The sequence below is a fragment of the Psychroserpens sp. genome, assembly GCF_047633235.1.
GTDB lineage: Bacteria > Bacteroidota > Bacteroidia > Flavobacteriales > Flavobacteriaceae > Psychroserpens.
The window spans coordinates 1-115343 of record NZ_JBLIET010000002.1; the positions used below are offsets into that span (position 1 = coordinate 1).

100 protein-coding genes and 1 tRNA gene (1 of these 101 running past the window's edge) are annotated in these 115343 nt (G+C 33.8%); 43 read left to right on the forward strand and 58 right to left on the reverse strand.

Annotated features, from left to right (window positions below):
* From ACJAZK_RS00630 to ACJAZK_RS00640, 3 genes are all read left to right on the forward strand, one after another.
* Positions 1-1213: gliding motility-associated C-terminal domain-containing protein (locus ACJAZK_RS00630; RefSeq protein ID WP_415222103.1), on the forward strand; the 1213-nt coding region annotated here is incomplete at its 5' end.
* A 15-nt stretch (positions 1214-1228) separates the two neighbouring features.
* Positions 1229-2167: a type IX secretion system membrane protein PorP/SprF gene (locus ACJAZK_RS00635; RefSeq protein ID WP_415222104.1), complete on the forward strand. Its 939-nt coding sequence runs from the start codon at positions 1229-1231 to the stop codon at positions 2165-2167.
* Between the two features lie 10 nt (positions 2168-2177).
* Positions 2178-4046: an OmpA family protein gene (locus ACJAZK_RS00640; RefSeq protein ID WP_415222105.1), complete on the forward strand. Its 1869-nt coding sequence runs from the start codon at positions 2178-2180 to the stop codon at positions 4044-4046.
* Between the two features lie 27 nt (positions 4047-4073).
* On the opposite strand, the gene ACJAZK_RS00645 is transcribed toward ACJAZK_RS00640, so the two are convergent.
* Positions 4074-4451, reverse strand: a complete 378-nt coding sequence (locus ACJAZK_RS00645) for a Na(+)-translocating NADH-quinone reductase subunit F (protein ID WP_415222106.1) — start codon at positions 4449-4451, stop codon at positions 4074-4076.
* Between the two features lie 703 nt (positions 4452-5154).
* Here ACJAZK_RS00645 and ACJAZK_RS00650 point away from each other — a divergent pair.
* The 3 genes from ACJAZK_RS00650 (at position 5155) to ACJAZK_RS00660 (ending at position 6216) form a co-directional block, all read left to right on the forward strand.
* On the forward strand, positions 5155-5550 hold the full coding sequence (locus ACJAZK_RS00650) for a cupin domain-containing protein (protein ID WP_415222107.1): 396 nt from the start codon (positions 5155-5157) through the stop codon (positions 5548-5550).
* 4 nt (positions 5551-5554) lie between these two features.
* A complete protein-coding gene (locus tag ACJAZK_RS00655; protein WP_415222108.1) occupies positions 5555-5686 on the forward strand; it encodes a hypothetical protein in 132 nt (43 codons plus the stop codon).
* A gap of 77 nt (positions 5687-5763) precedes the next feature.
* Positions 5764-6216: a Na(+)-translocating NADH-quinone reductase subunit F gene (locus tag ACJAZK_RS00660; protein ID WP_415222109.1), complete on the forward strand. Its 453-nt coding sequence runs from the start codon at positions 5764-5766 to the stop codon at positions 6214-6216.
* Positions 6217-6342: 126 nt separating this feature from the next.
* Here the strand turns inward: ACJAZK_RS00660 and nqrF are convergent, their stop codons facing one another.
* From nqrF to ACJAZK_RS00690, 6 genes are all read right to left on the reverse strand, one after another.
* Positions 6343-7653: an NADH:ubiquinone reductase (Na(+)-transporting) subunit F gene (gene nqrF, locus ACJAZK_RS00665; RefSeq protein ID WP_415222214.1), complete on the reverse strand. Its 1311-nt coding sequence runs from the start codon at positions 7651-7653 to the stop codon at positions 6343-6345.
* Between the two features lie 4 nt (positions 7654-7657).
* The gene (nqrE, locus tag ACJAZK_RS00670) at positions 7658-8374 is read right to left on the reverse strand and encodes an NADH:ubiquinone reductase (Na(+)-transporting) subunit E (RefSeq protein WP_415222110.1); all 717 of its coding nucleotides are present in this window, start codon (positions 8372-8374) and stop codon (positions 7658-7660) included.
* Positions 8375-8457: 83 nt separating this feature from the next.
* A complete protein-coding gene (locus tag ACJAZK_RS00675) occupies positions 8458-9102 on the reverse strand; it encodes an NADH:ubiquinone reductase (Na(+)-transporting) subunit D (protein WP_415222111.1) in 645 nt (214 codons plus the stop codon).
* Positions 9103-9105: 3 nt separating this feature from the next.
* Positions 9106-9906: a Na(+)-translocating NADH-quinone reductase subunit C gene (locus tag ACJAZK_RS00680; RefSeq protein ID WP_415222112.1), complete on the reverse strand. Its 801-nt coding sequence runs from the start codon at positions 9904-9906 to the stop codon at positions 9106-9108.
* Between the two features lie 2 nt (positions 9907-9908).
* Entirely contained in the window at positions 9909-11132 is a 1224-nt protein-coding gene (locus ACJAZK_RS00685) for an NADH:ubiquinone reductase (Na(+)-transporting) subunit B (RefSeq protein WP_028872482.1), read from the reverse strand.
* A 76-nt stretch (positions 11133-11208) separates the two neighbouring features.
* Complete coding sequence (locus ACJAZK_RS00690) at positions 11209-12558, reverse strand: Na(+)-translocating NADH-quinone reductase subunit A (RefSeq protein ID WP_415222113.1); 1350 nt, start codon at positions 12556-12558, stop codon at positions 11209-11211.
* Between the two features lie 168 nt (positions 12559-12726).
* Here ACJAZK_RS00690 and ACJAZK_RS00695 point away from each other — a divergent pair, with 168 nt between their 5' ends.
* Positions 12727-13980: a DUF5103 domain-containing protein gene (locus tag ACJAZK_RS00695; RefSeq protein ID WP_415222114.1), complete on the forward strand. Its 1254-nt coding sequence runs from the start codon at positions 12727-12729 to the stop codon at positions 13978-13980.
* Here the strand turns inward: ACJAZK_RS00695 and ACJAZK_RS00700 are convergent.
* Positions 13977-14498, reverse strand: a complete 522-nt coding sequence (locus ACJAZK_RS00700; RefSeq protein ID WP_415222115.1) for a cysteine dioxygenase — start codon at positions 14496-14498, stop codon at positions 13977-13979. The genes ACJAZK_RS00695 and ACJAZK_RS00700 overlap by 4 nt on opposite strands.
* 94 nt (positions 14499-14592) lie before the next feature.
* On the opposite strand from ACJAZK_RS00700, the gene ACJAZK_RS00705 reads away from it, so the two are divergent.
* Positions 14593-15954 carry a pyridoxal phosphate-dependent decarboxylase family protein gene (locus ACJAZK_RS00705; RefSeq protein WP_415222116.1) on the forward strand — a complete coding sequence of 454 codons (1362 nt, stop codon included), beginning with the start codon at positions 14593-14595 and terminating at the stop codon, positions 15952-15954.
* Between the two features lie 114 nt (positions 15955-16068).
* Positions 16069-16455, forward strand: coding sequence for a Co2+/Mg2+ efflux protein ApaG (apaG, locus tag ACJAZK_RS00710; protein WP_415222117.1), 387 nt, complete (start codon positions 16069-16071; stop codon positions 16453-16455).
* A 75-nt stretch (positions 16456-16530) separates the two neighbouring features.
* Here apaG and ACJAZK_RS00715 read toward each other — a convergent pair whose 3' ends face one another.
* Positions 16531-17541, reverse strand: coding sequence for a DUF6695 family protein (locus tag ACJAZK_RS00715; protein WP_415222118.1), 1011 nt, complete (start codon positions 17539-17541; stop codon positions 16531-16533).
* A 138-nt stretch (positions 17542-17679) separates the two neighbouring features.
* Here ACJAZK_RS00715 and pruA point away from each other — a divergent pair, with 138 nt between their 5' ends.
* Both pruA and ACJAZK_RS00725 read left to right on the forward strand, forming a co-directional pair.
* A complete protein-coding gene (gene pruA / locus ACJAZK_RS00720) occupies positions 17680-19305 on the forward strand; it encodes an L-glutamate gamma-semialdehyde dehydrogenase (RefSeq protein ID WP_415222119.1) in 1626 nt (541 codons plus the stop codon).
* A 143-nt stretch (positions 19306-19448) separates the two neighbouring features.
* The gene (locus ACJAZK_RS00725; RefSeq protein ID WP_415222120.1) at positions 19449-21230 is read left to right on the forward strand and encodes a T9SS type A sorting domain-containing protein; all 1782 of its coding nucleotides are present in this window, start codon (positions 19449-19451) and stop codon (positions 21228-21230) included.
* A 703-nt stretch (positions 21231-21933) separates the two neighbouring features.
* Here the strand turns inward: ACJAZK_RS00725 and ACJAZK_RS00730 are convergent.
* Positions 21934-23241 (reverse strand): Omp28-related outer membrane protein, encoded by a 1308-nt coding sequence (locus tag ACJAZK_RS00730; protein WP_415222121.1) that lies wholly within the window; start codon positions 23239-23241, stop codon positions 21934-21936.
* 167 nt (positions 23242-23408) lie between these two features.
* Between ACJAZK_RS00730 and ACJAZK_RS00735 the strand changes: the two genes are divergently transcribed.
* Together ACJAZK_RS00735 and ACJAZK_RS00740 are read left to right on the forward strand one after the other, a co-directional pair.
* Positions 23409-23894, forward strand: a complete 486-nt coding sequence (locus ACJAZK_RS00735; RefSeq protein ID WP_415222122.1) for a TlpA family protein disulfide reductase — start codon at positions 23409-23411, stop codon at positions 23892-23894.
* Positions 23895-23918: 24 nt separating this feature from the next.
* Complete coding sequence (locus ACJAZK_RS00740) at positions 23919-25592, forward strand: DUF6029 family protein (RefSeq protein WP_415222123.1); 1674 nt, start codon at positions 23919-23921, stop codon at positions 25590-25592.
* Positions 25593-25646: 54 nt separating this feature from the next.
* Here ACJAZK_RS00740 and rsmG read toward each other — a convergent pair whose 3' ends face one another.
* On the reverse strand, positions 25647-26276 hold the full coding sequence (gene rsmG / locus ACJAZK_RS00745) for a 16S rRNA (guanine(527)-N(7))-methyltransferase RsmG (RefSeq protein ID WP_415222124.1): 630 nt from the start codon (positions 26274-26276) through the stop codon (positions 25647-25649).
* A gap of 138 nt (positions 26277-26414) precedes the next feature.
* Here rsmG and ACJAZK_RS00750 point away from each other — a divergent pair, with 138 nt between their 5' ends.
* Together ACJAZK_RS00750 and ACJAZK_RS00755 are read left to right on the forward strand one after the other, a co-directional pair.
* Complete coding sequence (locus tag ACJAZK_RS00750; RefSeq protein WP_028872471.1) at positions 26415-27509, forward strand: fatty acid desaturase family protein; 1095 nt, start codon at positions 26415-26417, stop codon at positions 27507-27509.
* Positions 27510-27541: 32 nt separating this feature from the next.
* On the forward strand, positions 27542-28726 hold the full coding sequence (locus ACJAZK_RS00755; RefSeq protein ID WP_415222125.1) for a pyridoxal phosphate-dependent aminotransferase: 1185 nt from the start codon (positions 27542-27544) through the stop codon (positions 28724-28726).
* Positions 28727-29801: 1075 nt separating this feature from the next.
* Here the strand turns inward: ACJAZK_RS00755 and ACJAZK_RS00760 are convergent.
* The 3 genes from ACJAZK_RS00760 to trkA all read right to left on the reverse strand — a co-directional run bounded on the left by ACJAZK_RS00760 (position 29802) and on the right by trkA (position 33311).
* Complete coding sequence (locus tag ACJAZK_RS00760; protein WP_415222126.1) at positions 29802-30056, reverse strand: hypothetical protein; 255 nt, start codon at positions 30054-30056, stop codon at positions 29802-29804.
* 315 nt (positions 30057-30371) lie between these two features.
* Positions 30372-31865: a TrkH family potassium uptake protein gene (locus tag ACJAZK_RS00765; RefSeq protein ID WP_415222127.1), complete on the reverse strand. Its 1494-nt coding sequence runs from the start codon at positions 31863-31865 to the stop codon at positions 30372-30374.
* Positions 31866-31961: 96 nt separating this feature from the next.
* Positions 31962-33311, reverse strand: a complete 1350-nt coding sequence (trkA, locus tag ACJAZK_RS00770) for a Trk system potassium transporter TrkA (protein ID WP_415222128.1) — start codon at positions 33309-33311, stop codon at positions 31962-31964.
* Positions 33312-33431: 120 nt separating this feature from the next.
* Between trkA and ubiE the strand changes: the two genes are divergently transcribed.
* Positions 33432-34163, forward strand: a complete 732-nt coding sequence (gene ubiE, locus ACJAZK_RS00775; protein ID WP_415222129.1) for a bifunctional demethylmenaquinone methyltransferase/2-methoxy-6-polyprenyl-1,4-benzoquinol methylase UbiE — start codon at positions 33432-33434, stop codon at positions 34161-34163.
* 118 nt (positions 34164-34281) lie between these two features.
* Positions 34282-34995 (forward strand): porin family protein, encoded by a 714-nt coding sequence (locus ACJAZK_RS00780; protein ID WP_415222130.1) that lies wholly within the window; start codon positions 34282-34284, stop codon positions 34993-34995.
* 219 nt (positions 34996-35214) lie between these two features.
* Here the strand turns inward: ACJAZK_RS00780 and ACJAZK_RS00785 are convergent, their stop codons facing one another.
* Positions 35215-35949 (reverse strand): TrmH family RNA methyltransferase, encoded by a 735-nt coding sequence (locus ACJAZK_RS00785; RefSeq protein ID WP_415222131.1) that lies wholly within the window; start codon positions 35947-35949, stop codon positions 35215-35217.
* Positions 35950-36151: 202 nt separating this feature from the next.
* On the opposite strand from ACJAZK_RS00785, the gene ACJAZK_RS00790 reads away from it, so the two are divergent.
* The 3 genes from ACJAZK_RS00790 (at position 36152) to accD (ending at position 40809) form a co-directional block, all read left to right on the forward strand.
* Entirely contained in the window at positions 36152-38710 is a 2559-nt protein-coding gene (locus ACJAZK_RS00790) for a BamA/TamA family outer membrane protein (protein ID WP_415222132.1), read from the forward strand.
* Positions 38711-38847: 137 nt separating this feature from the next.
* Positions 38848-39915 carry a class II fructose-bisphosphate aldolase gene (gene fbaA / locus ACJAZK_RS00795; protein ID WP_415222133.1) on the forward strand — a complete coding sequence of 356 codons (1068 nt, stop codon included), beginning with the start codon at positions 38848-38850 and terminating at the stop codon, positions 39913-39915.
* A 36-nt stretch (positions 39916-39951) separates the two neighbouring features.
* Positions 39952-40809 carry an acetyl-CoA carboxylase, carboxyltransferase subunit beta gene (gene accD / locus ACJAZK_RS00800; protein WP_415222134.1) on the forward strand — a complete coding sequence of 286 codons (858 nt, stop codon included), beginning with the start codon at positions 39952-39954 and terminating at the stop codon, positions 40807-40809.
* A gap of 48 nt (positions 40810-40857) precedes the next feature.
* Here the strand turns inward: accD and ACJAZK_RS00805 are convergent, their stop codons facing one another.
* A complete protein-coding gene (locus tag ACJAZK_RS00805; RefSeq protein WP_415222135.1) occupies positions 40858-41748 on the reverse strand; it encodes a hypothetical protein in 891 nt (296 codons plus the stop codon).
* Positions 41749-41929: 181 nt separating this feature from the next.
* Between ACJAZK_RS00805 and rpsO the strand changes: the two genes are divergently transcribed.
* The 7 genes from rpsO to rpe all read left to right on the forward strand — a co-directional run bounded on the left by rpsO (position 41930) and on the right by rpe (position 48328).
* Positions 41930-42199: a 30S ribosomal protein S15 gene (gene rpsO, locus ACJAZK_RS00810; RefSeq protein ID WP_415222215.1), complete on the forward strand. Its 270-nt coding sequence runs from the start codon at positions 41930-41932 to the stop codon at positions 42197-42199.
* A 271-nt stretch (positions 42200-42470) separates the two neighbouring features.
* Entirely contained in the window at positions 42471-44714 is a 2244-nt protein-coding gene (locus ACJAZK_RS00815; RefSeq protein WP_415222136.1) for a polyribonucleotide nucleotidyltransferase, read from the forward strand.
* Positions 44715-44921: 207 nt separating this feature from the next.
* Complete coding sequence (locus tag ACJAZK_RS00820; protein WP_415222137.1) at positions 44922-45752, forward strand: hypothetical protein; 831 nt, start codon at positions 44922-44924, stop codon at positions 45750-45752.
* Positions 45753-45782: 30 nt separating this feature from the next.
* A complete protein-coding gene (locus tag ACJAZK_RS00825) occupies positions 45783-46022 on the forward strand; it encodes a hypothetical protein (protein WP_415222216.1) in 240 nt (79 codons plus the stop codon).
* 57 nt (positions 46023-46079) lie between these two features.
* Positions 46080-46454, forward strand: a complete 375-nt coding sequence (locus ACJAZK_RS00830) for a hypothetical protein (RefSeq protein ID WP_028872452.1) — start codon at positions 46080-46082, stop codon at positions 46452-46454.
* 90 nt (positions 46455-46544) lie between these two features.
* Entirely contained in the window at positions 46545-47408 is an 864-nt protein-coding gene (locus tag ACJAZK_RS00835) for an RNA polymerase sigma factor RpoD/SigA (protein ID WP_028872451.1), read from the forward strand.
* Between the two features lie 257 nt (positions 47409-47665).
* A complete protein-coding gene (gene rpe, locus ACJAZK_RS00840; RefSeq protein WP_415222138.1) occupies positions 47666-48328 on the forward strand; it encodes a ribulose-phosphate 3-epimerase in 663 nt (220 codons plus the stop codon).
* Here rpe and ACJAZK_RS00845 read toward each other — a convergent pair.
* The 19 genes from ACJAZK_RS00845 to ACJAZK_RS00935 all read right to left on the reverse strand — a co-directional run bounded on the left by ACJAZK_RS00845 (position 48325) and on the right by ACJAZK_RS00935 (position 69814).
* Positions 48325-50655 (reverse strand): GumC family protein, encoded by a 2331-nt coding sequence (locus tag ACJAZK_RS00845; protein WP_415222139.1) that lies wholly within the window; start codon positions 50653-50655, stop codon positions 48325-48327. The two genes, rpe and ACJAZK_RS00845, sit on opposite strands and share 4 nt — an antisense overlap.
* Positions 50656-50657: 2 nt before the next feature.
* A complete protein-coding gene (locus ACJAZK_RS00850) occupies positions 50658-51419 on the reverse strand; it encodes a polysaccharide biosynthesis/export family protein (protein WP_415222140.1) in 762 nt (253 codons plus the stop codon).
* Positions 51420-51493: 74 nt separating this feature from the next.
* Positions 51494-52606, reverse strand: a complete 1113-nt coding sequence (locus ACJAZK_RS00855; RefSeq protein ID WP_415222141.1) for an MraY family glycosyltransferase — start codon at positions 52604-52606, stop codon at positions 51494-51496.
* 117 nt (positions 52607-52723) lie between these two features.
* On the reverse strand, positions 52724-53824 hold the full coding sequence (wecB, locus tag ACJAZK_RS00860) for a non-hydrolyzing UDP-N-acetylglucosamine 2-epimerase (RefSeq protein ID WP_415222142.1): 1101 nt from the start codon (positions 53822-53824) through the stop codon (positions 52724-52726).
* A gap of 23 nt (positions 53825-53847) precedes the next feature.
* Positions 53848-54546 (reverse strand): WecB/TagA/CpsF family glycosyltransferase, encoded by a 699-nt coding sequence (locus tag ACJAZK_RS00865; protein WP_415222143.1) that lies wholly within the window; start codon positions 54544-54546, stop codon positions 53848-53850.
* On the reverse strand, positions 54536-55750 hold the full coding sequence (locus ACJAZK_RS00870; protein ID WP_415222144.1) for a delta-aminolevulinic acid dehydratase: 1215 nt from the start codon (positions 55748-55750) through the stop codon (positions 54536-54538). Before ACJAZK_RS00870 ends, ACJAZK_RS00865 begins: the two co-directional genes overlap by 11 nt.
* Positions 55731-57869 carry a bi-domain-containing oxidoreductase gene (locus ACJAZK_RS00875; protein ID WP_415222145.1) on the reverse strand — a complete coding sequence of 713 codons (2139 nt, stop codon included), beginning with the start codon at positions 57867-57869 and terminating at the stop codon, positions 55731-55733. The genes ACJAZK_RS00870 and ACJAZK_RS00875 overlap by 20 nt, the downstream gene beginning before the upstream one ends.
* Positions 57870-58328: an acyltransferase gene (locus tag ACJAZK_RS00880; RefSeq protein ID WP_415222146.1), complete on the reverse strand. Its 459-nt coding sequence runs from the start codon at positions 58326-58328 to the stop codon at positions 57870-57872.
* A complete protein-coding gene (locus tag ACJAZK_RS00885; RefSeq protein ID WP_415222147.1) occupies positions 58325-59491 on the reverse strand; it encodes a glycosyltransferase family 4 protein in 1167 nt (388 codons plus the stop codon). Before ACJAZK_RS00885 ends, ACJAZK_RS00880 begins: the two co-directional genes overlap by 4 nt.
* Complete coding sequence (locus ACJAZK_RS00890) at positions 59484-60578, reverse strand: glycosyltransferase family 4 protein (protein ID WP_415222148.1); 1095 nt, start codon at positions 60576-60578, stop codon at positions 59484-59486. Before ACJAZK_RS00890 ends, ACJAZK_RS00885 begins: the two co-directional genes overlap by 8 nt.
* A complete protein-coding gene (locus ACJAZK_RS00895; protein ID WP_415222149.1) occupies positions 60572-61849 on the reverse strand; it encodes an O-antigen ligase family protein in 1278 nt (425 codons plus the stop codon). The genes ACJAZK_RS00890 and ACJAZK_RS00895 overlap by 7 nt, the downstream gene beginning before the upstream one ends.
* Positions 61850-61896: 47 nt before the next feature.
* On the reverse strand, positions 61897-62982 hold the full coding sequence (locus ACJAZK_RS00900) for a glycosyltransferase family 4 protein (protein ID WP_415222150.1): 1086 nt from the start codon (positions 62980-62982) through the stop codon (positions 61897-61899).
* A 21-nt stretch (positions 62983-63003) separates the two neighbouring features.
* Positions 63004-63966: a hypothetical protein gene (locus tag ACJAZK_RS00905; protein ID WP_415222151.1), complete on the reverse strand. Its 963-nt coding sequence runs from the start codon at positions 63964-63966 to the stop codon at positions 63004-63006.
* 4 nt (positions 63967-63970) lie between these two features.
* Positions 63971-64714, reverse strand: coding sequence for a sulfotransferase domain-containing protein (locus ACJAZK_RS00910; protein ID WP_415222152.1), 744 nt, complete (start codon positions 64712-64714; stop codon positions 63971-63973).
* Positions 64711-65550: a hypothetical protein gene (locus tag ACJAZK_RS00915; RefSeq protein WP_415222153.1), complete on the reverse strand. Its 840-nt coding sequence runs from the start codon at positions 65548-65550 to the stop codon at positions 64711-64713. Before ACJAZK_RS00915 ends, ACJAZK_RS00910 begins: the two co-directional genes overlap by 4 nt.
* Positions 65550-66977: a lipopolysaccharide biosynthesis protein gene (locus ACJAZK_RS00920; protein WP_415222154.1), complete on the reverse strand. Its 1428-nt coding sequence runs from the start codon at positions 66975-66977 to the stop codon at positions 65550-65552. Before ACJAZK_RS00920 ends, ACJAZK_RS00915 begins: the two co-directional genes overlap by 1 nt.
* On the reverse strand, positions 66974-68167 hold the full coding sequence (locus tag ACJAZK_RS00925; RefSeq protein ID WP_415222155.1) for a hypothetical protein: 1194 nt from the start codon (positions 68165-68167) through the stop codon (positions 66974-66976). Before ACJAZK_RS00925 ends, ACJAZK_RS00920 begins: the two co-directional genes overlap by 4 nt.
* Before the next feature lie 6 nt (positions 68168-68173).
* On the reverse strand, positions 68174-68722 hold the full coding sequence (locus ACJAZK_RS00930; protein WP_415222156.1) for an acyltransferase: 549 nt from the start codon (positions 68720-68722) through the stop codon (positions 68174-68176).
* A gap of 15 nt (positions 68723-68737) precedes the next feature.
* Positions 68738-69814 (reverse strand): DegT/DnrJ/EryC1/StrS family aminotransferase, encoded by a 1077-nt coding sequence (locus tag ACJAZK_RS00935; RefSeq protein ID WP_415222157.1) that lies wholly within the window; start codon positions 69812-69814, stop codon positions 68738-68740.
* Positions 69815-70096: 282 nt separating this feature from the next.
* Here ACJAZK_RS00935 and ACJAZK_RS00940 point away from each other — a divergent pair, with 282 nt between their 5' ends.
* The 6 genes from ACJAZK_RS00940 to ACJAZK_RS00965 all read left to right on the forward strand — a co-directional run bounded on the left by ACJAZK_RS00940 (position 70097) and on the right by ACJAZK_RS00965 (position 78143).
* Entirely contained in the window at positions 70097-73648 is a 3552-nt protein-coding gene (locus ACJAZK_RS00940) for a T9SS type A sorting domain-containing protein (RefSeq protein WP_415222158.1), read from the forward strand.
* A gap of 371 nt (positions 73649-74019) precedes the next feature.
* Positions 74020-74181 carry a hypothetical protein gene (locus tag ACJAZK_RS00945; RefSeq protein WP_415222159.1) on the forward strand — a complete coding sequence of 54 codons (162 nt, stop codon included), beginning with the start codon at positions 74020-74022 and terminating at the stop codon, positions 74179-74181.
* 11 nt (positions 74182-74192) lie between these two features.
* Complete coding sequence (locus ACJAZK_RS00950) at positions 74193-75326, forward strand: hypothetical protein (RefSeq protein ID WP_415222160.1); 1134 nt, start codon at positions 74193-74195, stop codon at positions 75324-75326.
* A 43-nt stretch (positions 75327-75369) separates the two neighbouring features.
* Positions 75370-76434, forward strand: coding sequence for a nucleotidyltransferase family protein (locus ACJAZK_RS00955; RefSeq protein WP_415222161.1), 1065 nt, complete (start codon positions 75370-75372; stop codon positions 76432-76434).
* Between the two features lie 76 nt (positions 76435-76510).
* The gene (locus tag ACJAZK_RS00960) at positions 76511-77092 is read left to right on the forward strand and encodes a hypothetical protein (RefSeq protein WP_415222162.1); all 582 of its coding nucleotides are present in this window, start codon (positions 76511-76513) and stop codon (positions 77090-77092) included.
* Between the two features lie 127 nt (positions 77093-77219).
* On the forward strand, positions 77220-78143 hold the full coding sequence (locus ACJAZK_RS00965; RefSeq protein WP_415222163.1) for a LysR family transcriptional regulator: 924 nt from the start codon (positions 77220-77222) through the stop codon (positions 78141-78143).
* A 3-nt stretch (positions 78144-78146) separates the two neighbouring features.
* Here ACJAZK_RS00965 and ACJAZK_RS00970 read toward each other — a convergent pair whose 3' ends face one another.
* The 16 genes from ACJAZK_RS00970 to mraZ form a co-directional block, all read right to left on the reverse strand.
* Positions 78147-79034, reverse strand: coding sequence for a zinc-dependent peptidase (locus ACJAZK_RS00970; RefSeq protein WP_415222164.1), 888 nt, complete (start codon positions 79032-79034; stop codon positions 78147-78149).
* A 204-nt stretch (positions 79035-79238) separates the two neighbouring features.
* Positions 79239-79312 (reverse strand) — tRNA-Arg (locus ACJAZK_RS00975).
* A gap of 80 nt (positions 79313-79392) precedes the next feature.
* Complete coding sequence (locus ACJAZK_RS00980) at positions 79393-79839, reverse strand: GatB/YqeY domain-containing protein (protein WP_415222165.1); 447 nt, start codon at positions 79837-79839, stop codon at positions 79393-79395.
* Positions 79840-79988: 149 nt separating this feature from the next.
* Positions 79989-81929: a cell division protein FtsZ gene (ftsZ, locus tag ACJAZK_RS00985; protein WP_415222166.1), complete on the reverse strand. Its 1941-nt coding sequence runs from the start codon at positions 81927-81929 to the stop codon at positions 79989-79991.
* 108 nt (positions 81930-82037) lie between these two features.
* Positions 82038-83372 carry a cell division protein FtsA gene (ftsA, locus tag ACJAZK_RS00990; RefSeq protein ID WP_415222167.1) on the reverse strand — a complete coding sequence of 445 codons (1335 nt, stop codon included), beginning with the start codon at positions 83370-83372 and terminating at the stop codon, positions 82038-82040.
* A 4-nt stretch (positions 83373-83376) separates the two neighbouring features.
* On the reverse strand, positions 83377-84096 hold the full coding sequence (locus tag ACJAZK_RS00995) for a cell division protein FtsQ/DivIB (RefSeq protein WP_415222168.1): 720 nt from the start codon (positions 84094-84096) through the stop codon (positions 83377-83379).
* On the reverse strand, positions 84086-85438 hold the full coding sequence (gene murC / locus ACJAZK_RS01000; RefSeq protein ID WP_415222169.1) for a UDP-N-acetylmuramate--L-alanine ligase: 1353 nt from the start codon (positions 85436-85438) through the stop codon (positions 84086-84088). Before murC ends, ACJAZK_RS00995 begins: the two co-directional genes overlap by 11 nt.
* Positions 85439-86533 (reverse strand): undecaprenyldiphospho-muramoylpentapeptide beta-N-acetylglucosaminyltransferase, encoded by a 1095-nt coding sequence (murG, locus tag ACJAZK_RS01005; RefSeq protein ID WP_415222170.1) that lies wholly within the window; start codon positions 86531-86533, stop codon positions 85439-85441.
* Positions 86533-87726, reverse strand: coding sequence for an FtsW/RodA/SpoVE family cell cycle protein (locus ACJAZK_RS01010; protein ID WP_415222171.1), 1194 nt, complete (start codon positions 87724-87726; stop codon positions 86533-86535). The genes murG and ACJAZK_RS01010 overlap by 1 nt, the downstream gene beginning before the upstream one ends.
* A gap of 126 nt (positions 87727-87852) precedes the next feature.
* Positions 87853-89184 carry a UDP-N-acetylmuramoyl-L-alanine--D-glutamate ligase gene (gene murD / locus ACJAZK_RS01015; protein WP_415222172.1) on the reverse strand — a complete coding sequence of 444 codons (1332 nt, stop codon included), beginning with the start codon at positions 89182-89184 and terminating at the stop codon, positions 87853-87855.
* Positions 89185-90426, reverse strand: a complete 1242-nt coding sequence (mraY, locus tag ACJAZK_RS01020; RefSeq protein WP_415222173.1) for a phospho-N-acetylmuramoyl-pentapeptide-transferase — start codon at positions 90424-90426, stop codon at positions 89185-89187. It abuts the gene before it with no gap.
* Between the two features lie 7 nt (positions 90427-90433).
* Positions 90434-91897, reverse strand: a complete 1464-nt coding sequence (locus ACJAZK_RS01025; protein WP_415222174.1) for a UDP-N-acetylmuramoyl-L-alanyl-D-glutamate--2,6-diaminopimelate ligase — start codon at positions 91895-91897, stop codon at positions 90434-90436.
* Positions 91897-93843 (reverse strand): penicillin-binding protein, encoded by a 1947-nt coding sequence (locus ACJAZK_RS01030; protein ID WP_415222217.1) that lies wholly within the window; start codon positions 93841-93843, stop codon positions 91897-91899. The genes ACJAZK_RS01025 and ACJAZK_RS01030 overlap by 1 nt, the downstream gene beginning before the upstream one ends.
* A 58-nt stretch (positions 93844-93901) precedes the next feature.
* The gene (locus ACJAZK_RS01035; protein WP_028872413.1) at positions 93902-94219 is read right to left on the reverse strand and encodes an FtsL-like putative cell division protein; all 318 of its coding nucleotides are present in this window, start codon (positions 94217-94219) and stop codon (positions 93902-93904) included.
* Positions 94220-94278: 59 nt separating this feature from the next.
* Positions 94279-95175 carry a 16S rRNA (cytosine(1402)-N(4))-methyltransferase RsmH gene (gene rsmH, locus ACJAZK_RS01040; RefSeq protein ID WP_415222175.1) on the reverse strand — a complete coding sequence of 299 codons (897 nt, stop codon included), beginning with the start codon at positions 95173-95175 and terminating at the stop codon, positions 94279-94281.
* A complete protein-coding gene (gene mraZ, locus ACJAZK_RS01045) occupies positions 95162-95629 on the reverse strand; it encodes a division/cell wall cluster transcriptional repressor MraZ (protein WP_028872411.1) in 468 nt (155 codons plus the stop codon). Before mraZ ends, rsmH begins: the two co-directional genes overlap by 14 nt.
* Positions 95630-95925: 296 nt before the next feature.
* Here mraZ and ACJAZK_RS01050 point away from each other — a divergent pair, with 296 nt between their 5' ends.
* The 3 genes from ACJAZK_RS01050 to ACJAZK_RS01060 all read left to right on the forward strand — a co-directional run bounded on the left by ACJAZK_RS01050 (position 95926) and on the right by ACJAZK_RS01060 (position 98199).
* Complete coding sequence (locus ACJAZK_RS01050; protein WP_415222176.1) at positions 95926-96690, forward strand: alpha/beta fold hydrolase; 765 nt, start codon at positions 95926-95928, stop codon at positions 96688-96690.
* 83 nt (positions 96691-96773) lie between these two features.
* Positions 96774-97382 carry a ribosome biogenesis GTP-binding protein YihA/YsxC gene (gene yihA, locus ACJAZK_RS01055; protein WP_147231305.1) on the forward strand — a complete coding sequence of 203 codons (609 nt, stop codon included), beginning with the start codon at positions 96774-96776 and terminating at the stop codon, positions 97380-97382.
* A gap of 10 nt (positions 97383-97392) precedes the next feature.
* Positions 97393-98199, forward strand: a complete 807-nt coding sequence (locus tag ACJAZK_RS01060) for a sulfotransferase family protein (protein WP_415222177.1) — start codon at positions 97393-97395, stop codon at positions 98197-98199.
* On the opposite strand, the gene ACJAZK_RS01065 is transcribed toward ACJAZK_RS01060, so the two are convergent.
* Positions 98196-99290 (reverse strand): ABC transporter permease, encoded by a 1095-nt coding sequence (locus ACJAZK_RS01065; RefSeq protein ID WP_415222178.1) that lies wholly within the window; start codon positions 99288-99290, stop codon positions 98196-98198. The genes ACJAZK_RS01060 and ACJAZK_RS01065 overlap by 4 nt on opposite strands.
* Before the next feature lies 1 nt (position 99291).
* Positions 99292-101484 (reverse strand): carboxy terminal-processing peptidase, encoded by a 2193-nt coding sequence (locus ACJAZK_RS01070; RefSeq protein ID WP_415222218.1) that lies wholly within the window; start codon positions 101482-101484, stop codon positions 99292-99294.
* A 222-nt stretch (positions 101485-101706) separates the two neighbouring features.
* Here ACJAZK_RS01070 and surE point away from each other — a divergent pair, with 222 nt between their 5' ends.
* From surE to ACJAZK_RS01095, 5 genes are all read left to right on the forward strand, one after another.
* A complete protein-coding gene (gene surE, locus ACJAZK_RS01075) occupies positions 101707-102486 on the forward strand; it encodes a 5'/3'-nucleotidase SurE (RefSeq protein WP_415222179.1) in 780 nt (259 codons plus the stop codon).
* Positions 102476-102760: a hypothetical protein gene (locus ACJAZK_RS01080; RefSeq protein ID WP_415222180.1), complete on the forward strand. Its 285-nt coding sequence runs from the start codon at positions 102476-102478 to the stop codon at positions 102758-102760. The genes surE and ACJAZK_RS01080 overlap by 11 nt, the downstream gene beginning before the upstream one ends.
* 89 nt (positions 102761-102849) lie before the next feature.
* Positions 102850-103968: a lipid-A-disaccharide synthase gene (lpxB, locus tag ACJAZK_RS01085; protein WP_415222181.1), complete on the forward strand. Its 1119-nt coding sequence runs from the start codon at positions 102850-102852 to the stop codon at positions 103966-103968.
* A gap of 49 nt (positions 103969-104017) precedes the next feature.
* Positions 104018-104539, forward strand: a complete 522-nt coding sequence (locus ACJAZK_RS01090; protein ID WP_415222182.1) for a C40 family peptidase — start codon at positions 104018-104020, stop codon at positions 104537-104539.
* 25 nt (positions 104540-104564) lie between these two features.
* On the forward strand, positions 104565-106601 hold the full coding sequence (locus ACJAZK_RS01095) for a ComEC/Rec2 family competence protein (RefSeq protein WP_415222183.1): 2037 nt from the start codon (positions 104565-104567) through the stop codon (positions 106599-106601).
* A gap of 2 nt (positions 106602-106603) precedes the next feature.
* Here the strand turns inward: ACJAZK_RS01095 and ACJAZK_RS01100 are convergent, their stop codons facing one another.
* From ACJAZK_RS01100 to ACJAZK_RS01115, 4 genes are all read right to left on the reverse strand, one after another.
* A complete protein-coding gene (locus ACJAZK_RS01100; protein ID WP_415222184.1) occupies positions 106604-107158 on the reverse strand; it encodes a thioredoxin family protein in 555 nt (184 codons plus the stop codon).
* An 88-nt stretch (positions 107159-107246) separates the two neighbouring features.
* The gene (locus ACJAZK_RS01105) at positions 107247-109034 is read right to left on the reverse strand and encodes a peptide MFS transporter (protein WP_415222185.1); all 1788 of its coding nucleotides are present in this window, start codon (positions 109032-109034) and stop codon (positions 107247-107249) included.
* A 63-nt stretch (positions 109035-109097) separates the two neighbouring features.
* Positions 109098-110495 carry a peptide MFS transporter gene (locus ACJAZK_RS01110; RefSeq protein WP_415222186.1) on the reverse strand — a complete coding sequence of 466 codons (1398 nt, stop codon included), beginning with the start codon at positions 110493-110495 and terminating at the stop codon, positions 109098-109100.
* Between the two features lie 28 nt (positions 110496-110523).
* Positions 110524-112749: a S9 family peptidase gene (locus tag ACJAZK_RS01115; protein WP_415222187.1), complete on the reverse strand. Its 2226-nt coding sequence runs from the start codon at positions 112747-112749 to the stop codon at positions 110524-110526.
* 212 nt (positions 112750-112961) lie between these two features.
* Here ACJAZK_RS01115 and ACJAZK_RS01120 point away from each other — a divergent pair, with 212 nt between their 5' ends.
* Together ACJAZK_RS01120 and ACJAZK_RS01125 are read left to right on the forward strand one after the other, a co-directional pair.
* Entirely contained in the window at positions 112962-114278 is a 1317-nt protein-coding gene (locus ACJAZK_RS01120; RefSeq protein WP_415222188.1) for a hydroxymethylglutaryl-CoA reductase, degradative, read from the forward strand.
* Positions 114279-115229 (forward strand): GYDIA family GHMP kinase, encoded by a 951-nt coding sequence (locus ACJAZK_RS01125; RefSeq protein ID WP_415222189.1) that lies wholly within the window; start codon positions 114279-114281, stop codon positions 115227-115229. It begins immediately after the preceding gene.
* Between the two features lie 85 nt (positions 115230-115314).
* Here ACJAZK_RS01125 and ACJAZK_RS01130 read toward each other — a convergent pair whose 3' ends face one another.
* A protein-coding gene (locus tag ACJAZK_RS01130) for a peptidylprolyl isomerase (protein ID WP_415222190.1) crosses the window boundary here: on the reverse strand, positions 115315-115343 show its final stretch. The gene runs 2131 nt beyond the window's last position; only the last 29 of its 2160 coding nucleotides appear in the window; its start codon lies beyond the right edge, outside the window; the stop codon is at positions 115315-115317.

Consider the following 115343-nt stretch of genomic DNA (forward strand, 5'->3'; position numbering starts at 1 on the left):
AACCGGACTTTTTGATCCTACTGTTGATTCCGAAGGCGTTTATACGTACACTTTAATTGGAACGCCACCTTGTGATGATGCATCGGCTACAGTTACTGTGACTTTTGTTCCAACTCCAAATGCTGGAGAAGAAAGCAACGCTATAATTTGTAGCGATGATGGCACTCAAGATTTATTTAATTATTTAGGTGGTACGCCTGACTTAGGCGGCACATGGAGTCCTACAACCGCCAGTGGAACTGGGATTTTTGATCCTAATCTAGATATCGCTGGTATTTACACGTATACGGTTACAGGTCCAATCGCCTGCAACCAAACAGATACTTCCGCAGTATCTGTAACAATAGAGATAAATCCAAACACAACTGGTTTAGAAATTTCTTCCGAAGATATCTGTTTAGGACTTTCAATTGATATCTCCATTTCAAATGCCACTCTTTTACCTGATGGGTCATTTATTTTGACTTATAATCTATCGGGAGCAAATCAATCTGACAACGCGATAACAATTAATATTACTAATGGAATCTCTATTTTTAATATACCTGCCAATCTGCTAACAACTCCTGGATTAACAACTGTAACTATAGCTTCAATTATATCAATAGACTCAATATGTAGCGCTGACGTATCTGCAATTACCACTTCTGACTTTATAATTTTTGATAGTGTTACGCCTCAAATTATTCAAAATGGAAATATCTTTTGTACTCAAGATGAACCAACAATAGAAAATTTATCAAATAATATAACAAGTACAGATGACATTACGTGGTTTGACGCTCCTATTAATGGTAATAGTTATTCTAATATTGATACATTAGTAGATGGTGAAACATATTACGCATCTGCTTTAACAGATAATGGTTGTGAAAGCATAAACAGATTAGAAATCACGGTACTACTTGAAGACTGTCCTGAAGAGATTGTAATCCCAGATGGATTTTCACCTAATAATGATTCCATAAACGATGAATTTACAATTGAAAATTTAAGAGACTTATATCCTGGTTTTACTCTAGAAATTTATAATCGCTACGGAAATATTTTATATAAAGGAGATATAAATACCTCTGACTGGGACGGTACTTCTAAAAAAGGTCTAACTCTAGGAGAATCTTTACTACCAGTTGGCGTGTACTTCTTTGTGTTAGAATTTAATGACGAAAACAATAAAAACCCAATCCAAGGGAGAGTCTATTTAAGCAGGTAGTAATTTGAAAATATTATGACTAAGAAACTCATAACATATAGCATAAAAATCATCCTACTTTTTGTAGGTGTACTTGGATATTCCCAACAAGATGCTCAATATACGCACTATATGTATAATATGAGTGTTATTAATCCTGGGTACGCTACAGATGATCCAGACCTCATAAATCTAGGACTTTTACACCGTGCACAATGGGTTGGATCTGTTGGAGGACCAACTACAAGTAGCTTTTTTGCTCACACCTCATTGGGTAACAAAATGGAAGGTGGGATTTCTGCAGTTCACGATCAAATTGGAGACGTCGTTAAAGAAACAAATTTATTTGCTGATTTTGCTTACGCTATTCCACTCAGTGAAAATACAAAACTCTCTTTTGGGGTAAAGGCTGGTGCTACATTTTTTAGTACTAACTTTAATGGATTTGTCTATTCTGATAATTTACCTGATCCTGCATTTGCCAATAATCTGAGTAAAACCTATCCTAATATAGGAGTCGGTGCTTTTTACTTCGGAAAACAGTTTTATTTAGGTTTTTCTGCTCCTAATCTATTAGAATCAGAACATCTAGATAATGATAGTGGAATTGTAACGTCAAGAAAAGAAGAAACGCATCTGTTTTTTACTGCAGGATATGTGTACAATATAAACGAAAAAATAAAACTAAAACCAGCCATGATGGCAAAAGCAGTTTCTGGCTCGCCACTATCTTTAGATTTAACAACTAATGTCTTAATAAATGATGTTTTTGAAATAGGTGTTGGTTATCGTTTTGATGATTCTGTAAGTGGATTAGTCAACTTTAGGATTATTGACTCGTTGCGCATTGGTTATGCTTATGATTACACCCTCTCTAATCTTGGCAACTTTAATACTGGGTCACATGAAATTATTCTACTCTTTGATATTGGAAAACTAGGAAACGGATACGATAAATCACCACGATTTTTCTAAACACTTAATTATGAACAAAAATTATATTCTTATATATCTTTTATGTGTTTGCAGTTTAAGCTTTGGACAAAAGAAAAGTTTAAAACGAGCAAATAAACTATTTGACAATAAAGCTTATGTTGAAGCAGCAGAACTATACAGACAGTTAGAGGATACTCAAGAATCACTTGAGAAACTTGGAGATTCTTATTATTTTAATTTTCAAATGAAAAAAGCAAATGATGCTTATAAAAAATTATTTGAGAATTATAAGGACAGTCTAGATTTAGAGATTTATTTTAGATATGCAAACGCTTTAAAAGGCATTGAAGATTATGACACTGGAGATAGCATAATGAGTGATTACTCTAACCTTCCCGAAAATACTCCTCAATTAATAGAGGAGTTAACCTCGTTAACACCCTATAACTATGCGGTAAATCAAATAAAAAGCGGTTCTAATATTGGTGATTTTGGAATTACTTACTTTAAGGATAAAGTTGTTTTTGCATCCTTACGAAATTCAGATAATCCTAAATATGCGTGGAATGAAAACCCCTATTTAGATTTGTATAAAGCTTCGGTTTCTGAAGATAAAAACCTTGAAAACGTAGAGCCTTTTTCCGAAGATATAAACAGTAAAACACACGAAAGTAATGCGACATTTAGTAGCGACGGACAAATAATGTACTTTTCTAGAACTAATAAAAAACGTGTCAAAATTGGTGACGAAAAAATTGCCGTTGTTAAACTCTATCGTGCCGAATTGATTGATAGCGCATGGACAAACATAACTGTAATGCCTTTTTCAAGTGACTTTTACTCTACTCAACATCCCACATTAAATAAAGACAACACTAAATTATATTTCTCAAGTGATATGCCAAGCACTACAGGATCCTTTGATATTTATTATGTAGATATCACAGGTGAAAATTATAGTAATCCAATTAATTTAGGAGGCACAATAAACACTAAACATAGAGAGCAATTTCCTTTTATTACAAATGAAGAAACACTCTATTTTGCATCTAATGGACACAAGGGTTTAGGCGGTTTAGATTTATATCTTTCTACTTATAAAGACGCACAGTTTGAAGAAGCTTTAAATCTGGGACATACTATAAACTCTGGCATGGACGATTTTGGTTTCGTATTGCAAGATTCTATTCAAGAAGGATTTTTCTCGTCTAATAGAGATGGAAAAGATCGTTTATACGCGTTTACCAGAGAGCCAAACGTTAAAACGTACTTCCTAGAAGGAGAAGTACGCGATAAAAACTCAAAAGAGATTTTACCAGGATCTTTGGTAACCTTATTTAATGAAGAAGGAAATATTGTAAAGCAAATAATCGTTGGAGATGACGCTAAATATAAATTTGAAACCGAACCAAACAAAGCCTATAAAATTGAAGGATATAGAAGTTTTTATATCCCTACTCTTGAGGACCTCAACACCAATGAGGAAGGCAAAATTGAATTTGATATAGAACTTGAAATTGAATCTTATGACGATGCCGAAGATATTGTAGTCACCAAAACTGATGGTTACATTTATATAGAATTGGAAAATATCTACTTTGATTTAGATGAATGGGCTATCAAACCAAAAGCAGCAAAAACACTCGACATTCTAGTTAATCTTCTAAAAAAATATCCTAGAATGGAAGTACAACTAGGAGCTCACACAGACTCTAGAAGCAGTGATAGTTATAACTTAGTGCTTTCTAACAATCGTGCTAAATCGACATTAAATTATATCGCCACAAGAGGCGTTGATAACGTACGTTTAAAATCTAAGGGCTTTGGAGAAACCCAACCTTTGGTAGACTGCGATGACAATTGCTCTGAGGTAGAGCACTCTATTAATAGGCGTTGCGAGTTTATTATCCTTAAATAATAAAGTCGTCCACGCCTACCAAAGACACTAATTTAAAGGTATTTCTAAAAATTGAATACCGTTATACTCAATAAGGTATTCTTCATTTAAATACACTGGTAAATCCTCTCCATTTGGGTTACCTAATCCCACTCCAGCATATAATACTTTAGCATCCTTGTCAAACGCGTGATTTTTGAAGGTTTCCATCCAAACCACATCGTAATTATTAGGGTTATCGGGTAACAAAACAGCTCTAACAATAACAAAAAAATACTGACTATTTTTGTCTATACATACAAATTGAGGATGCTTTTTCAACTTACTATTAATAGCTACAAACTCAAAACCACGATTTTCTAAATCTTTTCCAACATGGTTCATCGCCAAGTTATGAAGTTCTTGTAATGTCAATACTTTACTCATCTGGTAAAGATACAAACTTGCTATTTAAATCTTACAAATTCTGCATCACTAAATGTGTAATTGGACACAGGAATAACAGCATTATTTTTGAGTGTATACCATGGAGAGATTAAAGAATCTTCAAGATTTTTAACCAAATGAACACTTTAAACTGGCGTATTACCTTGAAACTACACATAAAGGCTACCCATCACAAATACATACCGCTACAGTAATCCCTGAATTGAACCAATTCCTAAAGAAAAACGAATTTAGAAATGGACTAAAACTTTCAGTAATGAACAATACAGGAATTGCGGCGGCTCACAAAGAGATGACCCAGCTTCTTCACAAATTGGATCAATAGATACAAGACGATTTAAACAAAGACGGAAAATAAGGTTAACCTTTTTATACCTATTCATCAACTGCTCATTTCCAAAATAAGCATATAAAAAGTAGCTGCGCTATGATATTGGCAAAATCAATATTGTAATGACTAGGATTTTGATTGCATAATAAATTAATGAATAGACTATCAATAAAATGTCAGAGATAGCAACGTCATAATTAGTATTACGTCTCATAAAAGGTGGTAAAGCGCTTTGAAAATATTTTGATGCTGTACTTATAGCAATCACAACTCGTAAAAAGCTAAATAGGTGAGTCCCTTTATTTAGCCCAAAAATCATTACCTTGAACGACACAAAGAAATCCCAAATAAATGCGCATTAAACTTCCCTTTAAAGCCCAAAACTCAGTAACATTTATTTGTTTTCTGTCATTAATACTGCTACAATGTGAAAACCGAAGTAGCTTACCAGACCCTTTAGAAGCTGGCTGGAATAATGAAGCTGTTTGCGAAGTTATAGATGACAACGAGAGCCTAAGAGTTTTAAAATGCACATTTGCTCCTAATATTGGTCATGAGAAACATTATCACAATCCGCACTTTGGCTATACACTTGCTGGAAGTAAATTCAGAATAAAAGATACTACAGGAACCCGAGAGGTTACTGTCCCAACTGGTTATAGTTTTAGTAAAGATAAAATTTATACGCACGAAGTACTTAATATTGGCGATAGTACTGCTGTATTTTTAATCATGGAATATAAATAATATTATGGACGGATTTAATATCGTAATGGTAATTACCATTATACTTTTTGCAAGATTGGGAGTGCAATTAGTGACGGGTTACATTAAGATGAAAAAAGAAACCAAAGAAGATCAACGAGACTTAGATGATCTCTAGCGGGTAATACACTGTTAAAGTTTTGTATTCACTTTTGTTTTTTTGTATCTTTTGTAGAAACTTTAACAAGTGATACTATGAAAACGCCTCAACGACTAGATGAAGCCATTAAAAAACTCTATCTCGCTTATCATAATAACGAACTACATCCAGAATGCTGTAAAAGTTGTGCCGTAGGTAATATATTAGACCGCACAGATTCTTGGCAGCACCTCTCTGACGATCATGGGTCTCTACGACTGAATTACCTCGGAAATGTACACCAGATGCTAAATAGGCGTTTTAACGGCTATACACCTCAAGAATTATTACACGTTGAAGCTACTTTTCTTAGCGCATGTGGTTACCAATTACCATTTAAACGATATCATAAAAGACCAGAAAATCCGCAAGACAAAGAATTATTATTTAATGGCCTCTGCGCAGTTATTACCTTATTGTGTCGATTAGATAATGTGACAAATGTTATGGATTACACCAAACTATTTGAGGTCAAAAACGACCAACCAAAGTACACCCTAATCTATTAATACTTTACATTAGTATTCCTACTCTTTAATCACTTTGTTAAACACAAAAAACCAACTCTTAAGGAGCTGGTTTTGTATTTTAATTTTTAAAATATCGACTATGACATTACTGTTTTCAAAGTAATTTTAGCCTCCAAAATCATCGAATCTAATGTGCTCATCGGCGATACCGAAATCTTCTCCCATTTTTTGAACCGCTTGGTTCATTAATGGAGGTCCACAGAAATATAACTCTATATCTTCTGGAGCTTCATGTTTAGACAAATAATTATCAATTACACAATTGTGAATGAATCCAACAAAACCGTCTCCAGGCGCATCAAGATCTTCTTTTACTTTCCAGTTGTCTTGTTCCATAGGCTCAGAGAGTGCCATATAGAATTTAAAGTTTGGAAAATCTTTCTCTAATGCTCTAAAATAATGAATATAAAATAACTCGGCTTTAGATCGTCCTCCATACCAATACGTTACTTTACGTCCTGTCTTTAAGGTTCTAAATAATTCATATAAATGTGAACGCATTGGAGCCATACCTGCACCACCACCTACGTACAACATTTCACTTTCAGACTCATTGATAAAGAATTCTCCATAAGGACCCGAAATTGTTACTTTATCTCCAATCTTTTGATCAAATATATAAGACGATGCAATACCAGGATTCACATCCATCCAACCGCCTTTCGCCCGATCAAAAGGAGGCGTTGCAATACGTACATTAAGCATTATTTTACGTCCTTCAGCCGGAAAAGAAGCCATAGAATAAGCTCTCTCAATCGTTTCGTTGTTTTTCATAACTAAAGGCCATAAACCAAATTTCTCCCAATCCGCTTTAAACTTATCTGGCTCACCTGGATGATCATCTGGATGTGCTTCAACCTCCATATCTGAGTACTTTATTTCACATTCAGGGATTTCAATTTGAATATATCCTCCAGCTTTGTAGTTCATATCTTCAGGAATTTCAACAACAAATTCCTTAATAAACGTCGCCACATTATAATTTGAAACCACAGTAGCTTCCCATTTTTTAATTCCGAAGACTTCTTCCGGAATTGTAATTTCCATATTCTGTTTAACTTTCACTTGGCAAGATAAACGTGCTCCATTTGCTAATTCTTTTCTACTAAAGTGAGGCGTCTCTGTAGGTAAAGCTTCTCCACCTCCCTCAAGGACGTGACATTCGCATTGAACACATGTACCACCACCACCACAAGCTGATGGTAAAAATATTTTTTCTGCACTCAAGGTCGTTAATAACGTACTACCTGATGCGACTTGAATCTCACGCTCACCATTAATTGTGATCGTTACTGGACCAGATGGTGATAGTTTTTGTTTCACAAATAATAATACACTTATAAGTATTAGCGAGATTACTAAAAACGCTGCTACCGTTGCCACTACTGTTCCTATTGTTCCTGCTTCTAAAAACATCATACTATTCAATTGTTTTAGTATTATTAGCTAACTCTTTATTATCTTCAGTTGTTTGTTGAACGTCAACTGTTTGCTCCTCTTCAACTATTTCTTCATCTCCACCTGTTAACATACCTCCAAAGCTCAAAAAACCAATACCCATTAAACCTGTAATGATAAATGTAATTCCTAAACCTCTTAAAGGTCCTGGCACATTAGAATATCTGATTTTCTCACGAATGGCTGCTATTGCTAAAATTGCTAAAAACCATCCAATACCAGAAGATATTCCATAATTTAATGCTAATCCTAAAGTTTCTATTTCTTTAGATTGCATGAATAAAGAGCCACCCAAAATAGCACAGTTTACTGCGATAAGTGGTAAAAAGATCCCAAGTGAGTTGTAGAGTGAAGGCGAGAATTTTTCAACTACAATTTCTACTAATTGCACCATGGTTGCTATGGTAGCAATAAACATGATAAACGATAAAAAACCTAAATCATAATCTGCATATTCAGGACCTAACCATATTAAGGCTCCTGGTTGCAAAAGATATTGATCCAAAAGCCAGTTTAAAGGCACTGTAACAGCTAAAACAAAAATAACCGCTGCTCCTAAACCTACTGCTGTAGCGACTTTTTTAGATACTGCTAAGTATGAGCACATCCCTAAAAATACTGCAAATACCATATTATCGATAAAAATAGCCTTGAAAAATAATTCGATGTGTTGTATCATTGTCTTTTATTTTTAATATTTTGCTTCCTTATTTTTGATTTAAGTCAAACATCAAACCGAATACAAGAAACTTAATACCTCTTTTAGTCTTCTATTAAATCTTTATTTCTACTACGTTGTACCCAAATCAATAACCCCACAATGATTAAAGCCATTGGTGGCATTAACATGAATCCGTTGTTTTCATAACCTGTTGAATACACGCCTGTCTTTTCAATGGCATCACCAAGAACTGGAATTCCGAATAACGTACCAGATCCTAATAGTTCTCTAAAGAATCCAACAATAATCAAAATCACACCATATCCTACAGCGTTTCCAATTCCGTCAAGGAATGCTCTCCAAGGCCCATTTCCGAGGGCAAAAGCCTCAAAACGTCCCATAATGATACAGTTTGTTATAATTAGTCCAACGAACACAGAGAGTGTTTTACTCAACTCATAAGCATAAGCTTTAAGTACTTGATCTACAATAATCACTAAAGAAGCAACTACAATAAGCTGTACAATAATTCTAATTTTTGATGGTATAATATTACGAATCAACGAAATAACGACGTTACCAACACCCATTACAAAGAGTACTGCTATTGCCATTACTAAGGATGCTTTTAGCTCTGCTGTAATAGCTAATGCCGAACAAATACCGAGTACTTGAATGGTAATTGGATTATTATCTGCTAACGGATCTGTTATTAACTTAGCGTCTTTTTTTGAAAGTAGTCCCATAATTTAGTTCGCTGTTTTTAGGTTTTGAAAATAAGGCATATATAATTTAAGATCTGCTTTTATCATTGCCGACACACCATCACCAGTAATAGTTGCTCCTGCTAACGCGTCTACCTCATAATCTGTTTTATCATTATTTTTAGGATCTGCATTACCTTTTGCCACTTTAATACCTTTAAATGCTCCAGACTCTGACAATAAGTGTTCACCTTCAAAATCATCCATAAAGTACCGTTGCTTGATGTTGGCACCTAATCCAGGTGTTTCTGCTGCATGATCAAAAAAGGCTCCTCTTACAATCATATCACTATCTAAAGCGATGAAGCCCCAGATAGCATCCCAAAGACCTTTACCTCTAATTGGAGCTACATATTGTGTTTCTCCATCTTTTGATTGTCCGACAAATAAAGGTAACAAACGAGATTCTCCGGCTTTTGCATTCGCCTGTTGTTTTTTGACATCAATTAAGTAAGGTTCTTTACCATTATTAGCATCCATAAATTCTTGTCTGGTCATTGTTTTAATAATTTTACCATCCTTAGACTCCAACACTAATTGCTCTGAAACTTTTGTCTTAAACAACGCTGCAACTTCTTTCGTAGATACAAATGTAATATCACCATCACCCTGGTTGTCATTGACACCTAAAGCATACAAAATATTTTGTTGCTTCTCAATACGTTCGTTTTCTGCTATATTTGGTTTTAGAGACGATGCTGTAAAAGCTAATAAAGACCCAACAACCACTACCATAATTATGGCAAAGATTATTGTGTATCCGTTTTTATCTGTTCTTTTTTCCATAGTTACGCAGTTTTAAGTTTTAAACGTCTCATACGACGCTTTACATTTCCCTGAACCACATAGTGGTCAATTGTAGGTGCGAATACATTCATTAACAAGATTGCCAAGAATACGCCTTCTGGATATGCAGGATTAAATACACGAATCATAATGGATATGAAACCAATTAAGAACCCGTAAATCCATTTTCCTTTATTTGTTTGAGAGGCCGTTACTGGATCTGTTGCCATGTATACTGCTCCAAATAAAATACTACCAATAATTAAATGTTGCCAGAATGGTACATTCATTAATCCGTAGAATTTGCTTGTTTCTCCAATCCATTCTGCAGAAACAACTCCGTTAAAAATTAATCCCATTGTAAGCGCTCCAATCAATGTCGATGCAATAATTCTCCAACTTCCTATTTTAGTAAAGATTAAGAATAGTGCACCTATAATAATTAAGAACTTTGAGGTCTCTCCAACAGAACCAGGAATTAATCCCCAAAACATATCTAAAAAACTAAAGTCTACCATATTACTCTGTGCATAACTCCCCAATATTGTTTCCCCTGAAATAGCATCTAAATTGGAACCGTTTGCGATCATTTGATCACGTTCAACCGCACCGTGAACCCAAACTTTATCTCCAGACATCCATGTTGGGTAAGCAAAGAATAAAAAAGCTCTAATGGTTAATGCAGGATTTAGAATATTCATTCCTGTACCTCCAAACACCTCTTTACCAATAACTACACCGAATACTACGGCTACAGCTAACATCCATAACGGAATATCAACAGGAACAATTAATGGTACTAGCATACCCGTTACTAAGTATCCTTCTTCTACCTCGTGGCCTTTGATTACTGCGAATAAAAACTCAACAGCTAGACCAACTCCATAAGATACAATTACCAACGGTAATACTTGCCACATACCGACAATTAAGTTATCCATCGTCCAAAATGTAGATGCTAAAAAACCAGTCGATCTTTCAATTTCACCTAAAGCTACATAATGTTGGTAGCCCGCGTTGTACATACCAAAGACCAAACAAGGTAACAAGGCCATAATGACAATGTTCATTGTGCGCTTTAAATCATCGGCAGCTTTGATATGAGTTCCATTATGAGTGGTCTCGTTTGGTAAATATAAAAAGGTATGTAATGCGTTAAACGCAGGCGCCATCTTAGTTCCTTTATATTTTTCCTTTAGGGTATGTAAGTTACTTTTTAAACTCATCTTTTATGTGTTTCATTTTACTTTGAAAAACGAATAGTCTTTTGCTATTTTTCATTTTTTAAAGAAAATTTAATAATTATCCAATTTCTTTAAGCATTAAGTCTAATCCTTTTCTAATGATATCTTGATGTGGTTGTTTAGACACACAAATAAATTCTGTTAATGCAAAATCCTCTGGTGCAACTTCGTACATTCCAAGAGCTTCCATTTCATCTAAATCTTCATATTTACAAGCTTTTAAAATTTGCATTGGAAATATATCCAATGGAAATACTTGCTCATAAGATCCTGTAATTACAAAAGCACGATGTTCACCATTTGTATTAGTATTCAACTCATACTTTTTCTTAGGATTTAACCAAGAAAATGTTAAGGCTCTCGACGTCGAAATTTTATTAAATATGGGTTTGTTCCAGCCAAAAAATTCATAATCATCACCTTCAGGAATGACAGAAATCAAGTTATCATAAAAACCTAAGCTTCCATCTGGATTCAATTGCTTTCCTGACAGCACATTCCCAGAGATAATACGATCATTACCCTCTTTATCCACGCCATTATCATAAATCATTGTAGCTATTTCACTACCAATTACCGTTTTAAAGTATCTTGGCTTTTTTACAGAAGAACCTGCAAGCGCAACTAAACGCTCAGCATTAAATTTCCCAGTAAGTAACAATTCTCCAATAATCACAAGATCTTGTGCATTCACCGTCCAAACCGTTTCTCCTTTGTTAACGGGATCTAATTTATTAATATGTGTACCAACATTTCCAGCTGGATGTGGACCAGATATTTTGTGAACCGTAGCATCTTTCATATTGGCTAATGGTGAGTTACTCGACCCAACACCAATATGAACTTGACCTTCAGTTAATTTCGATAAAGCAGATACTGCTGCTTGTAACACCTCTTCTTTTCCTGCAAGCACAAAATCTAAATCTGCAGCTAATGGTGCAGTAGAATATCCAGAAATAAAAATCGCCTTAGGTAATTTCTCTGGATTTGCAATCACATCATAAGGTCTTTGCTTGATAAAAACCCAACATCCTGAGGCTAATAAATGTGCCTTGGTTGTTGCGGCATCAGAAGTCATATCGAATATGCCAAAATCTTTGAAAGACTGAGTTTTATCTGCTTGAATCTTAACAGCATCTATGCGACGTTTTGGTCCTCTTTGCACCTCTACGATTGTACCAGAAACTGGAGACACAAACTTCACATCTTCATTTGACTTATTATAAAAAATAACATCGCCTGCTTGTAAAGTAGCTCCTTCTTTTGCCACAAGTTTTGGAATAACACTATGAAAATCCTCAGGCCGTATTGTGCAGAAATTACTTATAATGGCCTGCTCAACTGTTTTATCAGCTTCACCTACAAGTTTTATATCCAGACCTTTTTTAATCTTAATGTCTTTTGACATACGCTTTATATTGAAATTAGTTGACTAAAAATCCGTGCAAATTTACGAATTTATTGAGTAATATAATAGCCCTAGATTTTAAGTTTATTATTTTTAACGATTCTAAATAAGCTCCATAATTTTAAGGCACAGATTTTGTTTATCTTTACAGTTATAAACAAAAATACGATGACTAAAACGTTTTCCATTCACTTATTACTAGTATTATTTGCTTTTCAAGGATTTTCACAAGTCGAAGAAATCAACCCTCCAGAACACATCAAAACCATCACCTTTAAAAGTAGAAGCTCACCACAAGGTCAACTTCCTATTTTGAGGCTTGGTGAAGCCTTTTATCTAGAATTTGATGTCCTAACTGCTAATGAGCCAGATTTCTACTATGTTATCGAACATTATAATTATGATTGGACCGAATCAAACTTGGTGAAAATGGAATATATGGAGGGATTTGATAATTTTAGAATTGTAGATTATCAAAATTCATTCAATGCCTTTCAACTGTATTCACATTACAAACTACCTATTCCTAATAGACAAACAAGAGCTTTAACAAAAACAGGCAATTATTTGATTTCTATTTTTGATGAAAATGAGGAACTTATGTTCACACGAAAATTCATGATCTACAAAGAAGAAGTTGGCGTAGGAGTAGAAATAAAGCGCAAACGAGATGTCCGTTTTATTGACGAAAAGCAAACGGTTGATATTATCATTAATTCGGGTAGCCTCAATTTAAATAATCCAATGGAAACGATTAAAACAGTGATCATTCAGAATAATAATCTCAATACTGCTATAAAAAATGTAAAACCACAATATATTATTGGAAAAGAACTCATCTACAGATACCTCAACGAAACATCGTTTTGGGGAAGTAACGAGTTTAGGTTTTTTGAAAATAAAGATGTTAGAGCAGCTAATATTGGTATTCAGTTTATTGATTTAAAAGACATTTATCATGGTTATTTGTTTACCGACATCCCGAGGTTTGATAGACCGTACACTTATAACCCTGACATTAATGGAAATTTTAAAATAACCGCAATAGATCGAGACAACGTAGATATCGAAGCCGATTATACAAATATTCATTTTTCTCTTTTACATCCTAAATTGACAGATGGTAGTAAAATTTATATTTATGGAAACTATAATAATTATGCTCTAGAAAAAAGCAACCAACTTATATTTAACTCTGAAAGCGGAAACTATGAGTCTATTATGAAACTCAAACAAGGATTTTATAATTACAAGTATGTTATTGTTGATAGTAAAGGCAATTTAGACGAAGGTAAAATTAGTGGTGATTTTTGGCAAACAGAAAATAATTATAAAGTATTAGTGTATTACAGAGACTTAGGGGCTCGTTTTGATAAACTCATTGGATATGGTGAAGCGACTTCGGTAAACATATCCAACTAATACTTATCGCTGTTGGTATCAAAATTTAGAGATCTTTTTACAAACCGCTGTGACTTTTCATCATAAGATTTACAATTCTCTATGGGTTTAGCGTAAAGGTGTAAGCTCATAGATCTCCCATCATGACCATTTTTCAACTTGTGAAACCCTTGACTATCATCCATAAATGTCACTTGATCGGTCTCTACAGTTTGAGAATCATCTGCAATTAAGTTATCATTGTCGTCCATGTTAAAAAACACTTCTTTCATCTCCCCTTCCAACAAGTAAACCCAACAATCCTCTCCATCATGACCGTGAATTGGAGTTTCTTGACCATGCTCCCAACACAATAATATGAGCTCAAAATTTAAATCCTTATACAGGCAATTACGGGTGTATTTTTTACTGGACCAACTTTGGTAAGGTTTAAAATCTATAGTACTAAAATCAAAATCATTGAGTACTGCATTATACTCTTCATTTGAGTTATTAGCTAAAAGGTCTACAAGTTTTTGAATGTTTTTAGGAGTTTCCAAGATGCGTTTTTAAGATTTAAGGATTTTTTAGTAATATGTTCGATAAAATAGGGATAAATTTACAAAAGTCAAAATTAAAGAATCAACTTAACACATGCATAAAGACCTAAAGTTATTTACTGAGCTCGTAGAATATCTCATTTCCGAAGAGAAAAACAATCCTGTTGCCACACCTATTGACACTTCTAAACTCTACAAAACATTAGACCTCAGCTTAAATGACAAGCCAACTATTGACGCAGATTTTATAAATACATTGAAGGGAATTATAAAAAGCACACCTAAAACCGCTTCTACCTCCTTTTACAACCAATTATTTGGAGGTCGAATTGATAGAGCTACACTTGGTGATTTATTAGCAGTGATGTTAAATAATAGTATGTACACCTACAAAGTTGCAGGACCACAAGTTGGGATTGAGAAAACTATACTCAAAACCATTTGTGACATGATTGGATACCCAGATTCTGCAGATGGCACGTTTGCACCTGGAGGATCAATGAGTAATTATATGGCTGTATTAATGGCTAGAGACAAATATAATCCTTCGGCGAGAACAGCAGGAGTTTCAAATAAAATGACGCTTTATACTTCGGAAGCTTCGCATTATTCCATCGCTAAAAACGCCTCATTTATTGGTGTTGGAAGAGATCAAGTAAGACGGGTAAAAACGAATGATAAGGGCGAAATGTTGGCCGCAGATCTAGACCAGCAAATCTCTAAAGATATTGAACAAGGCTACCAACCCTTTTTTGTAAATGCTACAGCAGGAACAACAGTTTTAGGCGCTTTTGATGATGTAGAACGCCTTAGTAAAATTTGCAAAAAACATGATGTATGGCTTCATTTAGATGGCGCCTATTGTGGTGCCGTTATTTTTAGCGATGAGTATAAGCATTTAGTAAAAGGTATTGAACACACTAATTCTTTTAGTGTCAATGCTCACAAAATGCTTGGCACACCTTTAAGCTGTTCAATTATAGTAGCAAAAGATAAAAAGCATTTAAACCAATCGTTTTCTAATGATGCAGAATATCTATACCAAACAGATGACGACGACTTTAATTTAGGAAAAACCTCTTTGCAATGTGGTCGTAGAAATGATGCTTTAAAATTTTGGACCTTATGGAAATCTGTTGGAAGTAACGGATTAAAAACGATTATTGACCATCAATTCAATCTTGCTCAAATAGCCAGAGACTATATCAATCAGCATCCAGATTACACTTTATATAGCTTTGACGACTCGATATCCATATGTTTTAATTACAAAGATATTCCTGCACATACATTATGCACAGCACTATATGAAGATTCGCAACTTATGGTTGGCTTCGGAAATTTTAAAAATCAAGAATTTGTGAGAATGGTAACTATTAATAGCCTCTTACAAGAAAAAGATATTATGCATTTCTTTAAAACAATCGAAAAATTCACGAGTTCAACCGATTTATAATTCAATTAATCGGAAAGGCACCTCCTTAAAGTGTTAAAAATTTGCTTAATTCTAAAAAAGTGTGGAAATTAATGTAGAAATTAACCTATTTTTGTAAATTATTTTAACAATTTAATGGTACAACAAGTTACATGCGGAATCAAAATCTCTGTCGAAACATCTTTCGAGGGTACATTTTATAAAAATTATAAGGTGCATTTTGCGTTTGGTTATAAAGTAACTATTGAGAACCAAAGTAAAGATTCTGTTCAATTAAACTCAAGGCATTGGAGAATTTTAGATGCCCTTAATAATGATGAAATTGTTGATGGAGAAGGTGTCATTGGTAAAAAACCAGTTTTAAAACCTGGTGAATCTCATGCCTATAATTCTGGATGCTTACTCACCTCTCCCTTTGGTGCTATGCATGGTCATTACAATATGATTAATTTTACAGATTCTAAAAAATTCAAGGTAACTATACCGTCATTTAAATTAAGTGCTCCTTTTGCACTCAATTAAAGTATTCAGTAAAAAACCAATTGTTTTCCAATAATCTTTCTTTCTAGTCTTTCGTTTGGCCATCATTTATAAGCGCTACTCTCTGTCCAAGTCAAAATTTTTCAGGTACTCAAATCTGTAAGTTGTTTCGTTTTGCTTAATGTGAAAAGATTTGCAGTTAGAATAATGTAATAATGTATAGTTTGAATTATAATCAAAACCTTGTGAAGTAAGTTTATAGATCCCGTCGCAATGCACATGTCCGTCAGGTGAAATTCGTCGAAATCTGTATTCGATTTTAGAATCTATATTATGAACTTCAAACCAGGCTCCAATTCCAATACCACCAAGCCACTGTGCATGATCACCTTTAACATGGTTGTGCAATGGTTCTAGATTCCCAGTCAAACCTCGGTCATGACCTTTAAGAGTATCTAGAAACATCTGTCTATTCAGTCTACTAACTGTAGAGTTAAACTTTGAGATTTTGCCAATATCAGATACTATATAAACATAATTCCCAGTATCAGCAATGACGACATTACCAACTGTACTAGGCGTAAAACCTTTAGATTTTATAAGTTTAGATTTTATAGACGAATTTGTAACGCTAGTAATCAAAACATCTGTAACAAAACGGGCACAATTACTAGCGTTTTTCACAAAAGCTGCATACCTTATAAATCCCTGATTTTGTATCGATTCGATATAAGCTCTCGCTTTTTGATAATTTATGACATCACAAACCGAAGCATACATATTTCCGTTACCATGTGTTAATTTTGGATGTGTTGCTAAGAACTTCAAGATCTCGTCTAAGTTTACAATTCTATTATCCTTTATTTCTGCGGTAATCGGAAAACTCAATTCAAAGTCGGTCTCTTTACCACGAACCCTTCCATTAGGAGAAGGAGTAATGTACCTACCAAAATCATAATATTCTAAAACACCTGTTGACTTATTAACTAAAACCAAAGCCGCATGACCAGCTCTTACGTGTTTTCTATTTCCGATGAAAAAAAAACTTAAAAACTTTGAGTACCATTCTTCTGCGTGTGAGACAATGGTTTCTGGATAGGCGAGGATTATGATTATTCCGTCGTTCATGGTAATAATTAAGGTAGCAACTTACAAAAAATTAGCGGTTATTTTAACCTTGTTTTAATACTTTGAAATTCGTTAGTCGTCAAAAAATTGTAACTTTACAGTTACAAAATAATAACCAAATTAAAAATACATATTAAGATGGGAAAAGGATTTTTCAACGTACCAGTAGCTATAAATGAGCCTGTTAAATCGTATGCTCCAGGGTCTCCTGAACGCGACGACGTTTTACAGGCATACAAAAAGATGTTTAATGAAACTATCGATGTACCCATGTACATCAACGGGAAGGATGTAACGACAGGAAACACAAAAACCATGTCTGCACCTCATGATCATCAACATATTGTTGGAACCTATCATTTAGCAGAAAAATCTAATATAGATGATGCCATTGCTACAGCTTTAGAAGCTAGAAAAGAATGGTCTCAATTACCTTGGGAACAACGTGCTGGTATTTTCTTAAAAGCTGCCGAATTAATCGCGGGACCTTATAGAGCAAAAATAAATGCAGCTACAATGATTGCACAATCTAAAACAGTTCATCAAGCAGAAATTGATGCTGCATGTGAATTGATAGATTTCTTAAGATTTAATGTACAGTTCATGACAGATATTTATCATGAACAACCAGATAGTACAAGTGAGGCTTGGAACAGATTAGAATATCGTCCATTAGAAGGGTTTGTATACGCGGTAACACCGTTTAATTTTACTGCAATTGCTGGAAATCTTCCTGCTTGTATGGCGATGATGGGTAACGTTGTGGTATGGAAACCTAGTGATAGCCAGATATTTTCGGCAAAAATCATAATGGATGTTTTTAGAGAAGCTGGTGTTCCTGCTGGTGTTATTAATGTTGTCTTTGGTGATCCAGAAATGATCACAGATACGGTTATGGATAGTCCAGATTTTTCTGGATTACACTTCACCGGATCTACGTTTATCTTTAAAGAGCTCTGGAAAAAAATCGGGAATAACATTCATAATTATAAAACATATCCAAGAATTGTAGGAGAAACTGGTGGTAAAGATTTTATTGTTGCTCATAAAAGTGCCAACCCAATACAAGTAGCAACCGCTATTTCTAGAGGTGCATTTGAGTTTCAAGGTCAAAAATGTAGTGCTGCTTCAAGAGCTTATGTCCCTTCAAATATGTGGGAGACTGTAAAGGAACGTGTTATTAAAGATGTGAAATCTTTTAAAATGGGTTCTCCAGAAGACACCAACAACTTTATTACTGCAGTAATTCATGAAGGCTCTTTTGATAAACTAGCAAAATTTATCGACCAAGCTAAGACGGATACTGATGCTGAAATTATTGTAGGTGGTAACTATGATAAAAGTAAAGGTTACTTCATAGAGCCTACAGTGATAGTGACCACTAATCCAAAATACACAACCATGTATACAGAGTTATTTGGTCCTGTAATGACGATATTCGTTTATGATGAAAATGATTTTTCTGAAACATTGAAACTTGTGGATGAAACTAGTGAGTATGCCTTAACTGGTGCTATTTTATCAAGTGATAGATATGCAATACAGGAAGCTACAAATGTGTTACAAAACTGCGCAGGAAACTTCTATATTAACGACAAACCTACTGGAGCAGTTGTTGGTCAACAACCATTTGGAGGAGCAAGAGCATCTGGAACAAATGACAAAGCAGGAAGTGTTCTTAACTTATTACGTTGGGTCTCACCAAGAATGATTAAAGAAACATTTGTAACACCTACGGAGTATCGTTATCCATTTTTAGGTTAATTAAAACTTAATACTACTTATAAATCCTCAGACTTAACAGTTTGAGGATTTTTTTTGCTTTTCACCCTAAAACTTTAGGAACACATAATTAACTTACTGAAACGTCGTATCTTGTGAGGCAAAATCAATTCAATTCATATACAATGAAAAAACATTACATTTTACTTCTATTAACACTTCCTTTACTCGGTCAATCTCAAACTATTGAGTTTGAATCAACTATTGCGGCAGATTTATCTGGATATAGTGGTATTACAGAATTTGCAGGTTTAGGTGAGTATGAACTGTTTTTAGATACAGATACTGGTATTCTAGATAAACCTATAATTCTTATTGATGGGTTTGATCCAGGTGACACAAGAACGATTTCTGGTTTATATGACTTATTAGATTTCACAGGATCTGAAGGAAATCAAAATTTAGGAGATCTTGTAAGAGCAGAAGGGTTTGACATCGTTGTACTCAATTTCCCTTCTTATTTTAGACTTGATGACACCGCTAATACACTTTTAAATATCGATGATGCTACTGATGTAAATGGCGATTTAGTAATTGATGAAATAGACTATCCAGGAAGTACTCTTGTTAATGGTGGTGCAGATTTTATTGAGCGCAACTCCATGTTACTTGTAGATTTAATCAACACACTTAACACAAACAAAGTTGGAGATGAAGACCTGGTCATTATCGGTCCAAGTATGGGTGGATTAATTTCACGTTTTGCTTTAAATTACATGGAAAATAATGCTCAAGATCATGAAACACGACTTTGGATTTCTTTTGATTCGCCTCACCTAGGAGCTAATGTCCCCTTAGCGTTTCAACATCAATTTAACTTCCTTGGCTTTGGTCTCGGTGACGGGTTAAACGTTGAAGCCTTGCAACCTGTTGTCAATGGCCTTTTAAAATCTCCAGCAGCAAGACAATTATTAGTTGATCATTTTGAATCACATTTATTAGCTGGTAGTGATGTTAATTTTGATCCAACAAAGTTGTTACCAGAACCGCATCCATACAAACTCGTTTTTGATGCTAATATTAATGCCTTAACACCAACTGGATATCCTCAAAACACAAGAAATGTATCGATAATAAATGGGAGTGGTATTGGCGCACCATATCAATCTTTAATGGGAACTGATATAACTCCTGGATTTACTATTATTGATGATACGTTTAACAATGTAGGGCCATCAACAAATGCGACAATACAAATCAATTTAACACCTGCAATTAATACCACTGCACAAATAAGTAAAATAAATGTTGTTTTTCTAGGCTTTATAGATATTTTCGATATTGAAATTAACGCACAAGCACCTAGTTTTTCAAATGGTGTAGATGCTGCATCTGGTGGTCTTTTTGATCTTGGAGGATTTACAGAAGGTTTGGGAGGTGATCCATTAATTGACAATTTCATATTAGCATTACAGCTAGATAAGTTTAGTTTTATACCCTCTATAAGTGGTATGGCTTTAGAGATTACTAACAATGAAATAGATTGGTTTTTTGATATCAATTTAGGGGATCCTGACAGTTCGGGTGACACCACTAATACGACACCATTTGTAAATTGGTCTATGCCAGATGAGAATGAGAACCACGTACAATTAACAGAGCAAAATGTGGCATTTGCATTAAGTGAAATTATGCCAGAAACCTTATCAAACGTTGAATTTGAAAACTTTGTCACTCTTAAAATTCAGAAAAACCCAATTGATAGTGATTTAACTATTCTTAGTAACAAAGTTCTTGACAATGCTATGATTTCAGTAGTTGACATCACTGGTAAATCTGTATATCAATCTATTCAAACTTTAGATAGACGATTAACAATACCACTAAATTTAGATTCTGGATTATATATCCTTAATATCGTAACGAAAAATAACTTTAAATACAGAACTAAAGTTATTGTGAAGTAGATAAACACAAATTAGATACAAAAAAAGGAGGCTAGATAATCTAGCCTCCTTTTTTTACATCATACGTATTGAAGCAACTTTAAGTTAGTTAACTTAAAGTTCAATAATATAAGTTTCAACTGCAGGCTAAATTTCTTAATATTAATAAACCAAAATGTATGTCGATGCCTTTATGAGTTGAAAGAAATCCCAAATCTTCATAAACTCTAATTGCTCTAGAGCTTTTTTGTCAATAGTTAATTTTAATACTTAAAAAATTCGTTCTTTAACTATCCACATAGTCCATTCAAACCTCTATTTTCTAACAAGACTCCTCTTTTATGTATCTATTCTTACAACTTTTATATACACTCTAGTATACCCTGAATAAACTAACATTGAAGAAATGACAACTATAACGTTTCAATAATTTGAGAGTTTTCATTTTTAACAACTAGTAGTTCTTATTTTTTTAAATGCTACAAGATATTATTTAAGTAAAGGAGTTTTAAAATTTTCTGTTTTAGTTCCAAGTTCATTTTCAGCACTTGTTTCCACTAGTATTGAAATATTATTTTTTGTGCCTTTCTAAAGTAGATTATTAAATTAATTTAGAATATTGTCTAAATTCTGAAGGCCTAATTGTTAAGGATGGTGAGGAGTTTAGAACAAAAAAAGGCTAGATATTTGATATCTAGCCTTTTTTAAATTATGTATTATATGATTAGTTAAAACCTGCAAATGATCCAGCATTAGCTTTACTTACATTTATAACTTGACCATTAGAATCTAACAATATTGCCACTATTTCAGAATTCGATGCATTCTGCATTAAATTAGAAGGAATCGCATAATTCATATGCATTTTATAAGAACCCCCAGCAACTGCCTCTCCTGCAGGAATCGCATCACCTAGCACACTTGTAAATGAGTGACGTAATACGTGATCATGAACAAAACCATTTATTGTTGCCCCACCACCATAGTACGTCGTATAATTTGTCTGATTATATACTAATCCGTTTTCTAATAAGAAGACAACTAATTTTGCTCCATCAACATTTTCGCCAAATCCTACACTTACAACAAAAGACAAGTTATTATCTTTAATAGCTGTATTAATTGCAATTCCGTTTGATTTACTACCTGAAGTAAGATCAGTTACTTGACTAACATTATTTGGCTCTGGGAAATCCCATAAAGCAGATCTATTAATCCACGCTGTTGGAAATCCAGTAATATTTACTGCATTCTCCATTTGAGAACCAAAACTATTTGACATTGGATCTCCATTATGAATTGCAACTGCAACAACATTGTCTGATGCCTCTTTTGATAATTCTATTCCATAAGAAACTCTTGGACAATACCCGCACCATGTACCTGTATAATCTTCAATTAAAGCTCTGCTTTGAAATGAACTAGGAGTAGTTGCATTATCTTCAACCATTACAGTATAAGCACCTGAAGTGTGTGTGCTAAATGTAGCATATGCTTCAATAGTTCCTATTTCACCAGGAATCACAGTACTTCCAGTAAATGATTCAGCACCATCTACAAATACGTCTGCGGCAGAAGTAATATTATTTAAATTTCCATCAGTATCTGTAGCAATTACTTGATACTCTATTCTCTCACCAATATTATAAGTTGTATTAGCAGATTCAACGGCTATTGACACAATAACTGGAAACACATTTACTGTAATCTGTGAACTTGTCGCATCTTGGTATGACGCTGTAACAATGTACTCACCTGTTTGAGGTGCATTATAAGAGGCTCCTGCAATTGCAGTACCATCAATTGAGATTGTAGCATCAGCTGTAACATCTGTTCCATCGTTAGTCTTAACGGTAAAATCAACGTCTGTTCCAAAATCCACAAATAAACCGCTTGCCGTTAATGAGATTGAAGTAGTAGATACATCGCCACCACCGCCATTACCATCACCATTGTCTTCGGAAGAGCTACAAGAAAATAATGCAGCTATTGCAACGAATAAAAAAACTTTTGTAAAATTTTTAATTTTCATAATAATTAAGATTGTTTAATATTGATTTTTAAGAGTTTCGAAGATAAAAATTTTTTTTGATTTCCTTAACAATTTACTATAGACTTTACAGAAAGTCTATTAAAAATGAATGTTATTTACCAAAAAAATTAACTTTGTTTAATATATTTATCAAAAAAACAAAAATCATGAAAACCCTAATTATATTACTTTTTACGCTATTCATAACAAGTTTATCCTTTTCTCAAGATGTTTTGCCAAGTATGCAAATAAAAAGTTTAGATGGTCAAAGTATTCAATTAGAAGATATTTCTAAAAACGATCAATTAGTTGTTGTTTCACTTTGGGCAACTTGGTGCGTTCCTTGTAAAAACGAATTAGATGCTATTAGTGAAGTTTATGATGATTGGATTGATGAGACTAACGTTAAACTATATGCTATATCTGTTGACGACTCAAGAACTGTTAAACGTGTAAAACCGTTAGTTAGTGGCAAAGGATGGGACTATGAAATTCTTTTAGATACTAACAGTGATCTTAAAAGACAACTTAATGCACCTACAATACCCTTAACTCTATTGGTTAAAAACAACAAAATTCTTTACAGACACTCAGGATATACTCCTGGCGCTGAAGATGAATTGTATGAAAAAATCAAAGAGTTTTCAAAATAAATCTAACTAATAAATTACAACCAAATGAACCGCTACAAATTAATAGCAATATTGCTATGCACACCCTTGTTTGCCTTTGCCCAAGACAAACCAAAAGACTATGGTAGATTAAGTGGAGGAATTGAATCCAACTCTCAGTACTATGTTGATGATCCCAAAACTGGAGATTTTCAAGAAGAAGATCATTTCAGATCTAATAATTATCTAAGATTAAATTATACCTATAAAAACTGGTTTGCTCATGTGCAATTAGAGTCTTACGAGCCAAATTCTATTTTAAATTTTTATCCTAAATATCAAGGTACAAACTTAGGTACATTTTCTATAGGCTATAAATCTGAAAAACTTGAATTCACCTTAGGTAACTTTTATGAACAATTTGGAAGCGGACTCATATTACGTTCATGGGAAGACAGACAATTAGGAATCAACAACTCGATAAGAGGCGCAAATATTAAATATAGACCTACAAATGCCATAGAATTATCAGCGCTGTATGGAAGACAACGTGATGGGTTTTCGGTTTCTGACGGAACTATTTACGGTTTTGATACTGAAATAGACCTTTCACCTCTGCTGAAATTTGAAGACACTAATTTAAATCTAGGTTTAAGCTACGTAGGAAGAGAAGAAGATTTAGATATAGACAATCCAGATTTTAAAGCACTCACAAACTCATTTTCTGCTCGTTTAGATTTTTCCGAAGGAAACATGTATTCCTCTATTGAATATATTAAAAAGGGAGAAGATGTGTATGCAGAACTTGGCAGCACGATTAACGACAGATACTTTGACGGCAGCGCTTTACTCTTCAACTTTGGGTATGCGCAATCAGGTTTAGGAATTGATGCCACCTTTAGACGTATGGAGAACATGGCGTTTTTCTCCCAAAGAGATCAATCTGCAAATGTATTCAACCAGAATTTTATCAACTTTATTCCTGCTTTGACAAAGCAACATGATTATGGTCTCACAAATATCTTTGTGTATCAATCACAACCAAGATTATCATTTAACCCAATATTTAAATCTGGAGAAATTGGAGGTCAAGTTGATATTTACTACAACATTAAAAAAGGATCAACTCTTGGCGGAAAGCACGGTACTAAATTAGCATTTAACTATGCCACTTGGTCTGGGCTTAAAGGAGAATTTGATCTTACAAATAGAACTTACGAAGACACTGATTTGTTTGGTTTTGGTGATAAATATTTTGAAGAAGTTAGTTTAGATATCAAAAAGAAATGGTCCCCAAAGTGGGCCTCTATTTTTTCTGTAGTTCAAACCTATTATAATGCTCGTTTTGTTGAAGACAGAATTGGTGAAGTTAATGCAACTGCAATAATTGGTGAGATAACACACAGGCTAGGCAGCGGAAAGTCTGTAAGGGCAGAGTTATCTCATCTGTTTTCTGACGATAAGACCTCTGAACGTGCTAAAAATTGGGCTGGAGGTACAGTCGAATATAATTTTAGTCCGAGAATTAGCGTCTTTGCTACAGACATATGGAACTATGGCAACCCGAACGAAGATAGACAGATACATTATTATACTGCAGGTGGCAGCTACACACAAGGTGCAACACGGGTAATGGCAAGTTATGGAAGACAACGTGGTGGTTTAGTTTGCGTTGGTGGTATTTGTAGATTCGTCCCAGAAAACACAGGGTTCTCTCTTAGCGTATCAACATCATTCTAGCTGAGCACACCAAGTAACGTAAAAAAGCTTCATGAATGTCATGAAGCTTTTCTTTTACCCGCGATATTTTAACGGTAGATGCACGACTTTTTTAGTGTCAAAAAACTCATCTTTAAAATACGCTTCTAGTTTATAAATAGTGGCTGTTTTGTAAGGTTCTAGTTCTTGAGTTAAGTCACCTCCTTTGAGATATAAAATCCCGTTTTTAAGATCGTGTCTTTGCGTTTTAGAAATTTTACCTTTGACCCAATGCACAAAAGTTGGCATCGCAGCTACAGCTCTGCTCACAATAAAATCAAATTGTCCATTAATGTCCTCTACTCTGCTATGTGTAGTTGTAACGTTTGTGAGCCCTAAGCCTTCAACGACTTCGTTCACCACCTTTATTTTTTTTGCGATACTATCTACCAAATGAAATTGACATTCTGGATAGAGAATCGCTAAAGGTATTCCTGGAAACCCACCACCTGTGCCAACATCTAGAATATTAGAATTAGGTTTAAAATGAACCACCTTAGCAATACCCAAAGAATGTAGAACATGTCTTAGATACAACTCATCAATATCTTTTCGAGATACGACATTGATTTTCAAATTCCAGTCTTTATAGAGGTCTTCCAATTTTTTGAACTGTAGGATTTGATCTTCAGTTAAATCTGGGAAATATTCTTGGATAAGCGTCATTTAATAAGGTTTTGACAAAAGTATGTCTTTTTATGTGGATATTTTTAAGATTTTATTATCCTTAGCAGAGCTTTTATTAATTATCTTTGCTAAAATAGAAACATGTGATTTTTCACCTTGTATCAAAAAATTAATAGCATGATTAAACAAACCTTAACCTTTTCTAGAACAGACTCTGCTAAATTCTTTAGAACGCTAAATACGCGCGTTAATGGCTATTTCAAAGAAAATAATATAAAAAAAACAGGAAACTGGAAGCTGTACATAAAAGCAATAATAATGTTCTCATTACTTCTTGGACCATTAGTATTACTATTGACAGTTGATCTACCAACTTGGTTGCAGATTATATGCATGATGGTTATTGGTATAGGAATGGCAGGCGTAGGCATGAATGTCATGCATGATGCAAACCACGGCTCTTTTTCTAGTAAAAAATGGGTCAATAGACTAATGGGAAGTAGCATACACATATTGGCTGGTAATGATTATAACTGGAAAGTACAACACAATGTATTGCACCATACATATACCAATATTCAAGGACATGATGAAGACATTGATGCTGGAAGAATAATTCGGTTTTCGAAACATTCTAAATGGTTAAGAATACATCAATATCAAAAATATTATGCGTTTTTGCTATATGGTTTATTAACTGTTAATTGGGCTATTACAACAGATTTCAAACAAACCTATACCTACCTTAAAAGAAAATTATCTTATGGTGATTTCCCTAATCCTACTGCACAATGGACGAAGTTAATTATTGGTAAGATATTATATTATTCTATTTGGGTGGTCTTACCTATCGTTTTGGGTTATGCTTGGTGGCAAGTTTTAATAGGATTTCTAATTATGCATTACACCGCTGGAATTATTCTAAGCGTCGTCTTTCAACTAGCACACGTAATGCCAAATACTGAAATGCCTATGCCTGATGAAAATGGAACAATGAAAAATACTTGGGCCATTCACCAATTATTTACGACATCTAATTTCTCTCCTAAAAGTTGGATTATCGAGTTTTACACGGGAGGCTTAAATAGACAAGTTGAACACCATTTATTCTCAAATATAAGTCATGTTCACTATAAAAATATAGCCAAAATAGTAAGAGAAACTGCTCATGAATTTAGTTTACCTTACAACGAGTACAATTCTATTTGGATCGCTATTTCTGAACATTATCAGCAATTAAAAGAATTAGGCAGAAAGCCAAGTATCGCTTAATGTAATTTGTAGTTTAAAAATAAGTAATCACAATGAACCTACTTTCAGAAAGAGTTTTAAACATGTCTACGTCTGCTACTTTAGCTATGGCAGCTAAAACAAGAGAGCTAAAAGCAGAAGGAAAAGATATTATTGGTTTAAGTTTGGGTGAGCCCGATTTTAACATACCAGACTATATTAAAGATGCAGCAATACAAGCTGTAAACGACAACTACAATTCATACACACCTGTTGATGGTTATGGAGAATTAAAAGATGCAATAATTACCAAATTCAAAAGAGATAATAATCTCAGTTATAAGCCTTCTCAAATTGTCGTATCTACAGGTGCAAAACAATCGTTAGCAAATATCGCTGCGGTTTTAATCAATACAGGAGATGAAGTTATTTTACCTTGCCCATACTGGGTGAGTTATAGTGACATCGTTCAACTTAATGAAGGTGTTCCTGTTGAAGTAAAAACGTCAATAGAAAACGATTTTAAATTGACACCTCAGCAATTAGAAGCAGCAATCACGCCAAAAACTAAAATGATTTGGTACAGCTCACCTTGTAATCCAAGTGGATCAGTTTATAGTACCGAAGAATTAAGAGCACTAGCAGATGTGCTTCAAAACTACCCAAACATTATCGTTATTTCAGATGAAATTTATGAGCATATCAATTTTATTGGTGGTCATGCAAGTATGGCACAATTTGATGATATGTTTGATAGAACTGTAACCGTAAATGGTGTCTCAAAAGCATTCTCTATGACTGGTTGGAGAATTGGTTACATTGGAGCTCCAGAATATATAGCAAGAGCCTGTACCAAGATGCAAGGCCAAATCACGAGTGGAGCAAACTGTATCGCTCAACGTGCGGTGATTACGGCTCTAAATGAGTCGCCATCTCGCATACAATTTATGGTTGACGAGTTTAAAGTAAGACGGGAATTAATCCTTGGATTACTAGAAGAAGTTGAAGGCTTTAAAACCAATGTTCCAGAAGGCGCATTTTACGTATTTCCTAATATTTCTTCTTTCTTCGGAAAAGTCTTAAAAGGACATAAAATTGAAAATGCCACAGATTTCTCATTGTTTTTATTAGAGCATGCAAATGTTGCTACAGTAACTGGAGTGGCTTTTGGAAATCCGGACTGTATTAGGATTTCTTATGCAGCGTCACAAGAGCAGATTATTGAAGCAATTAAACGAATTAAAGACGCTGTGAGCTAAAGAGTATCCAAGTAAAAAACTATACAAACAGCTATAATAACAAGGATTATAAAAAAGACAGAAAAACAATCTGAATTCTCTTATAATCCTTTTTTGATTTTAATCGTATGTGTTCCAATACTTCTGGACTTACCTTAGGGAAATCAAATTCTGGTTTTCTACTCTTTTCATAGTCTCCAAGAGTTTTTTTATAAACCTCGAAGACTTATCGAGTTTAATACTATTATTACTCTTTAATAAGCGTATTATGGATTCTCCTAAACGCATATGTTTTTAAATTATAATAATTAAAATTAACACGACGATGCAAATAAATATCAAAATAGTCTTAATACAATCCGCCTTTTGCTCTTTAATCATATTTGATTTGATCTTCTCCAAAGCTTCTGGTGTCGCTTCAGGAAAATCATAAACAGATTTTTATTTGCTATAGCTTCTAGACTTATCCTTATTAAAAGCTGAGTGATTCTTCCTTCTTCGATTATTAGTCTTTAAAGAATTAATCATGGTCATCATTGCTCCTTCCCCTCCCATATTTATTTGCTTACATACATTATATATAACATCATCGAAACGAAAGTCACAAAACCTATAATTATTTGCTTTATAAGGTATCTTCTATTTTCTCTTCGAATTTTTATTCTAATACGTCTCAAAATATGTGGGGAAACCATTGGCATTACATAAGGCTTATAACTTAATTCTTTACGAGATCCTCTATTCATTTTAGTAAACGGGACGCGTTTTCCATTCTTTAATAAACTTCTATTATTACTAATTGTAGCATTCATTGATGAAATTCCCATAATATCTTTATTTACACTGAAACATCTTCCAGCAATCCAACTGTCAATATTGACGTATATCAAACCGCACACACCTGCGTACGCCGGCAACGTCTTGAATAAAATGTAAAAGATAATATGAGTAAATGCTCAGTAATATCAGTTAAAAAGTCTAGTAATAATAGTTTATCCTATATGAAGTTTGAAATCACTACTGTAAATTAGAATTGTGTTTCAATTGCTCGAAACAGAAACGAATTAAAGGCCAATAGCTTTTTACATTTTTGGAGTTATAAGATAAACGCCAATACTGTTGCGAACACAGACAGTTTTAAGAGTGTTTCAATACTTGAAGTAAATTGATATTTTCTGCTTTTTAAGAGTTGCTTAATACCAAAGATTGATGTTGTATTTGCGTGGTGTATATTATAATTTACAACCGACTTATAATGAGAGTTTAATAAACCCTCTGGTCTAACAAATTCGGTTTCTAATCTAAGTATGGGCGACGGCTCTAATTCTTGTGCTGTTAATACTAATTCCATGATTATTTGATTTAATTGATTACACTAATAAGACGTGTAGTCCAATAAAATGTTACAATACACTTCATTTGTAAACCGTTAAAAACCAACGTAAAACTCTGGAAATACCTGTGAATATTACTGTTTCCGAAGAAAAAAAATTTATAAATTATTTTGAGATATCCGCGTTGACAGCTCTAATCTTATACACAGAAATTGAATTATCCATAGTTACGACAAGCCGAAAATTCAAAGCATAATTTTAGCTATGCAAAAACAAGATGATAACTTTAAAAGCAAGATGTATTGAGCTTATTATATGCTTTAACTCTTAGACTATCGGTTTCTCCAGAAAAAAGGTGTCAATAAGATCAAAACTGTAAACAATTCCAAACGACCAATTAGCATTAAAAATGAAGCCCACCATTTCCCTAAAGCTGGCAACTCTGCATAATTATTTACTGGCCCAAAATTACCCAACGCAGGACCGACATTTCCTAAACTTGAAGCAGATAAACCCACTGCAGATTCAAAATCTATTTGCATCATAGAAAACACCAATGCACCAACGATAAAGGCCAACATATAGAGGACGAAAAAGCCTAGAATATTAAATACAATATCTCCTGAAACTGCTTTTTTATTATAACGAACAGGGAGAATAGCATTGGGATGTAATGCACGTTTAAACTCTAAAAAACTATTTTTTATCATGATCATATGGCGTACGACTTTTACACCACCAGAAGTACTACCTGCGGAGCCTCCTAAAAACATCAACCCAAAAAAGAAAACTACCAAAAACGGCGTCCATAAGGTATAATCTGCAGTCACAAAACCAGTCGTTGTAATAATGGCAATCACTTGAAATAACGCATGTCTAAAAGACGCTTCGGCTTTTCCAAAAACCATAGGATGATCAATAGACGATATAGAAAAATCTGCTCTAAAATAGATAATGAATGCTGCGATAAGAGTAAAAAGTGCTATAAATTTAAAATACAATTTAAACTCTTCATCAAATATTGCTTTTTGAATTTTGCCTTTGAAAGCAAAATAGCTCAAAACAAAATTTGTTCCCGCTAGAAACATGAATACAATAATAATGTATTGTATTACAGGCTGACCATTCCAATAGGCAATACTAGCATTTTTTGTAGAAAACCCTCCTGTTGATAACGTACACAGAGAATGATTAATAGCATCAAAAAAGGACATTCCTGCAACTTGCAACAAAATAGTTTCGGCAGCGGTATATCCAAAATAGATGAGCCAAAGACGCTTTGCTGTATCTGTAATTCTTGGATGTAATTTATCGGCATTTGGACCAGGCGCTTCGGCAGCGAAAAGCTGCATACCTCCAATACCCAACAATGGCAAAATAGCGATTGCGAGAACAATAATTCCCATTCCACCAATCCAATGCGTCATACTACGCCAAAACAAGACCCCTTTTGGAATCGCTTCTATATCATTTAAAATACTTGCTCCTGTCGTTGTATAACCCGACATAGTCTCAAAAAATGCATTTGTGAAATCTGGTATTGCTCCTGTAATGACATAGGGAAGTGTACCACTCAAGGCCATGACAATCCAACCAAAAGCCACTACAATATAACCGTCTCTTTTGTTAAGTTCCTTCTTGTGTTCTTTTGTAAAAAACATCAAAGCGCCACCCAAAACTAAAACTAGGAGTCCTGCACTAAGCAGCTCTAGAGTCACTCCGTCTTTATAAATAAGACTTATAATTGTAGACAATAGCATAAAACCACCATTGAAAAGACAGAGCAAGCCGAAGAAATGAAAAATGATTTTATAGTTAAGTTTCATGTGTTCGTATTATCTTTTGTGATGTTCACATGGAGCATTTAAAAAACAAAGGCTTTGATCTTTTAAAGTATAGAATGATTGTTTCATGTTTTGTAATTAGAAAAAGAAGCGTTCTACTTGACTTATCGACCTAGGTAAACAACATACTACGACTTTGTCTCCCATTTCAATTTTAAAATCCCCTAATGGAATAAGTCCTATATCATCTCGAATGACTCCTCCAATAATAGCTGAACGCGGAAAATCTAAATCTTTAATTTTATTTTGTGTGATTTTTGATTTTGAATTCACTTCAAATTCTAGCAGCTCAGCATTCATATTGGTGAGTTTAGTCATTGCGACTACCTCTCCTCGTCTTATATATCTAAATATATTATTGGCTGCAAGAAGTTTTTTATTGATTAAAGTATCGATACCAATAGATTGTGATAACTGGTAATAATCCATATTCTCAACGAGTGCTATTGTTTTCTTAACACCTTTAGATTTTGCTACTAGGCAAGACATGATATTAGTTTCAGAATTCCCTGTAACTGATATAAAGGCATCCATATCTGAAATGTTTTCTTCATCAAGCAATTCAACATTACGTCCATCACCATTAATAACCAGTGCATTTGGTAAATCATCTGCACATTCAAAAGCAACTTCACTATTACTTTCTATAAGTTTGACTTTAAATTTACTTTCACAGAGGTCTTTGGCTGTTTTATAGCCTATTTTACTTCCACCTAAAATCATAATATTTTTAAGCTCGGCTTTTACCTTACCTGAAAGCTCAAACAGTTCTTCATCTCCACCTTTCGATGTCATAAAAACAACTTTATCACCTTCTTTAAACTCGGTATCACCTCTTGGTATGATTGTATACTGTGTTCCAAAACGTTGAATAGCAATAGGTACAAAATGTAATTCTGGAAACACTTCTGCGGCTGCTCTAACAGTTTTACCAACAAAACTAGCTGTTCTAGATAAGCGCAAACTCAACATGGTTAACTTTCCTTCTTCAAACTCATAGGTATCATTAAAACCGTATTGATTGAGCAGTAATTCTATTTCTGCTGCTGCTAAATTTTCTGGTGAGATCAATTCGTCAATACCAAACTTGGTAAACCCTACATCATCCTCTTCATCTAAAAACTCTGAATTTGATATTCTAGCAATCGTTTTTTTAGCTCCTAATTGCTTGGCAAGTACACACGCTGTAATATTTGTAGTTTCCGAGGACGTCACAGCAATAAATAAAGCTGCCGTATCAATTCTCGCTTCCCTCAAAATAGCAATTGAAGTCACATCACCTTTAATGACTCTAATATCTAGGTGATCACTTGCATAAGCTAAACTATTTTTATCGGTATCTATTAAGGTAATCTCTTGTGACTCGTATGATAATAGTTTGGCTAAATGAAATCCAACTTCTCCTGCTCCAGCAATAATTATTTTCATGGGAATTTTATTCAAAAAAACATACAAATATACATCATTATTATGGCATTAATGCTTTTGTAAATTAGAGCTTAGATTATTTAATACTATTAGATTTGAGTATATTTGCAAAAAAAAGAAATGTCCTCAAAAGTAACTCCATACAAGGATAGTGATTTGAATAAGAAGCAACAAGTCGCTCAAATGTTTGATAACATCTCAAAAGAATACGATGGTTTAAACCGTGTTATATCTTTTGGTATTGATATCAAATGGCGAAATAAAGTGGTTGCTATTGTCTCAAAAACCAATCCAGAGCGCATTTTGGATATCGCCACTGGAACAGGCGATTTAGCCATTAGCTTAGCTAAAACTAATGCCAAAGAAATTATTGGATTAGATATTAGTAATGGAATGTTAGAAGTCGGTAGAAAAAAGATTAAAAATAAAAATTTAGATAAGCTTATCCATATGGTTGTTGGTGATTCTGAAAGTTTACCGTTTGAAGACAATAGCTTTGATGCCATAACTGTAGCTTTTGGTGTTAGAAATTTTGAAACATTAGATAAAGGACTAGCCGAAATTCTTAGAGTTTTAAAACCAAAGGGGACATTTGTCATTCTTGAAACCTCTGTACCTACCAAAACGCCATTCAAACAGGGTTATAAATTCTATACGAAGTATGTGATGTCTACGATAGGAAAACTCTTTTCTAAAGACCAATCTGCTTATACCTATTTGCAAGAATCTGCATCTGTTTTTCCTTATGGTGAGGTTTTAAACAATATTTTACGTAAAATTGGGTTTATTAACGTGCAAGACCAACCACAAACTTTAGGTGTCGCTTCAATTTATACAGCGTCTAAAGCGTAACGTGTTTACAAGTCATTATCATCATATTTATGAAACGAGCAAGTTGAACGCATTATCACCCAAGAAAATGATTAATAGCAATCAGCATGTGACCGTTGAAAACAATACCTATAAACACATGAAAAGAGTACTTATAATTTTAATACTGTTTTTTATATCTCTGAGTGCCTCAGCACAATTATTTACTAGGGAAAAAATAAAAAATATTGAAAATTTTGATAAGCAAAGACTGTCATGGGGTTTTTACCTTGGGTTAAATAGTTATGATTATCAATTTACTTACGAACAAGATCAACCAGACATCTTGGTAGAAACCAGTACAGGTTTTAGTGTTGGTTTAGTCTCTAACCTTAGGCTTAACGATTATCTAGATTTACGCTTTGAACCCGGTTTATTTATTACGACTAGAAATTTACAATATGATCCTGTTTATTTTGAGGGTTTAGAACCTAATAGTTCTGATTTAATGCGCGAAGTAAAATCAACATATGTTCATTTTCCTTTATTATTAAAAGTATCAACCAAACGGTTTAATAACTTTAAACCTTTTATTATTGGTGGTGTTTCTGCTGCTCTTAATTTATCCAGTAACGAGGAAAATCCAGATGATAATGCCGCAGGTCAATTTAGAACTAAGAAAAACGTTTTATTTTATGAACTAGGCTTTGGAATCGATTTCTATAATCAGTATTTTAAATTCACACCTTCTATTCGTGGTGTTTTTGCGCTTAATGATGAATTAGTTAGAGATGAAGATCCAAATAGCCCATGGACTGGAAATGTTACTACAATGAAAACCCGTGGTGTCTTCTTAAATTTTACGTTTCAATAAAAGAAGTTTTCAATTTTTAGTTGCAATTATCAGTGCTTATTGTTGTAGTCAAAGCCTTCCTATTAATACCATTAGCCGTCAATGCTTACCAAAACCCTAATGACCTAAGACCATAAAAACAAATTAATCCTGTAGATTTTAAGAAACATAAGTTGCCCTGAATATCATTCAGACACTATATCAATATCCTCTACAACTCAAACTATAAACTGTACCTGTTTATGACCGTTTAAACTCACTCAAAACAATAGCAGTTGCAGTGGCTACATTTAAACTTTCGGTAGCTTTTAAATCACCAAACTTCGGGATACTTAGCTTTTTAGTTATCAGTTTTTCAATAGATTCTGAAATTCCATTTGCTTCATTTCCCATTACAATCATACCACAGTCTGGTAAGTTTTTAGAATATATTTCATCTCCATCCATGAATGTGCCAAAAACGTCATGTTTATAACCCTTAATATACGTTTCCAAATCTGTATATTCAATATCAACTCGTGCTAACGACCCCATTGTTGCCTGCACAACTTTAGAGTTATAACAATCTACGGTTGCATTGCTACAGACTAAGTTCTTAATACCAAACCAATCGCAAAGCCTGATTATCGTCCCTAAGTTTCCTGGATCACGAACATCATCTAGAGCTACAATTAATCCGTTGGACCCACTGTTTTTTTTCTCCTGAGCATTCGACAGAATGGTCGGAATATTAAAAATAGCCACTGCAATATTGGGAGATTTTAGACCACTAATTTTTTGTAATTCTTTTTCGGATACCAGTATCGTCTCAGCGTCAAAAATAGCGTCCGTAGAAAATAATAGATGTAACTTAAATTCTGAATTCAAAAACTCCTTAACGCCTTTTATTCCTTCTACCACGAATAGTTGTTGTTGTTGTCTAAACTTTTTCTGATTTAAACTCGTAATTAACTTTATGTGGCTTTTGGTTAACATAAAATAGCTTATAATTTTTGTGGTTTTAACGAAAATACAAAGTAATACTTTTTTGGTCTATTATTTGTTATCCTATTCGCTTTAGAAAACAACATCCCGTAAATTAATTGAAGACATTATAGATTTATTACTTTCAATTCAATTGGTAAATAGTATTTAAACTGTAAATTTGAATTGATTTTAAATGCAAACATTCTCTCTTTTGAAACTTTTGAAATATAACGGTTTAAAACTATTAATCTTTAGTTTGATATGCACGATATTCTCTTGCGATGTCATGAAGCGTGTTAAAAAAGATGAGTATTTATTGATAAGTAATACCGTTTTGGTTAATGACAAGAAAAACACCACTGAGACTGTTGACAACCTTCAATACCAAAAACCTAACGGTACTCTTTTAGGCACTCCATTACGCGTTCATATCTACAATTTGGCAAGACCAAATATCGATTCTATTTTAAAAGCAAACGTATTGGATAACCCTAGAAAAGTTGCTTGGAAAACAAAATTACTTTCAGAAAAACAGTTTTATAGAGAACTCCAATCTAGAAAAAACCTCAATAGTTGGCTCATAAAAACTGGAGAAGCGCCTGCAATCTACAAGGACACTAGAGCAGAAAAAACAGCCTTAGCACTTAAAAAATATTATTTCAGTAAGGGTTGGTTTGATGTAAAAACGTCTTTTAATACCGAAAAAGACAGTTCACAAAGAGCAAAAGTCACCTACAATGTCACTACTGGAAACCCTTATATTTTAGATTCAATTAAATCTAACATAAAAACTCCTATTATAGATTCATTGTACAACTCTAAATTAAAGATAGGCTCCTTAATCTCAAAAGGTCAGCAGTATAATGAAGCCAATTACGCTAGTGAACGAGACCGATTAACAACACAACTTAGAAATTCTGGTTTTTATTATTTTGGACAAGACTACATCACCTTTGACATTGATACTGTGGGAACTAATAAAAAAATTAATACAGATTTAATCATTGCTGATAGAGCCATAAGAAATGAAGATTCAGTAGCTCGTGTTCCTTTTAAAAGGTATAAAATAAAGGATGTTAATATTTTTACAGATTACAAAAATGAATACCGAGATTCAACAATAACAGACTCTGTAAACTTTAAAAACTATAATATATACAGTTACAATAAGTTAAAATTCAGGCCTAAAGCGATTACAGATGCCATGTTTATTACAAAAGGAAACATCTTTAAAGATATTGATAGAACCAGAACCTATCGCTATTTAAGCGAATTACAAGCTTTTAAATATCCGCGAATTGACTACGTCCCTAATGAACAAGACTCGACCTTAGTTGCGAACGTATACCTTGTACCGAAGAAAAAATTTGAGCTTACAACAAGTTTTGAAATATCACAAAGTAATATACAAACCGTAGGTTTTGCCTTTAATACTGGTTTATTAATTAGAAATATCTTTAGAGGCGCAGAAACTTTAGAAATTTCTGGACTTGGCGCCATTGGGTCTTCTAAAGATGCCTCTAACAGTAATGATCAGTTTTTTGATATTAATGAAATTGGTGGAAATATTAGGTTGAGTATTCCTCGGTTTTTTCTCCCCTTTAAAACAGAAAAAATTGTTCCTAAGTACATGTCACCTAGCACACGAATCAATTTAAGCGCAACTAGTCAACGAAATATTGGATTAGATAAACAAGCATTAACAGGAACTTTAAACTACAACTGGTACCCTTCAAAAAAAGTAACCAATAATGTTGATTTATTGAATGTACAGTTTGTAAAAAACCTTAATACAGCCAACTATTTTGGCGTGTATCAAAACTCGTTTGAAAGATTAAACACGATAGCACAAAATATTGGTTTTATAGGTCCAGATGAAACCCTGAGAGATCCTGCAAGTGAAGGAGGCTCTTTTAATCCTGCAGATCAATTTATAAATGAGGTGGTTAGTGGCAACACCTCAATTACAACAGCCGATGATGACTTCATTACCGTTAACAATATTAAGCAACGTAAAGAACGTCTTACCGAAGACAACCTCATTTTCTCCTCTAGTTTCAATTATGTGAAAAATAGACGAGAAAACTTATTTGATAAAAACTTCTCTATCCTTAAATTACGTTTAGAACTTGCTGGAAATTTACTATCTAACCTCTCAAACGTTTTAGATCTTAGTAAAAATCAAGACGGCAAATATGAAGTTTTTGACGTACCATTCTCTCAGTTTGTAAAAGCAGAAATGGACTACGTAAAGCATTGGGATCTGGGAAGAAAAAACGAGTTTGCAATTCGAACTTATTTTGGGATTGCAATACCTTACGGCAACTCAGATAACATCCCATTTGCAAAAAGTTTCTTTGCTGGTGGACCAAATGATATTAGAGCATGGAGCGCCTATAATTTAGGCCCAGGAAGTTCATTAACTACCAATGAATTTAATGAGGCCAATTTAAAGATCACATTGAGTGCAGAGCAACGTTTCAATTTATTAGGACGTTTTAATGGCGCCTTTTTTGTTGATGCAGGAAACATTTGGAATGTTTTTGACAACGTAGATGATGAGGCTGCAACCTTTGGTGGTTTTGACTCTTTAAAAGATATTGCTGTAGGTTCTGGTTTCGGTATTCGATATGACTTTAGTTTCTTCGTATTAAGAGGTGATATTGGTTTCAAAACTTACGACCCTTCTAGAGCACTTGGCGATCGTTGGTTTAAAGAGTACAACTTTAATAATGCCGTTTACAACATTGGAGTCAACTATCCTTTTTAATACTATCTTTTCTCCCTTTTTTTTCTTCGGAAACGATAACGTTTGCGTAAATATCTATGCCATGAAACTCGTAAAAACCATTAAAATTATTCAAAATTTATGTATTTTTGAAACTTAACATTTAACTAAAAACAATCATGGGTCACAACATAAAACCAGGAGTAGCTACAGGAAAAGAAGTTCAAGCGATTTTTAATTTAGCAAAAGAAAAAGGATTTGCTTTACCAGCAGTAAATGTTATTGGTTCTAATACCATAAATGGTGTTCTAGAAACCGCAGCAGCTTTAAATGCTCCAGTAATCATTCAATTTTCTAATGGTGGTGGACAATTTAACGCAGGAAAAGGATTAAGTAACGAACACCAGAAAGCAGCAATTGCAGGAAGTATTGCAGGTGCTAAACATGTCCACTTAATGGCAGACGCTTATGGTGTTCCAGTAATTTTACATACAGATCACTGCTCAAAAAAATTATTACCGTGGATTGATGGCTTGTTAGATGCAAGTGAGCAACATTTCAAAGAAACTGGTAAGTCACTTTACAGTTCTCATATGATTGATCTTTCTGAAGAACCAATTGAAGAGAATATCGCGATTTGCAAAACATACCTTGAGCGCATGAGCAAAATGGGGATGACCTTAGAAATAGAATTAGGAATCACTGGTGGCGAAGAAGACGGTGTAGATAATACAGATGTTGATGATTCAAAATTATACACACAACCAGAAGAAGTCGCCTATGCCTATGAAGAATTGAGCAAAGTAAGTGATCAATTCACAATTGCTGCTGCCTTTGGAAATGTACACGGTGTTTACAAACCTGGAAACGTAAAATTAACACCAAAAATTCTTAAAAATTCTCAAGAGTTTTTGTCTCAAAAGCATAATTTACCACATAATCATATTGATTTTGTTTTTCACGGCGGATCTGGCTCTACAGTAGAAGAGATTAGAGAAGCTATTGGTTACGGCGTTATTAAAATGAATATTGATACGGATATGCAATATGCATTTATGAGTGGTATTCGAGATTATATGGGAGAAAAAGAGGCCTATTTAAAGCAACAAATTGGAAACCCAGATGGTGATACTGTCCCAAATAAAAAGTACTATGACCCTAGAGTTTGGTTAAGAAAAGGAGAGCAATCATTCGTTGAACGTTTAAAAAAGGCATTTGAAGACCTTAATAATGTAAATACTTTATAACTTTGCACCACTAACTACTAATTAAAATCATTTTTAATGTCTTGGTTCAAAAGGAAAGATAAAGGAATACAAACCTCAACCGAAGAGAAAAAAGACACACCCAAAGGGCTGTGGTATAAATCTCCAACAGGTAAAATAATTGACACGAAAGAATTAGAACAAAACTTTTATGTCAGTCCAGAAGATGGATATCATGTTAGAATTGGAAGTAAAGAATATTTCGAAATTCTATTTGATGATAATAAATACACAGAATTAGATGCCGGATTGACATCTAAAGACCCTTTAAAATTTGAGGATACTAAAAAATATCCAGACCGTTTAAAAGCTGCTCAGGAAAAAACAAATCTAAAGGATGCTGTTAAAACTGCTGTTGGAAAATCTAACGGCAAAGATTTAGTCATTGCTTGTATGGATTTCGCTTTTATTGGAGGTTCAATGGGAAGTGTTGTTGGGGAGAAAATTGCTCGTGCAGCTAAACACTCGCTTGACAATAAAATTCCATTTATGATCATCTCAAAATCTGGAGGCGCTCGTATGATGGAGGCCGCATTATCTTTAATGCAACTCGCAAAAACCTCGGTTAGACTAGCACAACTTGCAGATGCAGGAATTCCTTATATTTCATTAGCTACAGATCCAACAACAGGTGGCACAACAGCATCATTTGCTATGTTGGGAGACATTAATATTGCAGAGCCTGGCGCATTAATTGGTTTTGCTGGACCTCGTGTTGTCAAAGACACAACTGGTCAAGAATTACCAGAAGGGTTTCAAACCTCTGAGTTTTTATTAGAACATGGGTTCTTAGATTTTATAACGCATCGAAAAAATTTAAAAAGCAAAGTGAATTTATATATCGATTTGATTACAAATCAACCTTTAAGAGCATAAAAAAAGCGAGCCATATGGCTCGCTTTTTAATTGACTAAAAATCAATACTTAATTTAAAATTACTTCAATCTCAGTTCCATTATTGAAAGTAAACGTTGCTTGATTATCACAATTTCCATTTCCATAATCAAACGTTCCTCCAAAATTTGTGCGTTCCACATCCACACTTCCGCTAACGACATAATCACATATCATTTCGCGACGTAAAGGTGTTGTGACTTGATAAGAATGCGCATTCCCATTAATAAAGGTCGTTGACCAAGTTCCCGTGACTTCAAATACGTTATCACTAAAAACGCCGCTACCAAAACCTTCAACCCATTCTCTAATCTTTAGCCCTTCTCTACTTGCTTGTGTTCCATTAGGCCAAATAACAGTCATCTCTAAGGTGTGTGTAAATTGCGGATTACCACTATCATTTGGCCATTCTTTCAACAACGTTTTACGTCCTATGATGTTTTTAGCATCAAAGAAAAAATCAACTAAATCATAAGTAATTAAAACCTGTTGTGCTTCAGGATTTCTAGTGTAAGAGAATACGATTTGACCTTTTATTAAGTGTCCATTCACGACGCATCCTGCTGTTCCAAAATCAACCGTTACTTCTCTAAAACCTTGTTGTGCTACAACTGTAATTGTAACGCAATCTGGTAACCCATTGCGCAATTGGTCTTCAGCGAGTCGATTAGCATCACTAAGCTCCTGCCCTTCGTAAGCATCAATAATAATATCTCCTACTACGCTCGCAGCTTTATCAATTTCAGAAGAAAGCCTTACCTCTGAAATATCTTCATTTTGTTCTTCTTGCGCAACAGTGTCATCCTTACTACAACTTGTACATGTCAAACCTAAAACGACTAAGGAAAACATTAATTTTGTAATTACTTTACTCACATCCCTTTTATTGTGATCATTGAGTTCATGATTTAGATAATTCATAATTTAATTTTTTAATGTTAATATGAAGTTAAGACTATCCTAAATTGAAAACGTTTAATTTTCTGTGTAAAAAAAACAAAACCAACATTGTAAATAGAACCAAATCATTAAAAATTAGTATATTTGCAGCTTGAAAGAACGACTTTCAACGTACATAAAAATCATTTACAATAATATTAGCATGTATTTATCAAAAGAAGAAAAACAAGAATTATTCGCAAAACACGGTAAAGGGAAAAACGATACTGGTACTGCAGAAGGACAAATTGCGTTATTTACGCAAAGAATTGAGCACTTAACTGGGCATTTAAAAAACAATCGTAAAGATTACAATACAGAACGTTCATTAGTCATGTTAGTAGGTAAGAGAAGAAGCCTACTAGATTACTTAACTAAGAAAGATGTCTTAAGATATCGTGCGATAGTTAAAGAATTAGGTTTAAGAAAATAATCTCAATACAAAAACCACGCTTATTAGCGTGGTTTTTTATTTGCGTTAGGGATTGAGCAGTATGTTTGAGCTCCCAACTTTAGGAGAAGCGAGCGGTGAAAGCCCGACCCTTTAGGGTAACGCCAAAAAAATATAACTCTTACGATAGAGTATAACAATCGTAAATAAGAAGCTAGACCCTGAAATTAATTCAGGACAAACAGTTTTTCATTGGTCACACAACAACTACAACAACGCAACGACCATTGTTTAATTAGAATTAAAAAAATTTATGATTCCAAAAGTATTTAAAGAGGTCATAGACCTTGGAGATGGTAGAGAAATTACCATCGAAACCGGAAAATTAGCAAAACAGGCACACGGTTCTGTTGTTGTTACATCAGGAAAATGTATGATGTTATGTACAGTTGTTTCCAATTACGAACAAAAAGATCTTGGTTTTTTACCGTTAACGGTAGATTACAGAGAGAAATTTGCAGCTGCAGGTCGTTATCCTGGTGGTTTCTTCAAAAGAGAAGCAAGACCTAGTGATGGTGAAGTATTAACGATGCGTTTAGTAGACAGGGTATTACGTCCATTATTCCCAAAAGATTATACTGCAGAAACGCAAGTAATGATACAGTTAATGTCTCATGACGAAAACGTTATGCCAGATGCAATGGCTGGATTAGCAGCTTCGGCAGCTATTCAATTATCAGATTTCCCTTTTGAATGCGCAATTTCTGAAGCAAGAGTTGGTCGTGTAAATGGTGAATTTGTTATCAACCCAACCAGAGCACAACTAGCAGAGTCTGACATCGATATGATGATTGGAGCAAGTGCTGATTCTGTAATGATGGTAGAAGGTGAAATGGATGAGATTTCTGAAGACGAAATGGCTGATGCCATTAAGTTTGCACATGAAGCTATTAAATTACAATGTGCTGCTCAGTTAAGATTAGCTGAAGCATTCGGAAAGAAAGAAGTTCGTGAATACGACGGAGAAAAAACAGATGAAGCTTTAGAAAAGAAGGTTCATGACATGGCATATGACAAAGTATATGCTATAGCAAAAGCTGGATCGGCTAAGCACGAAAGAAGTGCCGCATTTGCTGAGATTAAAGCAGATATTAAAGCAACATTTTCTGAAGAAGAATTAGCAGACTATGGTGGTTTAGTTTCTGATTATTACCGTAAAGCGGAAAAAGCTGCGATTAGAGATTTAACCTTAAATGAAGGTTTACGTTTAGATGGCCGTAAGACTGATGAGATTAGACCTATCTGGTGTGAAGTGGATTATTTACCATCAACACATGGTTCTTCAATCTTTACACGTGGAGAAACTCAAGCTTTAGCGACAGTTACTTTAGGTACGTCAAGAGACGCGAATAAAATAGATATGCCATCTTACGAAGGTGAAGAAAATTTCTATTTACATTATAACTTCCCTCCTTTTTGTACTGGAGAAGCAAGACCAATTCGTGGAACCTCTCGTAGAGAAGTTGGACATGGTAATTTAGCGCAACGTGGTTTAAAAGGAATGATTCCTAAAGATTGTCCTTACACAGTACGTGTAGTATCTGAAGTTTTAGAATCTAACGGTTCTTCTTCTATGGCAACTGTTTGTGCTGGAACTATGGCTTTAATGGATGCAGGTGTACAGATGATAAGACCAGTTTCTGGTATCGCCATGGGATTAATTTCTGATGCAGAGTCTGGAAAATACGCTGTATTATCTGATATTTTAGGTGATGAAGATCATTTAGGAGATATGGATTTTAAAGTAACTGGTACTGCAGACGGTATTACCGCTTGCCAAATGGATATTAAAGTAAAAGGATTATCATACGAGATTTTAGTGAATGCATTAAAACAAGCTCGCAATGGCCGTTTACATATCTTAGAGAAATTAACAGATACCATTGCTACACCAAATGCAGATGTTAAAGAACATGCACCTACAATGGTGACAAGACGTGTTCCTAACGAATTTATTGGAGCCTTAATTGGACCTGGTGGAAAAGTGATTCAAGAAATGCAAAAGGAAACTGATACGACGATCGTGATTAACGAGGATCCAGTAACCGAAGAAGGTATTGTTGAAATTTTAGGTGTAGGACGCGTTGGTATCGATGCTGTAATGGCAAAAATAGATGCAATCTTATTTAAACCTACAGTTGGCAGCGTTTACGAAGTAAAAGTAATCAAGATGTTAGATTTTGGCGCCGTTGTAGAATATATGGATGCTCCAGGAAACGAAGTCTTATTGCACGTCTCTGAATTGGCTTGGGAACGTACAGAAAATGTATCTGATGTTGTCAACATGGGAGATGTTTTTGATGTGAAGTATTTTGGACAAGACCCAAGAACACGTAAAGAAAAAGTATCTCGTAAAGCAATCTTACCTAAACCAGAAGGTTATGTAGCAAGACCACCAAGAGATGATAAACGTTCTAGTGGACGTGATAACAGAGGTTCTCGTGACAATAGAGGTCGTGATGATCGCAAACCTAGAGAAGATAAAAAGGAAGATTAATTTCTTTTGATCCTAATTATAAACCTCAAATGGAAGCAATTCTGTTTGAGGTTTTTTTATGTCTAAAATTTAGGATCTGCCTTAAGAAGCAAACTTGAAGATTTACAGCGTAGTCCTGATGATTTTGTTTGGAATGCTATAGAAGAAAAACTTAAGAAGAAAAGAAGACGCTTACTATTTTGGTATTTCACTTTTGGCCTTAGTCTATTGGTACTGACCTACTTTGTATATCATACGTTTAATAGCAACGCTATAAATGGTTTAAAACATCAAGAACAAAACATAGAAGTAATTACGCAAGAAGAGGCTTTAAACACCGTAACTGATGCGAACTTTAGCGATAGATATTCTATTAAAAATAACGATAGTAGTCCTTTAGACGACAAAATAACACCTACTAAAAAGGACTTATCAAATGATCCCTTTTCATCAATTGAAGACTCATTGACTGCAAAAAAGTCATCAAGTATAAAGACAACCAATGCTAAAAGTTCATTCACTTCTATTGTTTCTTCGGAAAAGCAAAAACGCGACAACTCTAATCTAAACCAGAAAAAAAGAAATCAAGGAATAACATCTAATGATGTATTTAATACTGATACTAAAAATTTAAATATTGCAGATAACCATAATTCAAAATCAGCACAGAAAACAACTACAAAGGAGGAAAGAAGTAGATTATCCAATAGAAATAAAGAGAAAGTATCAGATACTCTAACAAAAATTGAAGATGTTGTTTTAGATATTTCCGAAGAAAAAATTAAAGACGCTCTAGAAGAGGTCAAAAAAAGTAAAAATAGCTTGACTAAAAAAGAAACAAGATGGAGTATCAATCCACAATTAATCGTTTCAAATTACGGTGCTTTTAATGCTAAAACTAGCGATAATGCCTCTACTAATTATGGGCTTTTATTAGGATTAAGAATAACCAATAACAGCTTTTTAAGATTTGGTGTTAGAAAATTGGAGCTCATGCAAACCGTCGATAGTATCTCTAATAATATTCGTTATTTGGAGTTCCCTTTGGAAGTAAAATAATTTTTTAGAAACAAAAAATTCAATCCCTATATCACGGGAGGTCTAAGTTACTTTAGGTATGAAAATAGTCGTTCTGAAAACTCAATTAGCATGCAGTATGGTGATAATGTCTCCTTAAATTTTGGTCTAGGACTGGAGCATAAATTGATTGACAGGCTTTATATTAATATAGAATCAAACTTCAATTGTCAAATAGAACCGGTAACCACAACTATTGATTATACCCCTTATATTTTCTCAATAAGTACTGGGATTGATTATAGGTTTTAAACACAATCACGCCCCAAACACTTGCGTATGTCGCAAATTTTCCCTATAATAATAGCTATGATACAAGCAGACAAAGAGAAATACAAAGACATTTTAGACCACTCAGTGGAGTACTTAGAGCAACGCGGTTTTGAAAATATCAAAGCAGATACCGAAGGCTATGAAAGACCAAAATCTTATATTAAAAAAGGGAGTAATATTTCTATTACTCCAGATATAGTAGCAATTAAAGAGGGTAAAAAGCATTATTTTGACATTAGCCTTAAGAGCGAAAAACCAAAACTATTAAAATCTAAATGGCTATTTCTTAACACGTTGACTGCTTTAAAATCTTCACATTTTAGATTAATAACGACAAGAGGTCATTATAAATTTACTGCCGAAATGCTTGATGATATTAACCTTAATAACAAAAAATTAATCAAAATTTAAATTATTTTAGTTTTCTTGTAACATTTTGTGTACTTATTACGTATCACTAAGTAGTATTTATATTTACCCAAATTTAAAGCACATAATTAAATGAGACAACTTAAGATTACAAAGCAGGTTACGAACAGGGAAACCGCGTCTTTAGATAAATATTTACAAGAAATTGGAAAGGTTGATTTAATTACTGCAGATGAAGAAGTTGAATTAGCTCAACGTATCAAAGCAGGAGATCAATTAGCATTAGAGAAATTAACTAAAGCTAATTTACGTTTCGTGGTATCTGTTGCAAAACAGTATCAAAATCAAGGTTTAACCTTACCCGATTTAATTAATGAAGGTAATTTAGGTTTAATTAAAGCTGCGCAACGTTTTGATGAAACTCGTGGTTTTAAATTCATTTCTTATGCGGTATGGTGGATTCGTCAATCGATCCTTCAAGCACTCGCTGAGCAATCACGTATTGTTCGTTTACCATTAAATAAGATTGGATCTATTAATAAAATCAATAAGACCTTTGCTTTTTTAGAGCAAAGTCATGAACGTCCACCTAGTGCAGAAGAGATTGCCAAAGAATTAGACATGACCATTAACGATGTTAAGGAGTCCCTTAAAAATTCGGGCCGTCACGTCTCTATGGATGCACCGTTGGTTCAAGGAGAGGACTCTAACCTTTACGATGTTTTACGTAGTAGTGAATCTCCAAATCCAGATAGAGATTTATTACATGAATCTTTGCGTACAGAAATTGAACGTGCTTTAGAAACCTTAACACCTCGTGAGGCTGATGTAATTAGATTATATTTTGGTCTTGGTAACCAACATCCAATGACATTAGAAGAAATAGGAGAAACGTTTGATCTAACTCGTGAGCGTGTGAGACAAATTAAAGAAAAAGCGATTCGTAGATTAAAGCATACATCGCGAAGTAAAATATTAAAAACATATTTAGGCTAGTAATAGTGATCTATAAGGACTAAATTGCAACAACAACAGTTACATAATATAACTGTTCGTTTTTTGATTGATGAAAGAACCCAGAGCTGATTACTCTGGGTTCACTTTTTCTAATAATATCCTTTAAAACGTTATCCGTCCCTATGTATCCTTTCTTCGAAAACCTTACTTTCTAAAATTCTATATCTTATTATTAGACATTTATAAAAAGCATCTTTTTTTAATTATCTTTGAATCTCATAATTTAAGATAATAACATGGCTCAGAAATTAATTGCACCTTCAATGCTAGCTGCCGATTTTGGCAATCTCCAACGTGATGTAGAAATGGTCAATAATAGTGACGCAGATTGGTTTCATATTGATGTTATGGATGGACATTTCGTACCAAACATATCTTATGGTATGCCAGTAATACAAGCCATTAAAAAACATGCAACTAAACCTTTAGACGTGCATTTAATGATAGAGAAGCCTGAGCGTTATATTGAAGAATTCGCAAAAGTAGGTGCCGATATTATTACTGTACATCACGAATCTACAGTCCATTTACACAGAACCTTAAGACAGATTAAAGAGGCAGGCTGCAAAGCTGGTATCGTACTTAACCTAACAACACCAGTTTCAGTGCTTGAAGATATACTCCCTGAGTGCTATATGATTCTATTAATGTCTATTAATCCTGGTTTTGGTGGCCAGAAATTTGAAGACATTACTTATGATCGCGTAAAAAAATTACGCGCTATGATCGATGAGCGAGGTTTAGAGACACGAATAGAAATCGATGGTGGTGTTACAGACAAAAACATTAAACGATTAGTAGACGCTGGTGCAGATGTGTTTGTTGCAGGTAGTCATGTTTTTAAAAGTGACCAACAAGCAGAAACTATAAAACGTTTAAAAGTCTTAGCTAATAGTTAGTTTTTAGTGCCATAACCATAATTGTAACCATAGTTGTAACCATACGATTTGTTATGACCAACGCCATTGATAACATAAGCCATATTTTTAAGCTTACCAGATGCTGATAAATCCTTAGAAAACGCTAGTAGCTTTTTATCTGTAAAACTTGCTCTTGCTATATAAACAGTAACATCAGCAAGGCTTGATATTAACATCGTATCTGTTACTAAAATCGTTGGTGCAGTATCCACAACAATATAATCATAAATCTCTTTAGCCTCCTTAATGAGCTCTTTAAATCTTCCGTTGGTCAATAAACTTGAAGGATTAGGAGGAATACTTCCAGATAACAGGATATCATGATTTGGATGTTTATCAAACCCTTTAACTATATTCTTTCTCCAATCAAAAGAAGCCTCATGCAAATAGTTTGACAAGCCTGCGCTATTTTTATCAGATTTAATTTGAGTATGTATCTGAGGGTTTCTCAAATCGGCACCAATAAGGAGTACTTTTTTATTGAGACTAGACAAGGCCAATGACAAATTAAGACTGATGTATGTCTTTCCTTCTCCTTTAATCGTTGAGGTACAATAAATAACCTTACCTTTTTGATCTTCGGAAACAGGAAGCATATAATTCACATTTGAACTTAAAATTCTAAAGGACTCTGCTAGAATAGATCTATCATTAGGGTTATCAAACAATAAGCCCTCTTTATTTTTTATATCAGGAATTTCTCCAATTATTGGATTGACTTTATTCACTCTCGTAATATCTTCTTTTCCATGAATCTTGGTATCTAACATAAATAAAAGATAAAATAATCCAAAAGGAACGAGAAGACCTCCTAAAATTGCTCCAGCGTAGACAATATTAGATTTAGGAGATATTGGACCTGATCCTGAAAGCGCATAATCTACAACCTTTATTGACGGCTCTGTTATAGCATAATTAATAGCAGCTTCTTCGCGTTTAGTTAATAAAAGCAGATATAGACTTTGCTTTATTTTTTGCTGACGTTCTATAGCTCTAAGAGCTTTTTCTTTTTGAGGTATTTGCGCTACTTGACCTACGAATTTTCTGTTTCTGCTTTTTAATTGTCTTTGAGATAAATTTAATTGTTTATCATATGAGTTTAAGGACCTTGTAAGATTAGATTTCAGATCATCTATTCTATCTTGAGCTAATAGCACTGTTGGATTATTTTTTCCGGCACTACTAGCCAATTTCTCTCTTTCTAATATAACAAAGTTGTATTCATTAATTAATGAATTAATACTTCCGTTACTTAATCCAATATTAGTAGGCAAAAGACCACTATCACTGCTTGAGACTAAGACCTCTTGAAGTAAGCTAGCTAAGGCAAGTTGATTTTCAACCTTAAATACTTCTTCATCAGATTTAGAACGCTGTTCTAATCCAAGTTCAGCATCTGTAGCAAGATCTACTAAGTTATTATTCTGTTTAAAATCTCTATAGCTTACCTCAATGGAATCTAACTCTTCTGCCAAGGACTCAAAACGTTCATTAATAAAATCTATGGTGCGTTTTGAAACAGATTGACGATCATTGATACCATCTTCATTAAACACGTCCATAAGTGTGTTTAAGATCATCTCTGAACGCTCTCTACTTTCACCTTTAATAGTCATCTTTAACAAATCGCTCTGCTCTCCAATAGCGTCAACTTGAATTTTATTTTTTAAACTCAAAGCCCTACTTTTTAAAGACCCATATTTTATGATATAACGTTTACCTATATTTTGATTTAACAATTGTTTATTCTCAATCTTTATTTCAAAAGGTAAGTTATGAGTAGCTTCAAGAGTGTTATGATTTGGAATTGAAAAACTCCTCTCTGTTTTTAAGTTTATAATTTCAAACCCATTCTCTTTAATATCAATTGCATAGCTTAATGAATTCTCAATGCTATCTCCATGAATTATTTGATCATAATAAAACGGCAACTCTCCAATTAGTGATGTTTGAATAGTTCCCTCCTCAAAAAAATTAGTGTTCAAGTTTAGTTTCTTAGCAACCCTCTCGACTATAAGATAGGACGTAAGAATTTCTGTTTCATTCTCTAAGTTTATATTTGTTCTCTTAAAGACAAAAGCTGATGTTGGTAATTCTAATCCGTCAGACTCATCTAAAATTTTCATTTTAGCAGTGGTTTGATAAATTCTTGGAGCATATCTTAGATATACATAAGCTCCTATAAATGTTATAATAAGTGAAATAATAAACCAAGGCCAATATCTAAGATATTTACTAAACTCTTGCTTTAAATCTACATTATCGTCTTCTGAAAATATGTAAGGATTATTTATTGAAGGATCCATAGTTAGCGTGTAAGTAGAATAATTGAACTTAAAAGTAATGAGGCGATGGTTAAAACAGTTCCTACATTGCCTACAAAACCAGCATTCTTAACTCTAGGATTGTTAGGATTAACTATGATTGTATCATTTGGTTTTATAAAATAAAATTCACTACTCATAAAGTCAGTAGATGTAAGGTCGATATGAGAAATAGTTCGTAAACCGTTAACGTCTCTTGTAATTATTATATCATCACGCTTACCGTTAATCGTTAAATCACCAGCATATCCTAATGCTTGAAAGATAGTTATATTTTGTTCAGTAAAATTATAGGTCCCGGGAGTATTTACTTCTCCTAAAATTGTAATTTTTGCATTTAAGAGGCGAACATCAACAGATGGTTTATTTAAGTGTCCTCCAAGTACTAGGAGCTCCTTTACCTTTTCTCCCACTTCAAACGTTGTTAAATTTGAGACATTTATTTCACCCAAAACAGGAAAACTAATTGACCCGTTATTCTCAACTAAGTATCCATTCAATTTTATAAGCTCTAATGAATTTACTTGCGCACCACTGCTAGTCCCTCTGTTATAAGGCACAGCAGCCTGAGGCACCAAAGTCTCTACAGTAATTTTTAATATATCATTGGGCTGAATTGTAGCATTTTGATATATAATATTAGAACTGTTATTTACATCTGCATCTTGTATATATAGAATATCCTTTTTAGAAGCACAAGACGTTAATAAAACAAGAAATAATATTCTAAAAAAGATATTTTTCATTTATATGTTTTTTTTTAAATCAAGATGTAAATATAATGTATTTGGTGCAATCTTATTGCTCTAGTTAGCTATGATTAAATTTTAACTTTACTGTTTTGTTTGCCCATATTTCGCTTTAACAAAAAAGGCACATAGTATAAGACAGACCCATAAATAAATAATAAACCAATTTGTGTATTTAAATTTAAATGTAGCATATTCAATGCTATTACCACCGTTATTAGATTGACAACGACAATAAGTGAGGCAGTCTGTTTGTGAGTAAATCCTGCCTGTATAAATCTATGATGTATATGGTTTTTATCTGCTTTAAATGGACTCGTCTTCAATACAAAGACACGAATAAAAAATATTCTACAAGTATCCATCAATGGATAAAACAAAATAGCCAAAGCTAACGCTGGCGACGCTTTGTGATAACTAGAATTCACGTCAAGTTGAGATTGAGAAATAAAACTAATTGTAAAAAAGGCTAACAAAAAACCAACAATCATAGAACCAGTATCTCCCATGAAAATCTTATTGCGATCAGAAAAGTTAAACCTGAGAAAAGCAAGTAAGGCCCCAAATAATGCTACAGAAATTGTCGCGAGGCTAAGTGCCCCAAAATCATAAAACAGGATGGTATAAAACACACTTATCAACATAGCAACGCCACCTGCTAGACCGTCTACTCCATCAATTAAATTGTAGGCATTAATTACTAATATGTACACAAATAATGTAAAAAATATCGATATCCAGTAGGGTAAGACATCAATATCGAATATTTTTGAAAGCCCTATAATTCTTGTATCTGTAAACACTATTAATAACAATGCCGCAAAAATTTGACCTATAAATTTCTTTCGTGCAGACAATACCGTCAAGTCATCTTTTAATCCTAAAAAGAAAAGAATTGTTAATCCTCCCATGACTAACAACAACACTTTTGTATTAAGCATGGCACCGGTAATGGTCATAACAACTACTAGACTAAAGAAAATCCCAATGCCGCCTAGTGTAGCTGTTTTATTCGAATGCATACTTCTGCTATCTGGTTCATCCATTAAATGTTTTTCCTTGGCTACATATAGTATTGAAGGAAACGTTTGATAGGCTATTGTAAATGCCAGCACAAATGCAGATATTAACCACAAAATAGAATTATTTTCTGGACTAAAATTCTCAAGCAAATTTTTGATCATAGAGAGTCAATGTAGGTTAACAGCGCCTTATTAATAACGCTCGAAAGGTACGAAATAAATAGAAGCAGATTGTCTTATATACAACATTGGTGAATTTAATTAAGCAACAACTAAAGACTAACTCCTTGATAGTGTAGAGTTCATAACCTCAACAATTCTAGTTGCCGTATTCCCATCCCATAATGGAATATCTTGACCTTTCTTCCAATCACCATCAAACAAACACTTTAAATATAATTTGATATTTTTAGGATTAGTACCAACCAGTTCATTAGTGCCAAGTGTGATCGTTTCTGGTCTTTCAGTATTGTCTCTAAGCGTCAAGCAAGGAACTCTCATTATGGACGCTTCTTCAGTAATCCCACCAGAATCTGTAATGACAGCTTTAGACCGCTCTACGAGATAATTAAACTCTAAATAACTAAGAGGTTCAACCATGTGAAGTCGTAAATGACTCACATCAAGTCGCTCTAAAATTTTGGCAGTTCTAGGATGTACAGGGAATATTAAGGGCACGTCTTCTGTATGCGCAGTAATCTCATCAATCATCTCCTTCAATTGAGACTCCTCATCCACATTTGCAGGTCTATGCAAGGTCATTACGATGTAATTCCTATCAGAAAGTTTAAGATCTCCCCAAACTTGAGGTTGTTTGAAATTTGGTCGTTGTTTTAACAAGGTATCGATCATCGTATTTCCGACGAAAAAAATCTGCTCTTCCTTAACTCCACTTTTTCTTAGGTTATCATTTGCAGTTTCCGAAGTTGTAAAAAAGTAATTGGTAATACTATCGGTCACCAATCTATTGATTTCTTCTGGCATTGTCCAATCATCAGACCTAATTCCGCCTTCAACATGAGCTACTTTCGTTTGTAATTTTTGAGCTACCAAAGCACAAGCCATCGTCGATGTTACATCCCCGACAACTAATAATAAATCTACTGGATTAGCCATCAATTCTTTTTCAAAATTAATCATAATATGTGCTGTCTGCTCAGCTTGAGTACCTCCACTACATTCTAAATTCACATGTGGTTCTGGTATTTCCAATTGCTCAAAAAAGCTTCCAGACATATTTTGATCATAATGCTGTCCTGTATGAACCAATCTATAATCTATGAGTATGCCTGCGTCTTTTGATTTTTGAATCGCATGAATGATTGGTGCTATCTTCATGAAATTTGGACGAGCTCCAGCAATTATTGTTACTTTATACATATTGAAATTAAATTGAAAACCGATTAATACCGATTTAAATGCAAGTTAACGAAAAATCTTACTAAGTGAATTTGACGCTTTATTCTTGATGGCTGACTGAGTAATCTATACGTCCATTCCATATTATGAGTCACCCACCATTTTGGCGCCCGTTTAACATGACCTGTATAGACATCAAAGCTTCCACCCAAACCTTGATAGACTGCTTGATGCGATTTTTGAATGCGTTCCATTAAATCTTCCTGTTTTGGTGAACCCATGGCAATGAAAACAACATCTGGACTGTGTTTTTTAATATCGGCAATTAAAGTTAATTCTTCCGCTTCGGTTTTGATATAACCGTTTCTATAGTTACAAATGTTAATCCCTTCAAATTCAGATTTTAATTGATTAACTGTTGCTTCAATGATGTCCTGTTGTCCACCTACTAAATAAAATGATTTTGTCGTATAGTAATTTGAAACGACATCCAGCCAAAGCTCACAACCCGGAATTTTGACCACATTGGCAGCCCCTTTTTTTTGAAGTGCCCAAACGGCTCCAATACCATCTGGATAGCCAAGGTTTCTATTAATAAGCGATCGACTGTCATCTGTAGCATGTAGTATTTTTTCAGCATTTACCGCGACCATAATCTTATGGTTATCAAAAGCATACTGCATCAATTCTGTTCTAGATGTTGGAGCAAAAGTCATCACTCCATTTAGTGATTTAGCTTCCATGGATCGTTGATTTCGTTTCTAATACATAATGAGCCATCGCATTAAACATAAATGCATTACTCCACCTCATATATGATATTTTTGAACTCACCCCTCTTTTTAACTGATAGTAAAAATAGCCTTTTTTATGTTGCATATTGGCTACTGTCCAATCCAAGACTTGAGTCAATACATGTTCATTGTCTTTAAACACATTTAATTTTGACAACGTCACAATAACTTGAGCAGGACAATGAATGTCTATAGGATAGGTTTTATTATGATAATATTTTGGCATCCCATTGGCCTCAAAAAAATGCTTTAGATAATAATCGGTACCTTTTTTTACATAACTCTGAAATGTAAAATCTCCAGTATTTTGCTGATAGGTTTCAATGGCATCGAGATTAAATCCTGTATGAAAACTATCTTTCCAAGACTGCACTGCCAATAAACCGTATACCCAAGAACCATCTGCTTCCTGTAAATCACAGGCTGCTATAATGGCTTGTTTAGCCAAATCTGCATGCTCCTGATTTTTTGTGTATTTATAGGAGTAACTTAAAATCTTAGCACCTAATAATGACGCATTAATTACCGTATTATTCCCATCTTTGATACTATACGAAAAGATAATCCCTTTGTCGTGTTGTGTCCTTGACAAATCCTGTGTCACGAAATCTGCTGCTGATAATGTTTCTTTTAAAACCGAATTATCTTTAGTAATCTCGTAACTTTCTAACAAAGCCTCAACACTAAAACAAGTTGCTACAACGGTTGGTGTGTGTTTTTCAAACAAAAACAAACGTCTTGCTTGCCAATCAAAGTTATAACCCCAACAGGAATTAGAATATCCTTTTGACCTTAGACTTAACAACAACGAAGTGACTTCTTTTACTTTATTAAGCAACGCTTCTTTTGTACCAAAATCCTCACAACCACTTTGAGCTAATTGATATAATTTACAATAGCCTAATAAAAATAAGGCAACACCTTTAGCATTATGCTCTTTAGGCACTAACAACAGTTTTCTGAAATTTATTGGACTTCGCTTAAACCCTTGAATCCAAGCTAATCTTGCTAAATCCCAATGCTTGAAAGGCAATGCTTGAAAAACCTTTGAGTTCATCCCATCATAAGGATCCCAACCTTTATAGTTTTCGGCTTCGCAATACGATTTGAGTTTTAAAAAACTGTTGTCTATTTTAGATGTCAACTTGCTCACCGCCACGTTTTATAGATTCTAACACTTTAAAAGAGGCTTTAGTCACTGCAATAACTTCCTCAAAAGGGATTGGTGCTTTTCCGTCAGATAATAATCCGTTGACAAAAGCAATCACCATTTCTTTTTGGCCTTTATTTTGATTGAAAGGTTTCTCTTTTTTAGGTGTCCCTTTTCCATAGATTTTCAACTCTTTAAAATCATTAAGTGTTGCAGATACTCCTGCAGAGAACACCTCTACATACTCCTTAGTCATAGATTTTGATCCGTTAGCATAATACCCCACAACACCAGATGATCCGTTTTCAAACTGAATCAAGATATTTAAGGTATCATTTAATTGATGTGCATCTGGTAATGCCGTAGCAGACACTTTAGTTGGTAAGCTTCCGTTGAGATAGGTTAGGTAATCAATAAAGTGACACACCTCGCCTAACACGCGCCCACCTCCTATTTCTAAATCCTGAATCCAATTATCTCCAGGAATAGCACCTGCATTAATACGATACAACATGGTCATTGGATGATCTCCAATCGCTTTTTTTAATTTCTTAGTGAGTGGAGAAAATCGTCTATTAAACCCAACCATAACGGCTTTATTAGCGGTTGCTTGTGCTTCGATTATAGCGTCCAATTCTGTTTCCAAAAGACATAAAGGCTTCTCAACAAATACATTTTTATTGGCCTCTAAGCTTTTTAGAACGTAGGGGCCATGAGAGTCGTGACGTGTCGCCACAAATACCGTATTTGTTTTATCGTCTAACACATCTGCTTCTTCTGTAGCGCAAAACTGAAAGTTAAATTTCTCAGCCACTCGCTTCGAAGTCGTTCCTGTATTGGTTAATACACCTATGCGACCAACCTCATCTGTGTCAGGGATATTTGGCAATAAATTTCCTTGCGCATAGCTTCCTGCACCTATAAATGAAATGTTGATTTTTCCTAGTTTTTCGATTTCCGAAGTAGAAATCTTAGTTTTTAAAGCCGCTTTTTGAGTATCATATTTTAAAGCGATTCCAGTAAAAGGTTCCGTTTTAGAAACGACTAAATCAAAAGCTGATTTTGCATCTTCAAACTCAAACTCATGTGTGGTTAAATACTCAATATTGATGCGACTGGTAGCGATTAAATTTTGAAACGCTTCCATGTTTCGCTTTTCGGTCCAACGCACATAGGGCAATGGATAATCAATTCCTTTTTCTTCGTAGTTCAAATCATAACGTCCAGGACCATAAGAACACGCCATCTTCAATTCTAATTCTTTACGATACCAAAATGGATCACGATCAAAGCCTGTGGGTACAGCACCTAAAACGATAACTTTTCCTTTTTTTCGCGCCATAGCTCCTGCAAAATTGATAGGGTCTAAACTAGAGGTCGCCGCAGCAATAATGACTGCATCTGCGCCATAACCGTTGGTGGCGCTTTGGATTTGTTCTTCGATTCCAGCGGCATTTCGGGTCAATCCTAAATCTACTGCGTTATTAGCAATGGCTTGTTTTACTGCGGCTTCAGAAATATCAACGCCTATAACGGTAACGCCTGACGCTTTTAATATTAATGCCGCTAATTGACCCAGCAAGCCTAAACCGATAACCACACAAGATTCTCCTAAACGAAGATCTGCTTGCCGAACACCTTGCATAGATATGGCGCCTAAAGTATTATAGGCTGCATCTTTTAAGTTGGTATTCGTATCTAATTTAACGCAAAGGTTGATGGGCACTGATACAATTTCAGCATGATTAGCGTATCCAGCTCCAGCACAAGCTACTTTATCTCCTACTTCAAATTCTGTAACCCCTTCTCCAACTTCAATTACTTCTCCAGCACAACTATACCCTAAAGGCGAATAGGCATCTAGTTTTTTCATGACTGCTCTATACGTTTGAATTGGCCCTTGCTTTTTAAGCGTATCCATCACTTGCTTTACCTGTTGCGGACGTTCTTTTGCTTTACCAATTAAGCTTTTTCTAGCGGCTACAACTGTAGACCCCTCAGTTCCTGCACTAATTATAGAATAGTGATTTTTAACGATGACCATCCCTTTTCCTAATTGTGGATAAGGCACCTCTTGTATAATCATATCGCCAGAACCTAGCTTTTGTGTGAGTTGTTGCATTTAATCTACTTTTTTATGCACCTTTGGTAAAGACCTATAAGGTTTTTCTATTTGTTTAATAATTTTAACTGGGTTACCAGCAGCGACAGCGCCTTCCGGAATATCCTTATTAACTACTGAACCTGCTCCAATAATAGCATGATCTCCAATGGTAACATTTCTCATCACTACGGTATTGACACCAATAAATACATGATTCCCAATGGTTACATAACCAGCACCATTATCATCTGGATTTAGTACATGTGCCGCTCCATCGTGAGATAAAATATAGCATCCATGAGTAATTAGGCAGTGATCACCGATGGTAACCTTACCTCGTCTTACATCAATCTTAGCGCCTAAGCTAATCATAGTATTTTCACCAATCTTCGCACCAGATGCTTTGAGAAAAGACATGTGGAAAAATCTGAGGATATTCCCAAAATAATGCACCATCTTTCTAATAATTGTTTTCATGATGCAAGTGTTTTTAAAATTATGGTTTTAAAATTATCTGCTATCGTCTCGATTGAAAAATTTGAAACTACATATTGTCTATTTGTCAAGCCTATTTCTAAATGTCTATTTTCATTATTTAGTAAGCTCTTTATCGCGGTTTTCATTTGATTTAATTCTCCTGGAATAAAAGAATACCCATGAATACCATTTTCAAACACTTCACGATGTGCTCCAACTGGTGTAAAAGCAACAGGCTTACCAATAGCCATTGCTTCTAGTAAGGATCTCGAAAAACCTTCAGAATATGATGCTGTTAAAAACACATCTGTTGATTGCAAATGCTTCATTTTATCATCACCACTTATAACTCCAAGATTTTTATAATAATCTTTAAATTCTGAATTCAAAATTTCATCTTCTGCTTCAAAAGGATCTTCATACTCTATTTTTTCACCAGTATATTGGTTATAAAATACACCTCGTTCACCTTTTCTAATATTTCCTGCAAAGTAAAATGTTATAAAGGGAAACTCTCTACAAAGGTCAGGAATTATTTTTAAAATATCAGTATAGCCTTTAGCTTTAGTCATATGTCCCATAACTAATATTTTTCCTTTTTCTATCTCAACTTCATTGTCATTAGAATATTGTTCAATATCCATAGCTTGATAAAGCACGGTCATTTTTGAAGCATCTAGATAAGGTTCAAATTGGTTTTTGAGGTAATTAGCTTGTACAATACCACAATCTACTCGTTTTAAACTAAAACCAACGAGCCTTTTAATTATAGTATTAAACTGCTGAAAGTTTAATTTAAAATGACTTCCTCGTAGATGGATGATCACTTTGGCACCAAAAAATTTACTTAACAGTATCGTCCAAACGTCTCTACCAATCCAACCTATTTGCGTTGGTGTTATAGGATAATAAACACACTTAGGTCTAATAAAAACTAATAACCTAAGTAGCTTTGAAAAGAAAACAAAAAAGTTTGTAATCATTGAAACATCTAATTTTCCTTTTTTTGTATTATCCGTTCTGAAATTTGTTTTCAAAAATTCTATTTCAAATGCATCATTCAATAGGCTTGATCCCAAAAACTGTTGCATACTCAATTCTGGTCCAGAATAAGGAGGTGGTGTTGGACCAATAAATAATATTTTTGACTTTTTACTACTCATGTAACAAACTAAATTTTATTTGTTCCACCCATTTTTGCACCGAAAGTTGCACTCCTGTTTGCCTTGCATTTTCGCAAAACTCATGCAACATCTCTTTATTCTCTATTAAGCTGGAAATTGTATTTATAGCAAATTCAAGATTATCTTTAAGAAGATATCCATTCTCACCACTTTTCAAATAGCTTATTTCTGGCCCATGCTTATCTGCTTGCAAAGTTAGATATGGTCTTCCGTAGGCAAAAGCATGATTAATAGATAATCCAGAAAGCCCTGGTATAAAAACTAAGCTCGACCTGTTCATAATGGGAGCTATTTTAGATTCATCGACTAAAGTTCCATGCCATATAATACTTGAATCATTATTTAAAGAATCTTTGACAACCGCATTATCTGGACCATCACCAATAATTTCTAATTTAATATTTTGAAATCTCTCTTTGAGCAACTTATAATATAAGATTACATCAGCAACACGTTTTGAAGGAATCAGTCGACCAATAAACAAAAGTGTCATCTGATTTTCTGGCGGAAGTTGAAACTTATAATTTGCTTCAATTTCTGTATTATCAATGGTATTATTGGCCCAAAAGGCTTTATTTGATGTTATTAATTTATTGCTTTTTGCTTGTGTACATGCATCCTCCGTATAATAAACCACACGATCCAATTGTTTATTGAAGAATTTTGTTAATCTATGATCCAAAAAACCTGATATACCATTATTTGACTTTAACTGCGCATGGTTGTATGAAAAAAGGCGTACAGATTTATGCTCTTTTCTTAACTTTAAAGCGAATAAGAAAAGTGGTAGATTCTTTTTTTCCGCAGGTATTAAAATCCAATAAAAATCTTTGAAAATGGGTTTTATTGCTTCTTTCACTATTTTAGACTTACCAAAATCCTTTTTAGTTACATTAAGTTTAATCTGTTTAAAATTCCAATCTTCCTCTAATTCGTGGTCTCCCATTTGATCTCTGCCTGTACCAGACAAAATAGTGAGACTCACATCATTCTCAGTTGCTAAGTGATTCAAAAAACGTGCTTTGTAATGATTAAAATTAGGAGCTAACCACAATATCTTTAACATAAGAACTTTTTATTTGTTTGTGATATAATAGCCATTAAAAAGTACATCATAGCACCAGAAGCCAACAACGGTAACGAACTAATACTGTACATTATAATAACCATTACAGATCCTAACATTAAATATTTCATTTCTGCCATTTTTATTTTAAGGGTATTTTTCAATAGATAAAAAAGAAAAGACAAATAACATAAAAGGCCAATGATACCTGTTGAAAAGAATAACCTTACATAATCATTATGCATCCCTCCTCCCATCATAACTCTTGATTTTTCATGCTGTGCAATTCCCGACCCTAGCCATTGTGCTATAACGCCAAAATTTTCCCAAAAAGCATAATACTTCTTCCAAATATAAACTCGACCGTTTAAAGCTGCAGAATCTTTTGCATTTCCTTGGTAGACATTGATATCTTTAGCAAATAATGTACTAAAAATTTCAGTATAAAAATAAAAGCCTACACCAAGCATTATAAATAAGAAAACCATAAGTTGAAAGAACGATACTTTCTTTCTAATGAAGTGCACAAAAATCAAAAGTAACGCTAATGAAACAGCCCAAGATGCCTGGTGTCTTAAATTATAAATTCCTACTAAACAAATTAGGAGTACAACAAGGAACCCTAAATTACTAAACACAAAGCTTTTTTTTCTTTTATCGATATTCTTGATATAAAAGTAACAGTAGCTGATAAATCCACAGATTAAATGACTCATATAGCCAAACAAATCTGCATAAAACCCACTTAATCTTAAACCTCCTCCTCTAGACTCGGTATTGTATACTTCTCTTATAGGGTCAAATAAAATTTCGTAATACAATGTGCCAATAGGAAAAATTGAAGCGATCAAAAAAGTGATTAAAAATCCTTCTAAATCTAACATAGAATTTATATGTTTTCTGAAATAAAAAAACAACAAAAATGGTAATATAGTTCTAATCGTATCCCCAAACTGAGCAATAGTTCCTTCGTAGCCAAAAACGAGCAATAAATTAGAAACTAAAAGAAATAAAAACAAATAAAACGTAAAGATTAGATTAGGTGCTGTCGATTTTTTCCTAATAATAGACATAAATCCAAAAGCAAACACAAGCAAACCTAGTAATTGGAGTGGTGAAAACCCAGAAGATTTCTTCATTTCCCATGTGGCAGCAAACATTGGAAATACAAAAATAACTAACAACATCCACTTATAATTAAGAGGTCGTGTTGAAAACCATTTTTTGTAATTTTTTTTATTCCAATCGCTATTTATTACTATGTTAGACACCTTTTACACTTTAAATTTAGTTCTTACTTTGCTCAATAATTTAATCATTATTTTACCAGTTCTTGATATATTTCAAAATAATCTCTTTCCATTCGTTCAATACAAAAGTTTTTAGTCGCATAAGCGATTCTACTTTTTGAATTATCTGCAATAAGCTGTTTATTATGGAAATAGTAACTTAATCGCTCTGCTAATTCAACTTCGTTTTTAACTATATTATTTGGTTCTAATGGGGCAACAACTTCCATTAAACCACCTGAATCATTAAAAGCCAACATTGGCAGCCCATGAAGATAGGCTTCTACCGCTACTAAACCAAAACCCTCATTATCGGAAGGTTGAACACAAATATGGAATTGCTTATAGTAACCATTTACGTCATTGGTATAACCAACAAAATCAACAACATGTTCCAAATTCATTAGTTCTACTTGCTGCTTAATATCATTAAAGTTAATACCATCTCCCACCAATATTAAGCGTCCATTTAATCCCTTTTTAAGGAATAAATCGAAAGCATTTAGCAGTCTTTCAATGCGTTTTCTGGGTGTAAACCTAGAGACCATACCGATTGTAAATTCTGTTTCCCTATCTAATAAATCGGTAGGTGATAAAGATTTTATTGAAATCCCATTTAAAATAGCTTTGTGTCTCGTTTTTTCTAATCCGTAGTGTAGCTTGGCTTTCGATAATGTGGATTCAGAATTTGCAATAAAATAGTCCACTTTATTAAGCCATCTTTTTTTTATGGCTTCTCTAAATGCATATTTTACCACATTCTCTTTACGTACATCTTTGGATAGACCATGAATAGTGTAAACAACTTTCGCCTTAGAGACTTTAGCTGCCATATTTCTAATAGGAGAAAAACTATGTAAATGAATAATCTGAAAAGTATTAAACTTTTTCCTCAGCGCCTTACAAGTTGTTACACTTATATCTAAACCGCCTTTAATACCAGACTCTAAAATAGGAATATTTTGAGTCAGTAAGTACTCAAAATATTGCCCTTTTTCAGTATTCAACAATATCGAAACATCAATACCTTGCCTTTTTTGTTCTATGGCAAGCTCAATTACCAATCGCTCGATACCACCAATATTTGGACTATTTATACAATGTAAAATTTTCATCAAATATTCTTATTCATACGGTTAATATATTGACAAACTAGAAGTAACTGAAATAAATGAAGGAAAAGACCTTCGATTTTTCTTCACCATTTGTTCACTAAATTTAAACCTATCGTATAAAAAGGTATCGCTATTAGGAATTTTAAAAGGAATTTGGTAGGTAAATTTATTCAATCGATATTGCAAATTTATGTATTTCTTCCCTATAAATTGAAACATACTAGGTAAGACTATGCCTCTATGGTTTTTTTGAAAAGATTCTCCTCTTAAAATCTCAAAACCACCAGGCAAACTAATATTGCTGTTAGGCAAATAAAAACCTCTTTTTTCTAAGCTATTTATTAACACACTTTCTAAGGCAGAATAAAAATTTAGAATTAGATCTTGAAGTTCTTTTTTTTGAGGCTTATCAATATACCAAATATTCCTGTAATGTAAAACCTTGTTGACTAAGTCAAAAAGTTTTCCATCTTTTATTTCTAACAACTCCAAATCAAACATAATTGCTTTTCCTAATAATAAAAAAGATCGAAGTTTTACTATTCCCAATTTGGATTGTGTATCTAAAGTAATAAACATTTTTATCATATACTCAAGAGCTATTTGGGCTCTAAGATCCTGATTAAAATTGTCTTCATTTACTTTTAGATTTAGGTTTTCTCCCCCAAGAAATTGAAGATTTGATAGTAAATTGTATGATATGGTTTGTTTTAAATCCCGTTCTTCTAATCCAAAAATACCATGAGTTAGAATCTTCTTTTCGCCAATAGATAGATCTTTTCTTAAATTAATTCGACATTCTGAATTATTTTTAAAAATACAAATGATATCCAAGTCTGATATTCCAGGGTCTTTTACAGAACCCATTTGATAGACACTCTTCACGGCCTTATTTAACAGTAGTTGCTTTACTAGTTTAGTTTTAAGTACATCATACTGAGAATCTGAAATCTTAATCGGATGATCTATAAATTTTAATGTCATAATATTATTTGTAACCTAATTTTCCCATAGTTGCACCACAAATAGAATAAAATTGTTCACGTTGTTTTTTATCAAAATCATCAAAAGTAATAGTTTTACTTATTTGTCCTTTCCCTTTGTATTTAGCATACAAATATCTATATAACCAACCTCTAGTTTTGTTTATTTTATTAGACCTAAAGTCATCATATTGCTCTTGGCTTATGTTTAAATTTAATGGAGACAGCACTTTTTCAGACAAATAGTTATAATCTTTAATTAAGCTTTCAAAAAGTAAAAGTTCGGCATCAGACTTTAATAAATCTTCTGTGGTTTGAACCCAATTAAAACATACCTGTTCTAGTTTGCTCATTTTAGTCCAAAGTTCTATTTCTCGTTGTGTTTTAGGTATTTTGTGTATCCCTTTATCATCTCTTCTAATCATTAAAGATGGCACCACCATTTTAGGATTTCTAACCAAATGAAAAACCTTAGAATTCTCAAAAACTTCTTTCAAGCTCTCAGTACTATCAGCTAAGTAGCCATTAACATCTACAAAAATATCTTGACTAATTTCAGATTCTATTTTAGTCTTAGCTTTTTTAAGTATTACTTTAGAATACTCACTACCTAAGTACCATGAAACGAGCCAATATTCTCTATTACCAATATATTCATGAGTAGAATAAGCATTAGTATCTATTGCTAAAAATGATCCTAAAAATTTTGTTCCAGATCTTCCCATTCCTGTAACGAAAGCATATGTCATTGTATCTCTATTTTAATTTTTTGGATTAGTTTATTTAAATTTGAATAAAACTCAGAGTTTAACTTCTCTTTAGTTTTTGAGTTTATTCTCGGTGCAACATATTTCCTAATAATTTTTCGCAATAATGTGTTTGTTTGTTTTAGCAAAAATGATTGAAAAAAATTCAGCTCTTTATCCCAATCTTTTCTAACTTGCGATGCAATTTTAATGGGTTTCCATTCTTGCTCAGTAAAATTGATTTTAACTGCTTCAAAGCTTTCTCTTTTAAAAATTCCTCTATTATAAATTGCCGAATAATAAAGACACGGAATTAACATAATTTGACTCAAAATACTTTTTAATTCAAAGATATTACTAGGTTTCCAATTGTTTTGAATTCGTTTTTCGAATTGGGTTAAAATCCCAACCAAACTACGTTTATAATCTATGTTGTCTGAAATTTTCAAATGAAAACTCAAACTATCTACAATTGGGTAGATCAGTTTTGAATGCTCTAGAGTTGTTACAGGTAGATAACTTTCAGGATAATTATTCAATTTACTTTCTTTAATCTGAAACCATCCATGATGTTGCAATGGATCGAATTCTAAAATTAATTTCATGGATTCAGATTTAAATTTCTGGAGACGTTTAGAAGTAACAAAATCATCTCTCACTATTAACAATCCATCAAAATCACTATAAGGTATCACTTCATTCGTTGCTACACTGCCATGAACAATGACTGAATGAAACAGTTCTGAATAGTTTCGTTCTATTAATCGAGCTAACTCATTAACAAGATTGAGTTTACCATCGTATTTTTTGATTATCACAAATTGCTGTTTTGAAGCCATTATTTACTCTTTTCTTTTAAAACTTTTAAAATTCCAATAATGGTACTTTTGTGAAATATAAATAATACTATAAGCGCAACAGCAAGCATAATTAACAAAAGCCCCCATGTACTAACAATTAGACAGTTAAAATAAAATAAAATATAAAAAGCACTTAAACTAACCAAGGAAACTAATGGTCCCTTCAAGCTAACAAATAACTGTTTTATTGAAAACGGAATATAGTAATTCAACACTAATAAAAATAGTATAAACGATAATGCTTTTGCGATAACTAGTAGATACGCCACCCATAATACGCCATATTGAACGCCTATAACTATTGCTAATACTGTTAAAATTGTTCTACCAATAGATACATAAAGCGTTACTTCAGGTTTTCCTACACTTGCAAAAATCACTCCTCCAAACTGACTAATAGATTGAATTGCTCCAGCAAAACAAAGAATTCTTACAATTGGAATAGCTCCATCCCACTTTTGACCAAAAACTGTTTGAATAATTAATTCTGCATTAAATGCTAGAATAGTCATTGCAGGAATTGACACCAAAGCAACTAAATTAACCGACTTAAAATAGCCATTGATAATCTTTTCTTTATCATTCTTAAATGAAGAAAATGAAGGAAACAAAACTTCACTAAAGACATAAGAGATACGCTTTACAGGAGTGTACATAATATTATAAGCAAACGCATAATACCCAAGAATTATACTTGTAAAAAATTTACCTAAAATTAAATAATCTATATTTCTTTCAAAGTACATAGCCATATTTGAGGCTTTAAACTTTAAAGAATACCATATCATATGTTTTATTTCCTTGAAATTAAAATGGAAATTTGGAAACCATCTTTTATAGAATAAAATTAAAACTAATCTCACAATTGAAGATACTAAAGACTGAAGTATAAGTGCATAAACACCTAATCCTAAATAGGCACCGATTATAGCAGCAATAGAACCTATAAGCGTACCAGATAGATTAATTTTACTAATTGTTCTAAATTCTAAATCTCTTTCTAAAAGCTTGTATTGAACTATATAAAATGGATTTAGTAAAATATTAATTGCAGCTACAAGCACTATAGCTATTAATTTTGGTTCATTAAAAAAACTGGCAGCATATTGTGAGGTTGAAATAATAACAAGAAATGACGCAATGGACAATGCGTAATTTAGCCAGTAAATTGATGATAGTTGCTTTTGATTAGTCTCGTTTTCATGGATAATAGATGAGCCAAAACCCATATTTGTAAACAAAGTAATAAATCCAATAAAGGTCATTGTTAAAGCAACCAAGCCAAAATCTTCTGGTAATAATAGACGAGCTAAGACAATATTGACCACTATGGCTAATAACTGGGACAGCACATTAACAATGGTAAGATAAAAACCTCCTTTTATTATTTTTGCTTTAGTTTTCAAGTCGAATATATAAAATGAATTATACTATCTGCAAAACGATCATAACTACTTTTTGAAGCAAAATCATAAGCATTATTGGCTACTTCTTTAGCTAAAACCTCATTTCTATTGACATCATTTATAGTAGCAACTAAACTACGAACATTATCAGATTCAGCATAGAATGCAACACCTTCAGGAAACAAAGATCTCAATGATGGTAAATCTGAAAAAACACAAGGATTTTTACTAGCAAAATAAATGCCTGATTTACCAGGAGATAAATGATACTTATTGTGATGTGTTGGAGGATAATACCCAATGAGTATATCTGATGCTAAGACAAATTTGTAATAATCTACTAAAGGTTGAAAAGGATAAACCTCAAGATTATTAATAAATTTTTCTGACTTGATTTTATCAAAGGCTTTAATACCCTTATTATTTGCACCAACAATTAAAAAGGTTAATGATGGAATCTTTGAAGCAGCTTCAATAAAATATTGAACTTGCTTTACTTTTTCACCAGCTTTTCCAGCATATAACACATACGTTTCATATGGCTTTAATTTAAGTTCTTTTCTTAATTCTAACTTACTTGCTTTAATTTCATCTACTGCTTTTGTTTGTGTAAAAAAAGCTGGCTCAAATATTTTATCTTCAGTAACTTTTGCAAACGCTATAATATCTTTAGTAACAAACTTTAAATGACTAATTATTTTATCACTCTTCTTGTATATTATTCTATGTAGCAAAGAGTTTTTAGGTGTAATAGCTTCAAAAACAATTTTTGGTTTTATTAAACCTAGAGTTTTAAAAACTATAAATGGCAAAGTAGATATGTAACACTTACTATATACAATTACTTTATCAGATTTTAATTCCTTTCTATTTCTAATACAAAAATGAGAATATGCTTTAAACTTCTCAAATACTATCCTAAACGGTTTTGTCTTTTTTTCATTAATTTCAGAAATTTTAGTCTTTAATTCGGTGAAACTGAAATTTGGTTTATCGATACCATAAAGTGAAAAAACTGAGGACTTATCGACAACATATTCATCTCTCTTAACAGATGGAGTAATTAACTCAACATTAATTCCATTATTGGAAAAAGATTGACAAGTTAACATTATATGAACTGCATCAGCTCTGTTTTTTCTCACATCTCTCGTTGAGATATAATATATTTTCTTGGTTGTATTTTCCAACTAAGTTCAATTTTTGAATTTATTCAGCTTTTTACTTAGATCAATTATATTCTTATCTCTTTTCTTAAAAAATTTCGCAGGACATCCATGATAAATTCCCCAAGGCTCCGTGGAAGTTTTAAGAAAAGACATAGCTCCAACAATTGATCCTTCTGCAATCTTTAAATCTGGCATGACAATAGAGCCAGAACCAACTTGAGAGTACTTTTGTAAAATCACTTTTCCCCCTTGAATATTAGTGAGTTCTATAGGAACCATAGGGCTTATCATATATTCGCCAGAAAAATCATCCGACCCACTAAATACTGTTGTTCTTGGTGAAAGTCCTGTATAATCATGTAATTCAATACCAAACTTACCATATAACGCAGAGTAAGCAGAAATATGAATGTAATTGTGTAACGTAATTTCTCCTGAAAGTAAACAGAAATCATCTATTCGCACGTTAGAACCTATTTGTATCAACTCAGGATTATAAATCGAAGCTTTATCAGATATTAAAACATTGTGTCCAATAGCCTTAAAACCAATACTATTAAGCTGATTTGTAGTCAAAAAACCCATTTTGAACTAGATATTAAAATTAATTAAATCTGAAATTTTATTTACATCATTATCTTCTAAACCATAATATAATGGTAAACATAAAACTCGTGGAGCAATCGCGTCAGAAACAATTAAATTAGTAGTATTTTTAACATAAGACAACGATGAAAGACTAGGATAGAAATAACGCCTAGGATAAATTTCGTTATCATTCAATGCTTTTTCAACTTTCAATAATGTTTTTTCAGAATCTAAAATAATAGGGTAATAGCAATAATTCCATTGAGTATGTGTTCTGATTTTTAGCTTACTAAGCTTACTAAAGTCCAAAATAGAATCATACAAATCACAAACACGTTTCCTGTCAGTAATAATCTCACCCATATAAGGTAAAACACTCAAACCCATAGCGGCTTGAAGTTCACTCATTTTTGAGTTGATGCCAATACCATGAAATTTCAAAGGACCGTCATGACCAAAATTATGTCTGTAATACATTTCATCGAAGACCTCCTTATTTTGGCAAAATAACGCACCGCCTTCCCCTGTATGAAATAGTTTTGTCGCGTGGAAACTACATACACTTACATCACCATAATTAAAAATAGACTGGCCTTTATAAGTCACTCCAAAACAATGTGCAGCGTCATAAATAACTTTTAAACTATGCTTTTTAGCAATTACCTCGATAGTTTCAACATCACAAGGATTTCCATAAACGTGAGTCACTAAAATAGCCGTAGTATTCTTAGTTATGGCTTCTTCAATTTTGGTTTCGTCAATAGTCAAAAACTCAGGATGTATATCAACAAAAACTGGTGTGCATTTTTCCCACACAATGCTAGATGTAGTGGCAACATAGGAAAACGGTGTTGTAATCACTTCTCCTTGATCTGCAAATGCATTTAATGCTATTTGAATCGGTAACGTTCCATTTGTCATTGGTATGATATAATTCACACCCAAATGGTCTTTCAGCCTTTGTGCTAATTCGATTAATAAGTCACCATTATTAGTCAACCATTTATTTTCCCATATTTGATCAATATACTTTTTGTATCCTTCTTTTGGCGGAAGAAAAGTCTTGGTAACATTTATCATAAATTTTTCTAAAAAATCAGAATTAACACATTCAAACTCGCAAATATATTCTAAATCTGATTGGGTAACTAACGATAATAAAACTATTTATAACCCAATCAATTAAGAAATAAGCCTAATTTATATAAAAAAGACTAAGGTTTAGATCATTTCGTCCACTAATAAACATATAATTAATCTTATCACACATATCTTTTACTATCTTTGTCCCTTCCCTCAATTCACTTATAATCATATATAAACGTAAGTGGTTTTAAGAAACGAAATTTAATTTTTAATGTTATGAAAAACATCTACTTATCCCTAATCGCATTTTTTTTATTCGCTTCCGGTTTTAGTCAGTCTACTATTGTCACAGTTGATAGACCAAATATAATTGGTCCTACAGCTACTGGAAATGCAACATCTGTTTCATCCTTGGGATTAACACGAGGCTCTGGCGTAAACCAAAGTACATCTAGTACAGATTTTACTTCAAGAAATTGGGATGGTACCGATCAAGCTTCTGCTGCAGCTGCTAATGATTATATGGAGTGGTTTGTTTCCCCAACTACAAATTTTGATGTCACTGTTGATGAATTTGATATTAGACTAAGACGTCATGGAAATGGTCCTAGTTCATGGCAAATTTTTTACAGTTTAGATAACTTTGCAACTGCTGGAATAGCTATATCATCACCTCAAACTATGCCTGCGACTAGTAGTTTTGAATTCAATTTTTCTGGATTAAGTATTTCTTCCGGAACAAATGGCACCATAACTTTTAGATTATATGCTTGGGCAGCAAATAGCAGTGGTGGCTGGCTACGTATCACTGGACAGCCTGCTTGGGCTGGCGCATTAGGAATAGCAGACCCAGGAATACGGGTTAAAGGAAGTACCGTTGCAGGTTCTGGTAATAGTAATGAATCTGATATAATTGCTACCGCTTTTGATCCAACAGATAATATCAATTATAGTACATTTAATGTAACATCTGGATTAACCACTTCCAACGCTCTGCAGATTGGAGAATTTTCAATAAGAGATGGCGGAGCTATTGGCACAGATACTGATATTGACGGCACCAACCTTACCGATATTCAGTTTGCAGTTTCTAATAATCAATCAATTGCTGCACTTGCAATTTTTGATGGTACAACTAATGTGTCAGAAATAACTACAGTTGGACCCTTAGCAGCTTTTAGTGGCTTAACTACGTTAATAGCTAATGATGACGCCACAAAAACTTTTGCCGTATATGCCACATTTAAATCGATTGTTACAGACAATGAACAGATACAATTAAGTGTTGATTTAGCATCAACGCCAGGAACAGGTAGTTCTCTTTTTACAAATGCAAATGCTGGAGGAGCAGACACACCTATAGCTGGTGACGATAATAGAATTGAGGTTATAGCTTCAAAAATTGTTTTCGATCAGCAACCAACCAATAACAATCAGTTTGAAATTATGACACCTTACCCAACAATTTGGGCCTTAGATAATAACGATAATACTGATTTAGATTATAATCTTGATATAACTGTAGTAACATCCGCAGGAACCTTAGTTGGTTCACCTCTTACTTATACTTTCGTAAATGGATATGCCGTATTAGACTCTATAGTTTATTCAAATCAAAACACTGGAATAAATCTTTTTACGTTTAGTAATAGTTTTTTTACAGCTAGTAGTGTTTTTGATATTATTGGGCCACTTCTCAATATAGCACTCCAAGATTTTGAGGGTTCTTCACCAGAATGGACCTATACTAGTGATGTTACTTTTTTTCAAAATGGTTGGGGAACTGATGGTTATTTTGACATTATTGATATTGCCGGTGCGCTACCTTTGGATTATGAATTTTTATCTGGAAATATCTTGGGTGAGAATGATCTAAATGATGAAGGAAATGGTGTGTCTGGTTTCGCTACTATAACTTTTGCTACTTTAGATATTTCAACTTTTAATAATGTTCAAGTCACATTTGATTGGGATATTGAAGGTTATGTTGAAAATAATAGTGATGTGTATTACACTTTAATTCTAGATGGCGTTGCACAACCGATTGTATACTTATTAAATGGTGACGGACCTATTGAGTCTGATCAAGGTTCGGTTCATATAGACATATCAAATAGCATAAGCAATGTAGCACTAGAATTAAGGGTTAGGAACAATCTTTTAACTGGATTCTCAGGTTTTGATAATTTTAGAGTTGCTAGCACTTTTGAAGGCTTAATCTACTACGATTCAGATGGTTGGGCAAACAATGAATCACCAAGTCCTTCAACTGGCGCTCAAGACGCATTGGTTGTTGATGGGATCTATATTGTAAACTCTAATGTTCAGGTAAATAATTTTATAATTAATTCTGGAGCTCAAGTTGAAATTCCTGCTACACAATCTCTAACTATAAATAGTGATTTAATAAGTAATGGAACTCTTGAATTAAATTCGGTTTCTACGTCCTATTCTAGTTTAGTTGCAAATACTTCTCAAGGAGAAATAATTTATAATCGCCATGTTAATCAATTAGCCGATACGGGTTCTTCTACAGGGAGGAATGATTTAATTGCAGCACCAGTTACAAATACCAATCAAACATTTTTAGCATTTAGAACTGCCAATCCAGACCTACCATCAGGAACAATTGATGGTGTACCTTCGTTCTTGTTTGGCCCTTTTGATAAAGACACTAACGATTATATCAATTACACAACAGCAGACGACGGTTCTCTTATTGAAGCTGGTATTGGATATAGAACAGCCTCTACAGCGGCAACAGGATCTACATTTAGATTTGTTGGTAATGTAGAAACCACAACTAAATTAGTCCCAATAGCGGTAGGCACCGGAACTGATTTTAATTTAATTGGTAATCCTTACCCTTCCTATATTAAGCTTTCAGACTTCTTATCAGATAATAACAGTGAATTTAGCGCTTCAAATTCTGGCGTTTATGGCTATGATGGCTCAGCAACAGACGGATTTACAATTTGGAATCAAGCCTATTCTGATGCTAACCCATCAGCAGTGATTGCGCCAGGTCAAGGATTTTTGGTCACTTCCAAAGCTGGAGGCGGCACCATCATTTTTGATGCTGCATCCCGTTCTATAGGAACTACAGATGACTTTGTTGTAGGACGAGTTAGCGACGTTGATCTCGCACATGTAAAACTTGAAATGACTAGTGATACTGATGCCTTTAGAACAGACGTTTATTTCAATGACAATGCATCCTTAGGAATGGATTCAGGTTACGACTCTGGAATGTTCCAAGGTCAAGCACCAGAGTTTGCTATATTTTCACACTTAGTCGCTGATAACTTAGGCTTAGATTTAGCAGTACAGTCTGTTAATTACAGTGCTTTAAACACTGTCGTTATTCCTTTAGGAGTTAATGCTAATCAAGGCGAACAACTAACGATACGCATTTTAGAAATGGATATACCAGAAGGCATTGAGGTATATTTAGAAGACACGTTAACTAATACGTTTACTTTATTAAATACTTCGGAATATGTTTTCACTCCGAGTACGAACTTGACAGGAACAGGACGTTTCTTCTTAAGGTTTACTGCAGATGCCTTATCAACTTCAGAAAACGACTTCGAAACTATTCAAATTTACACAACGAAAACGCCTAAGACCTTATTTATAAAAGGAGCACTTGAGAACAATACCACAGTTGAAATTTATGATATTCAAGGTCGAATGATCTTAAACTCTAAATTAGATACTTCACGAAACTCTAATCAAATTGATATCTCAGGATTTACATCTGGCATTTATATTGTTAAATTAAATAATGGACTACAACAAAAATCTAAAAAAGTGGTTATCAAATAATAACACCGTATAAAAAATTATTTAAAAACGTATTCTTTACAGAATACGTTTTTTTATTATTGACTTAAAAGAACACAATTAATAGGCGATTTATACATCATAAATACAGTGTGAATACTCATCCAAAATTCAAAGCATAAGGTTATTAACAGTCCACATAAATTGACTTTTAACTACTATTTTAATAGTATTAATCAAAAAAATACGCAACCTTGTCTCCACTAAGTAGTTGTGTATAGAATTGAATTTGTGAATAATAACTAATAATTAGCACCATAGCCGATTATTACAAGATTTGTAATCAAAATTAAACAGATAACATTTTTAAATTCTAAATTTTTACTTACTTTTGAACCCTATATTTTTATATAATGAAAAGAAATAGTCCTCAAGATCAAATCACTCGTAAAGAAGCCATGAAAAAGATGGGTAAGTACGCTGCACTTACTGCAATGGGTACGTTTCTTATTCTCAACCCAAAGAAAGCTCATGCGACCTCACCTACTGATCCAGGAGGAAACCCATTTGACTAATACCTTTTATTTTGAAAACGAATTTAGCGCCTAAGCACGTTCGTCATATTAATGATACTTTTCTCCTTTGGTTTAAAGCATCTAATAGATATGTTATAGTATCTAATAGTATCTGGAGACTAATTGGTATCTATATTAAACAAGACACCCGTAATTTATTTGTTGATCAGTTAAAGATCTCTCTGCAACTTGAAGATTCAAAATGTCAAGACCTTTTTGATGAAATTTCGAGCTTCCTTATAGATTCAAATGCACACACACAAAAAAAAACAGAACCTCTCAACCGTATTATTATACCCAAAGTAAATTGTGTAACGTGTTATAAATTTAATACTACGGTAATACAAGTGAATTTTGAAACGCCCTTAATACAGAGTATAATTCATCCCCAAATAGCGCATCATCAAACACCTGTCATATCAACTAATTTCAGAGAATTTCATATCTTTAAAAACCAAAATCACCTCTATTTATTTAGGAATAACACCTATATAGATCATTATAAAACTACAGATTTACACCTGCTACAAGGTCGATTTGCTCTAGAGTTAACCAATACTATTCATAAAACAATTATTGATAATTGGGTAGCTACTTTTCATGCTTCAACCATAGCCAATGGAAAAGAATCCATTATGATTATTGGAGACTCGGGCAATGGTAAAAGCACTTTATCCGCTCTATTAATGGCCAGTGGTTTCGATGTATTAGCAGATGATTTTACACCTATGTATGAAGATATGAGCTTATATCGGTATCCTAGTGCCATCTCAATTAAGAAAGGTGCGTTTAGTCTTTTAGAATCAAAAATACCAGGTTTTAATTCTTTAAAAACACATACTAATGGTCCTAAAAAAGTTAACCTAAAGTATGTCCCTCAAAATCAAAGCTCAGATCATAAGACCTCTAATTTCCAATGCAAGACGATTGTTTATGTAAAGTTTGACGAGAACAAAAGGTCTGAATTAATTCCAATTTCCGTAGAAAACATATTACAAACCTTGATACCAGACTCATGGATTTCTCCAAATGAAAAACATGCGCTTAAATTTATGAATTGGCTTAGTGAAATAACATGTTATGAGTTATCTTACAGTAATAATGATTTTGCTATTCGTAAATTTAACGAACTATTTGATCACTAACTTATTATTGGATTCAATAGACAGCGTATTTTAAACGAAACACTTGCTATCAACAAAAAACACATATAGAGAGACTCTACAGCTTATCGCCGATATTTTAAGTTTTAAAAATTCTATAGAAGAGTTAACACTTAAATTATCGTCTTCCACAATAGATTGGGACCAATTTGTAACCATCGCTAGTGACCATTTGGTATTACCTACATGTTATTGCAGGTTATCTCAAAAAGACTTACTGCTCTATCTTCCCAAAGACTTAGTCCTATACCTCAAAGAGATTACACATATTAATAGAAACCGGAATCATAGTTTGATGACGCAAGTAACTCATATAACTGATATTTTTAACAAAAAAAATATTAATTATACACTATTAAAAGGAACCGCTTTGTTGGCTGGAAACTATTTTGAAGATCCAGGAGAACGTATGGTTGGAGATATTGATATTTTGGTAGAACAACAACACATACACATCGCATATAAACTTCTTTTAGATGAAGGTTACGACAGCACGAAACAAACATTAAGAGCTACCTATTTTGAAGATAAGCATTTACCAAGATTAATACCTTCTCATTTTATTGGCGCCGTAGAGATTCATAGAAAAGTACTAACAAAACCATACAAAGCTGTATTGGAAAATGAAGAAATTCTAAAACATAAAACCACAATAAATAAGAACTCAATACCTTGCGGTAAAAACCTTTTTGAGCATTCTGTTTTAAATTTTCAGGTAAACGATTTTGGACATTTTTATAATTCAATGAGCCTACGTTCGCTGTATGACTCTATGATTATTATGAAAACTTTGACAACAACTGATACGAGGTTTCTTAAGCTTCCTTTTGTTACAAGCTATATATCCATTGGTCATCTTTTCTTTAGTGATTTTAATGCCGTATCATCAAACACATTTAGATCTCAACTATTTTTAAAAAGAATAAATAATAAGTTTTTAAAAAAAACAACAGATATTCTGTTGAAAAAATCAATGCTCATCAAATTGATATGTAATAGATTATTTTTTTTTATAAAAAATAATGATTATCGAATAGATGTTATGAATGATTATAAGCGTATATTTTTGCTTTTAAAGTCAAAATTTTAGTTTAAAACTAGTAACTTTGGTGTTTATTTGTAATGCAATCAAATTTTATCTTTCGATCAAAACCATAACCTTAAATATGAAAAAGATAGTTTTATTTATAGTATTCGTCTCGCTTTCTAATTTTGATTGTTATTCTCAACAATCAAAATCACAATATAGAGATATTGCCTCTTGGACTGTAAGTGTTGGTGTCAATGCTGTAGGTAGTTTAGGAACTCAAAATCCTTTCAAAAGAGTAGATCAGTTTGAATTTAGCCAACCTCTTGCTCTCGCTGTTCAACACAAGTGGAGTAGAAACTTTGGTATAGAACAAGATATCACTTTGAATAAGTTTAGCACACGATCTGTTATCGATAATGGCTCAGTGCCAGAAGAATTTGCTTATTTCTCTACAAATACATATGTTAAATATTATTTCTCTGAAGAGCTCTTGCCTGATTACCCTTGGATTAATCTTTATGTAGGTAGTGGTTTAGGAATTTTCACTGTAGACGAGCTCAATGGATCGGTTAATTTCGTTTTAGGAGGTATCTATTGGATAAATTCGGACATAGGAGTTAGCTTCCAAGGTGTCAGTAAATTTGCGTTCAGTCATAAAAATGAAAGATATGCAACTAATCACTTTCAATACATGCTTTCTGCAGTTTTTAAACTGTAAGCAACAAGACATTAATAATTATAAAACCCAAATACTAAATTAGTCTTTGGGTTTATTTTTTACATAAACTAAACTCAAAATCATTTATTTTTATTTATATTTATTTAATCATTCATAAATATAAATAATGCATTATACATTACATCAATTAGATATTTTTTATAAAGTAGCCAAGCTCAAAAGCGTTACTAAAGCTTCAGAAGAATTATTCCTCACTCAACCTGCTGTATCCATACAGTTAAAAAAATTTCAAGATCAATTTGATATTCCACTATTTGAAGTTGTTGGACGAAAAATATACATCACTGAGTTTGGAGAAGAAATAGCACTGGCTGCCGAGAATATTCTTAGCGAAGTAAATGCCATAAATTATAAAGCATTATCATTTCAAGGTGAGTTGGCGGGTAAACTAAAAATAGCGATCGTTTCAACCGCTAAATACGTAATGCCATACTTATTAACCGATTTTATAAACAATCATAAAGGTGTAGATTTAATTATGGATGTTACCAATAAATCTGAAGTTGTAAAATCATTAGAAAACAACTTAGTTGATCTCGCCATGGTCTCTGTATTGCCAAAACACCTAAAAATAGCAAGTATTCCTCTTATGGAAAATAAACTCTATCTTATTGTTGGAAAACAATATAAACATACTGGAGAAAAGGTGTCTCAAGCCGTTTTTGAAGAAATTCCCCTTATTTATAGAGAACAAGGGTCTGCTACTCGAGAACAAATGGAAAATTTCATAACCTCGCACAAAATATCTACTTATAAAAAAATGGAGTTAGAATCTAATGAAGCATTAAAACAAGCGGTAATTGCTGGTTTAGGTTTTTCAATTATGCCACTCATCGGAATTAAAAACGAACTCAATAATGGCGACTTACAGATCATCCCAATGAAAGGCCTGCCTCTGATTACTAATTGGAATTTAATCTGGTTAAAATCCAAAAACCTATCTTCCATTGCAAAACACTTTGTAGAGCATATTAATGAATCAAAAGCAAAAATCACAGAAACGCATTTTAATTGGCTCAACAATTACTAAGCACTAATAACCCGAAAAATTAAAACCTAACATGGTTTTAACTTTACTATAAATACTTGGGAATTCTGTTTTAAAAAGCTGAGGAGACTCGATAAATGTTTCAATAATGACTGATAAAAATTCAAACTGGTTTGTAAAAGCATATGCCCTTAAAAAATTAGACTGAACTAATTTAGTCTTCAACTCCGGCTTATTATCAAGCATGTTAGTTAGTTCTACAAAAGTATCTAAAAATATAGCAGCACTTGTACTGCGGCGTCTCACACCCATATAATAAAAATGAATGGCATGTGTCAACTCATGTATTGCTAAATTCAAATTATCATCCTGTATTTCATAGCCATGTAAAACATCTTCCCACGAAAACACTAACGCTTTTAAGCCTAAGTTAAATTCTCCTTTATGATACGCTTCATTAGTTCGCGAATAAAATTTTTCTGGATAAAAAATAATGCGCTCAACAGACTTAATATTATAATCTCTCAGTCCAAAAGTTAATTTCACCAATGTAGCCGATATTATAACTCTCATCTCCTCAGTAACCTCAATATTATTGCCTAGAAACTCTCTTCTATTTATAAATTGATGTACACGATGCTCAAAATAAGATTGATGCTTTAGCGATAGTTTTTGATAGAATTTGAAATTCTTCCTTAATATAGCTTTCTGACTTTTTATGAGTTTTCTTTTTCTGAAATACACGTGATTAACAAATAATTTCTTGTTAAAATACTCTACATACGCCATTTCAAAGAAATACAACAATCGCCACATAAAAAAAATGAGCATTAAACAAGCGCCAAATATTAAAAAATAATTGGCAATCACATCCTCTCTTTCTGTGAATTTATCACTTTGAATTAATAAAAGTATTTGAAAACCTACGGACATTAAATTGCTTTAAAATTTGTTTTTATTTTTCTTCGGAAATTTCAAACCAACGCTATTGCTCTAAATTAGTTGATTTATTATTACAAACATTTTATATTGCTGCAATTAGTATCGCCTCCTCAATGCTCCGCTTTGATAATCAAAAAACCTAAGTTTATAAATTCAAGCAAGCTTGATTTAAGACTTAGGTTTCTAGTTAATTCGTGACCACGAAGGGACTCAAACCCCCAACCGTCAGAGCCGAAATCTGATGCGCTATTCAGTTGCGCCACGTGGCCAATTCAACACTACCATTATAGTATTATTAATTTTATTTCACTACTCAAATTTATACTTATTCGAATAAGAATCTCATTATCTATGACAATTTAGCTTTTACTATATTAGAAATCGTTTTACCATCTGCTTGTCCTGCAAGCTCCTTATTTACGATTCCCATCACTTTACCCATATCTTTCATACCTACTGCACCTAATTGATCAATGGTCATTACAACTACTTTTTCAATCTCCTCCTCACTAAGAGCTTCTGGTAAAAACTGACTGATAACTTCTGCTTGATCAATTTCTGGTAATGCTAAATCTTTTCGATCCTGTTCTAAATATATTGCGGCACTATCCTTACGCTGCTTAACCAACTTTGATAAAATATTAATTTCTTGCTCCTCTGTTAATTCTCCTGCTTCACCAGATGTTTGAATGAGTAATATCTCAGATTTTACTGCGCGTAATGCAGCTAAAGCTGTTTGGTCTTTCGCTTTCATCGCTGTCTTCATAGCAGCCATTATTTCAGTTTGTAAACTCATGATCTCTTCTGTTTAATTGAAAAGCGAAGATACTAAAATTGACTATATAATGTTATGCTAATATTTGCGAAGAAAAGATAAAAAACCCGAAAAATATATTTCAATTTTTCGGGTCTAACAAAGTGTGACACACTACACTAAATTTGCTACTAATCTACGTTGTCGTGTAAAAATGAATTATTACTTCTTAATTGAATATCATCGTTTTCATCACTGGAAACAGATGTTCTAGAAGCGTTGGTTTCTGATGAATGCTGAGCATCATCTAAATTCACACCTTGCCTTTTATATGCAGGTTCTTTTTCAATTTCATCAATCTTGGCAGTATTGAACTTGTAATTGAAATCTTTCATCTTACGACGTCTCTCGTCTGCTCTATCTTTTAATAATTCTGAAATTGGACTATTCATAGGGTCAATCTCATCAACTACTTGCGCATCTTTAACGTTAGATTCAATCGTCTTCTTTTCAAAAACGACTTCCTCTTCAACCTCTGGTGGCGTTTTAATTTTCGTTTGATTCATTGCAGATTCATAAGTCAAAAAATCATCTAAAGCATAGCGTTTCTCTCCTTCTTCGTTAGCCTCTGTAACAGGAATTACTTCAATATGCTCTTTTACTTCTAAATCTCTTACGTCATCTTCTAGAGTAAAAAAGGTTTTATCCTCTTCAACTATTTCCTCTTCTCCTACTTGTTCTTCAGAAGCTCCAAAAGATAAAGGCAAATCAAAAGTGAGCGTAATTTGCTCTTCTTCAACCTCCTCAATAATGGTTTCTTTAAACTCTTGAATAGGAGTTATAATGAACTCTTCTTCTCTTACTATATGATCTAAAACCTCATCATAAACAATATTGATATTTTTGATAATATCTGTTGTTTTGATTAAATCTGTTCCTAAATTAGGAACGACAACATTACTAACATCTTCATCATCAACCAAGGTATGTTTAACAACCTCGGGAGTTTTAATCGCTTCTTTCTCAAGAATGATATCTGGTGTTATAATTGCAGGACTGCTTTCTTTAACATGAACATCATCATGTCTATCCTCTTCTAAAGCATGAATAACTTTCTTTTGTTCGGTATTAGAAATTTCATGTTGTTGATCTAAGTCAAAACCAGTAGCAATTATAGTTACAGAAATTGATTCTTGTAAAGATTCATCTTCACCAACACCCATGATAATATTTGCACCATGACCTGCTTCATTTTGAATATGATCATTAATTTCTCCAATCTCATCAATAGTGATTTCTTGAGAACCAGAAACGATAAGCAACAACACGTTTTTAGCTCCAGTAATTTTATTGTCATTTAATAATGGTGAATCTAAAGCCTTCATGATTGCATCTTGTGCTCTGGATTTACCAGACGATGTTGACGACCCCATAATTGCTGTACCACTATTACTTAATACAGTCTTAGCATCACGTAAATCAATATTTTGTGTATAGTGATGGGTAATAACTTCGGCTATCCCTCGAGATGCCGTAGCTAAGACTTCATCTGCTTTAGAAAACCCAGCTTTAAAGCCTAGATTTCCATAAACTTCACGCAGTTTATTATTATTAATTACGACCAAAGAGTCAACATGTGAACGCAGTATATCAATACCTTTGGCAGCTTGTTCGTTTCTTGTTTTTCCTTCAAACAGAAATGGCATCGTTACAATACCAACAGTTAAAATATCTAATTCTTTAGCTAGTTTAGCGATAACTGGCGCAGCTCCTGTTCCAGTTCCTCCACCCATTCCTGCAGTGATAAACACCATCTTTGTGTTAGCACCTAGCATGCGACGTAAATCTTCTATACTCTCAACTGCTGCTTGTTCTCCTACTTCTGGATTTGCTCCTGCTCCTAAACCTTCAGTTAAATTGACTCCTAATTGGATTTTGTTTGGAACACCACTATTATGCAGTGCTTGTGCATCTGTATTACATATCACGAAGTCAACTCCTTTAATCCCTTGTAAAAACATGTGATTAATGGCGTTGCTTCCTCCGCCTCCTACTCCAATCACTTTGATCACGTTAGATTGGTTTTTTGGTAAATCAAATGCTATGTTGCCTAACTCATTGTTGTTGCTCATAAAATTACTTTTACTGTATTTATACTTTATTTCCCCAAATATCTCCAACAGTCCTACCTAGTCGAAGATGTATTGTTATTAGTGTACGCACAAGTCTCAACTTGTGCCTTATTCTGCGTTATCTAAAAAATCTTTAACACGCTCTGTTAACTTGTCTAAAAATGATTTTCGTTCTTTTCTTGGCGATTCTATAACCTCTTCTTCTTGTGATATATTTTCTTCGGAATGTTCAACTGCCACATTAGACATTTCCTCTACCTCTTTCTCAATACGTCTGCGCTCTTGACGTTTTAATCCGTCCATTACTAATCCAACGGCAGTGGCATACAACGGACTTGCAATATCATCATCACTACCTCCTGCCAAATGCTCATTGGGATAACCAATTCTGGTATCCATTCCTGTGATGTATTCCACTAACTGTTTTAAATGTTTTAATTGAGCACCACCACCTGTTAATACAATACCAGCAATTAACTTTTTCTTTTGCTCCTCGTGACCGTAATTTTTTATTTCTACGTAAACTTGCTCAACAATCTCTACGACACGAGCATGAATAATTTTAGAGAGATTTTTTAAGGTAATCTCTTTTGGTTCACGACCACGCAATCCAGGGATAGAGACAATCTCATTATCTTTATTTTCTCCTGGCCATGCAGAACCAAATTTTATTTTCAATAATTCCGCTTGTTTTTCAATGATTGAGCAACCTTCTTTGATATCTTCTGTAACAACATTCCCTCCAAAAGGAATCACAGCTGTATGACGAATAATACCATCTTTAAATACTGCTAAATCTGTCGTACCACCTCCTATATCAATCAAAGCGACACCTGCTTCTTTTTCTTCTTGGCTTAACACTGCATTTGCAGATGCCAAAGGCTCTAATGTAATTCCTTCTAGTTCTAAACCAGAACTTTTTACACAGCGACCAATATTCCTTATGGAGGATACTTGACCAACAACGACATGAAAATTAGCTTCCAATCGTCCACCATACATTCCAATGGGCTCTTTGATTTCACCTTGACCATCAATTTTATATTCTTGAGGTAAAACATGAATTATTTCTTCGCCTGGAAGCATTACTAATTTGTGAACCTGATTAATTAAACGATCAATATCCTCTTCATCAATGACCACCTCAGAATTTGCTCTGGTGATGTAATCACTATGCTGTAAACTTCTAATATGCTGACCTGCGATACCAACAGTTACGTCTTCAATTTTAAGTCCTGCTTCTGCTTCTGCTTCTTGAACAGCTTGCTGAATAGATTGAATAGTTTGCGTAATATTATTAACCACACCTCGATGCACACCCAAACTCTTGGATTTACCAATCCCTAAAATTTCGGCTTTGCCATATTCATTCTTACGACCAATCATAGCCACTATTTTTGTGGTTCCGATATCAAGTCCTACTGAAATTTTATTATTCTCCATCATCTTACTTTTTGGTGCAAATCACTTGCTTATCAAACTTTAAATTCACTAGTTTATAATTTTCTAGTGTTTTATCTTTCATTGCCTTCTTATAGAAAGCTTTTAAATTATTAATCTTCTTATCTAATAATTTCAATGTCCCTAAATGGATATTAAAATCATGGCTTCTAAATTTCAAATCAATAGTTTTATCCCGATTTTGATGAATCACTACAACGTGTTTCGTCAAAAAGTCATCCCCTTGAATTTTTCTAGCAACAGCATGAACATTTGCTAAATCATTTTTTTCAATTAATCCAGTAATAAGGGGCACGCGTGCAGTATAATTTGTTGATAAAGGCATAAAACCACCTGATTCATCAATGTAATACGAAGCATTTGTGCTTACTCTTGCTATAGGTTTTTTTTGTTCAATTTCAGCAGTGATCAAACCATCAACACTCATAAACACTTGTGCTTGCTTAATCATTGGATTAGAGTTAAGGGCAGATTCCAATCGATTCAAATCTATAATATCTTTAGGCTTGTTGGTAACACTCTCTTGATTTTGTATTAACAATTTACTAACAGTCTCATGAGTCACAAAAAGATTGTCGTCTCCAACAAATTTTATCTCTGGTGTTTTCACTGTTCTCGTTGCATTTCTAACTGAAGAAAACGCATATAAAAACACCACTAACACTAGTAGTAATACCACTTTTATATAACCATAATTAACTCGCATAACTCAATGCTTTTTTAATATGCTTAACCTCTTCACCAATATCGCCTGCTCCAATAGTCAAAATTACTGTAGCATCGCTATTTTTTATAGTGCTAACTAACTCTGTTTTTTGAACTAATTTTTTGTTTTTATTTTCAATTTTTTCTAGTAACCACTGGGATGTCACACCTTCAATTGGCAATTCTCTCGCTGGATAAATATCCAATAGTAGCACTTCATCAAATTTCGATAAACTTTTAGCAAAATCATCTATAAAATCCTTAGTTCTACTAAATAAATGTGGCTGAAAAACAGCCAACACTTTTTTATTTGGATACATTTCCCTTACAGCTTGATGTACAGCATTAATTTCTTCAGGATGATGTGCATAATCATCAATATAAACTAATTCATCTGTTTTAATCTGGTACGTAAATCTACGTTTCACACCTTTATAAGATGCTAAAGCTTTGGCGAGCTGAGGCTGAGGGAGGCCATATTCTACAGACATCGCCAAGGCTATTAATGCATTAGACAGATTATGTCTACCAGGTAGGTTAAATTTGAAATTTTCTAGTAGCACATTTGGCGTTTTCACATCAAACTCATAGCTACCATTTACTATTTTTATATTTTCTGCGGAATAATCTGAATCATCTTCTATCCCATAAGTAATGCCTGTGATTGGCAATCCATTTTTGACGAACAGTTTTCCGTTTGGTTTTATTTTTTTTGAAAAATCTTCAAAAGATTTCGCAAGCTCCGAAGCATCTCCATAAATATCTAAATGATCTGCATCCATAGACGTAATACAAGCAAAATCTGGAGACAAGGTTAAGAAGGACCGATCAAACTCATCAGCTTCCACAACGGTAACATCTGTTCCGTTGAGGATTAAATTAGAGTTATAATTCTCACTAATCCCGCCTAAAAAGGCAGTAACCTCAACATTACATTCATTTAATAAATGGCCCAAAATACTAGTTGTTGTTGTTTTTCCGTGGGTACCAGCAACCGCCATACAAAACGTTTGTCTTGTAATTTCCCCTAATACCTGAGAACGCTTCATCACATGAAACCCATTAGAATTAAAGTAATGTAGTTCACTATGTGATTTCGGTATTGCAGGCGTATAAATAACTTGCGTCGTTTTTATATCTAAAAACCTAGCGTCAATCTCTTTAATATCATCTTCGAAATGAATACAAACACCTAAATCCTCTAAGGCATCTGTAATTTCAGTTTTGGTTTTATCATAACCTCCCACAGTTAATCCTTTAGCCGCGAAATAGCGTGCTAAAGCAGACATACCAATACCTCCTATACCTATAAAATAAATGCTATTTGCTTCCTCTAAATTCATTTATTGCTTTAATAATTTTTCAACTTGGTCTGCAATGTCTTTTGTTGCATTTACTAATGCTAATTGTTTTATATTTTTACTCAATTCCAATCTTTTTTCTACAGAAGACATCAACGCATCAAACTCCACTTCAAACTGGTCATCTAGGTCACTTTCTCTAATTAAAATAGCTGCATTTTTATCTGAAATAGCTCTTGCATTCTTAGTTTGATGATCTTCTGCTACATTTGGTGACGGAATAAACACCACCGGCTTTCCAACCACACATAGTTCTGAAACCGAACTCGCTCCAGCTCTTGATATAATAATATCTGCTGCTGCATAAGCCATATCCATATTATTTAAAAAAGCGTGAACTTGTATATTTTCTAGCGCATTGTACTGCTTATATTGTTGATAATAAAGATTTCCACATTGCCAAATCACTTGTATATTTTGCGACTCAAAATACTCTAGTTTTTCTTCTATCAATTGATTCACACGTCTAGCTCCTAAACTTCCGCCTAAAACTAGAAGCGTATGCTTACTATGAATTAAGGTAAACGCATCCTTACCTTCAATATGTTTATGGGCTATATTTAACAAATCTTGGCGAATTGGATTACCCGTTAAAATGATTTTTTCCTTTGGAAAAAAAGCCTCTAGACCTTCATAAGCAACACAAATTTTATCCACTTGACTAGATAACAACTTATTTGTGATTCCTGGATAAGAATTTTGCTCTTGAATTAAACTAGGAATTCCTTTCGATATCGCAGATTTCAATAATGGACCGCTTGCAAAGCCACCAGTTCCAATAGCCACATCTGGCTGAAACGTATTAAGAATTTTACGGGATTTAAGTAAACTTGAAATAAGCTTAAACGGAAACGCTAAGTTTCTCAACGTTAGCTTTCGTTGAATTCCCGAAATCCAAAGGCCCTCAATTTCATAACCTGCTTGAGGCACTTTTTCCATTTCCATACGATCTGAAGCACCAACAAATAAAAATTCTGCATCGGGAAAGCGCGACTTCAACTCGTCTGCAATAGCAATCGCAGGATAAATATGTCCTCCTGTTCCTCCTCCTGATAATATGATTTTATAGTTACTCATTAAATAGTTTCACTTAAAATTTCTAACGGATTATCCTCGCTAATTTCTTGACCTTTTATTTGCTCTCGTTTTGCACTCACACTTAAGACGATTCCAATAGCCAAACAAGTCATCCAAATAGACGTTCCTCCGCTACTTATAAGTGGTAGCGTTTGACCAGTAACAGGGAATAACTCCACAGCCACTGCCATATTTATTAAAGCTTGAAATATAATAGGCAAACCAACACCTAACACTAATAATTTCCCAAAAACAGTATCTGCTTTTTGTGACACAATCACAATCCTAAACAACAACCAGGAATATAATAGCAACAAGAACAAGCCTCCAATTAGACCATACTCTTCAATAATAATGGCAAAAATAAAATCTGATGATGATTGTGGTAATATATTTTTTTGTGTGCTTTTCCCAGGTCCTTTGCCTGTTATTTCACCCGAAGCAATAGCTATTTTAGCGTTTTCAATTTGATAATCTGCTTCGGTATCTTCTCCATTTACGAAATTTTCAATCCTACTAGTCCATGTATCTACACGGTTATCCATCGCATCTGGAAACGCCTTTGCTATAAGAATAAATAAAGCTAATGCCAAAATCCCAATACCCATAATAATAGCAAGATATTTAATAGGATAACCACCTATAAATGTTAACATCATGACCATAAAAAACACAATCGCTGTCGTAGAAAAATTAGCTGGTAAAATTAAGATTAATACAAAAAATACTGGAGCCCATAATGGCAATAATGTCTCAACAAACGTGACTTTCTTATCTTGTATTTTTGATAAATATCGCGCTACATAAACCATTAAAACAACGGCTGCCAATGTGGATGTTTGAAACGACATCCCAACAAACGGAATTTGAATCCAACGACTCGCATTTGCACCATCAATTGTGGTTCCCTGAAGCATCGTCACAACTAATAAGACAATAACTATTGGAATCATCACCATTGACAATCCTCTAAAATATCGATATGGAATTTTATGTACGCCGTATATAATCGCAAAGCCTAACACCAGATGCATTAAGTGCTTCACAAAAAAACTAAAAGTACTCCCAACACCTCCAACATAAGCCAAATTACTCGCAGCACTATACACAGGAAGGAATGAGAAAATCGCCAACAACGCAGCAATTGCCCAAATTAATCGATCTCCTTTTATGTTATTGAATAGTGTTTGCACGTTTTCACACTTGGTTTTAATCGTTATTCTATTATTTAGAGAGAATCGAAGAATCTCATATTTTTAAAATTCAATTAGAGTCTTCCGTTGTTCCAATAGCTATCGGAACTAATTCTCGATGACATTTTACAAATTCCTAACAGCATCTTTAAATTGACGACCTCTATCTTCATAGTTTTCGAATAAATCAAAACTAGCACATGCTGGCGATAACAATACACTATCTCCCGCTTCAGCCACTTTATAAGCTATTTTAACGGCTTCACTCATAAACTCGGTTTCAATAATGATATCGACCATACCACCAAAATTATCCATCAATTTTTTATTATCTGTACCTAAACAAATAATCGCCTTAACTTTTTCATTTACAAACTGAAACAACTCTTGGTAATTATTGCCTTTATCTACACCACCTACAATCCAAACCGTAGGAGCATCCATTGTCTCTAATGCAAAATACGTAGCGTTAACATTTGTCGCCTTTGAGTCATTAATGTACTGTACTTTATTAATTTTAAGTACATTTTCCAAACGATGCTCAACACCTTGAAAGTTTTCTAAACTCTCACGTATGGTTTGCTTTCTAATTTTTAATAAATGTGCTACTGTTGACGCAGCCATTGCATTTTTAATATTGTGTTTACCTTCTAATGCTAAATTTTTTGTTGGCATAATTATCTGGTTGTTATCTATTGTTATTTTTATATTCTCGTTATCTAAATACGCGCCATTTTCAATAGTCTTTGTCAATGAAAATGGTAATAATATTGATTGAACAGGATGCTTTTCTAACCAATCTAAAATGACCTCATCATCACCATCATAAATCAAGTAATCCTCCTTTGTTTGATTTTCTACAATCCTAAATTTTGAGGCGATATATTTCTCAAACTGATATTCATATCTATCTAAATGGTCTGGTGTGATATTCGTTAAAACCGCTATATGTGGTTTAAAGTCAATAATATCATCCAATTGAAAACTACTAATCTCTAAAACATAGTTTTTGTAATCGTGTTCTAAAATTTGCTTTGCAAAACTATCTCCAATATTTCCTGCTAATCCAACATTCAACTCTTGTTTTAATAAGTGATGAGTGAGCGTTGCAGTTGTTGTTTTACCATTACTTCCTGTGATTCCCACAAGGGTTGCATTAGTAAATTTTGCTGCAAATTCAATTTCAGATACCACAGGTACTCCTTTTTTTATAAGCCGTTGAATTAAATCAACTTGATTGGGAATGCCTGGGCTTTTCATGACGATATCTGCATTTAGAATACGGTCTTCAGAATGCGCTCCATCCTCAAATTCAATTTCATTATGTATAAGAACTTGTTTGTACTTGTCTTTTATTATTCCCTTATCTGAAACAAAAACATCACATCCTTTTGCTTTTCCTAAAAGTGCAGTTCCGACTCCACTTTCTCCTCCTCCTAGAACTACCAAACGTTTCATCTATCTAATTTTCAATGTCACAATTGATATAATGGCTAGTAAGATTCCAACAATCCAAAATCGTGTAACTATTTTACTTTCGTGATATCCCGTCTTTTGATAATGATGGTGTAAAGGCGACATTTTAAAAATGCGTTTCCCTTCTCCATATTTTTTTCTTGTGTATTTGAAATAACTCACCTGCATCACTACGGATAAGTTTTCAGCTAAAAATATACCACACAGTACTGGAATAAGCCATTCTTTTCGAACTGCAATAGCGATAACCGCTATGATTCCTCCGATAGTTAAACTTCCTGTATCTCCCATAAAAACTTGCGCTGGATAAGCATTATACCACAAAAATCCAATCAAAGCTCCTACGAAAGCAGCAATATAAATAGTGATTTCTTCAACTCTAGGTATGTACATAATATCCAAGTAATCAGAGAAAATGATGTTACCAGAAACCCAAGCAAAAACCCCTAAAGTGAACACAATAATGGCAGAAGTCCCAGCTGCCAACCCATCTATTCCATCAGTGAGATTAGCACCATTTGAAACCGCCGTAATAATAAATATGGACGCTAGAATAAAAATGATCCAAGCATATTTCGATAAACCTGGACTCATCCAAGTAATTAAATCTGCATAGTCAAACTCATTCCCTTTTAAAAACGGAATCGTTGTCTTTGTTGATTTAGCTTCTTCTTCAAATAACTTTGAAGGTGATATATTTGGGTTCTCAGCCAACAGCACATTTTGTTGTTCTTGAGGTAGTTTTTCTTTCACAGTGACATCATCATGAAAGTACATTGTAGCACCGACAATAATCCCCAAACCTACTTGACCTAAAACCTTGAAACGCCCTTTTAATCCTTCTTTATTGTTCTTAAATTTTTTGATATAATCATCAATAAATCCAATTGTACCCATCCAAATTGTAGTCACAATTAGAAGGATGATATAAATATTTTCAAGTTTCGCTAATAATAATACCGGAATTAAAGTTGCTAAAATGATGATGATTCCACCCATTGTAGGTGTTCCAGCTTTTTCAACTTGGCCTTCAAGTCCGAGATCACGAATGGTTTCTCCAACTTGTTGCCTTTGAAGAAAGCTAATAATACGCTTCCCAAAAATTGTAGAAATTAATAAGGATAAAATAATAGCAATAGCAGCTCTAAAAGTTAAAAAACCAAAAAGAGATGCTCCAGGAAATTGAAACTGTTGTTCTAAATAATCGAATAAGTAGTATAACATTGGCTTCTTATTTCTGTAATTGTTTTAAAAATTCTTTTACCGTTTTAAAGTCATCAAAATCAAAACGCTCTCCTTTTATTTCTTGATAGGTCTCATGCCCTTTTCCTGCAATTAAAATGATGTCATTAGGGTTTGCTAATTGACAAGCTGTTTTTATCGCTTGCTTTCTATCCACAATAGACATTGTTTTTTTAAAATTTTGAGGTTCTACTCCTTTTTCAATATCCTCAATAATAGTTTCTGGCACTTCACTTCTAGGATTATCACTCGTAAAAATCACCTTAGTACTTAGTGCAGAAGCGATATGTCCCATTTTTGGACGTTTTGATGTATCTCGATCTCCTCCACAACCAACAACTGTAATAAGCTGCTCATTCTTTGTACGAATATTATTTATGGTTTCTAATACATTTTTTAGAGCATCTGGTGTGTGCGCATAATCAACAATGGCAGTGATTTTTTCTTCGGAAATGAGATATTCAAAGCGACCGCTTACACTTTCTAATTCGCTAATCAACCTTAAAATCTCATCTTTCTCAAGACCTAGTAATTCTGCTGTACCATAAATAGCACTAATGTTGTAAGCATTAAAATCACCGATTAATCTTGTCCATAATTCACTGTCATTAAGTTTTAGTAGCAAACCACTAAACTGATTTTCTAACACCTGTGCTTTATAATCTGCATACGTTTTTAGTGCATAGGTATATGTTTTTGCTTTTGAGTTTTGAAGCATTACCAATCCATTTTTGTCATCAACATTTACTAAAGCAAATGCGCTTTTAGAAAGATTGTCAAAAAATGATTTCTTAACGTCTCTATACTCTGCAAACGTGTTGTGATAGTCTAAGTGATCATGTGATAGGTTCGTGAAAATCCCACCTTCAAACTGCAAACCTGCAGTACGTTTTTGATGAATACCATGAGAACTCACTTCCATAAAGCAGAACTCAACACCTGCATCATTCATCAATTTTAGATACCTATTTATTGTCAAAGAATCTGGAGTAGTATGCGTGGCTTTGTATTCGGTATTATCAACCATAATTTTCACCGTAGACAATAAACCAACCTTGTAGCCAGCCTTTTTGAATAATTGATATAAAAGGGTAGCAATAGTTGTTTTTCCGTTTGTACCAGTAACTCCAACTAGTCGCAAATTTTCCGAAGGATTTCCGAAGCTATTAGACGCCATAAAAGCTAGAGCTTCATGCGTGTTTTCTACCTCTATATAAGTGACTCCCTGTATTAAATTGTCTGGAAGTGTCTCACAAACAATAGCCATCGCACCTTTCTCAATTACCGCATCTATAAATTGATGACCATCAACATGGGTTCCTTTGATAGCAATAAAGATATCGCCTTTTGAAACTTGACGCGAATCAAAATGCAAACTATTAACAGCTATACTCGTACTTCCTACGACTGTATTTATGGTAACCTTGTATAATATGTCTTTTAATTGTGTCATTAGGTTCCTAAAACAATAATTTGATTTAGTTTTACTTTTATTCCTTTATTAATAGATTGTGTCTTCACGGTTCCGGTGCCTCTCATATTTACTTTGAGACCCATATTTTCTAATAATGCTAAAGCATCCATTGCTGGAAGACCAACAACGTCTGGCATAATCGTTTTATGAAGTCGTGAGGTTTTATAAAAAGACTCATACTGCTCTTCTATTTTTACATCGACAACTTCCAAAGACTCTACCTCATCAATTAAAGGTGTTTCGGTATATATTTTTTGAGCTATTCTTTTAAATACTGGTCCAGAAACGTCTGCACCATAGAATCCAACTTTTGTGCTTGGTTTATGGATTACAACTATGCAAGAGTACTTTGGATTATCTGCCGGAAAATATCCCGCAAAAGAAGACACATACTTTCTGTCTTTTTTCCATTCTTCAAAGTCGTAATAATCTGTTCTTGCTGTTCCCGTTTTTCCAGCCATTGAAAAGTTTTCAGAATACATACGTTGTCCTGTACCTCTAACAACTACATTCTTTAAAATCTCTCTAATTTCTCCTAGTGTTTTATCAGAACATATTTTTTGATTAATCACCTCTTTATCAAAACTCTTTACTTCTCTATCAAACTCTTTAACTGCATTAATAAACCTTGGCCTTATCATTTCTCCATCATTTGCTATAGCATTATAAAAAGTAAGTGTTTGTAAAGGTGTCATCCTTAAATTGTAACCATAAGCCATAGATGGTAAAGCATTTTTACTCCAAATTGCGTCTCCTGGTTCTGGAATCACTGGCTTACCTTCACCTATTAAAGAGACACCTAGCTTATTATGGAGCTTCCAACCCTTAAGACGATTGATGAACTTTTTTGGTTGTTTTGAATAGTGGTCATTAATAATAGTTGCTAGACCAATATTTGAGGACACCTCTAAAGCTCTTGCTGCAGAAATTTTTCCATGACCACGAGAATCACTAATCGTTCTTCCATAAAAACGTTTACTACCATTCTTTGTATCTACAATAGTAGACGTATCAATAACTTTATCTTCTAAAGCGGCCATAAATGCCATGACCTTAAATGTAGATCCAGGTTCGTGACTTTCTCCTACAGCATAATTAAGGCGCTCATAATAGCTACCACTTTGGTTTCTACCCAAGTTTGAGATTGCTTTAATTTCTCCTGTCTTCACATCCATGACTACTGCACAACCATGATCTGCTTCATACTTTTCCAATTGCCCTAAAAGAGAATGATGTGCGATATCTTGAATATTAACATCTATAGTCGTATACACGTCATAACCATCTTGTGGTTCTACTTGATCATAATCAACAATAGGTTTCCATTTTCGGTTTCCTATTTTCTGCATAAGTCTTTTACCATTGGTGCCTCGTAGATATGTTTTACCGAAGTAGCCGTCAATTCCTGGTCTGGTTACATTTCCGTCTTCATCAATTTTCTCATAACCAATAGTGCGCTCTGCGATACCACCCATTGGATGATCGCGCTTTTCTTCTTGAGTGACGATAAGACCACCTCGAATAGCACCAAGGTTTAGCATTGGGAAATTGCGAATTCTAATATAATCTGAATAACTAATATCTCGGGCTAATAGAAAGTATCTGTTTTTATCGAGTCTCGCTTTTTTAATTTTATTTAAATGATAGCTCAACGGTTTTCCTGAATATCTTGAGAGTGAATCTGCCAAAGGCCTTACAAGTGTATTAAAAAGCTCTTGTTTTGGCTGGATAGCATCAATTCTAATGTCATATTTAGGGATTGAGGTGGCTAATAAACTCCCATCTACCGAATAGACGTTACCTCTATTTGCTGGAATATCCATATTTTGAATGGTGCGCTCTTCTGCTAACTCTCTATACTCGTCTCCTTGAACAAACTGAATTACGCACAACTTAAACACCACAGCAAGTGCGAAGACAAACATACTGCCAGCCACGAAATATAATCTGTTTAATATGTTAGTTTCGGTTGTTGCCACGTTATCAATTCTGTGTTTTAACTTTTATTTTTTGAGGCGGAATCTCTGATATTATAATTCCTTTTTCTACTACTTTTTTTATAATTGATGATTCCATTTTAAGTCTCATCAATTGTGAACGCCCATCAACAAATGCCGATCTTAATTCTTTTGCTTCATTTTTTAATCTTGCAATTTCATAGACCTTTTGATCTGCACTATGAGCACTAGCGATCATTATAATAGCTAAGACCGAAATAAAAATAATCATCCTCCAATTTTTAAAGGAATCGTCACTCACTAAAAATTTACCTCTTAATATGCTGTAAATATTTTTTCTCATATCCCATCTGTCCTGCAGACATCCTCCCTAAAAGGGAAGTAATTAATCTATTGATTATACTATAGTTTTTCAGCAATACGAAGCTTTGCACTTCTCGCTCTGTTATTTTCTTTAATTTCCTCTCTCGATGGAATAATCAAACCTCCCACTTTTTTTAGTGGCACTTCAAAATACCCAAATACGTCACGCTCAGGCTCTCCTTCAAATAAGCCATTTCTAATAAATCGCTTTACTAGTCTATCTTCTAAAGAATGGTATGAAATCATACTTAACCGCCCTCCTTTAACTAAAATCTCTGGTGTTTGTTTCAAAAATGCCTTTAACGCTTCAATTTCTTGATTCACTTCAATACGAATCGCTTGATATATTTGTGCTAACACTTTATTCTCTTTTTGGTGATTAAGAAATTGTTTAAGTGCCGTCTTTAGTTGCTCACTCGTTTTTATTTCTTCATCACGTCGAGATTCTACTATTGTTTTAGCCATGGCCGGAGCTTGCCTTAATTCTCCATATTGAAATAGCACTTGCTTGATTTGCTCCTCATCGTAATTATTAATCACATTATATGCCGACAAACTATCCTCTTGATTCATTCGCATATCTAAGTCAGCCTCGAAGCGCGTTGAGAACCCGCGTTCTGCAACATCAAATTGATGTGATGACACACCAAAGTCTGCTAGAACTCCATCTACTTGTTTTGCACCATGAAATCGAAGAAAACGTTTTACGTATCTAAAATTTTCATTAATTAATGTGAAACGATCATCATCAATTGCATTTAAAAGAGCGTCTTTATCTTGATCAAAAGCAAATAGCTTCCCGTCAGGACCTAAATGTTTTAATATTTCTTTACTGTGACCACCTCCTCCAAAGGTGACATCCACGTAGACTCCATCAGGCTTAATATTTAAACCTTCAACAGTTTTTTTGAGTAATACTGGGTTATGATAGTCCATCGTCATCGTCTTGTCCCATTACCTCTTCAGCTAAATCAGCAAAATCACCTGTAGCATCATCAATTGCTTTTTCGTATTTGTCTTTATCCCAAATTTCTATAATGTTGATGGCAGATGACACCACAATATCTTTTGTGATACCCGAAAAAGCCACGAGGTCTTTAGGGATTAATAATCGCCCTGCAGAATCTATCTCAACCTGCTTTAAACCTGCTGTAAAACGACGAATAAAATCGTTATTTTTCTTTTTGAAGCGATTAAGCTTATTCACCTTTTGCATCAATATCTCCCATTCGGTCATGGGATACAACTCCAAACATGGTTGAAATACAGCGCGCTTTAGCACGAAACCATTTTGCAACACAGGCAGCAACTGCTTTTTTATCGCAGCAGGCAACATGAGCCTTCCTTTGGCATCAACTTTACACTCGTATGTTCCTATTAAAGAGTTCAAAATGACTGATTTACTTAGAGTAACGATTAAGATTCAAATATATTGAAAATTTTACCACTATTTACCACTCTACTCCACATTTGTTGATAAATATGTGATTAGTATTAAAATAGATGATTCATATTTCCAAATAAAAAATCATAAAACACTTATTATCAAAGCTCTAATTTCTCAAATTAAAACCCTTTTCTAATTGTTCATATCTTAAGTTTTAAGAAACTTTGGAGCGATAAATAATGTGCCATGTTCTAATTGAAATACCTATATTTGTTTTAAAGCAAAATGACTAACTATTAATGGCACACCGTTTAAAAAAGGAAAAAGATTACAGTTATATTGAAGTAGGAGAAGGCAAACCAATGATCATTTTACATGGACTAATGGGTGGCTTAAGTAACTTTGATGCTGTTACAGACTATTTTAGTGAGAAAGGCTACAAGGTTATTATTCCTGAATTACCAATTTACGGCATGTCATTGCTAAAAACCAATGTTAAAAGCTTCGCAAACTACTTGCATGATTTTATAGAATTCTTAGCACTTGAAGAGGTTATTTTACTTGGGAATTCGCTTGGTGGACACATTGGTCTCTACCACACAAAATTATATCCAAAAAAAGTTAAGGCACTCATCATAACCGGAAGTTCTGGTTTATATGAAAGCGCTATGGGCGGAGGCTATACAAAACGAGGTGACTATGAGGTCATAAAGAAAAAAGCGCAAGACGTATTTTATGACCCTAAAGTGGCAACTAAGGCCATTGTTGACGAAGTATTTGAAACTGTAAATGATAGAAATAAACTCATAAAAACCGTTGCCATAGCAAAAAGTGCAATACGTCACAATATGTCTAAGGATTTACCAAACATGAAATTACCAGTTTGTATTGTTTGGGGAAAAAATGATACCGTTACTCCTCCAGAAGTAGGCAGGGAATTCAATGAACTTTTACCAAATTCTGAATTATTTTGGATTGAAAAATGTGGCCATGCTGCTATGATGGAACATCCTCAAGAGTTCAATCGTATTCTAAATGATTGGCTAGAAAAAAAGGGCCTTTAAAGCTCCATTCAAAACTAAAACTGAAAAGCATTGAAAATTGATGCTATAACCAAAATAGATTCCCAATATCATGGGAACTCAAGATGAAAATTAAAACAGCTGAATTTATTGTAAGTAATTCTGAAGTGGACAAATGCCCAAAAGATCAGATACCTGAATACGCTTTTATTGGCCGAAGTAATGTTGGAAAATCGTCACTAATCAATATGATTACCAATCATAAAAACTTAGCTAAAACATCAGGCAGACCAGGAAAGACTCAACTTATCAATCATTTCTTAATTAATAAAGAGTGGTTTTTAGTAGATTTACCTGGTTATGGGTATGCTAAAGTTTCTAAAACCGCTAAACGAAAGTTCCAAAAATTTATCACTAATTATTTTGAGAAGCGCATTCAATTAGTTTCTGCCTTTGTACTCGTAGATATTAGACACGAACCTCAAAAGATTGACTTAGAGTTTATGGAATATTTAGGTGTTAGTCAAGTACCGTTTTCTATCATTTTCACAAAAGCAGATAAACTTAAACCAATGGCTATTGAACGTAATGTTGAAGCCTATTGCAAAAAACTGCTCGAAACCTGGGAAGCTGTGCCAAATCATTTTGTCACCTCATCATCAAAAACTATTGGAAGAGACGAGGTTTTACAATATATACAGGATACTAATACAGAAATTGAAGCCCTCCGCTAAATTCTAAAACTTGAAAGTTAATTTTCTCATTATAGGTTCTGCAAAATCAGCTACTACTAGTTTGAGTAATGGGCTCGCCCTGCATCCCGATATTTGCTTTAGCCTCCCTAAAGAACCTCAATTTTTCAGCAAAACAGATTGGAGACACCAAATTTCAGAATACCACGCTTTATTTACAAGCAAAGCAAAATTATATGGCGAAGGCTCTACAAATTACACCAAATTCCCTTCTTTTAATAAGCAAATTTACGCTGACATTTTTGAGTATAATCCTAAAATGAAACTCATTTACATTATGCGCCATCCTATTGATCGTATTGTTTCACATTACACACACACGTACAACAGAGGCTATGAGCCTCTAAAAGACATCAACAAAGCCATTACTCTAAACGAGCACTACATCAATACGTCTAAATACGCCACACAAATAGAACCTTATATTGAACAATTTGGAAGAGCACAGATTCTTCTTTTATTTTTTGAGGACTTCGTTAATCGCCCACAGGAGGTTTTAGATACTGTTTATACATTTCTTGAAGTTGATCAATTAGACATCGATATTTCAAAAATAAATAAAAATAAAAGTTTCAATAGACGTGTCTTGCATTACACATACGACAATCCTAAAACTATTTGGAAGAAGTTTAAAAAAGTTGGATTAATTATTAAGAACTACTTCAATAGAGACTTTATAGATTCACAGCCCCAACTTACAGAAGCCACAAAACAACATATTGTTAATGGTGTTACTGATGACATCCATAGGATTGAAAAACTCACAAATAAAGACCTTTCTAAGTGGCTTAAGCTCTAAGTTTTCACATCCAAAGCATCTCGCAACGCATTTCCAATCAACATAAACGCCATTACTAATACCATAATACAGATACCTGGTATGACGGCTAAAAATGGTTTCCCGAGAATAATATAATTATAATGATCTTTTATCATAGCTCCCCAACTTGCCATTGGTGGCTGTGCTCCAATACCAAGAAAACTTAATCCGCTTTCAATAAGAATTGCGGCTGCAAAATTAGCTGCAGAAATCACAATAATTGGCGCCATTATATTGGGCAGAATATGTTTGGTAATGATTCTATAATCATTAAAACCTAGTGCTCGAGCTGCTGTGACATATTGCATTTCTTTAGCACTAATAATTTGACCTCTCACCACTCTTGCCACCTCTACCCACATTGTTAAACCTACGGCAATAAAGACTTGCCAAAACCCTTTACCTAAAGCCAAAGTTATAGCTATTACTAATAAAAGTGTAGGGATAGACCAGGTAACATTAATGATCCACATAATAAAGGCATCTATTTTTCCTCCATAATACCCTGCTATACTTCCGAAGAAAATACCAATTATTAACGATATAAAAACAGCGATAAATCCAATAGAAAATGATATCCTAGAGCCTATTAAAACACGACTAAGAAGATCTCGTCCATATTTATCTGTACCGAATACAAAGGTTTTATTTTGAATATAGGATTTATAATCGTTGTTGGGAAAGACCCTTAAATTAACTGACTTATCTGCTCCTACTAATCCATCCATAGCGTATTCAGTATAATACAGCACATTATTCTCTATGGCATAACTAGAAATCGGAATGTCCAAATCGCTACTCTGTGTTCCAAATAATAATTTTGAGACCAGAGATTGACGGTTTTCAATTTCCGAAGGGATATTAAGCATTTGCACTTCAAAACCTGGTCGTTGTGAATGGATTGACAGGTGCATTTCATTTGCATTTGGAGAATCGTCTGGAGCAATCACATAAGCGAACAGAGACAGGACACCAATTGTCACAATTAAACAAAAACTCAAAACGCCCCAAAAGTTCTTTTTGAACTTTCGGAGCGCTAATTGTGATAATGAGTCGCTAGTTTTACGCATTCTAGTTTTTTACAGACGTCGCAACTTTTTTAATATCATAAGTCATTTTGAGATCGTTTAACACATTAAGCGCCTCTTCAATATAAACATCCTTGCTTAAACTTGTGTGCCAGCGATCACGTTTCTCTAATAAAACAGAATCTTTATCCATTAACTTCATTTCATACGGTAAAGATTGAAATGTTAAGTTTGTTGTATAATCTGATATTTTTTCAAAACTCTTAGACTCCTCTTGGTTAAGCTCTAAGGTTTTTTTATAATCATCATAATTTAGAGAGTACATTTCTCTATCTCTAATTCTCTTTACCCATTGTGCATTAGCGTCAATTAATTTTAACTGCTCGTTGGTTGCCATACGCTCTTTACTGTTCGCGATGGTCGCATCAAAATCGTAGTAACTACTCCAAACTTTAAACTCTGCAGGCTCAATCTTGTCCCACGCTAATGGGTTTTCCTGATCTTTTTCTCCTATATCAATATAACTATAACGATCTGGAACAACCACGTCACTCTTAACACCTTCTAGTTGTGTTGAACCTCCATTAATTCTATAAAATTTTTGAGTTGTAAACTTTAAGGCTCCCATATCGCCTTCACTATTTTGTCTTACCATACGGTTTAAGTCTAAGACGTTTTGTACTGTTCCTTTTCCGTACGTTTGCTCACTACCAATAACAATAGCTCTTTTATAATCTTGCATTGCTGCAGCTAAGATCTCTGAAGCCGAAGCTGATAATTCATTTACCAATATCACTAGCGGTCCATCCCAAACAATAGATTTATCTCTATCATTTAAAATTTCTTTTGGCTCTCCAGCTGTTTTAACTTGTACGATTGGGCCTTCCTCTATAAAAAGTCCACCCATATCAACCACAGTCTGTAAAGATCCACCTCCATTATTTCTTAAATCAAGTACGATTCCTTCTACTCCTTCTTCTTTTAATCGTTCTATTTCTAATTTAATATCTGATGCTGCATTACGCTTCTTGTAATCTTCAAAATCTACATAAAACTTAGGTAGGTTTATCACTCCAAATTTCTTGTCGTCCTTAATTACTGTAGATGACTTAGCATAGGTTTCTTCTAGCTCCACAACATCTCTTGTAATTGTAACGTCCTCTATAGTACCGTCTACTTTTTTGAGTGTTAGTACAACATCTGTTCCTTTTGGTCCTTTAATGAATTTGATAGCATCCTCTAGACGCATACCAACGATAGTAATACTTTCTGTTTCGTCTCCTTGGCGTACTTTCATTATTTGATCACCAACTTCTAATTGGTTTTGTCTCCAAGCTGGACCGCCACTAATGATTTCATTCACAATAGTTGCATCCATTTTTTTCTGAAGTCTTGCCCCAATACCTTCAAAGTTACCAGACATGGCAACATCAAATCGATCTTTATCTTCTGGTGCAAAATAGTATGTATGGGGATCAAACTCCTCTACAATAGCATTAATATAGACCGAAAACCAATCTTTACGTTGCCTGTCATCTATAAAATCATAAAGCTCATCTAAAGAACTTCTTGTTACTTCTCTAGCTTCTACTTCTATTTTTTTTATTGACTTCTTTTCCTTCTTTTTAATTGTGTTATCTTTTTGAAGCTTTCCTCTTTCAACATCACTCATATTGACCAAAGCAACACTAGTTTTACTCGCCATTTCTTGATCAGAGATTAGGTCATCATAATTGGCAATTGTAGAAAATTTAAGTTGCTGTCTCCAACGCTCTTTCATTTCCTTCTTTGAATTTACATACTCGAGCTTCTCATAGTCTGTTGAAAAATCCTCAGCAACCGAAAAATCAAAAGGCTTAGCCAGGACTTCTTTGTAAACGTCTTTAGATTCTGAAATACGCTTCAACAAACGCTCATGCGTCAAGTTAAAAAAAGATAAATCGTAAGCTTTAATTTGATCATCTAGCTGATTTTTATAAACTTCAAACTCTTCAATGTCTGATGCATAAAAATAACGCTTAAATGGATCTAACTGCTCTAAATAGTCAGTGAACACTTGTTCTGAAAAACTGTCATTAATATCTTGCGGACTAAAGTGACCTTGCTCTAAAACGTAAGTAACTAACTGAATTAACAATTTATCTTTATTAGGGTCTTGAAATTTTTTGGTCGTAAAACTGCATGAAGCAAAGGCTAAAAGCAATACTAGTAGCGACAGTTTATAATTCCTCTTCATCATATGAATCATATTTTTAATGTAAATTATATTAACATAAAATCTTTTAAGTTAATAGAACATGTAGGTTTATTTACATAATTTCTACTAAAGTAACAGAAAAAACCATGCCAATAAAACGAGAAGCTTATAAATTTTTGTTAAACCTATATTTATAGGAATTTCAAGGGTCTTTATGTATTTTAGCAGTAGCAAATAATTTAGAAAACACAATCGATACATATGCCTAAAAAGCCACTTATTTTGGTCACCAACGATGACGGAATCACAGCTCCAGGAATTAGAACTTTAATAGAAGTTATGAATACCATTGGAGACGTTGTTGTGGTCGCTCCCGATAGTCCGCAAAGTGGAATGGGACACGCTATTACCATCAACTCCACGCTTCATATTGAAAAAGTCACTATAGACAATGGGAATCAATTAGAATATAGCAGCTCTGGAACTCCAGCAGACTGTGTGAAGCTTGGCGTTAAGCAAATTTTAGATCGACGACCAGATTTATGTGTGTCTGGTATAAATCATGGATCAAACTCCTCAATTAATGTTATTTATTCTGGTACGATGAGTGCTGCAATAGAAGCTGGTGTTGAAGGTATTCCTGCCATTGGATTTTCATTATGCGACTATAATTGGAATGCCAACTTTGATCATTGCAAAGCTTACATCAAAACCATTGCAGAGAACGTATTAAAACATGGTCTTGATAGTGGTACTGTTCTAAATGTCAATTTCCCAAAACTAGATACTACAAAACTAAAAGGGATTAAAGTTTGCAGACAGGCAAAAGCAAATTGGGAAGAAGTGTTTGATCAGCGTAAAAGCCCTAATGGCAAAGATTACTACTGGCTTACTGGCAAATTTGTAAATTTAGACAAAGGTGAAGACACAGACGAATGGGCTTTAGCAAATGGCTATGTCTCTGTAGTTCCAGTTCAATTTGATTTGACGGCACATCATAGTATTCAAGAATTAAATACTTGGGATTTTAATGAAAAATAAAAATACAATCATTGGTATTGTCACAGGATTGATCTGTAGTATTGTTGGACTTGTTTTGGTTCTATTGTTCTTCGGAAAAGGAAACTCTTTAAACGATTCGCTTCAAATTGCACTTAATCAAGGTGTTTTTGCTAAATTGATGAGTATGGGAGCAATCTTGAATTTAGGCGCGTTTTTCCTGTTCTTAAAACAAGAACAAGATTCTAGAGCACAGGGTGTACTTGTTGCAACTGTTGTAGTGGCGATAACGACTTTGATAATTAGGTTTATTTAGACGAGACGAGCGTTTTATAAGCAAAATTTCTCAAGAAAATGATTATTAGCGAACACCATGTGACCATTAAAAAATAATATTAAATACACATGAAATATTACATCATAGCTGGCGAAGCTTCTGGGGATCTTCATGCATCCAATTTAATGAAAGCATTATATCAACAAGACGTTAATGCCGATATTAGATTTTGGGGAGGCGACTTGATGCAAGCCGCTGGAGGCACTTTAGTTAAGCACTACAAAGAACGCCAATTTATGGGTTTTGCTGAAGTTGTTTTCAACCTTAGGAAAATTCTCGGACTCATAAAATTTTGTAAGTCTGATATTGAAAAATTCCAACCAGATGTTATTATTTTCATTGATAACTCAGGGTTTAATTTGCGTATTGCCAAATGGGCAAAAGAACTACATTTTAAAACGCATTATTATATTGCACCACAAGTTTGGGCCTCTAGAGCAAGTCGTGTGGAAAAAATCAAACAGGACGTGGATGCTATGTATGTGATTCTTCCGTTTGAAAAAGAATTCTATGCCAAGTATAACTATGATGTGAACTTTGTTGGCCATCCATTAATTGATGCTATAGCAGATAGAACACAAGTCAACCCATTTCAATTTAGAGATGAGCATGATTTATCTGAAAAACCGATAATCGCTCTACTTCCAGGAAGCCGAAAGCAAGAAATCACAAAAATGCTAGGTGTTATGCTCAGTCTAGTTGATGATTTTCCTGAGTATCAATTTGTAATTGCAGGTGCTCCAAGTCAGGATTTCGAGTTTTACAAACCGTTCATCAAACAAGACAACGTTGCGTTTATATCGAATAAAACATATGACTTATTAAGTGTTTCTGCAGCAGCTTTAGTGACATCTGGAACTGCAACTTTAGAAACTGCACTTTTTAAAGTACCACAAGTGGTTTGTTATAAAGCCAATGCTATTTCTTACCAAATCGCAAAACGCATTATTACTTTAAAGTATATCTCACTCGTCAATCTTATTATGGATCGCGAGGTTGTTACTGAATTAATCCAAGGCGATTTAAATACCAAACAACTTAAAAAGGAATTGATAAAAATCTTAGATAAAGATGTTCGCAAAAAGCTTTTTAGTGATTATTATGAGTTAGAGAAAAAATTAGGTGGCAAAGGTGCTAGTGAGAAGACGGCGAAGTTGATTTATGAAAACATACAAGACAAACCATAAAAATAAGGCATCTTAATTCTATATTTTTAGTCTCTATATATAAGCATACATGAAAAAAATCATTCTCATTCTTATTTTAAGTGCGTTTTTCGCGAGTTGTAATTCTTCTAAACGCGTCGTTTCGAAAAAAACAAGAACTTCAAAGACTACAAAAAAACGTAATTCTTCACCATCTGCTGCAACATCAAAAATAGTCGTAAACATTATTGAGCACGCCAAAACGTTTGAAGGCACGCGCTATAAATATGGAGGGACTACAAAAAAAGGCATGGATTGTTCGGGATTGGTAGTCACCGCTTTTAAAAAAGAAGATGTCTTATTGCCAAGAACAACTAGCGATTTATCTAAACGTGGTGATTGGATTGACGTTAAAGAAGTCAAAGAGGGCGATTTGCTATTCTTTGCAACCAAAAAAAATAACCGACGTGTGAACCACGTTGGGATTGTAACTTCTAGCAGGCCTGGTCATGTGGAGTTTATTCATGCGTCCACAAGTAGAGGCGTCATGATATCAAATCTTGCAGAAAGTTACTGGTATCTTGCTTATGTTCAGGCAAGAAGAGTGTTATAACCAATTAATATTGTAACTTCTAAACATGAAGTTACTCAATTTTACAATTATCAAACTTACCTGTTGTGTTATCATGGGTATTTTAATTGCTGAGTATTTAACGATTCCGCTTCTTATTTCAATATATACGTCCCTAATTTTAGTTTGCTTATTAGCTGTCCTATTTCTCATATCTAGAAAGAACTTACATAAGACAATTTGGTTCGGACTCATCACCATTTTAACGATGACAAGCTTGGGTGTTTTAATATATAATACCCATGACCAAAGCAACTTCAAGAATCATTATAGTTGGCACATTTCCGAAGAAAAGCTGAACGAAACGCCTATTGTATTCAAAATTAGAGAGCGACTAAAATCTGGAAATTATAATGACAAATACATTATAGACATTCTTAAAGTGAACGGGGAAAAGGTCAACGGAAAATCGCTACTGAACATAAAAAAAGATTCTCTAAATCGCCTTCATAAAATTGATGATGTATTACTAATGAACGCAATATTTAGAGTCGTCAATACACCTACAAATCCTAATCAATTTGATTATGGTAAGTATCTTGGAAAGCAATATGTATACCATCAATTATTTACACAAAATACCTCTGTCCTAGCATTGAAATCAGAGCGTTCTTCAATATTTGGCTATGCAGATGCTATTAGAACTCATATCAATGAAAAGCTAGAAAACTATAACTTTAAACCGGAAGAACTCGCTATCATAAACGCTCTAATCCTCGGTCAAAGACAAGACATGAGCAAAGACATTTATGATAGCTATACAGATGCTGGCGCGATTCATATTCTAGCAGTTTCTGGTCTACATGTCGGTCTTATCTTATTATTACTCACTATTGGTTTGCGACCTATTGAGCGCATTAAAAATGGTAAAACTATTAAGGTATTACTTATTTTAATTTTATTATGGTTGTTTGCTATTATTGCTGGCTTGTCTGCATCTGTAACAAGAGCCGTCACTATGTTTAGTATTGTCGCTATTGCGATGCACATGAAACGACCGACAAATATTTTCAATACACTAGCCATTTCAATGTTTGTACTGCTTTTAGTAAAACCTATGTTTTTATTTGATGTTGGTTTTCAGCTGAGTTATGTCGCTGTCTTAGCCATTGTTTCCTTACAACCATTACTCTATAAATTATGGAAACCTAAATGGAAACTAATGGATTATTTCTGGCAAATCCTTACGGTTACGGTTGCTGCACAGTTTGGCGTTGTGCCTCTAAGTTTGTATTACTTTCATCAGTTCCCTAGTTTGTTCTTTATTTCTAACTTGGCGATTATTCCATTTCTAGGAGTGATTCTAGGGTTGGGTATTTTGATTATTATACTGGCAGTTTTAAATGCACTTCCGCAATTTTTTGCAGACCTCTATGGCTACATTATAAGTGGAATGAATACTGTTGTGACTTGGGTATCCCAACAAGAAGCTTTCTTATTTAAGAATATATCCATTAATGAGCTTCAAGTCTTTGCATGTTATCTTTTAATTATAACACTTACATTTTGGTATAAAAAACCAAATTTCAAAAGACTTGCATTTGCGTTAATATCCATAGTGTGCCTACAAAGCGCTTGGCTGTTTACTGACTATCAAAACTCAAATAATGAATTTATCATCTTTCATAAAAGCAGGAAAACTTTAATAGCTAAAAAAATAAAATCAACACTCCATACCGCTCATAATTTTGATAGTATATCGTGGTCTAAAGATAAGGTTATCACTAATTTTAACGTCGGAAACTTTATAACTACAAACACTTTAGACACCTTAAAATCTGTTTATATATTTCAAGATGAAACTATTTTAATCATTGATAGTTTGGGTGTCTATGCAGTAAAAAGCTTTGAGCCGGACTATGTATTACTTCGCAATTCACCTAGAATAAATATAGATCGTATGATAGATTCTATTCAACCAAAATACATCATTGCAGATGGAAGTAATTATACGTCTTACGTGAATCGTTGGGAACAAACTTGTATAAAAAGAAAACTCCCTTTTCACCATACAAGTAAAAAGGGAGCTTTTATCATTAAATAATGTTATTCTGTAAATTCTGCTTTAAACGCTTTAAAGTAGGTGTTAAACTGATCTTGAGTTGTAATATCCTTATAATCGTTTGATACAAATAACTTCAAATATAATTCTATTTGTTGCGGTTTCATATAGCCACTAATTGGCTGAATTACAGCTCCTTCTTCATCAAAATACACGATAGTTGGATACGCTCTAACACCTAAGTGACGTGACAATTCATGCACGCTATTTCTTCGATTTTTCAATTCTTCTTTATACCCTGGGTTTTTAAATTCAGCATCTTTATAATTCACGACAGAATTACCTTCGGCGTTAAACTTCACCGCATAGAAATTTTTATTCACATAGGCAACGACATCCTTATTATGAAAGGTGTTTTTATCGAGCATTTTACATGGACCACACCAATTGGTATAAACATCCATCATAATTTTTTTAGGGTTTTTCTTCTGAAGTGTTAAAGCTTCTTCAAGAGACATCCAGTTAATTTCTAGGGATTGCGCCACTGCACCACTTGAAGACATCAAGGCGATTGCAAATATTAATAGTAATTTCTTCATAATTTTGTCTAATGCAAAAGTTGTTCCGAACTTACAAAAAATGCTCCAAAAGTGGAGCATTTTAAGTTGTTTTAACAGATTTACTCGATTATCGTACGCCATGCATTAGTTTTTTGAGTAAGGGATTCAGTATTACAGAAATAATACCTACACCAATAGGAATCAAAGTAAAAATTAAAAAGAAATGACTTATAGAATACTGCTCACTAATTGAATCAATCATTCCTCCCATTTTTCCTGCAGCCTTTTGACCAATAGCGATAGCTAAATACCAAATCCCGAACATAAAACCAATCATACGACCAGGAACTAGCTTGCTCAAATAAGACAAACCCACTGGAGAAATACACAATTCTCCCATAGTATGAAACAAGAAAGCCATTATTAAAAACACCATACTTACAGAAGCTGTTTTTGCACCTTGAGGGACATCTCCAGTGCCATATGATAAGAATGCAAAACCTAAACCTAATAAGACTAAACCAATACCATATTTCATGGCTGCGCTTGGATTGTATTTGCTTTCCCACCATTTTGAAAACAATGGGGCTAATGTTATAATAAAGAAAGAATTCAAAATTCCAAACCAAGAAGCGTCAACTTCATTTCCCTCTTGTGAAAATTTATCTATTAATCTAAAAATTACTAGAACCCATAAACCAATAAATGCAATAGCAAGAACGATGTTAGACATCCCTATTTTTTTATATGTTTTCTTAGATAAAAGTATAAGCACCCAAGTAATAATAACCAAAGGAACGGTTGTCAATAATAAATCTACAATTTTAAAGATCATTGCAGAGTTACCTACTAAACTTCTATCTGTATAATCTCTAGCAAACAACGTCATTGATCCCAGCGCTTGCTCAAAAAAAGCAAAGAAGAACACTGTAAACACACCAAAAATAGACACTGCAATGATGCGATCTCTTACGATTGGCATATAACGGGAAATTCTAGTAACCAATAAAATTAAAAATAAAATTAATGCTGCAAGAACAACAACATTTGAACCGCTCATATTACCTAACGTAAAAGGCAGTAAATTGGTGTTCTCAATCTTTTCTAATGGATCATTAAACAGATATAATAAACCTCCCACAGAAGATAAAAGGATTAAAATCTTGTCAAACATTGTAAATGGGTTCAGTTTTTCTTCGGTAACTTTAGACGTATCGTGTTCCTTTGGACTTTCCTCATTTATATTTTGAGGCAGTTCTACTTCATGAACTCCAGACGGTTTCCCCCCAATACTTCCGAAAAGATCTTTTGCTAACCAAAATTGAATCAAACCCAATAGCATGAATATTCCAGCTAGTCCAAAACCATAACTCCAACCATAATTTTCTGCTAAATAACCACAAAGCATCATTCCAAAAAAAGCGCCTGCATTAACACCCATATAATAAATAGTATAAGCGCCATCTTTTTTGGATTCTTTCCCTTTATACATGTCAGATATCATTGAGGTCATATTTGGCTTAAAAAACCCTGTTCCAATAATCAACAGCCCTAAACCTAAATAAAAAGTGGTTGTCGTTTCTAATGCCATAGCCGCATGGCCCAATGTCATAAGTAAACAACCTATAACAACTGCGACTCTATATCCAGTATAATTATCTGCAATCCATCCACCAAGAATTGGCGTAAGGTATAGCAACGAACCATAAGTACCAATGAGAGATAAGGCATTTTCACTAGTCCATCCCCATCCTGCATTACTATCGATTAATGGCGCTGTTAAGAATAATATAAGCAGAATTCGCATTCCGTAGAAAGAAAAGCGTTCCCACATTTCTGTAAAAAATATCACGAACAGTCCAGCTGGATGACCAATGACTTTATCCTTAAATAGATTTTCAATATCAGTATTCATAGAAAGTAAATTAAGTTAGAAAAGAAAAACCCTAGCAACACTAATTTTGCTAGGGTTTATATATTAGTTATTAATGTCTGGATCTGCTAATTCATAACCTTCTTGCTCTAGCATTTCTCTTTCATTATCTTCCGCTCCATGAGTTAACACCTCTAATTTTTTTCTAAATAACATCACTAACGCACCGAATATCACACAAAATATTGCAATCCCAGTGAATATAGCAAACTCTCCTAAACTTTCTGAAGCTTCACCTAATAACCCTGCCAGTTTATTCCCGAAACCTGTCATTGCGAAATAAACACCCATCATCAATGACGCATATTTCATAGGTGCTAACTTAGTAATATATGATAGTGCTACAGGAGAGATACATAATTCACCAATGGTATGAAATAAGTATGCTAATACCAACCAATACATTGCCGATGAACCAGAGCTTTCAAACTGAGATGATGCAGCAGACATGAAGAAAAAACCTGTACCCATTATAATTAAACCAAGTATCATCTTAAACAAAGAAGTCGCTAGTTTACCTTTTAATTTCCTTCTCGCCCAAAAAGCTGCAACAGTCGTTCCTAGAAAAATAATAAACATTGCATTTAATGACTGGAACCATGATGCTGGAACTTCCCACCCCATTAACATTCTATTTGTATTATCCATTGCATAGATATTCATTAAACCTCCAGCCTGCTCAAAGGCTCCCCAAAACACTATTACTAAAATAAATGAAATAAATAAAACTACAACTCTATCTTTCTCAACTTTTGTAAGCGGTCGTTTCATAGCTTCTTTTTCTTCCTCATTTTCAGAATCTCCTGAAAAATTACCAACATGCTTTAAATACTTTTGCCCAAATAAATATTGTAATAAACCTAATGTCATACCAATACCTGCAAGACCAAAACCATAATGCCAACCATGAACTTCACCTACGTAGCCAACAATTAAACTCGATAAGAAAGCACCAACATTGATACCAATATAAAAGATGGTAAAACCTTTATCACGTCTAATATCGCCATGCTTATACAAACCACCTACCATTGTAGATATATTAGGTTTTAACAGACCTACACCTGCGATTATTAAACCTAAACCTGTGTAAAATGCCCACATTTGTTCAATAGCTAAAATACTATGACCTGCGACTAATAATAGACCACCTATGAGAACAGATTTCTTTTGTCCTAAAAATTTATCTGCAATCCATCCTCCAGGTATAGAGGCTACATAAACCAACATTGTGTACCAACCATACAAGGAGAGAGCTTCTCCATTGGTCCATCCAAGACCAGCATTGTCTCCCTGAGTTGTAGCCACTAGATACAATACTAAAATTGCACGCATTCCATAATATGAAAACCGTTCCCACATTTCAGTGAAGAATAACACATATAGACCTACTGGATGACCAAATAGTTCTTTTTGATGCGGTTTTAAAGTTGTTGCTGACATAAAATTATTTATTAGTTAGTTAGTTAGTTTATCCTTTGATTTTAACGCCTTCATCCTTAGACTCGTTCTCCACATCTCTATTTTCACCTAAGTTATCATGAATGAAGTTTGTCATTTTTTTGTAAAGGTGTAATCTTGTATTCCCACCATAAATACCATGATTTTTGTCAGGATAGATCATCCATTCAAATTGCTTATCGGCTTGAATTAAGGCGTCTACCATAAGCATCGTATTTTGAACATGTACATTATCATCTCCAGTACCATGAATTAATAAGAAATCGCCTTTTAATTTATCAACATGATTAATTGGTGAGTTTTCATCATATCCAGAAGCATTCTCTTGGGGCGTTGTCATATAACGCTCTGTATAGATTGAATCATAATACCTCCAGCTCGTTACAGGTGCTACAGCTATGGCCATAGAAAATGTATCATTCCCTTTAAATAAGGCATTACTACTCATAAAACCTCCGTAACTCCAACCCCAAATACCTATATTACTGTCATCAATATAGGATAACTTTCCTAATTGCTTTGCTGCAGTAATTTGATCTTCTACCTCGTACTTCCCTAATTCATTTTGAGTGACCTTTTTAAAATCTGCTCCTTTAAAACCTGTACCTCTGCCATCAATACAAACCACAATATAGCCTTGTTGTGCTAAGTGTTGATACCAATAATCATTAGCCCCATTCCAGCGGTTAGCGACTTGCTGTGATCCTGGACCAGAATATTGATACATGAATAGTGGATAAATTTTGTTAGCATCAAAATTTGCAGGCTTAATCGTCCACATATTTAAATCATTTCCATTAACCTTTATAGTACTAAACTCTTTCTCTGAAATTTTATATTGTGATAATTTCTGTGATAGTTGATCGTTGTCTTTAATACTCTTCACCAAGTTTCCAGTCTTAGCATTATTCAACGTGTATTCTGGAGGACTAGTAGCGCTTGAGAATGTGTTGATAAAATACGTGAAGTCTGCACTAAACGATGCAGCATTTGTTCCCGTATTTTTAGTTAAGCGTTGTTTCTTTTTTCCGTTAAGACCAATAGAGTAGACACTTCTGTTGATAGACCCATCTTCTGTAGATTGGTAGAAGATTCGATTTGTTTTTTGATTGTAACCGTAATAATTGGTCACTTCCCAACTTCCTAATGTGACTTGGTTGATAAGTGTTCCGTTTTTGGCATAGTGATAGATATGATTCCATCCGTCTTTTTCACTTGTCCAAATGAAGCTATTATCTTTTAGATAAGTTAAATTAAAAGTAACATCTATATATGCTTTATCTGTTTCAGCTAAAACTAAATTACCACTTAAGGTCTCCGCATTAATCATCCATAAATCAAGCTCATTTTGATGTCTATTGGTGTATTGTGCACTTAATACGTTTGCATCATTTGTCCACTTAATTCTAGGAATATAAAAATCACTATACGCTTTATCTAATTTAACGTCTTGAGCTTTTTTAGTTCCTAAATCGTAGATATGCAGCGATACTTCAGAATTTGTTTCACCTGCTTTAGGGTATTTAAAAACGGTTTGAGTTTGATACAATTGCTGACCATAAACATCCATTGAAAATTCTGGCACATTGGTTTCGTCAAATCTAATAAATGCTATTTTATCTCCAGTTGCATTCCATTCAAATGCTCTAACAAAACTAAATTCTTCTTCATAGACCCAGTCTGTAATCCCGTTTATAATCTTATTCTTCTCACCATCAAAAGTAATTTGTTGCGTTTTGCCGGAGGTTAAATCTTTTACAAAAAGATTATTATTGAAACCATAAGCAATGTTACTCCCATCTGGTGAAAATGTAGGTTCTTGTATTTTTTCTTCGGAAACTAATTCTGTAGATTTCGTTTTAGTATCATAAACATAGAACTTACCAAGTGTTGAACGTCTAAAAATAGACTCCACATTAGTCGCTAATAACACTTTCGTTTCATCATCGCTAAACGTATAGTTTGAAAAATTATCAATATCACTAAGATCAACCGAGTTAACTATTGTGTTGACCTTGCTTAATGTTTTATAATCGTATGTATCTATTTGAGTTGCTCCCTTTACATAATTTAAAACTGAATACTGCTGCCCATTATTCATGGAATTCAAAGCATCCATACGCTCTGTTCTAAACGTTCCATCCCATATTTCTTCTAGTGTGATATTTTTATTTTGTGCTGAAGCTAAAGCGGTTACAAAAAATACTAGAAGAGCAAGGGAATTTAATATTTTCATAGATATGTTTTTTTGATAAAACTAGGTCAAGTTTACTAAAAATAATGCAAAAAACACTAACTATTGCGGGTTAAATGGCAATAATATGGTAATGCAACAATAATAAAATCAAGAATAGTATCTTTGCATTTCGAATTAACACCAATTAAATATTAATATAATTCGTTTAGTATAACAGTAATTTCTTGTGATCAACTATTAAATTTTAGCAGATGAATAAAACCATTACTGGATTTTCAAAATTATCAAAATCAGAAAAAATTGACTGGCTTGTTGATACCTATTTTAAAAACACTGCATCAGCAAAATCACTTTTAAAACAGTATTGGAATGAAGACAAAAAGCTGCAACAACTTCACGATGAGTTTATAGAGAATACCATTAGTAACTACTATTTACCGCTGGGAGTTGCTCCTAATTTTTTGATTAACGATACGGTATATGCAATACCAATGGCAATAGAAGAAAGTTCTGTTGTTGCTGCTGCTAGCAAAGCTGCAAAATTCTGGCTTGATCGTGGTGGATTTAAAACCAACGTTATCTCAACTGAAAAAATTGGTCAAGTGCATTTCATATTTAAAGGCGAACCCTCTAAACTTAAGCAATTTTTCAAAGCGACTAAACCAAAACTTATTGAAGCTTCTAAATCACTCACACAAAACATGGAGAAACGCGGTGGTGGTATTTTAGACATACAACTTAAAGATAAAACTGAAGATATAGATCAGTATTACCAACTGCATGCCACCTTTGAAACCTTGGACGCCATGGGCGCAAATTTCATTAATTCTTGTTTGGAGCAATTTGCAAAAACACTGAAAGAAGAAGCTCTAGATTATGACTTATTCTCTTTGGAAGAACAAAACATCCAAGTCATTATGTCTATTCTTTCTAATTACGTGCCTAATTGCCTAGTTAGAGCAGAAGTGAGTTGTAAAGTTGAAGAACTGACTGAAAACTCTAATAGATCTTCTCAAGAATTTGCTGAAAAATTTGTTCAAGCGGTCAACATTGCAGAAATTGAACCTTACCGCGCAGTAACTCATAACAAAGGGATCATGAATGGTATTGATGCAGTGGTTCTTGCTACAGGAAATGATTTTAGAGCTGTAGAAGCAGGAGTTCATGCTTACGCTTCCCGAAACGGACAATACTCCAGCCTAACTCATGCAAAAATTGAAGATGGTATTTTTACCTTTTGGATGGAAATACCTTTGGCCTTGGGAACCGTTGGCGGATTAACGAAACTTCACCCTTTAGTAAAATGGGCACTAGAACTTCTTGGCGAACCCTCTGCAAAAGAATTAATGCAAATTGTCGCTGTTGCCGGATTAGCTCAAAATTTTGCGGCACTTCGTTCACTAACGACTACTGGAATTCAAGAAGGTCATATGAAAATGCACTTAATGAATATCTTAAATCAATTTGAAGCGACTTCTGAAGAAAAAATAATCCTTGTTAAACATTTTACAACTCATACTGTGACGTATAGTGCTGCGATGGAGGCTATAAATGATCTAAGGAAATAAATGAAAAGCTTCTATAGTCACGGAAAATTATTATTAACAGGAGAATATGTAGTTCTTGATGGTGCAATTGCATTGGCTGTTCCGAGTATTTATGGTCAATCCTTAAATATCGAAAAAGGGAAAGACGGACTACTTAAATGGACTAGTTTAGATGAACATGGGACTATTTGGTTTAAAACTGAATTTAGACTAGATCATAAAAATATTACTTCATCGCTAACTCCTCTCGATGACTTATCAGAACGGTTATTGCAGATATTGAATGCGGCAAAACAACTTAACCCAGAGTTTTTAAATGACGCTCAAGGATATCAAATCACAACAGAGTTAGGGTTTCCTAAAAACTGGGGACTTGGAACGTCATCCACATTAATTTCTAATATTGCTAGCTGGGCAGAGGTTGATGCTTATGCTCTATTAGAATTAACATTTGGAGGAAGTGGCTATGACATTGCATGTGCTAAGGCCACTGGAAGTTTAATCTTTCAGTTAAATAAAGGTAATATTTCTCACTCTACTCCAAATGACAACGACCAGTTAATTACCGCTGTTGATTTCAATCCTAGCTTTAAAAATCACATTTACTTTGTTCATCTTAATCACAAGCAGAACAGTCGTGACGGGATTAAACAATACAGAGCGCATAATTCAGACGCATCCTCTTCAATTGCACGAGTCAATGTGATAAGCCAAAGTATGATTGCATGCGAGACACTTAGTGAATTTCAAAACTTGATGAGCGAACATGAAGAGCTCATTTCAGAAATCATAAAAGAAACACCAATCAAAACACGTCTGTTTAACGATTTCAACGGCAGTATAAAAAGCTTAGGCGCTTGGGGAGGAGACTTTGTTATGGTTGCTACAGAAAACAATCCAACTGCTTATTTTCAATCTAAAGGGTACACGACTATTTTATCGTATTCTGAAATGGTTTTAAAAACGAATTAAAATTCACATCCTACTTATTATCCAAATGATATCAAAAAAAAAGCTCCACAATATGTGGAGCTTTTTTTATATATTTTAAAAAAGACTAGTAGAACGAAGCTCTATTGTCTTCAA

Coding starts and splice junctions, on each gene's coding strand:
- rsmH (WP_415222175.1), bottom strand. CDS start 95,175: ATGGACTATCATAACCCAGTATTACTCAAAAAAACTGTTGAAGGTTTA.
- ACJAZK_RS01025 (WP_415222174.1), bottom strand. CDS start 91,897: ATGACACAATTAAAAGACATATTATACAAGGTTACCATAAATACAGTC.
- ACJAZK_RS01115 (WP_415222187.1), bottom strand. CDS start 112,749: ATGAAAATATTAAATTCCCTTGCTCTTCTAGTATTTTTTGTAACCGCT.
- ACJAZK_RS00780 (WP_415222130.1), top strand. CDS start 34,282: ATGAAAAGAGTACTTATAATTTTAATACTGTTTTTTATATCTCTGAGT.
- ACJAZK_RS01030 (WP_415222217.1), bottom strand. CDS start 93,843: ATGTTTGTCTTCGCACTTGCTGTGGTGTTTAAGTTGTGCGTAATTCAG.
- ACJAZK_RS00995 (WP_415222168.1), bottom strand. CDS start 84,096: ATGCGAGTTAATTATGGTTATATAAAAGTGGTATTACTACTAGTGTTA.
- ACJAZK_RS00910 (WP_415222152.1), bottom strand. CDS start 64,714: ATGACATATGCTTTCGTTACAGGAATGGGAAGATCTGGAACAAAATTT.
- ACJAZK_RS00705 (WP_415222116.1), top strand. CDS start 14,593: ATGCATAAAGACCTAAAGTTATTTACTGAGCTCGTAGAATATCTCATT.
- ACJAZK_RS00645 (WP_415222106.1), bottom strand. CDS start 4,451: ATGAGTAAAGTATTGACATTACAAGAACTTCATAACTTGGCGATGAAC.
- rsmG (WP_415222124.1), bottom strand. CDS start 26,276: ATGACGCTTATCCAAGAATATTTCCCAGATTTAACTGAAGATCAAATC.
- pruA (WP_415222119.1), top strand. CDS start 17,680: ATGGGAAAAGGATTTTTCAACGTACCAGTAGCTATAAATGAGCCTGTT.
- ACJAZK_RS00835 (WP_028872451.1), top strand. CDS start 46,545: ATGAGACAACTTAAGATTACAAAGCAGGTTACGAACAGGGAAACCGCG.
- ACJAZK_RS00945 (WP_415222159.1), top strand. CDS start 74,020: ATGAAAAGAAATAGTCCTCAAGATCAAATCACTCGTAAAGAAGCCATG.
- surE (WP_415222179.1), top strand. CDS start 101,707: ATGCCTAAAAAGCCACTTATTTTGGTCACCAACGATGACGGAATCACA.
- ACJAZK_RS01080 (WP_415222180.1), top strand. CDS start 102,476: ATGAAAAATAAAAATACAATCATTGGTATTGTCACAGGATTGATCTGT.
- ACJAZK_RS00875 (WP_415222145.1), bottom strand. CDS start 57,869: ATGCAACAACTCACACAAAAGCTAGGTTCTGGCGATATGATTATACAA.
- ACJAZK_RS00935 (WP_415222157.1), bottom strand. CDS start 69,814: ATGATAAATGTTACCAAGACTTTTCTTCCGCCAAAAGAAGGATACAAA.
- trkA (WP_415222128.1), bottom strand. CDS start 33,311: ATGAAAATAATTATTGCTGGAGCAGGAGAAGTTGGATTTCATTTAGCC.
- ACJAZK_RS00765 (WP_415222127.1), bottom strand. CDS start 31,865: ATGAAACTTAACTATAAAATCATTTTTCATTTCTTCGGCTTGCTCTGT.
- ACJAZK_RS00905 (WP_415222151.1), bottom strand. CDS start 63,966: ATGACATTAAAATTTATAGATCATCCGATTAAGATTTCAGATTCTCAG.
- nqrE (WP_415222110.1), bottom strand. CDS start 8,374: ATGATACAACACATCGAATTATTTTTCAAGGCTATTTTTATCGATAAT.
- ACJAZK_RS01050 (WP_415222176.1), top strand. CDS start 95,926: ATGGCACACCGTTTAAAAAAGGAAAAAGATTACAGTTATATTGAAGTA.
- ftsA (WP_415222167.1), bottom strand. CDS start 83,372: ATGGAGAATAATAAAATTTCAGTAGGACTTGATATCGGAACCACAAAA.
- ACJAZK_RS00725 (WP_415222120.1), top strand. CDS start 19,449: ATGAAAAAACATTACATTTTACTTCTATTAACACTTCCTTTACTCGGT.
- ACJAZK_RS01100 (WP_415222184.1), bottom strand. CDS start 107,158: ATGAAGAAATTACTATTAATATTTGCAATCGCCTTGATGTCTTCAAGT.
- murC (WP_415222169.1), bottom strand. CDS start 85,438: ATGAATTTAGAGGAAGCAAATAGCATTTATTTTATAGGTATAGGAGGT.
- ACJAZK_RS00655 (WP_415222108.1), top strand. CDS start 5,555: ATGGACGGATTTAATATCGTAATGGTAATTACCATTATACTTTTTGCA.
- ACJAZK_RS01120 (WP_415222188.1), top strand. CDS start 112,962: ATGAATAAAACCATTACTGGATTTTCAAAATTATCAAAATCAGAAAAA.
- ACJAZK_RS01095 (WP_415222183.1), top strand. CDS start 104,565: ATGAAGTTACTCAATTTTACAATTATCAAACTTACCTGTTGTGTTATC.
- ACJAZK_RS00850 (WP_415222140.1), bottom strand. CDS start 51,419: ATGAAAAATATCTTTTTTAGAATATTATTTCTTGTTTTATTAACGTCT.
- ACJAZK_RS00885 (WP_415222147.1), bottom strand. CDS start 59,491: ATGAGTAGTAAAAAGTCAAAAATATTATTTATTGGTCCAACACCACCT.
- ACJAZK_RS00960 (WP_415222162.1), top strand. CDS start 76,511: ATGAAAAAGATAGTTTTATTTATAGTATTCGTCTCGCTTTCTAATTTT.
- ACJAZK_RS00980 (WP_415222165.1), bottom strand. CDS start 79,839: ATGAGTTTACAAACTGAAATAATGGCTGCTATGAAGACAGCGATGAAA.
- lpxB (WP_415222181.1), top strand. CDS start 102,850: ATGAAATATTACATCATAGCTGGCGAAGCTTCTGGGGATCTTCATGCA.
- ACJAZK_RS00695 (WP_415222114.1), top strand. CDS start 12,727: ATGACTAAAACGTTTTCCATTCACTTATTACTAGTATTATTTGCTTTT.
- apaG (WP_415222117.1), top strand. CDS start 16,069: ATGGTACAACAAGTTACATGCGGAATCAAAATCTCTGTCGAAACATCT.
- ACJAZK_RS00865 (WP_415222143.1), bottom strand. CDS start 54,546: ATGGAAGCTAAATCACTAAATGGAGTGATGACTTTTGCTCCAACATCT.
- nqrF (WP_415222214.1), bottom strand. CDS start 7,653: ATGTTTTTAGAAGCAGGAACAATAGGAACAGTAGTGGCAACGGTAGCA.
- ACJAZK_RS00830 (WP_028872452.1), top strand. CDS start 46,080: ATGATACAAGCAGACAAAGAGAAATACAAAGACATTTTAGACCACTCA.
- ACJAZK_RS00750 (WP_028872471.1), top strand. CDS start 26,415: ATGATTAAACAAACCTTAACCTTTTCTAGAACAGACTCTGCTAAATTC.
- rpe (WP_415222138.1), top strand. CDS start 47,666: ATGGCTCAGAAATTAATTGCACCTTCAATGCTAGCTGCCGATTTTGGC.
- ACJAZK_RS00880 (WP_415222146.1), bottom strand. CDS start 58,328: ATGAAAACAATTATTAGAAAGATGGTGCATTATTTTGGGAATATCCTC.
- ACJAZK_RS00730 (WP_415222121.1), bottom strand. CDS start 23,241: ATGAAAATTAAAAATTTTACAAAAGTTTTTTTATTCGTTGCAATAGCT.
- ACJAZK_RS01105 (WP_415222185.1), bottom strand. CDS start 109,034: ATGAATACTGATATTGAAAATCTATTTAAGGATAAAGTCATTGGTCAT.
- ACJAZK_RS00855 (WP_415222141.1), bottom strand. CDS start 52,606: ATGATCAAAAATTTGCTTGAGAATTTTAGTCCAGAAAATAATTCTATT.
- ACJAZK_RS00890 (WP_415222148.1), bottom strand. CDS start 60,578: ATGTTAAAGATATTGTGGTTAGCTCCTAATTTTAATCATTACAAAGCA.
- ACJAZK_RS01065 (WP_415222178.1), bottom strand. CDS start 99,290: ATGCGTAAAACTAGCGACTCATTATCACAATTAGCGCTCCGAAAGTTC.
- rpsO (WP_415222215.1), top strand. CDS start 41,930: ATGTATTTATCAAAAGAAGAAAAACAAGAATTATTCGCAAAACACGGT.
- ACJAZK_RS00715 (WP_415222118.1), bottom strand. CDS start 17,541: ATGAACGACGGAATAATCATAATCCTCGCCTATCCAGAAACCATTGTC.
- murG (WP_415222170.1), bottom strand. CDS start 86,533: ATGAGTAACTATAAAATCATATTATCAGGAGGAGGAACAGGAGGACAT.
- murD (WP_415222172.1), bottom strand. CDS start 89,184: ATGAAACGTTTGGTAGTTCTAGGAGGAGGAGAAAGTGGAGTCGGAACT.
- ACJAZK_RS00900 (WP_415222150.1), bottom strand. CDS start 62,982: ATGAAAATTTTACATTGTATAAATAGTCCAAATATTGGTGGTATCGAG.
- ACJAZK_RS00650 (WP_415222107.1), top strand. CDS start 5,155: ATGCGCATTAAACTTCCCTTTAAAGCCCAAAACTCAGTAACATTTATT.
- yihA (WP_147231305.1), top strand. CDS start 96,774: ATGAAAATTAAAACAGCTGAATTTATTGTAAGTAATTCTGAAGTGGAC.
- ACJAZK_RS01110 (WP_415222186.1), bottom strand. CDS start 110,495: ATGTCAGCAACAACTTTAAAACCGCATCAAAAAGAACTATTTGGTCAT.
- ACJAZK_RS00740 (WP_415222123.1), top strand. CDS start 23,919: ATGAACCGCTACAAATTAATAGCAATATTGCTATGCACACCCTTGTTT.
- fbaA (WP_415222133.1), top strand. CDS start 38,848: ATGGGTCACAACATAAAACCAGGAGTAGCTACAGGAAAAGAAGTTCAA.
- ACJAZK_RS00735 (WP_415222122.1), top strand. CDS start 23,409: ATGAAAACCCTAATTATATTACTTTTTACGCTATTCATAACAAGTTTA.
- ACJAZK_RS00965 (WP_415222163.1), top strand. CDS start 77,220: ATGCATTATACATTACATCAATTAGATATTTTTTATAAAGTAGCCAAG.
- ACJAZK_RS00680 (WP_415222112.1), bottom strand. CDS start 9,906: ATGGAAAAAAGAACAGATAAAAACGGATACACAATAATCTTTGCCATA.
- ACJAZK_RS00685 (WP_028872482.1), bottom strand. CDS start 11,132: ATGAGTTTAAAAAGTAACTTACATACCCTAAAGGAAAAATATAAAGGA.
- ACJAZK_RS00915 (WP_415222153.1), bottom strand. CDS start 65,550: ATGGCTTCAAAACAGCAATTTGTGATAATCAAAAAATACGATGGTAAA.
- ACJAZK_RS00675 (WP_415222111.1), bottom strand. CDS start 9,102: ATGGGACTACTTTCAAAAAAAGACGCTAAGTTAATAACAGATCCGTTA.
- ACJAZK_RS00805 (WP_415222135.1), bottom strand. CDS start 41,748: ATGAATTATCTAAATCATGAACTCAATGATCACAATAAAAGGGATGTG.
- ACJAZK_RS01035 (WP_028872413.1), bottom strand. CDS start 94,219: ATGAGAAAAAATATTTACAGCATATTAAGAGGTAAATTTTTAGTGAGT.
- ACJAZK_RS00690 (WP_415222113.1), bottom strand. CDS start 12,558: ATGTCAAAAGACATTAAGATTAAAAAAGGTCTGGATATAAAACTTGTA.
- ubiE (WP_415222129.1), top strand. CDS start 33,432: ATGTCCTCAAAAGTAACTCCATACAAGGATAGTGATTTGAATAAGAAG.
- ACJAZK_RS01070 (WP_415222218.1), bottom strand. CDS start 101,484: ATGAAGAGGAATTATAAACTGTCGCTACTAGTATTGCTTTTAGCCTTT.
- ACJAZK_RS00845 (WP_415222139.1), bottom strand. CDS start 50,655: ATGGATCCTTCAATAAATAATCCTTACATATTTTCAGAAGACGATAAT.
- ACJAZK_RS00970 (WP_415222164.1), bottom strand. CDS start 79,034: ATGTCCGTAGGTTTTCAAATACTTTTATTAATTCAAAGTGATAAATTC.
- ACJAZK_RS00815 (WP_415222136.1), top strand. CDS start 42,471: ATGATTCCAAAAGTATTTAAAGAGGTCATAGACCTTGGAGATGGTAGA.
- ACJAZK_RS01125 (WP_415222189.1), top strand. CDS start 114,279: ATGAAAAGCTTCTATAGTCACGGAAAATTATTATTAACAGGAGAATAT.
- ftsZ (WP_415222166.1), bottom strand. CDS start 81,929: ATGAGCAACAACAATGAGTTAGGCAACATAGCATTTGATTTACCAAAA.
- mraY (WP_415222173.1), bottom strand. CDS start 90,426: ATGTTATACTACTTATTCGATTATTTAGAACAACAGTTTCAATTTCCT.
- ACJAZK_RS00640 (WP_415222105.1), top strand. CDS start 2,178: ATGAACAAAAATTATATTCTTATATATCTTTTATGTGTTTGCAGTTTA.
- ACJAZK_RS00755 (WP_415222125.1), top strand. CDS start 27,542: ATGAACCTACTTTCAGAAAGAGTTTTAAACATGTCTACGTCTGCTACT.
- ACJAZK_RS00660 (WP_415222109.1), top strand. CDS start 5,764: ATGAAAACGCCTCAACGACTAGATGAAGCCATTAAAAAACTCTATCTC.
- accD (WP_415222134.1), top strand. CDS start 39,952: ATGTCTTGGTTCAAAAGGAAAGATAAAGGAATACAAACCTCAACCGAA.
- ACJAZK_RS00785 (WP_415222131.1), bottom strand. CDS start 35,949: ATGTTAACCAAAAGCCACATAAAGTTAATTACGAGTTTAAATCAGAAA.
- ACJAZK_RS00760 (WP_415222126.1), bottom strand. CDS start 30,056: ATGGAATTAGTATTAACAGCACAAGAATTAGAGCCGTCGCCCATACTT.
- ACJAZK_RS01090 (WP_415222182.1), top strand. CDS start 104,018: ATGAAAAAAATCATTCTCATTCTTATTTTAAGTGCGTTTTTCGCGAGT.
- ACJAZK_RS00940 (WP_415222158.1), top strand. CDS start 70,097: ATGAAAAACATCTACTTATCCCTAATCGCATTTTTTTTATTCGCTTCC.
- ACJAZK_RS00635 (WP_415222104.1), top strand. CDS start 1,229: ATGACTAAGAAACTCATAACATATAGCATAAAAATCATCCTACTTTTT.
- wecB (WP_415222142.1), bottom strand. CDS start 53,824: ATGTATAAAGTAACAATAATTGCTGGAGCTCGTCCAAATTTCATGAAG.